The sequence below is a fragment of the Delftia sp. 60 genome, assembly GCF_002754395.1.
GTDB lineage: Bacteria > Pseudomonadota > Gammaproteobacteria > Burkholderiales > Burkholderiaceae_C > Comamonas > Comamonas acidovorans.
Genome location: NZ_PEFD01000001.1, coordinates 2,558,406 through 2,657,500, shown reverse-complemented (window position 1 = coordinate 2,657,500; position 99,095 = coordinate 2,558,406). Strand labels below are relative to the sequence as shown.

86 protein-coding genes and 3 pseudogenes (2 of these 89 cut by a window edge) are annotated in these 99,095 nt (G+C 67.7%); 47 read left to right on the top strand and 42 right to left on the bottom strand.

Annotated features, from left to right (window positions below; translation table 11 throughout):
* From CLV01_RS12000 to cysS, 5 genes are all read right to left on the bottom strand, one after another.
* A protein-coding gene (locus CLV01_RS12000) for an aspartate kinase (protein WP_012204430.1) crosses the window boundary here: on the bottom strand, positions 1-778 show its 5' portion. 488 nt of this gene lie to the left of the window's left edge; only the first 778 of its 1,266 coding nucleotides appear in the window; it begins with the start codon at positions 776-778; its stop codon lies off the left edge, out of view.
* Positions 779-956: 178 nt separating this feature from the next.
* Positions 957-1,976, bottom strand: a complete 1,020-nt coding sequence (tilS, locus tag CLV01_RS11995) for a tRNA lysidine(34) synthetase TilS (RefSeq protein ID WP_373681083.1) — start codon at positions 1,974-1,976, stop codon at positions 957-959.
* Between the two features lie 126 nt (positions 1,977-2,102).
* A complete protein-coding gene (locus CLV01_RS11990; RefSeq protein ID WP_012204428.1) occupies positions 2,103-3,080 on the bottom strand; it encodes an acetyl-CoA carboxylase carboxyltransferase subunit alpha in 978 nt (325 codons plus the stop codon).
* Between the two features lie 83 nt (positions 3,081-3,163).
* Positions 3,164-3,973 (bottom strand): DNA-3-methyladenine glycosylase family protein, encoded by an 810-nt coding sequence (locus CLV01_RS11985; protein ID WP_034391589.1) that lies wholly within the window; start codon positions 3,971-3,973, stop codon positions 3,164-3,166.
* Positions 3,974-4,022: 49 nt separating this feature from the next.
* Positions 4,023-5,408 (bottom strand): cysteine--tRNA ligase, encoded by a 1,386-nt coding sequence (gene cysS, locus CLV01_RS11980; RefSeq protein WP_013803373.1) that lies wholly within the window; start codon positions 5,406-5,408, stop codon positions 4,023-4,025.
* 204 nt (positions 5,409-5,612) lie between these two features.
* Here cysS and CLV01_RS11975 point away from each other — a divergent pair, with 204 nt between their 5' ends.
* The 5 genes from CLV01_RS11975 to CLV01_RS11955 all read left to right on the top strand — a co-directional run bounded on the left by CLV01_RS11975 (position 5,613) and on the right by CLV01_RS11955 (position 9,321).
* Entirely contained in the window at positions 5,613-6,146 is a 534-nt protein-coding gene (locus CLV01_RS11975) for a tetratricopeptide repeat protein (RefSeq protein ID WP_013803374.1), read from the top strand.
* A gap of 144 nt (positions 6,147-6,290) precedes the next feature.
* Positions 6,291-6,878, top strand: coding sequence for a peptidylprolyl isomerase (locus tag CLV01_RS11970; RefSeq protein ID WP_099734218.1), 588 nt, complete (start codon positions 6,291-6,293; stop codon positions 6,876-6,878).
* A 57-nt stretch (positions 6,879-6,935) separates the two neighbouring features.
* Complete coding sequence (locus tag CLV01_RS11965) at positions 6,936-7,442, top strand: peptidylprolyl isomerase (RefSeq protein ID WP_034391586.1); 507 nt, start codon at positions 6,936-6,938, stop codon at positions 7,440-7,442.
* A 164-nt stretch (positions 7,443-7,606) separates the two neighbouring features.
* A complete protein-coding gene (locus CLV01_RS11960) occupies positions 7,607-8,455 on the top strand; it encodes a UDP-2,3-diacylglucosamine diphosphatase (protein ID WP_099734219.1) in 849 nt (282 codons plus the stop codon).
* Entirely contained in the window at positions 8,452-9,321 is an 870-nt protein-coding gene (locus CLV01_RS11955) for a zinc-dependent peptidase (RefSeq protein WP_099734220.1), read from the top strand. Before CLV01_RS11960 ends, CLV01_RS11955 begins: the two co-directional genes overlap by 4 nt.
* Here CLV01_RS11955 and CLV01_RS11950 read toward each other — a convergent pair.
* On the bottom strand, positions 9,312-10,280 hold the full coding sequence (locus CLV01_RS11950; protein ID WP_099734221.1) for a LysR family transcriptional regulator: 969 nt from the start codon (positions 10,278-10,280) through the stop codon (positions 9,312-9,314). The genes CLV01_RS11955 and CLV01_RS11950 overlap by 10 nt on opposite strands.
* A gap of 126 nt (positions 10,281-10,406) precedes the next feature.
* Between CLV01_RS11950 and CLV01_RS11945 the strand changes: the two genes are divergently transcribed.
* Together CLV01_RS11945 and CLV01_RS11940 are read left to right on the top strand one after the other, a co-directional pair.
* Entirely contained in the window at positions 10,407-11,162 is a 756-nt protein-coding gene (locus tag CLV01_RS11945; protein WP_257221266.1) for a sulfite exporter TauE/SafE family protein, read from the top strand.
* A 158-nt stretch (positions 11,163-11,320) separates the two neighbouring features.
* Positions 11,321-12,619, top strand: coding sequence for a DUF2325 domain-containing protein (locus tag CLV01_RS11940; protein ID WP_099735294.1), 1,299 nt, complete (start codon positions 11,321-11,323; stop codon positions 12,617-12,619).
* A gap of 60 nt (positions 12,620-12,679) precedes the next feature.
* On the opposite strand, the gene CLV01_RS11935 is transcribed toward CLV01_RS11940, so the two are convergent.
* Together CLV01_RS11935 and mdeB are read right to left on the bottom strand one after the other, a co-directional pair.
* Positions 12,680-14,860 carry a c-type cytochrome gene (locus CLV01_RS11935; protein WP_099734224.1) on the bottom strand — a complete coding sequence of 727 codons (2,181 nt, stop codon included), beginning with the start codon at positions 14,858-14,860 and terminating at the stop codon, positions 12,680-12,682.
* A gap of 335 nt (positions 14,861-15,195) precedes the next feature.
* Positions 15,196-17,826, bottom strand: a complete 2,631-nt coding sequence (mdeB, locus tag CLV01_RS11930; protein WP_099734225.1) for an alpha-ketoglutarate dehydrogenase — start codon at positions 17,824-17,826, stop codon at positions 15,196-15,198.
* A 104-nt stretch (positions 17,827-17,930) separates the two neighbouring features.
* On the opposite strand from mdeB, the gene CLV01_RS11925 reads away from it, so the two are divergent.
* The gene (locus tag CLV01_RS11925) at positions 17,931-18,401 is read left to right on the top strand and encodes an Lrp/AsnC family transcriptional regulator (RefSeq protein WP_012204416.1); all 471 of its coding nucleotides are present in this window, start codon (positions 17,931-17,933) and stop codon (positions 18,399-18,401) included.
* 18 nt (positions 18,402-18,419) lie between these two features.
* Here the strand turns inward: CLV01_RS11925 and CLV01_RS11920 are convergent, their stop codons facing one another.
* From CLV01_RS11920 to CLV01_RS11890, 7 genes and pseudogenes are all read right to left on the bottom strand, one after another.
* Positions 18,420-19,340 carry a DUF3014 domain-containing protein gene (locus tag CLV01_RS11920; protein ID WP_099734226.1) on the bottom strand — a complete coding sequence of 307 codons (921 nt, stop codon included), beginning with the start codon at positions 19,338-19,340 and terminating at the stop codon, positions 18,420-18,422.
* 190 nt (positions 19,341-19,530) lie between these two features.
* Complete coding sequence (locus tag CLV01_RS11915; RefSeq protein WP_013803384.1) at positions 19,531-20,196, bottom strand: alpha/beta hydrolase; 666 nt, start codon at positions 20,194-20,196, stop codon at positions 19,531-19,533.
* Positions 20,197-20,291: 95 nt separating this feature from the next.
* Positions 20,292-21,230: a dioxygenase family protein gene (locus CLV01_RS11910; protein WP_099734227.1), complete on the bottom strand. Its 939-nt coding sequence runs from the start codon at positions 21,228-21,230 to the stop codon at positions 20,292-20,294.
* Between the two features lie 82 nt (positions 21,231-21,312).
* Complete coding sequence (gene arfB / locus CLV01_RS11905) at positions 21,313-21,723, bottom strand: alternative ribosome rescue aminoacyl-tRNA hydrolase ArfB (RefSeq protein ID WP_017405644.1); 411 nt, start codon at positions 21,721-21,723, stop codon at positions 21,313-21,315.
* Positions 21,716-22,600 (bottom strand): alpha/beta fold hydrolase, encoded by an 885-nt coding sequence (locus CLV01_RS11900; protein WP_099735175.1) that lies wholly within the window; start codon positions 22,598-22,600, stop codon positions 21,716-21,718. Before CLV01_RS11900 ends, arfB begins: the two co-directional genes overlap by 8 nt.
* On the bottom strand, positions 22,597-23,085 hold the full coding sequence (aroQ, locus tag CLV01_RS11895; RefSeq protein ID WP_180288380.1) for a type II 3-dehydroquinate dehydratase: 489 nt from the start codon (positions 23,083-23,085) through the stop codon (positions 22,597-22,599). Before aroQ ends, CLV01_RS11900 begins: the two co-directional genes overlap by 4 nt.
* Positions 23,086-23,169: 84 nt before the next feature.
* Positions 23,170-23,534: pseudogene (locus CLV01_RS11890) on the bottom strand (hypothetical protein).
* A gap of 230 nt (positions 23,535-23,764) precedes the next feature.
* On the opposite strand from CLV01_RS11890, the gene CLV01_RS11885 reads away from it, so the two are divergent.
* The 5 genes from CLV01_RS11885 (at position 23,765) to CLV01_RS11865 (ending at position 30,271) form a co-directional block, all read left to right on the top strand.
* Entirely contained in the window at positions 23,765-25,573 is a 1,809-nt protein-coding gene (locus CLV01_RS11885) for a glutamine--tRNA ligase/YqeY domain fusion protein (RefSeq protein WP_013803389.1), read from the top strand.
* A gap of 129 nt (positions 25,574-25,702) precedes the next feature.
* Complete coding sequence (locus CLV01_RS11880) at positions 25,703-26,419, top strand: class I SAM-dependent methyltransferase (RefSeq protein WP_099734228.1); 717 nt, start codon at positions 25,703-25,705, stop codon at positions 26,417-26,419.
* Between the two features lie 91 nt (positions 26,420-26,510).
* Entirely contained in the window at positions 26,511-26,828 is a 318-nt protein-coding gene (locus tag CLV01_RS11875; protein WP_013803391.1) for a DUF2322 family protein, read from the top strand.
* 183 nt (positions 26,829-27,011) lie between these two features.
* Positions 27,012-29,276 carry a DUF3300 domain-containing protein gene (locus CLV01_RS11870; RefSeq protein ID WP_099734229.1) on the top strand — a complete coding sequence of 755 codons (2,265 nt, stop codon included), beginning with the start codon at positions 27,012-27,014 and terminating at the stop codon, positions 29,274-29,276.
* A 122-nt stretch (positions 29,277-29,398) separates the two neighbouring features.
* Positions 29,399-30,271 (top strand): peptidoglycan DD-metalloendopeptidase family protein, encoded by an 873-nt coding sequence (locus tag CLV01_RS11865; protein ID WP_099735176.1) that lies wholly within the window; start codon positions 29,399-29,401, stop codon positions 30,269-30,271.
* Between the two features lie 22 nt (positions 30,272-30,293).
* Here the strand turns inward: CLV01_RS11865 and CLV01_RS11860 are convergent, their stop codons facing one another.
* Positions 30,294-30,872 (bottom strand): DUF2242 domain-containing protein, encoded by a 579-nt coding sequence (locus CLV01_RS11860; RefSeq protein WP_013803394.1) that lies wholly within the window; start codon positions 30,870-30,872, stop codon positions 30,294-30,296.
* Between the two features lie 333 nt (positions 30,873-31,205).
* Between CLV01_RS11860 and CLV01_RS11855 the strand changes: the two genes are divergently transcribed.
* From CLV01_RS11855 to CLV01_RS11820, 8 genes and pseudogenes are all read left to right on the top strand, one after another.
* Entirely contained in the window at positions 31,206-32,048 is an 843-nt protein-coding gene (locus tag CLV01_RS11855; RefSeq protein ID WP_013803395.1) for an META and DUF4377 domain-containing protein, read from the top strand.
* Positions 32,049-32,396: 348 nt separating this feature from the next.
* Positions 32,397-33,227: a nitrilase family protein gene (locus tag CLV01_RS11850; RefSeq protein WP_065347363.1), complete on the top strand. Its 831-nt coding sequence runs from the start codon at positions 32,397-32,399 to the stop codon at positions 33,225-33,227.
* Between the two features lie 40 nt (positions 33,228-33,267).
* The gene (locus CLV01_RS11845) at positions 33,268-34,434 is read left to right on the top strand and encodes a substrate-binding protein (RefSeq protein ID WP_065347364.1); all 1,167 of its coding nucleotides are present in this window, start codon (positions 33,268-33,270) and stop codon (positions 34,432-34,434) included.
* A gap of 41 nt (positions 34,435-34,475) precedes the next feature.
* A pseudogene (locus CLV01_RS11840) lies at positions 34,476-35,308 on the top strand (branched-chain amino acid ABC transporter permease).
* The gene (locus CLV01_RS11835; RefSeq protein ID WP_099734230.1) at positions 35,301-37,130 is read left to right on the top strand and encodes a branched-chain amino acid ABC transporter ATP-binding protein/permease; all 1,830 of its coding nucleotides are present in this window, start codon (positions 35,301-35,303) and stop codon (positions 37,128-37,130) included. Before CLV01_RS11840 ends, CLV01_RS11835 begins: the two are co-directional and overlap by 8 nt.
* Positions 37,127-37,834, top strand: coding sequence for a branched-chain amino acid ABC transporter ATP-binding protein (locus tag CLV01_RS11830; protein ID WP_065347366.1), 708 nt, complete (start codon positions 37,127-37,129; stop codon positions 37,832-37,834). The genes CLV01_RS11835 and CLV01_RS11830 overlap by 4 nt, the downstream gene beginning before the upstream one ends.
* A 153-nt stretch (positions 37,835-37,987) precedes the next feature.
* The gene (locus CLV01_RS11825) at positions 37,988-39,130 is read left to right on the top strand and encodes a transporter substrate-binding domain-containing protein (protein WP_065347367.1); all 1,143 of its coding nucleotides are present in this window, start codon (positions 37,988-37,990) and stop codon (positions 39,128-39,130) included.
* A gap of 4 nt (positions 39,131-39,134) precedes the next feature.
* Positions 39,135-39,767 carry an ANTAR domain-containing response regulator gene (locus CLV01_RS11820; RefSeq protein WP_175403295.1) on the top strand — a complete coding sequence of 211 codons (633 nt, stop codon included), beginning with the start codon at positions 39,135-39,137 and terminating at the stop codon, positions 39,765-39,767.
* A gap of 10 nt (positions 39,768-39,777) precedes the next feature.
* On the opposite strand, the gene cls is transcribed toward CLV01_RS11820, so the two are convergent.
* Positions 39,778-41,226, bottom strand: coding sequence for a cardiolipin synthase (gene cls, locus CLV01_RS11815; protein WP_099734231.1), 1,449 nt, complete (start codon positions 41,224-41,226; stop codon positions 39,778-39,780).
* Positions 41,227-41,592: 366 nt separating this feature from the next.
* Positions 41,593-41,940: a MoaF-related domain-containing protein gene (locus tag CLV01_RS11810; RefSeq protein WP_012204400.1), complete on the bottom strand. Its 348-nt coding sequence runs from the start codon at positions 41,938-41,940 to the stop codon at positions 41,593-41,595.
* A 90-nt stretch (positions 41,941-42,030) separates the two neighbouring features.
* Here CLV01_RS11810 and CLV01_RS11805 point away from each other — a divergent pair, with 90 nt between their 5' ends.
* Positions 42,031-43,404 carry an MFS transporter gene (locus CLV01_RS11805; RefSeq protein WP_099734232.1) on the top strand — a complete coding sequence of 458 codons (1,374 nt, stop codon included), beginning with the start codon at positions 42,031-42,033 and terminating at the stop codon, positions 43,402-43,404.
* Here the strand turns inward: CLV01_RS11805 and CLV01_RS11800 are convergent.
* Entirely contained in the window at positions 43,401-44,399 is a 999-nt protein-coding gene (locus CLV01_RS11800) for a diaminopimelate dehydrogenase (protein ID WP_099734233.1), read from the bottom strand. The two genes, CLV01_RS11805 and CLV01_RS11800, sit on opposite strands and share 4 nt — an antisense overlap.
* A gap of 201 nt (positions 44,400-44,600) precedes the next feature.
* On the opposite strand from CLV01_RS11800, the gene CLV01_RS11795 reads away from it, so the two are divergent.
* Positions 44,601-45,470 (top strand): pseudouridine synthase, encoded by an 870-nt coding sequence (locus tag CLV01_RS11795; RefSeq protein WP_099734234.1) that lies wholly within the window; start codon positions 44,601-44,603, stop codon positions 45,468-45,470.
* Here CLV01_RS11795 and CLV01_RS11790 read toward each other — a convergent pair.
* Complete coding sequence (locus CLV01_RS11790; RefSeq protein ID WP_099734235.1) at positions 45,410-46,402, bottom strand: DHH family phosphoesterase; 993 nt, start codon at positions 46,400-46,402, stop codon at positions 45,410-45,412. The genes CLV01_RS11795 and CLV01_RS11790 overlap by 61 nt on opposite strands.
* A gap of 244 nt (positions 46,403-46,646) precedes the next feature.
* On the opposite strand from CLV01_RS11790, the gene CLV01_RS11785 reads away from it, so the two are divergent.
* A complete protein-coding gene (locus CLV01_RS11785) occupies positions 46,647-47,843 on the top strand; it encodes a M20 aminoacylase family protein (protein WP_012204395.1) in 1,197 nt (398 codons plus the stop codon).
* Between the two features lie 44 nt (positions 47,844-47,887).
* On the opposite strand, the gene CLV01_RS11780 is transcribed toward CLV01_RS11785, so the two are convergent.
* Entirely contained in the window at positions 47,888-50,179 is a 2,292-nt protein-coding gene (locus CLV01_RS11780) for a putative bifunctional diguanylate cyclase/phosphodiesterase (RefSeq protein ID WP_063326740.1), read from the bottom strand.
* 136 nt (positions 50,180-50,315) lie between these two features.
* Positions 50,316-51,269: a ribosome biogenesis GTPase YlqF gene (gene ylqF / locus CLV01_RS11775; RefSeq protein WP_012204393.1), complete on the bottom strand. Its 954-nt coding sequence runs from the start codon at positions 51,267-51,269 to the stop codon at positions 50,316-50,318.
* A gap of 167 nt (positions 51,270-51,436) precedes the next feature.
* Between ylqF and CLV01_RS11770 the strand changes: the two genes are divergently transcribed.
* A complete protein-coding gene (locus CLV01_RS11770) occupies positions 51,437-51,679 on the top strand; it encodes a hypothetical protein (protein WP_013803403.1) in 243 nt (80 codons plus the stop codon).
* 2 nt (positions 51,680-51,681) lie between these two features.
* Positions 51,682-51,894 (top strand): oxidoreductase-like domain-containing protein, encoded by a 213-nt coding sequence (locus tag CLV01_RS11765; protein WP_012204391.1) that lies wholly within the window; start codon positions 51,682-51,684, stop codon positions 51,892-51,894.
* 7 nt (positions 51,895-51,901) lie between these two features.
* Here the strand turns inward: CLV01_RS11765 and gshA are convergent, their stop codons facing one another.
* Both gshA and CLV01_RS11755 read right to left on the bottom strand, forming a co-directional pair.
* Entirely contained in the window at positions 51,902-53,431 is a 1,530-nt protein-coding gene (gshA, locus tag CLV01_RS11760) for a glutamate--cysteine ligase (protein ID WP_071954808.1), read from the bottom strand.
* A gap of 270 nt (positions 53,432-53,701) precedes the next feature.
* Positions 53,702-54,610, bottom strand: a complete 909-nt coding sequence (locus tag CLV01_RS11755; RefSeq protein ID WP_013803405.1) for an SDR family NAD(P)-dependent oxidoreductase — start codon at positions 54,608-54,610, stop codon at positions 53,702-53,704.
* A 634-nt stretch (positions 54,611-55,244) separates the two neighbouring features.
* Between CLV01_RS11755 and CLV01_RS11750 the strand changes: the two genes are divergently transcribed.
* From CLV01_RS11750 to prfH, 11 genes are all read left to right on the top strand, one after another.
* The gene (locus CLV01_RS11750; protein ID WP_016450460.1) at positions 55,245-55,559 is read left to right on the top strand and encodes a 2Fe-2S iron-sulfur cluster-binding protein; all 315 of its coding nucleotides are present in this window, start codon (positions 55,245-55,247) and stop codon (positions 55,557-55,559) included.
* 212 nt (positions 55,560-55,771) lie between these two features.
* Positions 55,772-56,893, top strand: coding sequence for a bifunctional 3,4-dihydroxy-2-butanone-4-phosphate synthase/GTP cyclohydrolase II (gene ribBA / locus CLV01_RS11745; protein WP_099734236.1), 1,122 nt, complete (start codon positions 55,772-55,774; stop codon positions 56,891-56,893).
* A gap of 3 nt (positions 56,894-56,896) precedes the next feature.
* Positions 56,897-57,367: a 6,7-dimethyl-8-ribityllumazine synthase gene (ribH, locus tag CLV01_RS11740; protein ID WP_012204386.1), complete on the top strand. Its 471-nt coding sequence runs from the start codon at positions 56,897-56,899 to the stop codon at positions 57,365-57,367.
* A complete protein-coding gene (gene nusB / locus CLV01_RS11735) occupies positions 57,364-57,999 on the top strand; it encodes a transcription antitermination factor NusB (RefSeq protein WP_013803409.1) in 636 nt (211 codons plus the stop codon). Before ribH ends, nusB begins: the two co-directional genes overlap by 4 nt.
* Positions 58,000-58,103: 104 nt before the next feature.
* Positions 58,104-59,288, top strand: coding sequence for a pyridoxal phosphate-dependent aminotransferase (locus tag CLV01_RS11730; protein WP_043796416.1), 1,185 nt, complete (start codon positions 58,104-58,106; stop codon positions 59,286-59,288).
* Positions 59,289-59,300: 12 nt separating this feature from the next.
* Positions 59,301-59,717: a tol-pal system-associated acyl-CoA thioesterase gene (ybgC, locus tag CLV01_RS11725; protein WP_016450455.1), complete on the top strand. Its 417-nt coding sequence runs from the start codon at positions 59,301-59,303 to the stop codon at positions 59,715-59,717.
* Complete coding sequence (tolQ, locus tag CLV01_RS11720) at positions 59,714-60,418, top strand: protein TolQ (protein WP_012204382.1); 705 nt, start codon at positions 59,714-59,716, stop codon at positions 60,416-60,418. Before ybgC ends, tolQ begins: the two co-directional genes overlap by 4 nt.
* A gap of 30 nt (positions 60,419-60,448) precedes the next feature.
* On the top strand, positions 60,449-60,874 hold the full coding sequence (locus CLV01_RS11715) for an ExbD/TolR family protein (RefSeq protein ID WP_047218593.1): 426 nt from the start codon (positions 60,449-60,451) through the stop codon (positions 60,872-60,874).
* A 24-nt stretch (positions 60,875-60,898) separates the two neighbouring features.
* Positions 60,899-62,041 carry a cell envelope integrity protein TolA gene (gene tolA / locus CLV01_RS11710; protein ID WP_065347916.1) on the top strand — a complete coding sequence of 381 codons (1,143 nt, stop codon included), beginning with the start codon at positions 60,899-60,901 and terminating at the stop codon, positions 62,039-62,041.
* 399 nt (positions 62,042-62,440) lie between these two features.
* On the top strand, positions 62,441-63,595 hold the full coding sequence (locus CLV01_RS11705; protein WP_099734237.1) for an RNA ligase RtcB family protein: 1,155 nt from the start codon (positions 62,441-62,443) through the stop codon (positions 63,593-63,595).
* Positions 63,586-64,185, top strand: coding sequence for a peptide chain release factor H (gene prfH, locus CLV01_RS11700; RefSeq protein ID WP_099734238.1), 600 nt, complete (start codon positions 63,586-63,588; stop codon positions 64,183-64,185). Before CLV01_RS11705 ends, prfH begins: the two co-directional genes overlap by 10 nt.
* Positions 64,186-64,195: 10 nt before the next feature.
* Here the strand turns inward: prfH and CLV01_RS11695 are convergent, their stop codons facing one another.
* Positions 64,196-64,966: a sulfite exporter TauE/SafE family protein gene (locus CLV01_RS11695; RefSeq protein ID WP_099734239.1), complete on the bottom strand. Its 771-nt coding sequence runs from the start codon at positions 64,964-64,966 to the stop codon at positions 64,196-64,198.
* 144 nt (positions 64,967-65,110) lie between these two features.
* Here CLV01_RS11695 and CLV01_RS11690 point away from each other — a divergent pair, with 144 nt between their 5' ends.
* The 5 genes from CLV01_RS11690 to CLV01_RS11670 all read left to right on the top strand — a co-directional run bounded on the left by CLV01_RS11690 (position 65,111) and on the right by CLV01_RS11670 (position 72,313).
* Positions 65,111-66,022 (top strand): LysR substrate-binding domain-containing protein, encoded by a 912-nt coding sequence (locus tag CLV01_RS11690; RefSeq protein WP_099734240.1) that lies wholly within the window; start codon positions 65,111-65,113, stop codon positions 66,020-66,022.
* A 21-nt stretch (positions 66,023-66,043) separates the two neighbouring features.
* Positions 66,044-67,432 (top strand): prephenate-dependent tRNA uridine(34) hydroxylase TrhP, encoded by a 1,389-nt coding sequence (gene trhP, locus CLV01_RS11685; protein WP_099734241.1) that lies wholly within the window; start codon positions 66,044-66,046, stop codon positions 67,430-67,432.
* 122 nt (positions 67,433-67,554) lie between these two features.
* Positions 67,555-68,424, top strand: a complete 870-nt coding sequence (locus CLV01_RS11680; protein WP_012204374.1) for a hypothetical protein — start codon at positions 67,555-67,557, stop codon at positions 68,422-68,424.
* Between the two features lie 32 nt (positions 68,425-68,456).
* Entirely contained in the window at positions 68,457-69,902 is a 1,446-nt protein-coding gene (locus CLV01_RS11675; RefSeq protein WP_099734242.1) for an aminotransferase-like domain-containing protein, read from the top strand.
* A gap of 248 nt (positions 69,903-70,150) precedes the next feature.
* Positions 70,151-72,313 (top strand): TonB-dependent receptor family protein, encoded by a 2,163-nt coding sequence (locus CLV01_RS11670; RefSeq protein ID WP_012204372.1) that lies wholly within the window; start codon positions 70,151-70,153, stop codon positions 72,311-72,313.
* A gap of 364 nt (positions 72,314-72,677) precedes the next feature.
* Here CLV01_RS11670 and CLV01_RS11665 read toward each other — a convergent pair whose 3' ends face one another.
* The 4 genes from CLV01_RS11665 to CLV01_RS11650 form a co-directional block, all read right to left on the bottom strand.
* The gene (locus tag CLV01_RS11665; protein ID WP_012204371.1) at positions 72,678-73,670 is read right to left on the bottom strand and encodes a Bug family tripartite tricarboxylate transporter substrate binding protein; all 993 of its coding nucleotides are present in this window, start codon (positions 73,668-73,670) and stop codon (positions 72,678-72,680) included.
* Between the two features lie 80 nt (positions 73,671-73,750).
* A complete protein-coding gene (locus tag CLV01_RS11660; protein WP_180288379.1) occupies positions 73,751-75,598 on the bottom strand; it encodes a dihydroxy-acid dehydratase in 1,848 nt (615 codons plus the stop codon).
* 245 nt (positions 75,599-75,843) lie between these two features.
* On the bottom strand, positions 75,844-77,313 hold the full coding sequence (gene ccoG, locus CLV01_RS11655) for a cytochrome c oxidase accessory protein CcoG (RefSeq protein ID WP_099734243.1): 1,470 nt from the start codon (positions 77,311-77,313) through the stop codon (positions 75,844-75,846).
* Positions 77,314-77,449: 136 nt separating this feature from the next.
* Complete coding sequence (locus CLV01_RS11650) at positions 77,450-77,983, bottom strand: hypothetical protein (protein ID WP_012204368.1); 534 nt, start codon at positions 77,981-77,983, stop codon at positions 77,450-77,452.
* Positions 77,984-78,242: 259 nt separating this feature from the next.
* Between CLV01_RS11650 and CLV01_RS11645 the strand changes: the two genes are divergently transcribed.
* Positions 78,243-79,214, top strand: a complete 972-nt coding sequence (locus CLV01_RS11645) for a DUF2157 domain-containing protein (RefSeq protein WP_099735178.1) — start codon at positions 78,243-78,245, stop codon at positions 79,212-79,214.
* Positions 79,211-80,866 carry a GDYXXLXY domain-containing protein gene (locus CLV01_RS11640; protein ID WP_099734244.1) on the top strand — a complete coding sequence of 552 codons (1,656 nt, stop codon included), beginning with the start codon at positions 79,211-79,213 and terminating at the stop codon, positions 80,864-80,866. Before CLV01_RS11645 ends, CLV01_RS11640 begins: the two co-directional genes overlap by 4 nt.
* A 14-nt stretch (positions 80,867-80,880) precedes the next feature.
* On the opposite strand, the gene CLV01_RS11635 is transcribed toward CLV01_RS11640, so the two are convergent.
* The 3 genes from CLV01_RS11635 to CLV01_RS11625 form a co-directional block, all read right to left on the bottom strand.
* Positions 80,881-81,996 carry a CaiB/BaiF CoA transferase family protein gene (locus tag CLV01_RS11635; protein ID WP_043792364.1) on the bottom strand — a complete coding sequence of 372 codons (1,116 nt, stop codon included), beginning with the start codon at positions 81,994-81,996 and terminating at the stop codon, positions 80,881-80,883.
* A 157-nt stretch (positions 81,997-82,153) separates the two neighbouring features.
* On the bottom strand, positions 82,154-83,158 hold the full coding sequence (locus CLV01_RS11630; RefSeq protein WP_099734245.1) for a Bug family tripartite tricarboxylate transporter substrate binding protein: 1,005 nt from the start codon (positions 83,156-83,158) through the stop codon (positions 82,154-82,156).
* Between the two features lie 75 nt (positions 83,159-83,233).
* Entirely contained in the window at positions 83,234-84,937 is a 1,704-nt protein-coding gene (locus CLV01_RS11625; RefSeq protein ID WP_099734246.1) for an acyl-CoA dehydrogenase family protein, read from the bottom strand.
* Positions 84,938-85,073: 136 nt separating this feature from the next.
* On the opposite strand from CLV01_RS11625, the gene CLV01_RS11620 reads away from it, so the two are divergent.
* Entirely contained in the window at positions 85,074-85,973 is a 900-nt protein-coding gene (locus CLV01_RS11620; protein ID WP_013803426.1) for a LysR family transcriptional regulator, read from the top strand.
* A gap of 143 nt (positions 85,974-86,116) precedes the next feature.
* Here the strand turns inward: CLV01_RS11620 and CLV01_RS11615 are convergent, their stop codons facing one another.
* Positions 86,117-88,993: an aconitate hydratase gene (locus CLV01_RS11615; protein WP_099734247.1), complete on the bottom strand. Its 2,877-nt coding sequence runs from the start codon at positions 88,991-88,993 to the stop codon at positions 86,117-86,119.
* A 176-nt stretch (positions 88,994-89,169) separates the two neighbouring features.
* Positions 89,170-89,589 (bottom strand): hypothetical protein, encoded by a 420-nt coding sequence (locus tag CLV01_RS11610; RefSeq protein ID WP_099735179.1) that lies wholly within the window; start codon positions 89,587-89,589, stop codon positions 89,170-89,172.
* A gap of 453 nt (positions 89,590-90,042) precedes the next feature.
* Here CLV01_RS11610 and CLV01_RS11605 point away from each other — a divergent pair, with 453 nt between their 5' ends.
* Positions 90,043-90,315 (top strand): hypothetical protein, encoded by a 273-nt coding sequence (locus CLV01_RS11605; protein WP_099734248.1) that lies wholly within the window; start codon positions 90,043-90,045, stop codon positions 90,313-90,315.
* Between the two features lie 262 nt (positions 90,316-90,577).
* Here CLV01_RS11605 and CLV01_RS11600 read toward each other — a convergent pair whose 3' ends face one another.
* Together CLV01_RS11600 and CLV01_RS11595 are read right to left on the bottom strand one after the other, a co-directional pair.
* The gene (locus CLV01_RS11600; RefSeq protein ID WP_099732752.1) at positions 90,578-91,765 is read right to left on the bottom strand and encodes an IS481 family transposase; all 1,188 of its coding nucleotides are present in this window, start codon (positions 91,763-91,765) and stop codon (positions 90,578-90,580) included.
* A gap of 216 nt (positions 91,766-91,981) precedes the next feature.
* Complete coding sequence (locus tag CLV01_RS11595) at positions 91,982-92,404, bottom strand: hypothetical protein (protein WP_099735180.1); 423 nt, start codon at positions 92,402-92,404, stop codon at positions 91,982-91,984.
* A gap of 131 nt (positions 92,405-92,535) precedes the next feature.
* Between CLV01_RS11595 and CLV01_RS11590 the strand changes: the two genes are divergently transcribed.
* Positions 92,536-93,354 carry a helix-turn-helix domain-containing protein gene (locus CLV01_RS11590; protein ID WP_099734249.1) on the top strand — a complete coding sequence of 273 codons (819 nt, stop codon included), beginning with the start codon at positions 92,536-92,538 and terminating at the stop codon, positions 93,352-93,354.
* Between the two features lie 61 nt (positions 93,355-93,415).
* Here the strand turns inward: CLV01_RS11590 and CLV01_RS11585 are convergent, their stop codons facing one another.
* From CLV01_RS11585 to tam, 6 genes and pseudogenes are all read right to left on the bottom strand, one after another.
* Positions 93,416-93,727 (bottom strand): type II toxin-antitoxin system RelE/ParE family toxin, encoded by a 312-nt coding sequence (locus tag CLV01_RS11585; protein WP_047471277.1) that lies wholly within the window; start codon positions 93,725-93,727, stop codon positions 93,416-93,418.
* Complete coding sequence (locus tag CLV01_RS11580) at positions 93,724-93,975, bottom strand: antitoxin (protein WP_012204354.1); 252 nt, start codon at positions 93,973-93,975, stop codon at positions 93,724-93,726. Before CLV01_RS11580 ends, CLV01_RS11585 begins: the two co-directional genes overlap by 4 nt.
* A 147-nt stretch (positions 93,976-94,122) precedes the next feature.
* On the bottom strand, positions 94,123-96,714 hold the full coding sequence (gene acnB / locus CLV01_RS11575; protein WP_012204353.1) for a bifunctional aconitate hydratase 2/2-methylisocitrate dehydratase: 2,592 nt from the start codon (positions 96,712-96,714) through the stop codon (positions 94,123-94,125).
* 63 nt (positions 96,715-96,777) lie between these two features.
* Positions 96,778-97,365 carry a hypothetical protein gene (locus tag CLV01_RS11570; protein ID WP_099734250.1) on the bottom strand — a complete coding sequence of 196 codons (588 nt, stop codon included), beginning with the start codon at positions 97,363-97,365 and terminating at the stop codon, positions 96,778-96,780.
* 31 nt (positions 97,366-97,396) lie between these two features.
* Positions 97,397-98,416, bottom strand: coding sequence for an HpcH/HpaI aldolase/citrate lyase family protein (locus CLV01_RS11565; protein WP_012204351.1), 1,020 nt, complete (start codon positions 98,414-98,416; stop codon positions 97,397-97,399).
* Positions 98,413-99,095: pseudogene (tam, locus tag CLV01_RS11560) on the bottom strand (trans-aconitate 2-methyltransferase) (it continues 122 nt past the right edge of the window). Before tam ends, CLV01_RS11565 begins: the two are co-directional and overlap by 4 nt.

The window sequence follows — 99,095 nt, the reverse complement described above, 5'->3', positions numbered from 1 at the left end:
TTTCGTCTTCCTCAAAAGTAATCAGCGTGCCGGAGGTGGATTCCTCCTCCAGGTCGATGTCCCAGGGCGTGAAGCTGGAGAGCACGCGCATGGGCACCTTGTACTTGCCGGCAAATTCCACCGAGCGGATCTGCAGCACCTTGGAGCCGAGGCTGGCCATTTCCAGCATTTCCTCGAAGCTCACGGTGTTCAGGCGCTTGGCGGCCTGCACCACGCGCGGGTCGGTGGTGTAGACGCCGTCCACGTCGGTATAGATAAGGCACTCGGCCGCCTTCAGCGCCGCAGCCACGGCCACGGCAGAGGTGTCGGAGCCGCCACGGCCCAGCGTGGTGACATGTCCGTTGGGATCGATGCCCTGGAAGCCCGTGATGATGACCACGCGGCCAGCGTCGAGTTCGGCGCGAACGCGCTTGTCGTCGATGGACTCGATGCGTGCCTTGGTGAAGCTGCTGTCGGTGCGCACGGGAACTTGCCAGCCCGAGAAGCTGATGGCTTCCACGCCTTCGGCCTGCAGCGCAATGGCCAGCAGTGCCGACGACGCCTGCTCGCCCGTGGAGGCCAGCATGTCGAGTTCACGGTAGTACGCCGTTTTGGCCGAGCCGGGAGCCAGCTCGCTGGCCAGGCCCAGCAGACGGTTGGTTTCGCCACTCATGGCGCTGGGGACGACCACCATCTGGTGACCGGCACGAGCCCACTTGGCCACGCGCTTGGCAACGTTGCGGATGCGCTCTGTCGAGCCCATCGAGGTGCCGCCGTATTTATGAACGATCAGTGCCATTGGATATCAGGGTGACGAAACTGCTTGCCACGGCGCTGTACGACAGAGGGATGCTTGTGCAAGCCAGGATGTTCGAGAGGACTGCGCATGAAGCGAAATGTCCGCCCGGACCCGTCTTGCGCAAGCCGTTTGGTTTTGGCGCGCCGCCGGTTTTCGTACAAAGTTGGACCAAAACTCGTCAATTGTACCAATCGAGCACCGACCCCAGGCGCCGCACAAAACCCCGCCCCATCTTGAGATGGATGCGGTGGCCTCGCGTACGGCAAACGCTGATCTGCGCGAGCAGCTGATCTAGCTGCGCGGCACTGGGCGTGGTGGCATGCACGCTGCGCAACCAGTGGCGCAGCACATTGGCCTGGCGCGCGGGGCTCAGCGCCTGCAAGGCGGTGATGCGGGGGGGGGTGCCGATGGCTGCCAGATCGGCCTGTGCCATCTCCTGCAGAAGTTCGGCCGCCTCGGCGCAATGCCGGCTGCTGCGCGCGAACGTGGCGCGAAACTGGGGAAAGGCCTGCTGCAGCGCGGGCAGCAACTGGGCGCGGATGCGATTGCGCGTATAGCGTGCGTCGGCATTGGTCGGGTCTTCCACCCACGCCTGGCCACGCGCCGCAAGCCAGTCACGCAGGACCTGGCCGGGCAGATCAAGCAGCGGACGATGCCATTCGAGATCCGCCCTGCTCCACTGCGCCGGCATGGCGGCCAACCCGGCTACACCGGCGCCACGAGACAGGGCCAGCAGCAGCGTCTCGACCTGGTCGTCCGCATGTTGCGCCAGCGCCATGCTGCGAACGGGCGGCAAGGGCTCTCCGCCAGCGCCCCGCCCAGGCCAGGGTTCGCGGGCCGCCTCTATCAGCGTTGCGTAGCGCAGCTGGCGTGCGGCGTCCTCAGGACTTTGGCCCGGCACGTGGCGCGCGTCCACGCGGCGAATCTTCAAAGGAACGGCATGCTGCGCGCAGACTTTCTCGCACTGGCCGACAAAGGCATCGGCCGCCGACTGCAGACCGTGGTGCACATGGATGGCCACGACCTGGCCCGGCCAGCGCTCGGCGCAGGCCAGCAGCAGCGCCGTGGAGTCCGCACCGCCGCTGAAGGCCACGGCCAGCGGCAGTTGCGGCGCAAAGCGATGGATGGCCGCGTCCAAAGCGGCACCCGGTGCAGCACCTGGTGTCGCATCTGGCGAGGCTGCCGGAACATTGCGCAGCGGGTCGGTGATCGGAATTTCCACAGGCTTGGATCAGGTATGTCAGGACTCAGGCCGAGTCCCGGCGCAAAAAGAAAACGGCTCCCAGGGGGAGCCGTTCAGTGTGCCAGAGCGTGGCGCAGGCCTTCAGCGGTTGTCGGCCTTGGTATCGGCGAAGCGTCCGTAGCTTTGCAGGCGCTCGTAACGGCGGTCCTGCAGTTCCTTGGGCTTGAGGTCCGCCAGCTGGCGATAGGCATCGCCCAGCGCGCGCTTGAGGAAGGCGGCCATTTGCTTGGGGTCGCGGTGGGCGCCGCCCACGGGCTCGTTGACGATCTTGTCCACCAGGCCCAGGGCCTTGAGGCGGTGGGCCGTGATGCCCATGGCATCGGCCGCGTCCTGGGCCTTTTCGCCGGTCTTCCAGAGGATGGAAGCGCAGCCTTCCGGGCTGATCACGGAGTAGACGGCGTATTGCAGCATCAGCACCTGGTCGGCGACGGCAATGGCCAGGGCGCCGCCCGATCCACCTTCACCGATGACGGTGGTGATGATGGGGGTCTGCAGCTGGGCCATTTCGTAGATGTTGCGGCCGATGGCTTCGGACTGGCCGCGCTCTTCGGCTTCGATGCCGGGGAAGGCGCCAGGCGTGTCCACGAAGGTGAAGACCGGCAGGCCGAACTTTTCGGCCGTCTTCATGAGGCGCAGGGCCTTGCGGTAGCCCTCGGGGCGCGTCATGCCGAAGTTGCGCAGCGTGCGCTCCTTGGTGTCGCGGCCCTTCTGGTGGCCGATGACCATGCAGGAAATGCCATTGAAGCGCGCCAGCCCGCCCACGATGGACTGGTCGTCGGCGAAGTGCCGGTCGCCGTGCATCTCGATGAAGTCGGTGAAGCAGTCGCGCACATAGTCCAGCGTGTAGGGACGCTCGGTATGGCGCGCGATCTTGGTGATCTGCCAGGGCGAGAGGTCGCTGTAGATGTCCTTGGTCAGCTGCAGGCTTTTTTTGCTGAGCTGCTCGATCTCTTCCGAGATATCGACTGCGCTTTCGGTCTGCACGTAGCGCAGTTCCTCGATTTTGGATTCGAGCTCGGCGATGGGCTGCTCAAAATCCAGAAAGTTCTTTTTCGCCAACTTGTTTCTCCTTGTCCCAGCCAGGCACGGTGCATGCGTTCCGGCCGGAAAACGGGGCTTGATCGGGTGTGATCGGTTTGTCTTCAGGCTGCAGGCTGCGGTTCGAGCGAGCGCCAAATATACCAAGTCGCCACGGTGCACCACGGCTTCCAGGCCTCGGCAACCTCACGCGCCTCGCTGCGGCTGACGGGGTCGCCCGAAAAATAGTTCTGGCTGATGCCCGAGATCAGGCCTGCATCGTCCAGCGGCAGCACATTGGGCCGCTGCAGGTAGAAGATGAGGAACATCTCGGCGGTCCAGCGGCCCACGCCGCGGATGGACATGAGCTCGGCCACGATGGCTTCGTCACTCATGCCCTGCCAGTCGTCCTGGTGCAGGCGGTGCTCGGTGAAGTGCATGGCCAGGTCCACCAGGTAGTCCACCTTGCGGGCAGACAGGCCCACGGCGCGCATGTCGTCCACCTTGAGCTTGAGCACCAGGTCAGGTGCCATGCGGGCGGGCAGGCGCGCGAACTTGTTCCACAGCGTCTGCGCAGCCTTCATCGAGATCTGCTGGCCCACGATGGAGCGCGCCAGCGTGGCGAAGGCATCGCCGCCGGGCTGCAGGGCCAGGTGGGCAAAGCGCGGGATCAGGCGCTTCATCACGCGATCGCGCCGCACCAGCTGGCGGCAGGCCTCGGCCCAGTAGGCCGGGGCACCCTCGGGCGGTGCGGGCAGGGATATCTTGGCCTTGGGAGCGGAGGCAGCGGCAGCGGCGGCCGCAGGCGCCGATCCTGCGCGCGCGCCCAGCGTCACCATCGGCAGCGGGGCCGGTTGCTGTTCGGGCACGGGCAGATCGGCCACCAGCGGCAATTGCTCGAAATCCATGGTGTCCAGGGGTTTGGCGGAGGCCATCAAAGCACCTCCCCGCACCTGGCGCGGCACATCTGGCAAGGCATACGGATCAGCCCTTTGCGGCTGCCTCCCAGGTCGTGCCTGCGGGGGAGTCCTTGAGCACGATGCCCTGTTCCAGCAGCGCCTTGCGGATGCGGTCGGCCTCGGCCCAGTCCTTGGCCGCCTTGGCGGCTGCGCGTGCGGCAATCTGCGCCTCGATGGCGCCGGCATCCATCTCCGAAGTGCCTGCCTGCAGGAAGGCCTGCGGGTCGCCCTGCAGCAGCCCCAGGCAGCCGGCCAATGCCTTGAGCAGGCCCGCCGTCTCGGCACTCTTGCTGCGGTTGACTTCGGCAGCCAGCTCGAACAGCACGGCAACAGCCTCGGGCGTGCCGAAGTCCTCGTCCATAGCCGCCTTGAAGCGTGCGGCAGCGGGATGATTCCAGTCGATGGCGACCTCGGCAGGCGCGACCAGGCTCAGCGCCGTGTACAGGCGCTTGAGCGCGCCGCGTGCGTCGTTCAGGTGCACGTCGCTGTAATTGAGCGGGCTGCGGTAGTGGCTGCGCACGACGAAGAAGCGCACGGTCTCGGCGTCGTACTCCTTGAGCACGTCGCGGATGGTGAAGAAGTTGCCCAGCGACTTGGACATCTTCTCGTTGTCCACGTTGATGAAGCCGTTGTGCATCCAGACCTGCGAGAACGGCTTGCCGGTCGCGCCTTCGCTCTGGGCGATCTCGTTTTCGTGGTGCGGGAACTGCAGGTCGGCACCGCCGCCGTGGATGTCGAAGCTCTCGCCCAGCATCTCGCAGCCCATGGCCGAGCACTCGATGTGCCAGCCGGGACGGCCCACGCCCCAGGGGCTGGCCCACTTGACCTCTTCCGGCTCGGCGGGCTTGGCGCTTTTCCACAGCACGAAGTCCAGCGGATCCTGCTTGCCGTCCTGCACGGCCACGCGTTCGCCGGCCTGCAATTCGTCCAGCGACTTGCCCGACAGCTTGCCGTAGCCGGGGAATTTGCGCACGGCGAAGTTCACGTCGCCATCCGTGCCCTGATAGGCCAGGCCCTTGTCCTGCAGGCGGCCGATCATGGAGAGCATCTGCGGCACGTATTCGGTGGCGCGCGGCTCATGCGTGGGGCGCTCGATGCCCAGGGCGTCGGCGTCCTGGTGCAGGGCGTCGATCATGCGGTCGGTCAGCGAGCGGATGGTCTCTCCGTTCTCGACGGCGCGCCGGATGATCTTGTCATCGATGTCGGTGATGTTGCGCACATAGGTCACGCGATGGCCGCTGGCACGCAGCCAGCGCTGCACCACATCGAAAGCGACCATGGAGCGTGCGTGTCCCAGGTGACACAGGTCGTACACGGTCATGCCGCACACATACATGCGCACATGGCCCGGTTCGATTGGCGAAAACGCTTCCAATGCACGCGACAGCGTGTTGTAGATACGCAAACTCATGGATGTTTATCAGGGGAGAAAGGGCCGCTGCAGGGGGCGCGTCCCACGCGCCGCCGGACCCTTGGCGCCGATGCAGGCATGCTCAGCAGGGAGCAGGAGCGGCAGGCGCAGAGCCCGTGTGACCCAGCACACCCCTCAGCTACAATTGACCGCAGTATAAGCCCGCGCCGCGGGGCATTCCCCCGAGGCCCCGAAAGCACCTACATGCCTCTACGCAACTCGTTTCGCTCCGCCCTGCGCCTCGCGGCACTGGCGGCCCTGCTCGCAACAGGCCACGCCCACGCCGACGACTATACGGAAGTGAATCAGTTGCTGCGCAACGGCAAGAGCACCCAGGCGCTGGCACGCGCCGATGCCTATCTGGCCAAGAACGCACGCGACCCGCAGATGCGCTTTCTCAAGGCGGTTGCACTGACCGACAGCGGCAAGACAGACGAGGCCATCGCCGCGCTGAATCAGCTCATCGAGGACTACCCCGAGCTGCCCGAGCCCTACAACAATCTGGCGGTCATCTATGCTGGCCAGAACCAGCTCGACAAGGCGCGCTCCGCGCTCGAATCCGCCGTGCGCAACAACCCCAACTACGGCGTCGCCTACGAGAACCTGGGCGACATTCATGCCCGCCTGGCCTACGAGGCCTACTCCAAGGCGCAAGGCCTGGATGGCCGCGCGGCCAGCGTGCGCCCCAAGCTCAAGCTGCTGCGCGACCTGCTGGCGCCCGTCACCGCCGCCAAGTAGCCCCCCGGCCCACGCGCGCAGCCCTTGCGCCAGCGCGCGTGCGGCGGTCGATCGGGTCTTGCCATGCCTGGCGCGCACCCGCAGGAACCTGCCCGGTTTTCCCCACTCCATCCCCCAGCCCTTTGGCTTTCACAGGAGATTCGCATGAACACACGCCGCATTGCGTCGCTTTCCCTGGCCGGCATGGCCCTGGCCGCTTCCCTTTTCACCGCCCTGCCCACCATGGCGCAGAACGCCACGCCCAAGGTGCAGATCAAGACCAGCATGGGCGACATCGTGCTGGAGCTGAACGAGGCCAAGGCTCCCAAGACCGTGGCCAACTTCATGCAGTACGTGCGCGACAAGCACTATGACGGCACGGTGTTCCACCGGGTGATGGACGGCTTCATGATCCAGGGCGGCGGCATGGATGCCAGCCTCAAGGAAAAGCCCACGCGCGCACCGATTCCGCTGGAGGCGGACAACGGCCTCAAGAATGACCGGGGCACCATCGCCATGGCGCGCACGGGCAATCCCAACTCGGCCACCTCGCAGTTCTTCATCAACGTGGTGAACAACGACATGCTCAACGCGCCCAAGCCTGACGGACATGGCTACGCCGTCTTCGGCCGCGTGGTCCAGGGCATGGATGTGGTGGACAAAATCCGCACGGTGGCCACGGGCAACCAGGGCATGCACCAGAATGTACCCACCAAGCCGGTGACCATCCTCTCGGCCACCGAAGTCAAGTAAACCGCGCGCCGCGCCTTGCGTGGCACGCCCTTCCCCTCCATCCAACAAGGAATCGCCATGAGCAATCCCCAAGTCGAACTCCACATCGCCGACCACGGCGTCATCACCATCGAACTCGACGCCGCCAAGGCCCCGAAGAGCGCAGAGAACTTCCTGGCCTATGTGAACAAGGGCCACTACAACAACACCATCTTCCATCGCATCATCGATGGCTTCATGATCCAGGGCGGCGGCTTCGAGCCCGGCATGAAGCAAAAGGAGACGGACGCCCCCATCGAGAACGAGGCCAAGAACGGCCTGAAGAACGACAAGTACACCCTGGCCATGGCCCGTACCGGCGACCCGCACTCGGCCACCGCCCAGTTCTTCATCAACGTGGCCGACAACGGCTTCCTGAACCACACCTCGCCCAGCGCACAGGGCTGGGGCTATGCCGTGTTCGGCAAGGTGATCAAGGGCACCGAGATCGTGGACAAACTGCGTGGCGTGAAGACCGGCCGCAACGGCGGCCACCAGGACGTGCCCAAGGATGACGTGATCATTGAAAAGGCCGTGGCCCTGTAATCAGGCGCTTGCGCACACGGGGCGGCCGTGCCCTTTCGGGTCCGGCCGCCCTGTTGTCCATGCGCATGGCACCAGGCCGTGCGCATGGACAACAGACCCGCTCCAGAGCCGTCCCAAGGCTCCTACAGCCCTTCATGCAGCGCCCTTGCCGGGTGCCCCGTCCCATGGCCCAGACCGCCGCGCCCCGCCCTCTTCCCGTGCCGCCCATTGCGGCCGAGTGGACACTGCCCGCGGGCTGGCGCACGCTGGAGTTCATCTCGGACCTGCACCTGCAGGCCAGCGAGCCCGCCACCGTGCAGGCCTTCAGGCAGTACCTGGCCGCCACGCGGGCCGATGCCGTCTTTCTGCTGGGCGACCTGTTCGAGGTCTGGGTGGGTGACGACGCCCTGCTGGAGCCGGGCAGCTTGGAGGCCGAATGCGCCACCGCCATGCGCGCGGCAGCCACCCGCACGCCGCTGTTCTTCATGCAGGGCAACCGCGACTTCCTGACCGGCGCGCAGTTCGATGCGCTGTGCGGCACGACCACGCTGACCGATCCCACCGTGCTTGACTGCGGCGACCAGCGCATCCTGCTCAGCCATGGCGATGCCCTGTGCCTGGACGATGTGGACTACCAGCGCTTTCGCGCCATGGCCCGCTCGGCGGCCTGGCAGGCCGGCTTCCTGGCCCAGCCGCTGCAGGTGCGCCGCGACCAGGCACGCGGCATTCGGCAGGAGAGCGAATCGCGCAAGCGAGAATCGGACGGCCATGGCGCCGCCATGCCCACCTATGCCGACCTTGACGCGCAGGCCACGCGCAGCTGGCTGCATGCCGCGGGTGCCGCCACCCTGATCCACGGCCACACGCACCGCCCGGCCGACCATGACCTGGGCGATGGCCTGCGGCGCATCGTGCTCAGCGACTGGGATCTGGCGGCGCCCGCGCCCCGCGCCGAGGTGCTGCGCTGGGAGCGCGGCATGGGCCTGCGGCGCCTGCCGCTGTCCGACGTTCTTGAACAGGCCAGCCCGCCATGAGCCTTTGGCAACAAATGGGCCGCTGGGTCCGCAGACTGGGCCGCCGCGCACGCTCCACGGTGTCGCCGGTGCCCGAGATTCCTGCGCCGCTGTGGCTGTCCACGCTGGCCGCCTACCCTTTTCTCGCGTCGCTGACGCTGGAGGAGCAATCCAAGCTGCGCGCCCTGGCCGCCGTCTTCCTGCAGCGCAAGCGCTTCCACGGCGCGCATGGCCTGCAAGTGAGCGACGCCATGGCGCTGGAGATTGCCGCCCAGGCCTGCCTGCCCCTGCTGCACTGGGGCGAGCCGCAGGGTGCGCTGTCCTGGTATGACGACTTTGTCGGCATCGTGGTGCACCCGGGCGATGCCGTGGCGCGGCGCCAGAGCATGGACGAGGCCGGCGTCATCCACGACTACGACGAAGTGATCATGGGCGAGGCCATGCATGGCGGCCCCGTCATGCTCAGTTGGCAGGCCATTGGCGCAGGCCGCGGGCCGCATGCCAGCCACCACGGTCACGGCGGCCAGGTAGCCAACGTGGTGATCCATGAATTCGCCCACAAGATCGACATGCGCAACGGCGGTGCCGACGGCTGCCCGCCCCTGCCGCCGGGCTTCATGGGCAGCAGCTCCGCGCGCCAGGCCCGCGAGATATGGCAGGCCGCCTGGGCACCGGCCTACGACGCCTTCCGTGAGCAGATCACCATCGCCGAGCGCTTTGGTGGCGAATGGCCCTGGCTGGACGGCTATGGCGCCACGGCGCCCGCCGAATTCTTCGCCGTGGCCTGCGAGGCCTTCTTCGTGGACCGCGCCCGCTTTGCCCTGGAATTTCCCACGCTGGCGCCGCTGCTGGCTGCGCTCTTCAAGCCAGCCACCAGTCAACCCTGATCGGAGCAAACCTCCTTCAGGGCCTGGGCGAACAGGCGCTGCTCCTCGTACTGCCCGCCCGCCTTGCGCTCGAACAGGGTGATAGGTGGCAGGGTCCAGCCGAAACGGTGGCGCACGATGCCCACGCCCGCGATGCGCACCAGTTCCTCGGCAATGTCGGCCGGCACGATGGACACGGCCCGCTCATTGGCCGCCACCAGTTCGCCGATCACCTTGGCCGAGAGCGTTTCCACAAACGGCGGCGGCGGCTCCACGCCCGCGCGCAGAAAAAAGTCGGTGATCTGCTCGCGCATGGGCGTGCGGCGCTGGCCCAGCACCCAGTCAAGCCCCGTGAGTTCGGCCCATTGCAGAGGTCGGCGCCCCAGCCGCGTGACCAGGCTGCGGTGGGCGATCAGGCGAGGCTCCTGCTCATAAAGCACGCTGTGCCGTATGCCGCTCATGTCCAGCACGGCCGAGGCGCGGCCAATCACGCAGTCCAGCTCATGTGCGCGCAACTTTTGCAGCAGGCGGTCGCTGGTGTCCTCATGCAGCGTGACCGTGATGCGCCGGCCTTGCGGCCGCGTCCTGCCGATGGCATCGGCCAGCATGCGCGCCGGCAGAAAGGGGATGACCCCCACCTGCAGGTGCGCCGCACGCTGCTGCCCCACGGCCTCGATATCGTGTGCCCAATGGTCCAGATCGGCCAGCATGCCCCGGGCGCGCGCCAGCACCAGCGCACCCTGCTCCGTAGGCTCCATGCCGCGCGCAGAACGCAGGAACAGCGGCGCGCCGAACAATGACTCCAGCTCCGCCAGGGCCTGGGTCACGGCGGGCTGGCTGGTGGCCATGCGCTCGGCCACGCGGGTCAGCGTGCCCAGCTCGCTGATGGAGCGCAGCAGCAGCAAATGCTTCATCTTCAAACGCGTGGCCATGCGGTGGGCCAGTTGGGCAGTGGTCGATGCAGTGCGGTTTTGCGGCATGGATTCAGGCGTGGCGCGTCATAAGCAAAACCATATTGAACAATAAAAACAAACGAATTTCTGCTTATGCATGCGTTCCAGAATTCCTGCGTCTTGCACACCCAAAACGAAAGGACCAGGCAGACCATGGATGGCATGTTTTTCATCATCGCGCTGGGCGCGGCGGCGGCCGGATTCGTGCAGGGCCTGTCGGGCTTTGCCTTCGGCATGGTGGCCATGTCGTTCTGGGCCTGGTTGCTGGAGCCGCGCGATGCGGCCGTGCTCACCGTCTTCGGCTCGCTGCTGGGCCAGGTGCTGTCGGCCATCACCGTGCGGCGCGGGTTTGCGCTGGCAAAGCTGCTGCCCTTCATCCTGGGCGGTCTTGCCGGCATTCCGCTGGGCGTCTTGCTGCTGCCGCACCTGGACATGGCCTGGTTCAAGGCCCTGCTGGGCGGCATGCTGGTGCTGTGGTGCCCGGTAATGCTGCTGTCGGCCCGGCTGCCCAGGCTGGCGCGCGGCGGCCGCCTGGCCGATGGTGCCGTCGGCCTGGCGGGCGGCGTGATGGGCGGACTGGGCGGCTTCACGGGCACGCTGCCCACGCTGTGGTGCACGCTGCGCGGCTACCCCAAGGATGAGCAGCGCTCCGTCATCCAGAACTTCAACCTGTCCATGCTGGCCGTGACCATGGCCACCTACCTGGGCACCGGCATGGTCACGCGCAGCATGCTGCCGCTGTTCGCCATCGTGGCGCCGGCCATGCTCATTCCATCGTTGCTGGGCTCCAGGCTCTATATCGGCATCAGCGAGGCACGGTTCCGGCAGATCGTGCTGGGCCTGCTGTGCCTATCCGGCGTGGCGCTGCTGGCGTCTTCCGTCCCCGTACTCTTGCAGCGCGCGGCCTGAGCGCGCCGCGCGCCAACACTCCATCGGCTAACGGCAGTCAACTATGTGAACCTCTGGCACACGCCTCGCTATGCTTCATCGTATATTACGAACTGCACCAGCCCTTCCATGAGAGGCCTTCCGATGTTGACGCCCCCTTCAAACTCAGCGCAGGCGGCATGGCCGCCCTGGGCGCCGCCGTGTCGGCAGGCGCGTTGCAGTCCGGGGACGGCCAGTGCTGCGGGCACGACCATGTCCGCGAAGAGCATGGCGGCGCAGCGCACGCCCAGGCGCGCACCCGGCTCTATCAGCTGGACACGCATCTGCACTGCTCGGTGATAGGCACCTGCCTGAGCCCGGCCGAGCTGCGCAAGCTGATGGGCCGGCACATGGATATCAAGGGCAAGACCGACCTGGAACTGCACCACCAGGCCGTGGGCCTGGCGCATGAGAACGGCGACCTGTCCAAGGCCATCCACAAGGCGCTGGACCAGCGCCATGCCGCCGTGATCAAGGGCTTTGCTGCCGCCCAGGACGAGGCTGCACTGGAGGCCGCGTGGAAGCAGGCCTGGCAGCAGGGCGAGATTCCGGGAGCGTACTGGGCCCTGCTCACGCACAAGTGCACCAGCTTTGCGCTGCGGCAAATGGCCTTTGGCGAGGTGCACATGCTGTCGCACCTGATGGGATCGGCCAACCGGCATGAACTCAAGCGCTTCGTGGCACTGGAAAAGGGAAACCTGGAACTGCAGGACAAGCTGGAACGCGAACGCCAGCGCCACCACCAATCCCAGCTCGAACGTGATGCGCTGGCCGGCCAGCTGCGCCAGCAGTCCCTGGACTTCGAAGCCCGCCTGTCGCAATTCAGGGCAGGGGCAGCCCCTGAAGGCGAGACCCGCCCCGCCGATGCCGGCGCCCTGGTCGGCATGCACACCGAACGGCGTGAGCGTGCAGAACGCGCTGCCGAACAGGCCTGGGCCGAGGCTGGCCGCCTGCAGCAGATGGCCGAGCAATTGCAGCAGCGCGTGCAATGGCTGGCCGAGGAACTGGCCGCCGCCGAAAAGGAACTGCATCGCGCCGCCACCCAGCCCCAGGCCCCTGATGCCGCGCAGCAGCAGGCGCTGCAGGGCCGCAAGCTGCTCTACGTGGGCGGGCGCCCCAGCTCCACCCCTGCCATACGCGACCATGTGCAACGCCATGGCGGCGAATTCCTGCACCACGACGGCGGACTGGAGACGCGCAAGGGCCTGCTGGCCGCGCAGCTGCCCCGCGTCGATCTGGTGGTGTTCCCCGTGGACTGCGTGGACCATGATTCCGTGGTCAACCTCAAGCGCCTCAGCGAGCGGCATGGCGTGCCCTTCATCGCGCTGCGCACGGCCAGCCTGGCCAGCTTCGCGGCCACCGTGGCGCGCGAGTTGGCACCGCCCGACGCGGGAACCCGCACCACCAGCGCATCACACTTTTGCCTGCGCCACGGTTGATGGTGCCGCGTGGCGCGGGCCCAGCGCCGGGCCTTGTGTTTTCAGGATTCCATCAGTACCTCAGTACCGCGCATCGGCCGGCTTCTTGTCCTTGGGCCAGTCCTTGTGCTTGTTGGCAAAGTCCGGGCGCGGCTGGTGGCTGAAGTACTCGGCCACGTCCACGGCCTCCTGGTCGCTGAGGCCGCCCTGGCCCAGCGGGAAGTTGCCATGGAAGGCGATGGGCATGTTGCGCTTGACGAAGGCCGCTGCCGTGTAGGTGCGCGCCATGCCCGCGCCGATGTTGAAGGACTCATCACCCCACAGCGGCGGATAGACCCACTGGCCCTTGGCATTCTTCACGCCCTCGCCCTCGCCGCCATGGCAGACCGCGCACTGGGCCGCATAGACCTTCTTGCCGTTGTCCACGTTGGGCACGATGGACTGGCTGATCTTGCCCACGCCCCGGCCTTCGACCTTGTCTTCGGGTTTGGTTTCGCGGCGCATCCAGTCGAAGTAGGCGACCATGGCCTTGATCTCGTCGGACTCCAGCGGCAGAGGCTTGCCGTTCATGGAGCGCAGGAAGCAGCCATTGATGCGGTCCTCCAGCGTGATGACGCGGCCCGCGCGCGGCGCATAGCCGGGGAAGAAGGCCGAGACACCGATGTAGGGCGAACCATCGGCCACCGTGCCCGCGTTCAGGTGGCAGCTGGCGCAGTTCAGCGCATTGCCCACATTCCTGGGCAGCAGGTCACGCGTCTCTATGTTCAGGCGGGCGCCGTAGACCAGTTGCTTCGCGTTGGATTCGTCCAGCATGGCGGCCAGGCGCGGCGTCTCGAACGGGCGCGCGCTTTCGCCCTTGGCATCGAGCTGCTTGCGCATGGATTGCACCTCCCTGGCATGGATCTCGCGCGCATCGGCACGGCCCCAGCTCTTGCGGGCGAAGTTGAGGATGTCGGCAATCTCCGCATCCTTGAGCTGTGCGAAGGCCGGCATGGTCAGCGGCCGTGCATGGCTTTGCGTGACGGGCGCCTTCCAGCCCACCAGCATCAGATGGATCAGCGTGGACGGGTCCTGCGACTGCAGCGAGAAATTGCCGGCCAGTGGCGGGAACACGTCCTTCACGCCACCGCCATCGGCACGGTGGCAGTCGGCGCAGAACTGCAGATAGCCCAGGCCGCCCCGGCTGGCGTAGAGATCGGTAGGCACGTCGGAAGACACTGCCGACGTGGCGGACGGCGCATGCCCGGAGGCCTGCGGCGCCGGATGCGGGGCGATGACCGGCCCCGGCCCCTGGGCCACCTGCATGGGCAGATCGTTCTTGCCTGCGGGCAGTGACTTCAGATAGGTGCCAATGGCCAGCAGGTCCTCATCGCTCATGTACTGCGTGCTGTGCTGCACCACATCGACCATGTTGCCGGAGACCGTGCCGTGGCTGTTGCGCCCGGTCTTGAGCAACTGGGCGGTTTCCTCGGGTGTCCACAGATTGCGCAGGCTCAGCGCGCGCCAGTTCTCCACGGTCTCGCCGGCCAGGAAATACTCGCCCTTGCTGCCCTCGCCGGTCATGGTCTTTTCCTGGAAGCCCACGCCGCGCGGCGTATGGCAGGCGCCGCAGTGGCCCAGGCCCTGCACCAGGTAGGCACCCCGGTTCCACTGGGCAGTTTGCTGCGGTTGGGGCTGGAAGGGCGTGTCATCCAGAAACACCCAGTTCCACAGCGCCAGGCCCCAGCGCTGGTTGAAGGGAAAGCCCAGGTCGGACTCCTTGTTGGCCGCCTTCACGGGCGCCACGCCCTGCAACAGATAGGCGTACAGGGCCTGCATGTCCTCGGCCGTCATCTTGGCGTAGGAGGGATAGGGCATGGCCGGGTACATGTTGCGGCCATCGGCCGCGACGCCCTTGCGCATGGCGCGGTCGAACTGCTCGAAGCTGTATTTGCCCATGCCCGTATCGGCGTCGGGCGAGATATTGGTGGAATAGATCTTGCCGAATGGCGTCTCCAGCGCCAGCCCACCACCCATGGGCTGGGATTTATTGCCGGTGTGGCAGGCAACGCAATCGCCCAGGCGTGCGATATATCGGCCGCGATCGACCAGGGTTCTTTGCTCCGTCGTCAGGTCCGCTGCGTAATCGGCAGGCAGGTCATCAATGATTTGTGGCATTTGCGCATGGTCCACTCCGGGCGCCGGCGCCGAAATGGCCAGTTGCCAGGCGGTGGCCGACAGCGCGGCCACGCACAGCAGGCCTTGCTTGAGCGAGAGTTTCATCGTCTTCGATCCACTGAAATGAATTATTATTGAAAGAGGCAAGAACGGATATTGACGAGATATTCAACCCAACGCCTGCAGCCATTGCAGCAAATGATCATCTCTTTGCGCAATATCTTCTTATATATACGAATTCTAGTGGTATCTCCCTATTTTTTCCATGCAAGCCGACGAAAATGATAAGCCAATAGCGCATTTAACGCGGACTTAATCAATGCAGGGAAAAAGCGCGCGCAGCCTTCTCGGGCGCACACGAAAAAGCGGCCCGCAAGGGGCCGCTGATTTCACCGTCGGTGTATCCGTCAGTGTATGGGGTGGCGGCTCGCCCGCCGGGCTCAGACCGCCTGACTGCAGCGGCGCGCCACCTGCGCCACGCTGTGCGCGTCCACGCCAAAGTGGCCGCGCAACGCGGCACGCGTGTCACTTCGGCCAAAGCCGTCCGTGCCCAGGGTGAGGAATCGCCTGCCTGCGGGCAGGAAGGCGCGCACGGTCTCGGGCACGGCGCGCACATAGTCGGTGGCAGCAATCACCGGGCCCTGCGTGCCGTCCAGCAGTTGGGCGATCCAGGGCTGGCCAGGTGCCTCACCTGCCAGCATGCGCTGCTCGCAGGCCACGCCATCGCGCGCCAGTTCGCTCCAGCTGGTCACGCTGACCACGGTGGCGGCCATGCCATCGCTGGCCAATTGCTCGGCGGCCTTGAGCACTTCGGTGAGGATGGCACCCGATCCCAGCAAGGTGACATGCTGCGTGGCACGGCCCGCATCGCCAAAGCGGCTGAACACATAGCCGCCGCGCAGCACGTCCTCGGCCGCGCCCGGCGGCAGGTCGGGCTGGGCGTAGTTCTCGTTCATCAGGGTGATGTAGTAGAAAACGTCGCGCTGCTCGACCAGCATCTCGCGCATGCCGGCGTCCAGTATCACGGCCAGCTCGCCCGCATGCGCGGGGTCCCAGGCCTTGCAGTTGGGAATGGTGGCCGCCACCAGATGGCTGGAGCCGTCCTGGTGCTGCAGGCCTTCTCCGCCCAGCGTGGTGCGGCCCGAGGTGGCGCCCAGCAGAAAGCCGCGCGCCCGCTGGTCGGCCGCCGCCCAGATGGCGTCGCCCACGCGCTGGAAGCCGAACATGGAGTAGTAGATGTAGAACGGCAGCATGGCCAGGCCGTGCACGCTGTAGCTGGTGGCCGCCGCCGTCCAGCTGGCGATGGCGCCGGCCTCGCTGATGCCCTCTTCCAGGATCTGGCCGTCCAGCGCCTCGCGGTAGGACAGCACCGAGCCGATGTCCTCGGGCGCATAGCGCTGCCCCAGGCTGCTGTAGATGCCCACCTGCTTGAACAGGTTGGCCATGCCGAAGGTGCGCGCCTCGTCCGCCACGATGGGCACGATGCGCGGACCCAGCTGCGCGTCCTTGAGCAGGCCGCCCAGCATGCGCACGAAGGCCATGGTGGTGCTCATCTCCTTGCCGGCAGGCGCCAGCGCGAACTGCGCGTACTGGTCCAGGGCGGGCACGGGCACGCGGTCGCACACGGTTTCACGGCGCGGCAGTGCGCCGCCCAGGGCCGTGCGGCGATCGCGCAGGTACTGCATCTCGGCGCTGTCATCGGCAGGTTTATGGAAGGCCAGGCCCTTGGCCTGCTCGTCACTGAGTGGCAGGTTGAAGCGGTTGCGGAACTCGATCAGGTCGGTCTCGTCCAGCTTTTTCTGGCTGTGCGTGGTCATCTTGCCCTGCCCGGCCGATCCCATGCCGTAGCCCTTCTTGGTATGGGCAAGGATCACCGTGGGCTGGCCGCGATGGGCGGCAGCCGCTGCATAGGCCGCATGGATCTTCACCAGGTCATGGCCGCCGCGCTTCAAGCGGTCGATCTGCTCGTCCGTCAGGCCCTGGGCCAGGGCGGCGAGCTCGGGGTTCTGTCCGAAGAAATGCTCGCGGTTGTAGCGTCCGTCCTTGGCGGCGAAGGTCTGCATCTGCCCGTCCACCGTGCCGCCCAGCGTGCGTGCCAGGGTGCCGGTGAGGTCGCGCGCAAACAGCCCGTCCCAGTCGCTGCCCCACAGCAGCTTGACCACGTTCCAGCCCGCGCCGGCAAACAGCCGCTCCAGCTCATCGACGATGCGGCCGTTGCCGCGCACCGGGCCGTCCAGACGCTGCAGATTGCAGTTGACCACCCAGACCAGGTTGTCCAGCCCTTCGCGCGCGGCCAGCGTGAGGGCGCTCATGCTTTCGGGCTCGTCCATCTCGCCGTCGCCAAACACGCCCCAGACCTTGCGCTCCTGGCAGTCCAGCAGGCGGCGGTGTGTGAGATAGCGCATGAAGCGCGCGTGGTAGATGCTGCTGATGGGGCCAATGCCCATGGAGCCCGTCGGGAACTGCCAGAAATCGGGCATCAGCCAGGGATGGGGATAGCTGGACAGGCCCTGCGCGCCTGCAGCCGGCGCGCTGATCTCCTGGCGGTAGTGCTGCAGGTCCTGCTCGGTCAGCCGCCCTTCCAGGAAGGCCCGCGCATACACGCCGGGCGCGCTGTGCGGCTGGAAGAACACCAGGTCGCCCCGGTGCTGGCCCGGCTCAAGTCCCTCCCGGGCATGGAAGAAATGATTGAACCCGGTCTCGAACAGGTCGGCCGCGCTGGCATAGCTGGCAATATGGCCGCCCAGCTCGCCATAGGCCTGGTTGGCGCGCACCACCATGGCCAGCGCGTTCCAGCGCATGATGGACGCCAGCCGCTCCTCGATGGCCAGGTCGCCCGGAAACACCGGCTGCTGCTGCGCCGCCACGCTGTTCACATAGGGCGTATTCAGGTCGGGCTGCCAGCCCAGGCGCTGCTCGCGCGCCATGCGCGCCAGCTCTTCCAGCACGAAGCGCGCGCGCTGCGGACCTTCTGTGGCGACCAGGGCCAGAAAGGCCTCGCGCCATTCGGCGGTTTCCTGGGGATCGGTATCGATATCGGCCAGCGCGGCCAGTGGCGTGGGTGCGTTCATGTCCGCCACTTTAGGACTGGCAGGCCGGCATGAGCAGCCGTTCATGGATAAGGAAAACGCCATATTCCAGCATTTCATGCCGGTATCTACATAAAATCCGGCAGATGAAACTGGACACCATCGACTTGCGCATTCTGGCCGAGTTGCAAACGGACGGCTCGCTGTCCAACGTGGAGCTGGCGCGGCGCGTGCATCTGTCGCCGTCGCCATGCCTGGCGCGCGTCAAGGCGCTGGAGAAGGCTGGCGTGATCGCGCGCTATGTGGCGCTGGCCAATGCGTCGGCGCTGGGGCTGGGGCTGAATGTGTTCATCAACATCAGCCTCAAGTCGCAGGCCAAGGAATCGCTGGCCGACTTCGAGCGCCGCATTGCCGAGCACGACGAGGTCATGGAGTGCTACCTGATGAGCGGCGACGCCGACTATCTGATCCGCGTGGCGCTGGCCGACATCGGCGCGCTGGAGCGCTTCATCGTGGAGCAGCTCACGCCGATTCCGGGCATAGAGAAGATCCGCTCCAGCTTCACGCTCAAGCAGGTGCGGTACAAGACCGCCCTGCCCCTGCCGGCCGCAGGCTGAGGCGGATGGAGGCTGGCCTCAGCCCGCAGGCTTGGACATCTCGCCGGTGGCGATGCGGCGGCGCAGCTCGCCCAGCACGGCCTTGAGGCGGCGCTCGTTGTCCAGGCCCACGCGCACCAGCATCTTCTGTCCGCTGGACAGGGCCTGCAGCTCAGGGTCGGCGTATTCGTAGCGCACCCAGGGCTGGATGGAGGGCACCTCGCCCTCCACCTTGGTCAGCCGTACTTGCACCGGGCCTGCGGGCTCGGGCGCGGCGCGCAGGTGGTCTATGACGGCAATGAGGCGATCGTTGAAATATCGGCTGGGATAGCCCAGGTCTTCATAGGCGGTCTGGAACAGAGGGTACAGCCGGGCATAGAGCTTGACGGCCCCGTCCATGGGAATGGACTCGGCAAAGGCCACGAAGGCCTTGTAGCGTGCGGCGTTGGCGGGGGCGATGTCCTGCGCCTCTCCAGCCTCCGCCGCGCCCTCCACCGTGAAACGCTGAGGCGCCGGGTGCACGGGCCAAAGCCGTGCAGGGGCCTGGGAACGGGTCAGGTTGTCCACGGTGGCCACGGCGCGGCGCACAAAGCCGTCCATCTGCAGAAAGCTGCCTGCCTTGTCACGGCCCAGCAGGCCGTTGAGGGCCTGGGTGACATGGGCGTCGGAGTCCTGCAGCGCGGGCAGGCCGGAGGCGGGCTGCTCCAGCGCATCGACAGGGTTCTGGGGCTCGGTCAGCTCGGGCGCGGGGACGGGTTCAGGTTCGGAGGGCTGGGTGGACTGGGCGGGCGCCTGCACCACTTCCGGCGGCGCCTCGGGCACGGCGGCGGGACGCCACCAGTACCACCAGGCCGCGCCCCCCAGGGCAGCAGCCGCCAGCACCACTGCGGCGATGCCGAAAGCCGATGGGCCGGAGGATCTGGCGCGGGGGCGGAAGTCTTGGGGATCGCGTTCTGGCATGGATGGGTCCTTTGGCTTGGGCGGGGGCTGGCAGCTCAGTTGCCGCAGGACGTGCGACAGCAAAGCACACCCAGGGTTCCCTGGCTTTGCTGACACCGGCCCCTGCCTTGTGTTTATAAGCCGCCCCGCTGCCTGCGCAGGCCATCGTGCGCGCCCGGCAACAACGCGTTACCCGGCTTACGCGGCCGTCTCAGCCCTGCGTGCCCAGATCCTGGAGCCAGGCCATGGCGGCCTGCAGCTCGTCGGGGCGGATTTCGTGCATGCTGGGGTACTCGTGGTAGCTCAGTTGCAGCGGCAGGCGCTGCACGTGGCTGCGAATGGCGTGGGCGCTGGTCAGCGGAATGACGTTGTCGTAGGTGCCGTGGCTGACCCAGAGCGACTTGCCGTCAAAGGCCGCATCAGGGGCCTGGTGCGGCAAGGCCTCGGGCAGCAGGCGGCTGTGCCAGCACATGGCGGCGCGCAGCAGCGCGGGCTGGGTCAGCAGCAGGCTGAGCGCCATGATGCCGCCCTGGCTGAAGCCGCCCGCCACGGTTCGCTGGGCAGGGATGTCCAGCCGCGCTCCGGCCTGCTGCACGGTCTGCGCCACCAGGGCGCGGCTGTGCTCTTCCTGCGATGCGTGGATGTGGCGCGTGCCGTTGGCATCCACGGTGAACTGGAACCAGGCATGGGCTGAGGGACCCATGGAAAACGGAGCGCGCAGGCTGAGCACGTGGAACTGCGGCGGCACGAACGATGCGAGGCCGAACAGATCCTGCTCATTGCTGCCAACGCCATGCATGAGCACCAGCAGCCAGGGCTGCTGCCCCGGTGCGGGTTGTGCGGGGCGCTCCAGCGCCACCAGAGGCAGGTCGATCATCACGGACTCCTTGGTTTTTTAGCGATTTCCAGGACCGGGGTGGTCCCGGGCAACGCGCCATTGTGGCGCCTCGCCAAGTCCGCGGCAGCAGGAGGTTATGCCGCCTGCGCGTCCTCGAAGGCCATCGCATCCATGGCCAGGATGGAATACATGACTTCGCGGCTCAGATACCGTGGCCGCGCTGTCGCGCCGGCCGCGCCCAGCGCGAAGTACAGCGGCATGAAGTGCTCTTCGCTGGGATGGGCGCGCCGGGCCGAAGGCGCGCGGGCGCGGTAGTCCAGCAGCGCGGGCAGGTCCTGCGCCTGCAGGCGCGATTCGATCCAGCGGCTGAAGTCCTGCACGTAGGGCGAAGAGGCGCTGGAGCCGCCGACGGCATGGTCGTCCTGCAGGCCATCCTGGCTGCGCAGGGCCTGCACGGCGTCGTCCACCCGCACCGTGGCCTCGCCCGTGCCGCCCCGGAATTCGCCCAGGTTGTGCGTCATGCTGCCGGAGCCGACGATGAGCACGCCCTCATCGCGCAGCCCCGCCAGGACCGCGCCCAGCGCATGGGTTTCGGCTGGCCCGGCCGAGGCAGGCAGGGACAGCTGCACCACGGGCAGGTCGGCATCCGGCAGCAAATGCCTCAGCGGCACCCAGGCGCCGTGGTCGAAGGGCCGCTGCGCGTTGGCGCTGGCGGCAATGCCTGCGGCCTGCAGGCGGTCCATGACTTCCTGCGCCAGCTGGGGCGCGCCGGGGGCCGGGTACTGCAGTTCGTAGAGCGCGGGCGGGAAGCCGCCAAAGTCGTGCCAGGTGGTGGGCGTGGCGCCGGTCATGACTTCCACGCCGTGCGACATCCAGTGCGGCGACATGACGACCACGCCGCGCAGCGGGCCGTGGGCCTGGCGCAGCGCCCTGCCCCATCGCGCGAGCACGGGGCCGGTTTCACCCGGCTCCAGCGCGAACATGGGCGAGCCGTGGGAGACATAGAGCACGGGCAGCCGGGCACCGGCAGCGGAGGAAACCCGGGAAGAGTGGGGAGCGTGGGAGTCTTGCATTCCCCTAATGTAGGGACGCCCGGGCGCCGCGCCAAGCCGCCAGCGGCAGCACACATTGTTGCGCTGGCCGGGTCAATCCGAATCAATCGTCGCGCGGGCGCCCGCGCAGGGCCTTGGTGGCACCGTGCCGGCTCTTGCTTTCCAGGCGGCGCCGCTGCGACCCCAGCGTGGGCCGGGTGGCGCGGCGCAGGATGGGCTCGGGATAGGCGGCGGCCACCAGCACGTTGAGCCGCTGCAGCGCGGCGCGCAGGTTCTGCTCCTGCGTGCGGTGTTGCTGTGCCTTGATGACGACCACGCCCTCGTTGGTGATGCGGCCGTCGCGCAGGGCCAGCAGGCGCTGCTGCACGGCCTCGGGCAGGCGCGAGGCGCGCACGTCAAAGCGCAGGTGCACGGCGCTGGAGACCTTGTTCACGTTCTGGCCGCCCGCGCCCTGGGCGCGCATGGCGGTCCACTGCACCTCGTGCAGCTCGATGGGCCGCATGCGCTCAGGCATCCAGCGCAGCGGTCAATGCCGCCACAAAGGCATCGGGACGCTCATGCATGACCCAGTGGCCCGCGCCGGGCACCAGCGCCAGGCCGCGGAAGTCGCGCGCATGGCGTGCAAAGGCCTGGGCCAGCTCCTGAATCATCGGGCCCGGGTAGAGCGCGTCGTGCTCGCCATAGATGGCCCATACGGGGCCGTCCACGGCCTGCAGGGCACGCGCCAGCACATCGGTGTGCGAGAGGCGGCGGCGCGGAAGGCGGTCACGCTCCACGTTGAGCACATGCAGGGCCAGCGTGTCCTCGTCGATGAGGCTGGCGTCATGCAGCATCAGCGCCTGCAGGTTGTAGCGGTGGGCCACGGCCTGCGCCTCGGGCGTGGCCAGGTGGCGCCAGCCCTTGAGCCGCACGGCCAGGCCCTTGCCCACGCCCATGCCGGGCGCCCCGGCCAGCACCAGGCGCCGGGCCAGCGTGCCGTCGGCGGCGGCCAGCATGCCGGCCGTCATGCCACCGAAGGAGAAGCCGACCAGATCGCACAGCGGGGCGGCGGGCGCACCGTCATCGGCCAGCAGTTGCCGCAGGCCCTGGCGCAGCGGCTCGACCAGGGTGTCGGCATCCTGGCCGCCCGGCACGCCGTCGGAATCGCCGAAGCCGGGCAGGTCGGGTATCCACAGCTGGCGCCCCTGGGCCAGCAGCGCGTCCATGCAGCGCAGCCAGTGTGTCCAGCTGCCGCTGCCGCCGTGCAGCATGACGATGGGCAGCTCGCCCGCGCGGGCCTCGCCCCAGACATGCCAGACCATGTGCCCGTCTTCGGGCCGCGCGGCAGACAGCGGCGTGGTCAGGCGCCGCGCCTGGGCGCGCAGGCGCTCAATGGCGGCGGGCGTATTCACCACTGGGCCACGGCGTCAATGGCCAGGCCATAGCCGGCCACGCCAAAGCCGCACATCACGGCGCGCGCGGCGGCCGACAGGTAGGAGTGGTGGCGGAAGCTCTCGCGCGCATGCACGTTGCTGATGTGCAGCTCAACCAGCGGCACGCCCGTGCCCTTGACGGCATCCAGCAGGGCCACGCTGGTGTGGGTGTAGGCGGCGGCGTTGAAGATCAGGCCGGCCAGGCGGCCTTCGGCGTGCACGCGGCCGGCTTCGTGGATCCAGTCCACCAGTTCGCCTTCGTGGTTGCTCTGGCGGAACTCCAGCCCCAGCCCGTAGCGCGCGCAGGCGGCTTCGCACAGCGCACGCACATCGGCCAGGGTCTGGGAGCCATAGATGGCGGGTTCACGCAGGCCCAGCAGGTTCAGGTTCGGGCCATTGAGGACATAGACGGTTTTCACGGCGGGACACTCCAGGTTTCCAACGGGCTGGATTATGCGGGCCATCCCCGGCCCGGTCTTGGCGCAGGCACCACGGAAAAAGCCGCCCCAAGGGGCGGCAAGAGTCGGTTCAGCGCGGTTCAGCTCAGATCAACGGCGCCAGTGGCCATGCCCGTGGCCATGGCCATGGCGGTACTCGCCACGGTATCCACCCCGGTAGCCGCCACCATAGCCGTATCCGTAGCCGGGAACGACCACGACGGGCGGAGCACGGTAGACGGCGCGCGGCGCGTAGTAGACCGGCGGCGGGGGGCGTAGTAGATGGGCTGGGGCGGTGCCACATAGACGGGGGCAGGCGCGACATAGACGGGCGGGCCATACATGCCCGGCGAATTCAGGCTGATGGACCAGTGCACATCGCCCCGGGCCTGGGCGGCGCCCGAAGCCATGAGGGCGGCCAGGGCCAGGCCGGCTGCTGCTGCTTTTGCAACCCACGGGGAAGCTGTCGTTGTCATGGTGTCTCTCCTCGAAGTTGGACAGGCGTGGCAGGCATTGCCGCTGGTGCCGCCTTCCCGCACTTTGGCACAGGGGGACGGCATACGCCCTGCATTCTCAACGCGCGAGAGGGGTCTACGGATGGCAGGCTTTTCTACAAGTTTGTTTCCAAATGCCTCAACCCTTGGCTGGCGCGGCTGTCCGAAAGCCGTCCGGAGCGGGTCTGCAGGCGGGCGCCTACAATGCTGCGATGAGCTCTGCTGACGCCTCCCCCATCTCCAAAGATCCGGTCAAACCGAGTAACTTTTTGCGCCAAATCATCGAGGCCGACCTGGCCAACGGTACCCACGCCCAGCGCCGCTGGGGTGGAAGCCCCGGTGATGGCGACCACCACAACCAGGGCCAGGTGGACGTGGCGAAGATCCGCACACGCTTCCCGCCCGAGCCCAACGGCTACCTGCACGTGGGTCACGCCAAGGCCATCTGCCTGAACTTCGGCCTGGCGCGCGACTACGAAGGTGCCTGCCACCTGCGTTTCGACGACACCAATCCCGAGAAGGAAGACCAGGAGTACGTGGACAGCATCATCGATGCCGTCCATTGGCTGGGCTTCGGCTGGAAGGAAGCCGACGGCCACGAGAACCTGTACTTCGCCAGCAACTACTTCGACTTCATGTACCGCGCAGCCGAGTACCTGATCGAGCAGGGCCTGGCCTATGTGGACGAGCAAAGCGCCGACGACATGAAGGCCAACCGCGGCGATTTCTCGCGCCCCGGCGTGGACAGCCCGTTCCGCAGCCGCACGGTGGCCGAGAACTTGGCGCGCTTTCGCGAAATGCGCGACGGCAAGCTGCCCGATGGCGCTGCCGTGCTGCGCGCAAAGATCGACATGGCATCGCCCAACATCAATCTGCGCGATCCCGCCATCTACCGCGTGCGCCATGCCGAGCACCACAACACCGGCAACCAGTGGTGCATCTACCCGATGTACACCTTCGCCCATCCCATCGAGGACGCGCTGGAGCACATCACCCACAGCATCTGCACGCTGGAGTTCGAGGACCAGCGCCCGTTCTACGACTGGCTGCTGGACCATCTGCGCGAAGGCGGCCTGATCGCTGCGCCGCAGCCGCGCCAGTACGAGTTCTCGCGCCTGCACCTGACCTATGTGATCACCAGCAAGCGCAAGCTCAAGCACCTGGTGGACAACGGCATCGTCAGCGGCTGGGACGATCCGCGCATGCCCACCATCGTCGGCCTGCGCCGCCGTGGCTACACGCCCCAGAGCATCCAGGCCTTCTGCGAGCGCATCGGCGTGACCAAGGACTACGCCTGGATCGACTACTCCACGCTGGAAGGCTGCCTGCGCGAGGACCTGGAGAACCAGGCCCATCGCGGAATGGTGGCCCTGGACCCGCTGAAGCTGGAACTGACCAACTGGGCCGAGGTCTTCGGCAGCGCCGAGCACCTGGAAGCCTGCGAGCTGCCCGCCCTGCCCCACGCCGCCGAAGGCCAGCAGGTGCCGGTGCGCCGCTTCACGCTGGGCCGCGAGGTGTGGATCGAGCGCGAGGACTTCGCCGAAGTGCCGCCCAAGGGCTACAAGCGCCTGTTCCCCGGCAACAAGGTGCGCCTGAAGGGCGGCTACGTGATCGAGTGCACGGGCTGCGAGAAGGATGCCGAGGGCAACGTCACCAAGGTGCTGGCCACCGTGGTGCCCGACACCAAGAGCGGCACGCCGGGTGCGGACAGCGTCAAAGTCAAGGCCGCCATCACCTGGGTGGGCGTGGCCGACGGCGTGCAGGCCGAGGTGCGCCTGTACGACCGCCTGTTCACCGACCCGCAGCCCGATGCGGGTGGCAAGGACTTCCTGACGCTGCTCAACCCGGAAAGCCTCAAGGTGGTGACCGCCTATGTGGAGCCTTCGCTGGCCAACGCGCAGCCTGACGACAAGTTCCAGTTCGAGCGCTTCGGCTACTTCGTGGCCGACCGCAAGGACCACACACCGGGCAAGCCCGTGTTCAACCGCGCAACGGGTCTCAAGGACTCCTGGGGCAAGTAGGCGCATGGCCCGCTGAAGGGCACCTGCACCGCTCCTCCCCGACGATGGCCCACCATCCTGCTTTGCAGGGGTGGGCCATCGCACATCGGCGCTTTTGCGGGGGCCGTGGCCTCAGCACAATGCCAGGCCATGAACCAAGCCTTGCCACAGGCGGCTTCCGCCGCCAAGTTCGACACCTCCCGCGCGGCCGAGTACGAAACGCAAAGCCGCATCGCACTGGCCGGCTACGACGCCTGCCACGAGCTGGCCGCCTGCCTGCTGGCCGCCAGCCTGGATGCCGGACCGAAGTCCGTGCTGATTGGCGGCGCCGGTGGCACGGGCCAGGAAATCCTGGCCACGGCGCGGCTCAGGCCGCAGTGGAAATTCACGGCTGCCGACCCCTCGGCCCCCATGCTGGACCAGACCATGGACCGCATCGCCGCGGCGGGGCTGTCGGCCCAGGTGCAGGCAGCTCCCTGCGCCGTGCAGGACCTGCCGGCCGGCACGGTGTTCGACGCGGCCACGCTGATCGGCGTGCTGCACCACGTCCCTGACGACGCGGACAAGCTGCAGCTGCTGCAGGCCCTGTCAGCGCGGCTGGCGCCGGGGGCTCCCTTCATCCTGGCCTGCAACCGCCACCGCTATGACAGCGAGCCGCTGTTCCTTCAAGCCTGGGCCATGCGCTGGCGCATGGCGGGCGTGGACGAGGCCGCTGTCCATGCGAAACTCGGCAAAATCCGGCAGGGCGCGGTTCCACCGGCCTCGGAAGAGGCGGTGGAGCAGCTGCTGGCCCAGGCCGGTTTCGTGCAGCCCAAGCGCTTTTTCTCCAGCCTGTTCTGGTGTGCCTGGATTGCCATCAAGGCCTGACCACTGAATCACTGAACCACTGAAACACCAGAACGCCCGGCGCCGGTGGACCCGTCCCTTTCTCCCTTTTCCCTTTGATTTGCCTTTCAGCATGAACTTCTCCGCACGCCTTCAGCAACTGCCCACCGTCACCCACCTCGCCGCGCTGCAGCTGGCCGATGCCCAGGGCCAGGTCGTGGCCACCATCGAGAACAAGCCCGGCCAGACCGGCTCGCTGGCCGTGTACCACGCGCTGGCCGCGCTGTACGGCGGCAGCATCACGCCGGCCGCCGCAGAGCTGGGCCTGGAGTGGTATGCCGAGCACACGCAAGACGCCATCGCCTTCCCTGGCAAGCACCCCAACATCGACCGCCTGCTGGCCTGGTCCAAGGGTGCCGAGAGCTACCAGGCCCGCCTGATCGCGGCTTGATCGCGGCCTGAGCGCGGCCTGATCGCCGCCTGATTCAGCCTGGGTAAACACCGCGTCACAGAAGTTGCGCGGACTGGGGGCATCGGCTGACACGCCGGTGTCAACGCAGCGTGCACTTTGGCGTTCAAATGACATGTGCCTTGCCGCTTCGGCGCGCAAGGCGTTCCTGCCCAGGAGAACGCAATGCAGCAATCCGCCGTGCCCACAGCACGCACCACGGCCCGCTCAACTTCCCACGCTGGCGCCCTGCGCCTGAGCGTGCTGGGCCTGGCCGCCGCCCTGGCGCTGAGCGCCTGCAACCAATCCCAGGACAAGCCCCCGCAGGCCGCCAGCGCGCCGCTGCCGCCTTCCACCGAAAGCGCCCAGCCCGTCGCCACGCCCGTGGCCTATGTGCCGCCTTCGGCCGAGACGCTCTACCAGATGGTGGCGCCCATTGCGCTGTACCCCGACAAGCTCGTGGCCCAGGTGCTGGCCGCCTCCACCTATCCCGACCAGGTCGGCGCCGCCGAGGTGTGGATGGGGCAGAACCCCGGCCTCAAGCCCGAGGAACTGCAAAACGCCGTCAACAGCCAGGACTGGGACCCTTCGGTCAAGTCGCTGGCGCAGTTTCCCAATGTGCTGGCGCAGCTGTCATCCAACGTTCCCTGGACCACGGCCCTGGGCAAGGCCTACTACAACGATCCGGCCGATGTGATGAACGCCATCCAGGTGATGCGCCAGCGCGCCTACAAGGCCGGCACGCTCAAGGACTCCAGCCGGCTCAAGGTGGCCGTGGCCACGGCCGATGCCCCGCCCCCCGTGCCCCAGCCCGCACCGCAGGCCGTGGGCGAGCCGCTGTCGTCCATGCTGCCCGTGCCGGTGATCGACACGCCGCCGCAGTTCATCGAGATCGCACCGGCCCAGCCTGACACCGTCTACGTGCCGCAGTACGACCCGGGTGTGGTCTATGGCGAGCCCGTGCCGATGTACGGCGGATACCGCCCCATCGTGGCGCCGCAACCCGTATACGTGGGCAGTTCGGCCGCGCCCGTGGTGGCGGGGCTGATCGGCTTCGGCGCAGGCGTGATCCTGGCCGAGTCCGTGGACCGCCGCCCCTGGGGCTGGAACTCCTGGGGCATGCGCTGGGGCGAGCCGGGCTACCGCTGGCACCGCAACGAACCGCCGCCACCGCCCTCGCGCCGCCCGGCCGTGATCTACAACAACAACACCTACGTCTCGCGCTCGACCACGGTGGTGCAGAACATCCACAACACGCACATCAACAACGTTGGCAACGTCACCAACATCGCGAACAACCCGCACTTCGAGCCGCGCCGCCCTGACTTCCCGCAGCAAGGTGGTGATCCTCGCTCGGGCGACCCGCGCTCCGGTGACCCTCGTTCTGGTGACCCACGTTCAGGCGGCATGGCCGCTGCGGCCCTGGCCGGTGCCGCAGGCATGGCCGGCGCCGCCGCAGCAGCGCATTCGGGCATGCCCCAACGCCTGGGCCTGAGGCCGCCGCAGGGCGGCCCGCCCCCGTCCGCCCAAGGCATGGTGCCGCCCGGCGGCGCCCAGGGCTTTGCCCGGCACGATGGCGCCGATCGCGGACGCCCGGGCCTCAGGCCCGATGACCGGCCCCAGGCCTCGCTGCAGCCCCGGATGAACCCGGTGCCGGCCTCGCAGCCGGGCCAGTTCGGCAAGTGGCCGCAGTCCCCTCAGTCTGCGCAATCGGCCCCCTCATCCCCACCGGGCGCCGCGCAGCGACCCGCGCCAGCACTGCCTGCGGCAGCCATGCAGGGTGACAGGGGCCGCGACTCCCGCGTGCCCTCCTGGTCTTCCGCAGCCACGCAGCAGGGCATGAGGCCACAGGACAGGCAAGACCGCGACCGCTCCATGGCCGATGCAGCGCGCCAGCGCCAGCAGCAACAGCAGCAAATGGAGACACAGGCCGCCCGCCTTCGCGGCGAGGAACAGGCGCGCCAGCAACAGCAGCGCCAGGTCCAGATGCAGGCCCAGGCGCAGATGCGGGATCAGGCGCGTGACCAGGCCCAGGTTCAGGCGCAAGCCCAGGCCCGGCAACAGGCCGAGCGCGATCGCCAGGCCTTGCAGCAGCGCTCCCAGGACCAGGCGCGCCAGCAGCAAATGCAGCAGCAACAACAACAGCAGCAGGCACGCGCACAGGAGCAGATGCAGGCCAGGATGCAGGCCCAGCAACAGGCCCAGCAGCAGGCGCAAAGACACGCCCAGATGCAGGAGCGGCAGGCGCAGCAGCAAAGACAGCAGCAGTTCGAGGCTGCCCAGCAGCAACGCATGCAGGCCCAGCAAGCACAGCAGGCCCAGGCACAGGCGCGTGCCCAGCAGCAGCAGGCCCGGGCACAGCAGGAGCAACGCCAGCAACAGCAGCGCATGGCCAACGCGGCCCGCCCACAGGAGCGGCGCGGCGGGCGCGACGAGCGCCGGGACCGTTGAGCGGCGCGCAAGCGCATTTGAATGCCATCGCGTCATGGAGTCATGGCGTTGAGGCGATGGCAAGCTGGCGCGCCGGCATGGCGGACAATGGGGCGCTCGACCACAGCCCCCCCGCTTCCCCCATGCAGATACCGACGACGAATTCCCGCTCCCGCCGACTGTTTGTGCAATCCCTGTGCGCCTCGGGCGCGGGCCTGATGGTCCCGGCCTGGGCCGCTGCGGCCTCCGGGGAATCCCCCTGGCCGCATGACAGCCGCGTGCCCGGTGGCGTGGCCCGCCTGTCGCTGGGGCCATCGGCCCAGCGGCCCCAGGTGCTGGCCGGCGACGTGCCCGTGCTGGTGGTGGGCGACATGATCGAATGGACGGCCGTGGTCGGCATTGCGCTGTCGGTGGCGCCCGGCACGCATGGCGTGACGGTGAAGGGCGAAGGCGCACCGCGCACCCTGCCCTACGAAGTGCGCGACAAGAAATACACCGAGCAGCGCCTGAAGGTCTCGCCCAAGACCGTGGACCTGTCACCCGAGGACGATGCCCGCTACCAGCGTGAACGCGCCCACCAGCAGACCATCATGGCGCTGTTCACCGAGCCGCCCGCACGCCCTGGCGACCTGCGCATGCGCCAGCCCGTGCCGGGTCGCCGCAGCAGCAGCTTCGGCCTGCGCCGCGTGTTCAACGGCCAGCCGCGCAATCCGCACAGCGGCATGGACATCGCGGCAGCCACGGGCACCAACGTCGTCGCGCCGCTGCCGGGCAAGGTGGTGGATGTGGGCGACTATTTCTTCAACGGCGGCACCGTGTGGCTGGACCACGGCGGCGGCTTGCTGAGCATGTACTGCCATCTGAGCAGCGTGCAGTGTAAGCTGGGCGATCAGCTGGACACGGGAGATGCCTTTTGCAAGGTGGGCGCCACGGGCCGTGTCACCGGCCCACACCTGCACTGGGGCGTGATGCTCAACCGCGCCATGGTGGACCCGGCGCTGTTCCTGGCGGCGTGAACCGGTCCGGCGCCCGCCGGCGTCAGTGGTTGGCCGAGGGAATGGTGTTCTGCGGCGCCACCGGCGTGGGCACGGCGATGGATTCACGGTCCTGCGCCAGGTAGCGCGACACCAGCTCGAAGAAGCTGTCGTAGAAACCGCTCTTCGCAATCGTCTCGCTTCCCACCTTGACCATGGAGTCGCTGCCCGAGGAGAACGGCAGCGACACCGACCCCAGCGCGCCCACGCCCAGGCTGGCCGAGTTGGCGCTCTTCTTCAAGGTATAGCGGTCCTGCAGCGCCGTGACAAAGCCGATGCTGACCTGGCCATCGGCCGTCTCGGGCACGCAGACCACGCGGATGTTCATCTGCAGGTTCAGTTCGGGGTCGGGCTGGAAGCTCTTGCTGCCCTCTATGAGTTCGGCCGTGCGCGCCATGGCGATGTAGCCCTGGCTCAGCAGCGCGCGGCGCGCGGCCTCGCAGGTCTGGGCCGGCGAAGCATCGAACATGCGCGAGAAGGTCTCGGTGGAGCCGAAGCTCTCCTGCACGGGCACATGCTGGGGAATGGTCGAGCCGCAGCCCGCAAGCATTGCAATGATGGCCAAAGCTCCCGCGTAGCGCATGCCACGCACCCTGTTTGCTGCACTCCAACGTCGATACACGAACCTGCTCCTTGCTCCGGCGCCGCAGCCTGCGGATGGCATGGCGGCTGGCCGCCTATTCTCACCTGAGCGCAACGCATCGGCCGGCAACTTTGCAGCAATCCGTTTTTTCCGCCTGCATCAAATAGATGCAAAGGAATGTGAATAGCGCCCCGTTCTGACAGGCGCCGCCGCGCATCTGCGTTATGGTGCCCCGGTTCGGCCAGGGGCCGGCGCGGCACATGCCGCGCCAGGGCTGCCACCAGCCCGCCGCGCCTGAGCCTGTCTCCGTACCCATCAACCAAGGAATTCAACATGAAGCCAAGCTGGACCTGGTGCCTGCCCGTGATCGTCACCATGGGGCTCGGCGCCTGCAGCCATATCGACAAGGGTGGCAACGCCGAAGAAGGCGCCAAGACCCAGGCGTCGGCCCCTGCCGGCCCACCCGGTGATGCCCAATCGCTGACCGCCTACCACTGGAATCTTCGCCAGGCCTTCACGCCCCAGGGCACCGAAGACCAGAGCTGGTTCCTGACCGCCGCCTCGCGCAAGCGGCCCCTGCAACTGGAATTCGCCGACCAGCGCCTGGCCGTCAAGAACCTGTGCAACGTGGTGACCACGGGCTACCGCACCGAAGGCAACCGCATCGCCACCCAACGCGCCGCCAGCACGCTGATGGCCTGCGATGACGACCAACTGATGGCGCTGGAGCAAAAGGTGGCCCGCATCCTGCCCACGGCCAAGCAATGGTCCGTGCAACTGGGCGAAGGCAAGCAGCCTGCGCGCCTGACGCTCACCTTCATCGATGGCACGCGCTGGCAGTTCGACGGCTCGCCCACCGCCCAGACCCAGTACGGCAGCGCCGGCGAGCGCATCTTCCTGGAAGTGGCACCCCAGCGCACGGCCTGCAATCACCCGCTGATCAAGGACTTCCAGTGCCTGCGCGTGCGCGAAATCCGCTACGGCGACAACGGCGTGAAGACCTCCACCGGCGAGTGGGAGAACTTCTACAGCGAGATCGAGGGCTACAAGCACGAACCCGGCATCCGCAACGTGCTGCGCATCCAGCGCTACAAGCGCCAGAACGTGCCCGCCGATGCATCGGCCTACGCCTATGTGCTGGACATGGTGGTCGAGAGCGAGCGCGTGGGCCGCTGAGCGCGCCTGCCTCCCAACAGCCCTGAAGGCCTGCATTGCGCAGGCCTTTTTTTTTCGGAAGGAGACGGCCTGGGCCAGCCCATGTCCGGGAATCTACTGGTTTGACACCCGTCAATCGGGACGACAACATGATTGCCACGGCCGAGACCTCTCTCGTGCCCAACCTCAGCAATAACTGCTGACTCATATCGGCTATGAAAGCCCCTGACATGCGCCTACGGCGCCGTCGGGGGCTTTTTGCTTTTTGGAGCCTGCATGTCTTCTACGGAAAGTCTTCCTGACTCGCGCCCGCCGTCCACGGTATCCCAGGTATCCCCTAGGCCCCCGCTTGCGGTGGCCAGCATCCAGATGGAGCCTCGCGTGGGGCGCAAGGGCGAAAACCTTGCGCACTCGGTGGATCTGATTGAGCGCGCCGCCGCCCAGGGCGCCAACCTCGTGGTGCTGCCCGAGCTGGCCAACACCGGCTATGTCTTTGCCAGCCGCGCCGAGGCACTTGCGCTGGCGGAGTCCGTCCCGGACGGCTCCTGCACCCAGGTCTGGATGGATGTGGCGCGGCGCTGCAATGTGCACATCGTTGCCGGCATTGCCGAGCGCGCGGGCGACCGTCTCTACAACACCGCCGTGGTCCTGGGTCCCCAGGGATACCTGGGCACCTACCGCAAGCTGCACCTGTGGGGAGACGAGAACGTGTTCTTCGAGCCCGGGGACCGGGGCCTGCCCGTGTTCGACACCGAATGGGGGCGTCTGGGCGTGCTGATCTGCTATGACGGCTGGTTTCCCGAAACCTATCGCCTGCTGGCAATGCAGGACGTGGACATCGTGGCCATGCCGACCAACTGGGTCCCCATGGGAGGCCAGCCCGCAGACCGGCCGGCCATGGCCAATACGCTGGCCATGGCAAATGCACACAGCAACGCGTTGAGCATCGTCTGCGCCTGCCGCACCGGCACGGAGCGCGGCCAGCCCTTCATAGGCCAAAGCCTGATCGTAGGCGCCGAAGGCTGGCCGCTGGCCGGCCCCGCTTCGGTGCATGCCGAGGAGATCCTGCACGCATCGATCGACCTGGAGGACGCGCGCCGCAAGCGCCGGTTGAGCGCCTTCAACCATGTGCTGGGCGACCGCAGGACCGACATCTACGACGCCATGCTGGGCACGGGATGGCCGCGCCCGCAGCCCTGAGTCCTTTCCATCCATCCCCCTCTTTTTTGGAGCCATTTGCATGAAATCGCTCACATCCATTGCACGCCGCACTGCGGCCCTGGCTATCGCGCCCTTGCTGGCATGGCAGGTACACGCCGCCGAGCCCCTGCGCATCGGCGTGGCGGTCGGACTTTCAGGCGCCAACAGCGTCGTGGCCCCGGCCGTGGTGCAGGCTTCGCAACTGGCCGTGGAGGAGATCAATGCGGCCGGCGGCATCCTGGGGCGCAAGGTCGAACTGGAGATTGCCGACGACGCCTCGGGCGCCGTGGGCGCGCAAAAGGCCTTCGACACCCTGGTGTTCCAGAAGAAGGTCAGCGCGGTGATCGCCATGGAAACCAGCGCCGCGCGCAACGCGGCGCTGCCCGTGATCAACCGGGGCAAGCTCCCCTATATCTACACGTCGTTCTACGAAGGCCGTTCGTGCAATCCCTGGATGTACGTCAACGGCTGGGTGCCCGAGCAGCAGGTGGCGCCCATGGTGGATTTCCTCGCCAAGAACCGCAATGCCAAGAACTTCTTTCTGGTGGGCAATGACTATGCGTTCGGCCGCGGCATGCTGACATTCACGCGCAAGTACATAGAGCAGCAGGGCGGTAAGGTGGTGGGTGAGGAATATCTGCCCATCGATGGCAGCGACTGGACTTCGGTGCTGTCCAAGCTCCGGTCGGCAAAGGCCGACGCCCTGATCAGCGCCACGGCAGGCGGCGCCCCCAATGTGTCCCTGGCCAAGCAACTCAAAGCGGCTGGCCTGTCGCTGCCCTACGGCAACCTGGCCGTCGACGAGGGAACGGCCAGGACCATGGGCACCGATGCGCAGGGGATGCTCCTGTCGGCCTCGTACCTGACCGGCATAGACACGCCGGAGAACAAACGTTTCATGCAGGCCATGCAAAAGAAGTTCGGAGCGGAAATGAAAACGCCGAACGAGCTGTCCGAACCGCAGTACGAAGCCTTCCATCTGTTCAAGGCGGCGGTGGAGAAGGCCGGCTCCACGGACGCGGCGCTGGTGATCAGGGCGCTGGCGGAGGTGTCCTTCAATGGCCCGCGCGGCGTCATCCAGATGAGCCGCAGCCGGCACACGCCGCTGGCCATGCGCCTGGGCCAGGTCCAGGCCGACGGGACGGTCAAGGTGCTGGAGACTTTCGAGAAGGTGGACCCCGGCATGCAGTGCCCGAACCTCAAGTGACGGGCAGCCCCCCTTCCACCGCAACCCTGCAAGGAGGCACCATGGTGCTGCTACTGGATTTGCTGACCACGGCGAGCATGCTGTTCATCGTCACGGTCGGGCTGATGATGATTTTCGGGGTGATGAAAATCGTCAACTTCGCGCATGGCGCCCTGCTCACGCTGGGCGGCTATGCCAGCTACGTGGTGACCCGGCTGCAGATCGATCCCTGGCTGGGCTGGCCGCTGGCCTTCGTCACGGGCGTGGCGGCGGGCATGCTGGTGGAGCGGCTGATCGTCAGGCCGCTGTACCGGCGGCCGCTCGATGCCATTTTGGCCACCTGGGGCCTGGGCATCGTCATCGGCCAGTTGATCATGATGGCGTTCGGCCGCGAGGTGCAGTTCGTCAGCGCCCCGCTGTCCGGAACCTGGCAGCTCCTGGGGTGGACTACTCGGCCTACCGGCTCCTGCTGGTGCCCGTCGCGCTGCTCATGTGCCTGCTGCTGGCGGGCCTGCTCAATGCCACGGACTTCGGTGTCAGGACGCGCGCCGTGATCATGAATGAGGACCTCGCCAGCAGCCTGGGCATCCATTCGGGACGGGTGCGCTTCATCACGTTCAGCCTCGGCGCCGGCCTGGGCACCCTGGCCGGCGCCATGATCACGCCGCTGTCCAGCGTGGACCCGAACATGGGCCTGTCCTGGCTGGTCAGCGCCTTCATGCTGGTCATGGTTTCCGGCCATTCCATGGGCGGCCTGCTGCTGACCTGTGCGGTGTTCGGCACGGCCCAGGTGCTGGTCAGCACCTATGCCAACCCGGTCCTTGGCGGCCTGACCATCGCCGTTCTTGCCGCCGTCACGCTGCGCATCCGCCCACGGGGGTTCTCCCATGGCTGAAGCACGCATACCTGGCAGCGCCGTGCTGCCCGCCCGCACCGCATCAGCGCCCTGGCTGCGTCCCACGGCAGTCCTGGCCACACTGGCCGTGCTGGCGTTCGCGGCAGGGCCCTGGATTTTCGACAGCTATCTGCAGAACATTCTCGTCAAGGCCTTTTTCTTCGCCATCGTGGCCGTGACCGTGGACATTCTCTGGGGCCATACGGGCTATCTGACCTTCGGGCAGTCAGCGTTCTTCGGCATGGGCGCCTATGCGGCCGGCCTGGTCTTCACATACATGGGGCCGGGTCCGGCCTCGGCCCTGCTGGCCATGGGGCTGGCGGTGGCTGCCTGCGCCGTCGTGGCGGCCCTGGTGGGCTGGCTGTCTTTTTACCGGGGAGCTTCCCCGTTCTTTGCCACGGTGATCTCGCTGGTGCTGCCCATAGTGCTGACGCAGTTGCTGCTGTCCGGCGGCGAGTGGACGGGGTCCAGTTCGGGCCTGACGGGCTACGAGAGCTTCGATCTGTCCATGCAGGCCTGGTACGGCATCGCAATGGGCGCGCTGGCAATGGCAGGCGGCCTGGGCTGGATGCTGGTGCGCAGCGACGCCGGCCGGGTGCTGTCGGCCATCCGCGACAACGAGGTGCGCTGCACCTACCTGGGCATCGATACATCGATCGTCAAGATCCTCCTGCTGGTGGCCATGGCGGCCGTCGCGGGCCTGGCCGGATTCGGGTACGGCTCCTTCAGCGGCGTGGTGGCGCCCGAGCTGGCGGGCTTTGCGCTGGGTACCGAGTTCATCATCTGGGTGGCGCTGGGCGGCAGGGGCACGCTGTGGGGCCCTCTGGCCGGCGCGGTGCTGATCAATGTGGCCTCCGCCTATCTGGGCAGCAGCATGCCGTTTGCCTGGCAACTCATCCTGGGGGCGGCCTTCGTCGTCGTGATCGTGCTGCTTCCGCAAGGCCTGATGCCCCTGCTGCTCAAGCCCTTCAGGACCGGCCAGGACGCTGAGGACCCGCCTCTTTTGCAGGAGCGCGCCCCGCGGGAGATGGACGGCATGCCGGACGGGGAGGACAGGCTGCAGAAAGCGGCCATCCACATGCAGGGTGTGGCCAGGCACTACGGTGCACTGAAGGTGCTGCAGGGCATTGATCTGGAGGCCCATGCCGGGGAGCTGGTGGGGCTGATCGGGCCGAACGGCGCCGGCAAGACGACGCTGATGCGCTGCATGAGCGACGGCGCCGAGCGCAGCGCGGGGACGATACGGCTGTGCGGCCATGACATTGGGCGCCAGCCTCCCGAGGCCTGCGTGCGCTTCGGGCTGGGGCGCAAGTTCCAGAACGCCAATATCTTCGAATCGCTGACCGTGGCCGAGTGCCTGCGCATTGCAGGAACGCGGCTTGAGCGGCCTTCGCTGGTGCGTCGCGATGGCGCGCTGCGCCTGCCGCCCTATGCCCTGCATGTGGTGCGCATGACGGCGCTGGAGCACAAGCTCGGCCACGTGGCGCGCGACCTGTCCCACGGCGAGCAGCAGGCGCTTGAACTGGCCATGGTGCTGGCGCTGGAGCCGCGCGTGGTGCTGCTGGACGAGCCCACAGCCGGGCTGACCCAAACCGAGCGCACGCAGATCGGCGAAGTCCTGGCCTCGCTGGCCGGGCGCTACCGGCTGTGCTGCCTGCTGGTCGAGCATGACCTGGACTTCGTGGAGCAGATCGCCACGCGTGTCGTGGTGCTGCACCAGGGAAGCATCGCCATGCAGGGCAGTTTCCGCGAGGTGGTGGACTCGCCCCTGGTCAGGACGATTTACTCGGGCAGTGCCCACGGGCACAAGGAGGCGGCATGAATTCCACCGTGCTGGCACTGGACGGTGTCACCAGCGGCTACCGGGGCTCGGTCGTCCTGCGCAATCTGTCGTTGGCCATAGGCCAGGGCGAAGCCGTCGCACTGCTGGGCAAGAACGGCATGGGCAAGAGCACGCTGCTCAAGACCATCATGGGTTTTCTGCCCAAGAAGACGGGGGCCGTGCGCCTGCATGGCGAGGACATCACGCGCATGGCACCCCACCGCATCGCCCGGCGTGGCATGGCCTACGCGGCACAGGAGCATGCGCTGTTTGCCGACCTCAGCATCCGCGACAACCTGCGGCTGGGACTGGCGCAGCAGGCCTTGTTTCCGGAGCGCCTGGCCGCCGTGGAGCCCCTGTTTCCGCTGTTCGGCAGCCGGCTGCAGCAACCTGCGGGCACGCTGTCGGGCGGAGAGCAGAAGATGCTGCTGCTGGCCAGGGCGCTGATGATGCGCCCCTCGGTGATCGTGCTCGACGAAATCACGGAGGGACTGCAGCCCTCGGTGATCGAGCGGCTGGCCCAGGCCCTGGCCCAGGAGCGCCAGCGCCATGGCACGGCGATGCTGATCGTGGAGCAGAACGTGCCGTTTGCGCTGCAGGTGGCGGACCGGTACGCGATCCTCAAGCAAGGCGAGCTGATCGACGAGGGGCCGGCCCGTGCAGTTGGTGCGGTCGAGGCGGTGTTCGGGCATCTGCGGGTCTGACCCTTGCCAACACGGAGCAAGCACCATGCCTTATGCCCCCGCATTCTTACCCGCATCCGCCGAAGCTTCGTGTCTTGCTGCCCGTCCGGCAGGACCGCAGGCACTGGACGCGTATCCCGCGACCAGGAATCTCCAACCCGTGAAAGCCTCTCCATGACCCACGAAACCCAGATGGACGATGGCTGGCGCATCGGCGTGCTGTTCTCGCGCTCCGGCCCCACGGGGGTGACGGAGTCCGAGCACTTCCTCGGCACTGCCCTGGCCATCGAGGAAATCAACCAGCTCGGCGGCGTTCTGAGCCGGCCGCTGATCCCCGTGGCCTACGACCCCAGGGGCGATGCGACGGAGTATCGCCAGCTCGCAACGCGGCTGCTGCTGGAAGATGAGGTCAACGTGATCTTCGGCTGTTCGCGCTCTTCCAGCCGCAAGGCGGTGCTTCCGGTGATAGAGCGCAACAACGCACTGCTGTGGTATTGCTCGTTCTATGAGGGCTTCGAGTACTCGCCCAACGTGATCTACACGGGGGCCGTGCCCAACCAGAACAATGTGCCACTGGCCGCCTACCTGCTGCAGAACCGGGGCCGCAAGCTGTTTTTCGTGGGCGCCGACTACATCTACCCCCGCGAGTCCAACCGAATCATGCGAGACCTGGTGGAGCAGCACGGCGGCGAGGTGCTCGACGAGGTCTATCTGCCGCTGGAGGCCAGCCGCGCCGAAGTGGAGGAAGTCCTGGCCGACATACAGGCCGCCCAGCCCGACGCGGTGTTCTCCACCATGGTCGGCCAGTCTGCGCGGCTGCTCTACCAGCTGTACCGCGACTTCGGTCTCGATCCCCTGCGCACGCCCATTGCGAGCCTGTCCATGGTGGAAGAGGAGATACGCCAGATAGGCCCGTTGCTGTGCGAGGGACATATCACGGCAGCCACCTACTTCGGCTCGGTGGCCAGCGAGAGCAACCGGCGCTTCATCGCGCTGTGGCGCTCGCGCTTCGGAGATCGCCCCACCAGCATGTGGTCCGAGCTGGCCTACGCCCAGATCCATCTGTTCGCCCAGGCGCTACAGCGCTCGGGCAGCCTGGACCGGCGCAAGCTGGTCGAGGCGGCGCACCGGGTCCGGTTCGAGGCCCCCGAAGGACCGATCACGGTGGACCCGGAGAATAACCACTGCAGCCTGACGCCCCGCATAGGCATCTGCCGCAGCGACGGGCAGTTCGATATCGTCTGGGAAGCCATGGAGCCGGTCAGGCCCGATCCCTACTTTTCCACCTTCGGGTTTTCCGAGTTCTGGCTGAGGTGAGACCATGAGTTCCAGCCTGCGACGCCTGTACGAAGACCTGCGCAGCATCTGCGTCGCCGTCGTCCATCCTCCCGGGGAAGACCGCGACATCATCGTGGAGCAGCTGCAGCGCATCGGGTGCCGGCTGCGCATCGTCTGGCCGCTGCCGCCCGAGCCGCCTTCGGGCGCCGATGTCATCTTTTTCCAGGTGACCCAGGACCTGGAGGCCAGTTCGGGTTGGAATGCCGGCACCGTGGACGCGGCGCTGGTCGCCCTGTCGGACTACGAAAGCCCCACCACCCTGAAGCTGCTGCTGGACACCCAGGCCCATGGCGTGATCACCAAGCCATTCCGCTCCTCGGGCATTCTCAGCACGCTGGTGCTGGCCAGGTCGGCCCAGGGGTTCCAGCAGCGGCTGCAGGGCAAGATCGACAAGCTCGAATCCACCATCAAGTCGCGCCGCCAGATCGAGAAGGCCATCCGCGTGCTCGTGGACCACCAGCAGATGACGGAGGAGCAGGCCTATGTGCACATGCGCGAGCGCGCCACCGGCCTGCGGGTGACCGTGGCCGAAGTGTCGGCCATGGTGCTGGAGACCCATGAGGCCATGGAGAAGCTGGGCTTCGCCAAGGCACCCGGGCCGGCGCGGCGGCGGTGATGCCTTCGGCTCACAGCACCGGGCTCAGCATTGCCAGCAGGTTGTTCCAGATGCGGCGGCCCCAGTGCCAGGCGTGGACCTGGGCGGCCGTGATGCGGTCGGACTGGCGGATGTACTCGCCCTGGCGCTGGCGGATGGCGCGGGTCACGGCCTCGTCCTGCAGCAGCACGTTGTTCTCGAAGTTCAGGTCGAAGCTGCGCAGGTCCAGGTTGGTGGAGCCCACGAGGGCCACCTGCCCGTCCACGCACAGGGTCTTGGCATGCAGCAGGCCGGGGCGGAATTCATGGAGGATGACGCCGGCCCGCAGCAGGTAGCGGTAGGTGCTGCGGCTGGCCGCGCCCACGATCCAGGAATCGTTGCGCGCCGGCAGGATGAGCGTGACCTGCACGCCGCGCCAGGCGGCGGCGCACAGGGCCTCCAGCACGGTGGCATCGGGGATGAAATAGGGTGTGGAGATCACCACTTCGCGCCGCGCACTGGCCAGCAGGGTGGACACCAGCTGCGAGGTGGAGCGCGGCCGCTCGGCCGGGCCTTCGGCAATGACGACGGCGGCAAAGCCTTCGGCGGGCATGTCGGCCGGCCCCGCTTCGGGTTGGGCGGCCAGGGGCATGGACAGTCCATGGTCTGCGCTGCGCGCCTGCGCCCAGTCGCTGGCAAAGACCTGCTGCATCTGCGCCACCACCGGGCCTTGCAGGCGCAGCATGATATCGACCCAGGGCGCGTAGCGGGCCTTCACGGCGAAGGCCTCGTCCGCGCAGTTCTGGCTGCCGCAATAGGTGATGGCACCATCGATCACGGTGATCTTGCGGTGGTTGCGCAGGTCCAGCCGGCTGGTGAACATCACCCTGAACGGGTGGCTGGCCGGCAGGGCAACGGCCAGTTGCACGCCGGCCTGCGCCATCTGCTGCCAGAGGTCGGAGCGCAGCAGCGCGCGCGAGCCCAGCCCGTCCACCATGGCGCGGCAGACCACGCCACGCCGGGCCGCGCGCACCAGCGCCTGGGCCACGGCCGTTCCCGTGTCATCGGCCAGCCAGATGTAGTAGAGCACGTTGATCTCGTGCCGGGCGGCCTCCATGTCGGCCAGCATGCGGGCGCGGGCCTGGGCACCATCGGCCATGAGCTGCGCGGCATGGCCCGGCTGTACGGGAAAGCGGTTGATGGACGCCGCATAGCCAAAGGCCGCCTGCCATTGCGGCGCGATGCCCGCCACCGGCACGCCGCTGCCCGTGACCGGGGCGCCGGGCGCAAAGTCCTGCACCTTGCGGTACCGGGCCCGGCCTCGGCGGCGCAGCGTCACCTCGCCAAACAGGTAGTACAGCGCGCAGCTCGCATAGGGGAGCAGCACGATGACGGTGAGCCAGCCCATGCGCACGTCGGGCCGCACATCGTCGCGCAGCAGGATGCGCAGGCCAAAGCCTGCAATGAGCAGCAGATGCAATGCAAGAAACAGCCAGGTCATGCAGCCAGCATAGCCGGGGGCCCTGCGGACGGGATTCGGCGGAAGGGATGTTTCACGGCGGCAAACCTGGATCTGCGCGCGGCCGGCCTCGCCTCAGGCACTGCACCGGAATTCCATGCACCCGCCAATACTTGGATTCAACGATAGTACACACCCACATTCCAGAAACTTTTCCGCTGCATGACGAAAATGACCGCAGCGTGACGGTTATGCCCAGCGACTGTGGGCCTGCCTGTGGACAAGCTTCGGGACAACCCTGCATTGCCGCGCCAGCCATGGGTTTGCCGCAGGCGCTGAAAAAACAGGCAGATCGCGCAGATGCCGCAATGTTTCACGCGGCCGGGCTGCGCCGTGCAGGCGGGCGCCTCAACGGAAGCGGAAACGGCCTTCGACGAACATGGAGGAGCGGTGCCCACCCTCGCTGGCCGGGTCGGCAAACGACCAGAATGCCTGCACCGTGCCCTGGGCCGTGTCGATGACCTGGCTGACGGTGAAGCCCGTTTTCTCGATCCAGTTGAGGAAGTGCAGGCTGTCGCTGACCTGCAGGTAGCTGAGCCGTTCGCAGCCATCGGATACATGGCCCAGGGAATCGACCACATGCCAGACCATCTGGCCTTGCGGCGTGTACCGCACATCAGCCTTGCTGTCGGGGAAGTCGATGACCGCTTCGCGCCCGATCAAGGTGCCGGCGTATTGCATGGACAACATGGACATGGTGTGTTGCTCCTCTGATGCGGGGTTCTGGCCTGACCCGTGATGGCATATTCTCGCGCCGCGCCGCGGGTGTTTGTGGGAGCAGACCGCATGCCTTCGTCGGCAGCGTGGAGCGGGCACAACGGCCAGCAAGGCGCCGGCATTTCGCAGATACTGCGCGTGCTCCTCCACGGATATCCGATCTTGCCCTCCTCCCCGCTTCCCCCCTCATCGGCCGACAGCCCCGCTGCCGGCCTGCGCAGCAGCGCCTTCGTCCCCTTCGTCATGGCGCGCATGCTGTCCATGTTCGCCCAGCAGATGCAGGCGGTGGTCGTGGCCTGGCAGGTGTATGACCTGACGCGCGACCCCATGTCCCTGGCCTACGTGGGACTGGCCCAGTTCCTGCCCATGCTGGCGCTGCTGATTCCGGCAGGCGACCTCAGCGACCGCATGAGCCGCAAGCGCCTGCTGTCTGGCAGCTGGGCCGTGGCCGCCCTGTGCTCCCTGCTGCTGCTGTGGCTGTCCTGGCACGAGGGCGCGGCCGCGCACGATGTGCACTGGATCTATGCCGTGCTGGTGCTGTTCGGCTGCAGCCGCGCCTTCACGGGGCCGGCCCTGCAAAGCCTGCTGCCGCAGATCGTGCCGCGCGAGCAGCTGGCCCAGGCGCTGGCCACCAACAGCATGCTGATGCGCACGGCCGCCATTGCGGCGCCTGTGCTGGGCGGAGTGCTCTACGCCTGGGGCGGCGCCGTGCTGACCTATGCGGTCTGCGGCGTCTCCCTGGTGCTGGCCGTGCTGCTGCTGGGCACGGTGCCCGTGCGCTTTGCCGGGGCCATGGCGCCGGCGGGCGGCTCGCTGTGGCAGCGCTTTGGCGAAGGCATCCATTTCATCCGCACGCGCCCCATCATCCTGGGCACGATTTCGCTGGACCTGTTCGCCGTGCTGCTGGGCGGCGTGGTGGCCCTGCTGCCCGTGTATGCGCACGAGGTGCTCAAGGTCGGCCCCGAAGGCCTGGGCCTGCTGCGCTCGTCCATGACCGTGGGCGAGGTGGCCATGGGCCTGTGGCTGTCGGCCCGTCCCATCCAGCGCCATGTGGGCCGCGTGATGTTCGCCGCCGTGGCCATCTTCGGCGTGGCCAATCTGGTGTTTGCGCTGTCGCACTGGTTCTGGCTGTCCATGGCCGCCCTGATGCTGGCCGGCGCGGCCGACATGGTGAGCGTGTACATCCGCTCGGCCCTGGTGCAGTTTTCCACGCCCGACTCCATGCGCGGGCGCGTGAACGCGGTGAACATGCTGTTCATCGGCTCGTCCAACGAACTGGGCGAGTTCCGCGCCGGCACCAGCGCCGCCTGGCTGGGCGCCGTGCCGGCTGCCGTGGTGGGCAGCCTGTGCACGCTGGGCGTGGTCGGCAGCTGGATGACCCTGTTCAAGCCGCTGCGTGATGTGGACCGGCTGGAAGACGCGGCCCGCGTGGGCCAGGGCTAAAGCAGCTCGGCCCGCAGCTGCTGCGCACTCCTGGGCGACAGCAGGCCGGGCGCCACGTCAAACACGGTCTTGCAGCCCGTCTGCCCCGACTGCTGCAGCCTGTGCACGGCGCGCGCATAGGCCACGAGCACGCTGGCCGTGAATTCCGGATTGCTGTCCAGCTGCAGGCGGTATTCGATGGAGTGGTGCAGCCCCTGTGAGCTGCGGCCGCTGCGGATGACAAATCCGCCATGCGGCATGGCCGCATGGTCACGGGCAAGTTCCTCGGCGCTGATGAAATGCACCGTGGTGTCGTATTCGTCGAAGTAATGCGGCATGCCGACGATGGCCTGGCGCACGCCATCGGCATCGGCCCCCTGCTCCAGCACCACAAAGCACTCGCGCCGGTGGCGCTCGCGCGCAGACAGTTCGGGCCGCACGCCGCTGCGCACGCGCTGCACGGCCTCGTCCACGGGAATGGTGTACTGCACACCGCCGGCCACGCCGGGAATGCGGCGGATGGCGTCCGAGTGCCCCTGGCTCAGGCCCTTGCCCCAGAAGGTGTAGGTGGCGCCATCGGGCAGCAGGGCCTCGCCCATGAGGCGTTGCAGGGAGAACATGCCCGGGTCCCAGCCCGCCGAGATCAGCGCCGTGGTGCCGGCTGCGCGGGCGGCGGCATCCACCCGGTCGAAATGCTCGGGAATGCGCGCATGGGTGTCGAAGCTGTCCACCAGGCTGAAATGCGCGGCCAGCGCGGGCGACTGCTGCGGCAGGTCGTCCTTGGAGCCGCCGCACAGCACCAGCACGTCGATGCCGGCGCGATGGGCCAGCAGGCTGTCCATGCCGTGCACGGGCGTGCCGGGCTGCAGCGGACACAGCCGGGCCGGATCACGGCGGGTGTAGATGCCGGCCAGCACCATGTCGGGGTTGCGGGCAATGGCGGCCTCCACGCCACGGCCCAGGTTGCCGTGGCCGACGATGGCGATGCGGATGGGAGCGGTGCTGCGATGGTCCATGCGGTGTGGTGCGTTTGAGAGGGTTTCAGAAACTCCGGTTCACGCGGCGGCGCAGAACCAGGCGCGATCTTGCATCGCCATCACGCCGCCAGTCGTGCAATGGCAGGCAGCACTGCGTTGCCCTGCACGGGGGTAGTGCGCAAAGGTAGTGCGCGGGGGCCTGCATGGCGGTGGGCGGACAGCGCCTACACTCACGCCCTCATGTTCCAGCCTTCATCCATCCCCTCCCCGGCCCAGCCGCCAGAGCCCGACGACGCGCCGCTGCACATCCTCTGGCGCGACGAGCATCTGGTGGCGGTCTACAAGCCCGCAGGCTGGCTGGTGCACCGCACGGGACTGGACGCGCACGAGACGCGCTTTGTGCTGCAGACCCTGCGCGACCAATTGGGCTGCCATGTGTACCCCGCGCACCGCCTGGACAAGGGCACCTGCGGCGTGCTGGTCATGGCCTTGCATGCCCAGGCCGCCCAGCGGCTGGGCCAGGCCTTTGCCGGGCAGGAAGTGCGCAAGCAATACCTGGCGCTGGTGCGGGGCTGGCTGCCGGATGCGGTGGAGGTGGACCACGCGCTCAGGCCCGACGATGCGCCCGAGGACGCGCCAGCCCAGCCCGCACAGACTTCGCTGCGCTGCCTGGCGCGCCTGGAGTGGCCCGAGGCCTTTGACCCGCGCCACGCGGCCACGCGGATTTCACTGGTCGAGGCCCTGCCTGCCACGGGCCGGCGCCACCAGATACGCCGCCATCTCAAGCATGTGGCCCATCCCATCATTGGCGACGCCACGCATGGCAAGGGGCCGCTGAACCGCTGGTGGGCGGAGCGGCTGGGCCTGCAGCGGCTGTGGCTGCACGCCCATGCGCTGGAGCTGGCGCACCCGATGACGGGCGAGCCGCTGCGCTTCGAGGCCGACTGGCGGCAACTGGGCCATGTGGCCGATGTGCAGCACTGGCGCGCGCTGTGCGCCCTGCCCGGCTGGCAGGCCTGTGCGGGCCTGCCGACGACGGCCCGGCCGGATCAGGCAGCTTCGACAGGCGCGCCCGTTTCAGGCTGCTCCATCAGCGGCGCTGCCACGTAGGCGTAGTCGGCCGAGGCATCGGCCTTGAGCACGCCAGACAGCAGCTCCACCAGGCGCTCGTTGCCCATCTTGAAGCCGCAGGCCTGGGCGTGACCACCGCCGCCAAAGCTCTCGGCCAGCGGAATGCAGTTGAACTCCGAGCGCGAGCGCAGGCCGATCTTCACGCCCTTGGTGCTGGCATGCCACATCAGCGCGAAGCTGCCGCTCTGGCGCGCCAGCAGGTCGCCGACCTGGCTGTGGAACATGCCGGGGCAGTTGACCATCAGCCCTTGCATGCCGTTGAAGACCAGGGGCTGGGCCGCCTCGGAAATGTCGGCGCACAGCTTCTGGAATTTCTCGTCCATGGCGCCGCCGCGTGCCATGAAGGCGGCTTCCTGCTCGGGCGTGAAGGCCGCGATCTCGGCCCAGCGCTCGAAGCTGCGCGGCTCCATGTCCAGCGCCGCGAGAAAGCCCGCGCTCTCGGCGAATTCCCACTTCCAGATGTCGCGGTCCTCGATGAAGCGGATCAGGCCGGGCACGGGCTTGTCGGCCTGGAAGAACTCCCAGGCCAGGCGCGCGCCGGACTTGTTCATGTCGAAGTGCACGACGCCGCAGCGGCACTGGTAGCCGCTCAGCTTTTCGGCAGCGCTCTTGTGGTGGTCCAGCACCACGAGCTTGGCCACGCGCGACTCGATCTCGGCCATGAGCTCGGGCTCGAAGGCGAAGTCCAGCACGTAGACGGCGCGGCCGGCCAGCTCGCCCAGGTCGTCGGCCTTCTGGATCTCGCCATGGTCCAGGCCCCGGAATTCGGCCTGCCCGCCGTAGTACAGCCAGGCCGCCAGTGCCGCGCCATAGCCGTCCGGGCAGCGGCGGCCGTGGTAGAGGATCAGGGGCTGGGGATCGTCATGCTCGGGGCGCACGAACAATTGCAGGGGCAGGATGGTGTTTTTCATGATGGGGGCGATTGTCGGTCCTGGCGCCATTCCCCTGCACTTGCTCCAGCGCCCGGGCACCCTGGGCAGCCGGGCATTGCGCGGGCTGCTCGCAAGGAACGTAGCGCAAAGCCTGGGCAGCACAAGGCCTATCACCCCGGCAGGCGCCGCAGGCACACCCCAGGACCTATCATGTCCGCCTTGTCATTGAATTGCTGCGACCGCCTGCGGACCCGCTGGGCGTGCAGGCCGCCGCGGCCCCTGTATGCGATCCACACCCGACATCACCCCCCACCTCGGCTCCCTGCTGAAGTTCCGCCACGACCTGCATGCCAACCCCGAGTTGCGCTACGAGGAGCACCGCACCGGCGACAAGGTGGCGGCCTACCTGATGGCGCTGGGTCTGCAGGTGCACCGCGGGCTGGGCAGGACCGGCGTGGTGGCAAGCATCCACGGCCGGGGGCGCAGCGCCGCCAACCCGGGCCGCAGCATAGGCATACGGGCCGACATGGATGCGCTGCCGGTGACGGAGCTCAACGCCTTCGGCCACGCCAGCCAGAACCCGGGCTGCATGCATGCCTGCGGCCATGACGGCCACACGACCATGCTGCTGGGCGCGGCCACGCTGCTGGCGCAGCAGCCGGATTTCGATGGATCGGTGCACCTGATCTTCCAGCCCGCCGAGGAAGGCGGCGCAGGCGCCAAGGCCATGATGGAGGACGGCCTGTTCGATCGCTTCCCCTGCGAGGCCGTGTTCGCGCTGCACAACTGGCCTGCACTGCCTGCCGGCGAGATGGCGGTGCGCGTGGGGCCCATCATGGCCTCCACGCTGCGCTTCGAGATCCGCGTGCACGGCAAGGGCGGCCACGCGGCCATGCCCCACACCACGCTGGACCCGATTCCCGTGGCCTGCGCCATCGTCGGCCAGTTGCAGACCCTGGTGTCGCGCAGCACCGATCCGCTGGACAGCGCCGTGCTCACCGTGGGCAAGATCACCAGCGGCACGGTGGAGAACATCATTCCCGACGAGGCCAGCATCTTCGGCACGGTGCGCGCCCTCAGGACCGAGACGCAGCAGATGTTCATCGAAGGCATGCAACGCATCAGCGAGCATGTGGCGGCCGCCCATCTGTGCCGCGCCGAGTTCATTCTCAAGCCCGGCTATCCCAACACCACCAACCACGCGCACGAGGCCCGCTTCATGGCCGAGGTGATGCGCGAGGCGGTGGGCGAGGACCGCACCCACGCCGACATCCTGCCGGCCATGACGGCCGAGGACTTCGGCTTCATGCTGGAGGCCGTGCCCGGCGCCTATGGCTGGATCGGCAACGGCCCCGCCACGGGCGAGCCCGGCGTGGGCCTGCACAACCCCGGCTACGACTTCAACGACGACAACCTGGGGCGCGGCGCACGCTTCTGGGACCTGCTGGCGCGCCGCTGGCTGGAACAGTCCAGGACCTGAACGCCGTCACACGCAGGCCCTTGCGCTGGCCCTCACGCCGGCTTTCACACGCCGGCAGGCGCCCCCAGTTGCAGATCCACCCACTCGACCGCCGGCAGGGGCCGGCCGTAGTGGTAGCCCTGGAACAGCACGTCCTGATTCCAGGCCCGCAGCGTGCCGGCCTGCTCTTCGGTCTCCACTCCTTCGGCCACCACGCGCAGGCGCAGGCGTCTGGCCAGCAGCAGGATCGCCTCGACCATGGCGGCATTGCCTGGCGAGGTATGGCAGTCCTGCACAAAGGACTTGTCGATCTTGAGTTCACGGAACGGCAGCCGCTGCAGATAGGCCAGCGATGAATAGCCGGTGCCGAAGTCGTCCAGCCCCATCTCCACGCCCAGCAGCTGCAGCTCGGCCATGCGCTCGCGCGCCTCGTCCACATCGCGCATGACCACGCTTTCGGTGACCTCCAGCGTGAGGCGGCGCGGGTCGGCCCCGGTTGCGGCCAGGGTGCGCTTGAGCTTGTCCACCACGTCGGGCTGGCGGAACTGCCGCCAGCTGACGTTGACCGACAGCCGCCAGCCCTGCTGCACGAACTCGGGCCGCACCAGCATGCGGCAGGCCTGCTCCAGCATCCAGTCGCCCAGTTGCACGATCAGGTCAGATTCCTCGGCCACGGGAATGAAATCACCGGGCTCGACCATGCCCAGGCGCGGATGGTTCCAGCGCACCAGCACCTCGGCGCCCACACAGCGCCCCATGTGGTCCACCTGGGACTGCAGATAGGGCTGCAGCTCGCCGGCAGGAATGGCACGGCGCAAGTCCTTTTCGATGCGAAAGCGCTTGCCCACGGCCTCGGCCATGTCGGGCTGGAAGATGACGACCTGGCCCAGGCCTGCCTGCTTGGCCTGGTGCAGGGCCACGCCCGCGCGGCGCAGCACGTCATGGCCACCGCTGTCGGTGCGCGAGGCGGCAAAGCTGGCCGCGCCAATGCTGCAGCTGGCCTGCACTTCCTCGCCGGTTTCCTCCAGCCACAGCGGCCGCTCCAGCGCGTCCTGCAGCACCTGTGCCAGGGCGCGCATGTGCTGATCGACCTCGGCCGCCTCCTGGCCGGCCTTCTCCAGCAACACGGCAAATTCGTCGGCACCCATGCGGGCCAGCAGCACGCCGTCGGGCAGGGCATCGGCCAGGCGCAGCGCCAGCGCGCCCAGCAGCGCATCGCCACGCACCGTGCCGCGCACATCGTTGAAGGCGGTGAAGCGGTCCATGTCCAGCAGCAGCAGGCCGTGGCGCGGCTCGCCGCCCTTGCCGCCCTCGCGGAATTCGCGCGCCAGCGCGCGCAGGCGCTGGGTCAGCGACAGGCGGTTGGGCAGGCCGGTGAGCGCGTCGAAATGCGCCAGTGCATGGATCTGGCGTTCTGCGCGCATGCGCTCGGACAGGTCCTGCTTGAGTTCCACATAGTTGACGATGCTGCCGTCCGAGGCGCGTATGGGCGCCACCAGCACGGCCTCGGGCAGGTCCTCGCCCTGGCGCGTGCGGTTGGTCATCTGGCCGCGCCACAGCGCGCCCCGGCCCAGCTGGTGCAAGGCCTCTTCCCATGCAGGCGCGTCCAGGCCCATGGTGGAGTAGCGGTGCGTGGGCTGGCCCAGGACCTCGTTGCGCGCAAAGCCGGTGCGCTGCAAGAAGGCCTCGTTCACGTAGACGATGTTCTGGTGCACGTCGGTGATGACGATGCTTTCGGGGTTCTGCTCCACGGCGCGGTAGAACTTGCGCAGATCGTCCTGGTGCTGCTCCAGCGAGCCCAGCGTGTCCTGCAGTTCCTGGGCACGGCGGATCAGGCTGCGCCTTGCCATCAGCGTGACCGTGCCCGTCAGCCCCAGCATGCCCACGAAGTACAGCATGGAGAACACGGGCGAGGTCTCGCGCTGGCCTATCCAGTCAACCCCCTCGCGGCCCGCCACCCAGAACGCGGCCATGGCCAGCACGGACAGCACCAGCATGGCCAGCGTGGTGCGCACGCCCAGCACCCAGGCGCACATGACGAGCAAGGCCGGAAAGGCCAACACGGAGCTGCTTTGCACGCCGCCCGTGGCAGCCACCACGGTCACGGCTGCCACCCAGGTGCCCCAGACCAGAAGATTGGAGGCCAGCTTCCAGTGCCGGCGCCAGCCCAGCAGCACGGCGCCGAAGCTCACGCCGGCGGCAACCAGGTTCAGCCGCACGCTGGGCCAGGGAACGGGGTCCTGCGTCAAAAGCGCCATGGCCAGGAGCACGGTGAGGCTGGTGATCCATAGGCTGCCGACCAGAACGACCCGGCGCAGGGACAAATGGATTTCCGCCTCGACTCGATGACGCCGCATGAAAAAGCCCCAACAGAGAAAGAACACTCAACATGCTAGCGGTCGGCGCCGCCTGCGGCTGTGGTGGTTGTGCCACCGCCCCGGTCGGACGCCCTCTTGCACCAAACGGGGTATGCCGGCGCCGGCCGGCGGTGCCTCAGGGCGCGCTTTTGCGCTCGCGCGGGGGGCGCTTGCGCGCCTTGCTGGCGTCCTTGCGCGCCTGGCGCTCGGCATCGCGTTCCTGGCCCACGGCCAGCCACTGCGCGTATTCGTCGGGCGTCTCCAGCGTGATGCGGCCCAGGATCGCTCCGCGGAAATCCGTGAGCACCAGCTCGGCAGCTTTTTGCAGATTGACACGTCCGCCGCTCATCATGGCGCCGCGGCGCCGGCCGATGGCATCCAGCAGCTCGTCGTCATGCAGGGCGGCAATGCGTTCGTTATCCAGGCCCAGCTTGTAGCGCGCCTCCAGCAGGTCCGCGTAGTTCTTCTGCAGATAGCCCAGCAGCTCCAGCGCCACCAGTTCCTCGTCATAGGCGTTGCGGCCCACGGCGCCGCTGGCGGCCAGGTTGTAGCCGCTTTGCTCGACGATGATGCGCGGCCACAGCATGCCGGGCGTGTCCCAGAGGTAGAAGTCGTCGGCCAGCACGATGCGCTGCTCCAGCTTGGTGATGCCGGCCTCGTCCCCCGTCTTGGCCTGCCGCTTGCCGCTCATGGAGTTGATCAGCGTGGACTTGCCCACGTTGGGAATGCCGCAGATCAGCACGCGCATGGGCTTGGCCATGCCGCCACGGTTGGGGGCCAGCAGCTTGCAGGCCTCGATCAGCCGGCGCGTGGGCGCGGGCTCGGAAGCGTCCAGCGCAATGGCGCGCGTGTCGCTCTGGGCGTTGTACCAGTCCAGCCACAGCGGCGTGCGCGCGGCATCGGCCAGGTCCTGCTTGTTGAGCACCTGCAGGCGCGGCTTGTGGCCCGTCAGCTCCTGCAGCAGCGGGTTGCTGCTCGACCCCGGCAGGCGCGCATCCAGCACTTCGATGACCACATCGATTTCCTTGACGCGCTCGGTGATCACCTTGCGCGTGAGATTCATGTGACCGGGGAACCACTGTATGGCCATGGGATTACTTTCTGGGAAACGGGGGAACTGGCAGGGGCGCAAGGATAATTCATGGCTTGCGCAGACAGGATGGAACAACGCGCTGCGCCCCAGCGCAAACCGCAGGCTTCATTCTTTCTTGCGCAAGCCGCAATTGTCCCCCGCTTTTACGCCCCGCCTCACTGCCTATGTCCTTGCCCGATACCCCCTCTTCCCGCTCCGCCTCGCGCAAGGCCGACATCGAACTGTTGATCAAGGGAGTGACCTGCGCCGTGATCGGCCTGGTGATTCTGCTGGCGCCGCAGTTCATGGCACCCGGGGGCATCGTGCAGATGATGGCCCAGTCGTACCTGGTCGGCTGGTTCGCCCTGCTGCTGGGCACGGCCTTCATCGTGCTGTTTGCGGTGCGCCGCAGCAAGGCGCGGCGCTGAGCATGGTGCAGGGCCCGCTGGAGCAGGCGCTGTCGCAGATCGGGCTTTGGCAGCAGCGCGCCCAGGCTGCAGGCATTGCACTGCGCCCGGCGCCGCCCCAGCCCACCAGTTGCTGCGGCCGCGGCTGCAACGGCTGCGTCTGGGAAGGCTTCTACGACGCCGTGCTGTTCTGGTGCGAGGATGCAGGCCAGGCCCTGAGCGGCGGACCTGGCTGAGGCACGGTCAGCGCAGGTTCTCGGGCGACATGTAGCGCAGGCGCCATTCCTCGAAGGACAGCGTGTCTGCGGCCTCGATGTCGCGCTGGTCCTGCACGGACTGCGCCGACCATTGCTCGAAGCGCTGCTGCTGCGCCTGGCTCCAGGGCAGGGCCAGCAGCGAATCGCGGGCCTGCTCGGAACGGGCCAGCGTGAAGCGCGAGAAGCTGTTGCCGTACTCGCCCGTCAGCTCGCCCAGCACATGGGCCGACGGCGTGCGCTCGGGGTGCTCCAGGCGTTCCAGCGCCTGGGCCAGCGCGGCACTGTAATCGTGCGTGCCGTGCGTGCTGTCCAGCGCCTGGGCATAGGGGCGGCACTGGTCCAGCACTTCATGGGCCCAGTCGCGCAGCGGCACCTCGCGGCCCGCGCGCACCAGTTGCAGGCCGGGCTCGCGGCCACGCTCGGCGGTCAGGTGCTGGTTGTGCTTGAGTTCGGCGATCTCGGCCGGCGTATCGGGCGGGCTGTCGGCATTCAGGCAGTGCAGCAGGAACACGTCCAGCATGCGCATGGTGGGGGCGGCAATGCCCACATCCTCGAAGGGATCGAGGTCCATCAGGCGCACTTCCACATACTCCACGCCGCGCTCGCGCAGGGCATGCAGCGGACGCTCGCCACGGCTGACGGTGCGCTTGGGGCGGATGGTGCCGTAGAACTCGTTCTCGATCTGCAGCAGACCCGTGCCCAACTGGTTGTAGTCGCCGCCCGGATTGCGCACGCCCAGCATCTCGTAGGCCGGGTAGGGATGGGTCAGCGCCTCATGCAGCGAATTCGCATAGCCTTCCAGGCCGTTGTAGCTGACATTGATGCTGGCCTGCGCATCGCTCTGGTAGCCCAGGCGGCCCATGCGCAGCGAGGTGGCATGGGGCAGGTACAGCGCCTGGCCCGTATTGCCCAGCGGCTTCAGGCCATGCTCGCGCCCCTCGACGAAACAGGGACACAGCGCGGGCGATGCGCCGTACAGGTACAGCAGCACGAAGGCATGGCGCCGGAAGTTGCGGATCAGCGAGAAATACTGGTCGCTGGTCACGCCGGGCAGCGACCAGTTGTAGTGGATGCCCGAAATCGTCTGCATGCGCCGGCCGTAGCGGTGGCCCAGCCCCATGCGGTACACGCTCTTGGAGCGGCCCGAGTGCGAGGAGCCATATCGCGCCAGCGGAATCGTCTCGTCCGTGGGCAGCTGGCAGGGCATGCTGGACGACCACAGCATCTCGCCGCCCGCATCGCGCAGGCTGCGCAGCACGAACTGGTGGATCTGCACCAGCTCGTCCAGGCATTCCTGCACGCCCAGGCGCGCGCCCGTGATCAGCTCGATCTGCGATTCGCTGTAGTCGGTGGTGATGTGCGGATGCGTGAGCGCCGAGCCCAGTGCCAGGGGATGCGGCGTCAGCGCCAGGCTGCCGGAAGGCAGCACGCGCAGGCCCTCCTTTTCTATGCCACGGCGTATGCCCTTGAGCCGCTGGGGATCGGGAACCGCCATGGATGCCTGCGATGTTTTCATTCTTGTTTACCGATTCGTTGATGGGCACCGGCCCACACGGAAACCACCAGGATTCCCGGCGGACCCGACCCGGACGCCGAATGATAGAGAAACGGCAGGAAACGCGATGGCGCCTGTCCGCTTAACCACGCGTTTTGGCCTGTTGCCCCGCATGGCACCGCCGCGAGCGAAAGGAATATGTCAGAGTTTCGCCCTCCCGGCCGGCCCTGCCTTGACGCCGGGCAAGGGCAGGCCGGCCAGCGGTGAAATCACTTGCCGGCCCCCGCTTCATCAACGGGCAGCGGCCATGGCCTTGCCCACCTCCAGCGTGCCCTGTGCGGCGCCGCTGGCAGGCACCTGTTCGCCGCTGCGGTCCAGCACCTGGGCCAGTTGCGCAGCCAGTTGCTCCGGCACCTGATCGCCCTGGCCCAGATACACGCCTTCGGTCAGCGTGATGAAGGCCGCCTCGAAGCCGCCCGCGCCTGCGCACAGCGTGGTACGTGTGGGCGCACTTTCGTGGGCCAGCACCAGCATGGCGGGCACCACGGCCTCGGGCTTGAGGGCGGCCAGCACGGCCTCGGGCATCAGGCCTTCCGTCATGCGCGTGGCCGCCGTGGGGGCCAGCGCATTCACGTGGATGCCGTGCTTGGCGCCTTCGATGGCCAGCGTCTGCATGAGGCCGACCTGGGCCAGCTTGGCCGCGCCGTAGTTGGCCTGGCCGAAGTTGCCATACAGGCCCGTGGACGAGGTGGTCATCACGATGCGCCCGTAGTTCTGCGCCTGCATGTGCGGCCACACGGCCTTGCAGCAATGCGCGGCGCCCATCAGGTGCACTTCCACCACCAGGCGGAAATCATCCATGTCCATCTTGGCGAAGCTCTTGTCGCGCAGGATGCCGGCGTTGTTGACCAGGATGTCCACGCGGCCCCAGGCATCGACGGCCTGCTGCACCATGGCCTGCACCGCCGCGAAATCGGTGACCGATGCGCCGTTGGCCAGCGCCTGGCCGCCCGCCGCGCGGATCTCGTCCACCACGGCCTGGGCCGCCGTGGCCGAGCCGCCGCTGCCATCCACCGCGCCGCCCAGATCATTGACCAGCACCTTGGCGCCGCGCGCCGCCAGCGCCAGCGCATGCAGACGCCCCAGGCCGCCGCCGGCCCCCGTCACGATGGCCACGCGGCCTTCAAACTCAATCGCCATGGAGATGCTCCCTTTGTTGCATTGGATGCCGGCTCCGCCCGTCGGATGGCAAGGCGCCGGTCACCCAGCAATGTAGACGGACGCCGCCTTCGTTCCGGTTGCCCAAGCGACTGCGGCAGGGCCGCCAGCCTTGTCCCCACCATTGCGTGACAAGCCTGTGGACAACCATGTGCTGGCCCGGGACTGGTGACCCAAGCGGTTGTTTTGAATGGATTTTTTTCTTTTGCCTATTTTTTAATCAAATCCACAAGTCGTCTGCCCGACTTATCCCGTCTCACCCTGAACAATCTTGTGAACAACTTTCACAGCGGGCGGGATAAGCCAGACAAGTCATTGATTCAAAAGGCAAACATGCAACATGCTTAAAAAACAGGCAGAAGACCCCGGATTTTCGGGCCGCGTCCCGCTTATCCACCGCACAACCCGCATGTACGCATTTACCCCCATTCGGACTGGACAAGCATGTGGACAAGCGGCTGCAACGGCCTGATTTCGCGGTTAAGTCATTGATTTGAAATACAAGCCCTGCGATTGATTAAAAAACAGGCAAACGGCGCAATTCCGGACCTGTGCCGACCTGCTCCGTATCGCATACAAATGCAGGCTCGGCAGATCCCATCCAAAGCAGACGCCCATGAGCCAGGACTCCCCCGCCTCCTCCCCTTTTTCCCCGCCCTTCTTCACCGCCCGCCTCACGCCCAGCGGCCTGCAGGTCGATGCCTGGGCCGACCAGCCGCTGCTGCATTCGCTGGAGCAGGGCGGCGTGGACTGGCCCAGTTCCTGCCGCAACGGCACCTGCCGCACCTGCATCGGGCAGTTGGTCTCGGGCAGCGTGCGCTACGAGATCGAATGGCCGGGCGTGACGCGCGAGGAACGGGCCGAGGGCTGCGTGCTGCCCTGCATCGCCTATCCCGAAGGCGATGTGGTGCTGCAGGACCCCGGCCCCTGAATCCGGCCAAAGCCCGCGCCGCCTGCGGCCGATGGCCGCTGGAATAGAATGTGCGCTTTCGCAAGGTCATTCCGGGTCATGCCGATTGCCGACAGCGGCTGCGCCGCGCCACACGTTCTTTGGAAGCCCACTTCTGACGCCTGCCAGGCCGAGGGAGCCGGCGCGTGTGCCGCGCCCCGTCCGCACGACCCGGCTCCTCCAGAAGGCACTCCATGAACAACTCCACGTCCCCCGTGCCCATCTCGCCGGTGGAAGACATCATTGCCGACATGCGCGCGGGCCGCATGGTCATCCTCGTCGACGAGGAAGACCGCGAGAACGAAGGCGACCTGGTGCTGGCCGCCGACCATGTCACCCCCGAGGCGATCAACTTCATGGCGCGCTTCGGCCGCGGCCTGATCTGTCTGACGCTCACGCGCGAGCGCTGCGAATACCTGAAGCTGCCGCCCATGGCCGCGCGCAACGGCACCGTGTACAGCACGGCCTTCACCGTCTCCATCGAAGCGGCCGAGGGCGTGACCACCGGCATCTCCGCCGCCGACCGCGCGCGCACCGTGCAGGCCGCCGTGGCCAAGGACTCCAAGCCCACGGATCTGGTCCAGCCCGGCCACATCTTCCCGCTGCAGGCCGTCGACGGCGGCGTGCTCATGCGCGCCGGCCACACCGAGGCCGGCTGCGACTTCGCCGCCCTGGCCGGCTGCAGCCCCGCCTCCGTGATCTGCGAGATCATGAAGGACGACGGCACCATGGCCCGCCTGCCCGACCTGCAGCTGTTCGCTGCCGAGCACGGCCTGAAGATCGGCACCATCGCCGACCTGATCCAGTACCGCAGCCGCAACGAATCCCTGCTCAGCAAGGTCGGCACGCGCCCGCTGCAGACGGCGCATGGCGAGTTCATCGCCCATGCCTTCCGCGACCTGCCCAGCCAATCCGTGCACCTGGCCCTGGTCAAGGGCCAGTGGGAAGCCGACACCCCCGTACCCGTGCGCGTGCATGAGCCGCTGTCCGTGCTGGATGCGCTGGAGACCGGCCGCACCCTGCATTCCTGGAGCCTGGACTCCAGCCTCGAATACATCGCCCGCCAGGGCCACGGCGTGGCCGTGCTGCTCAACTGCGGCGAGACCGGCGACCAGCTCATGGCCCAGTTCGACGGAAGCGCCCGTGCCGCCCAGGCTCCCGAGCGCGGCCGCATGGACCTGCGTACCTATGGCGTGGGCGCGCAGATCCTGCGCGAATGCGGCGTGCAGCGCATGCAGCTCATGGGCCAGCCGCGCCGCCTGCCCAGCATGGCCGGCTACGGCCTCGAAATCAGCGGCTACATCCCCAAGGAATAAGAAATGTTGAACGCAGAAAAGGGCCAGGCCCAGAACCTCGACGGCGCGCAGCTGCGCGTCGGCATCGTCCAGGCCCGCTTCAATGAAAGCATCACCAACAGCCTGACCCAGGCCTGCCGCGAAGAGCTGCTGGCCCTGGGCGTGCAGGCCGGAAACATCGACCACGTCACCGTGCCCGGCGCCCTGGAAGTGCCCGTGGCGCTGCAGGCGATGGCCGAGTCCGACCGGTACGACGCCCTGGTGGCGCTGGGCTGCATCATCCGTGGGGAGACATACCACTTCGAGCTGGTGGCCAACGAATCGGGCGCGGGTGTCACGCGCCTGGCCCTGGACTACCAGCTGCCGATCGCCAACGCGATCATCACCACCGAGAACACGGAGCAGGCCATCGCGCGCCAGACCGAAAAGGGACGCGACGCGGCCCGGGTCGCCGTGGAGATGGCCAACCTGCTCCAAACCATAGCCCGAACATGAGCGACGAACAATCCACACCGGCCTCGGGCCGCCCTCCCCGCCAAAGCCGCGGCGGCCTGACCAGCACCGGCGCGCGCAAGGCCGCCTCCAAGTCCAACCGCAGCCGCGCGCGTGAATTCGCGCTGCAGGCGCTGTACCAGCACCTGGTGGGCGGCAACGACGTGGAGGCCATCGACCGCTTCACGCGCGACCTGTCCGGCTTTCACAAGGCCGACTCGGTGCACTACGACGCGCTGCTGCGCGGCTGCATCAACTCCCAGGTGGATCTGGACGCGCTGATCGCCCCCAAGCTGGACCGCACCATGGCCGAGATCTCGCCCATCGAGCACGCCAGCATGTGGATCGGCGTGTATGAATTCCAGCACTGCCCCGACGTGCCCTGGCGCGTGGTGCTCAACGAGTGCATCGAGCTGGCCAAGGAATTCGGCGGCACCGACGGCCACAAATACGTGAACGCCGTGCTCAACGGCCTGGCGCCCACGCTGCGCGCGGCCGAAGTCGAGCATGACCGTGCGGGCAAGGGCTCCGCGCCCGCGCAGCCCGCCGCCAAGGCAGACACGGCCACCGACGCGGCAGCAGATGCCGCCACGGACGCAGCAGCAGACGACGCTGCCGACCAGGCCGCCGGCTGACGCCGCGCCTCGGGTCTTCGGGGCACAGGCCCCGCCGCATCCGGCCATCCATGGCCCGCCCGCGCCTGCCGGGCGCGGGCGCCTCTTCCAGGATTTCACCCGTCATGAAGTTTTCGACCCGCGCCGACCGCATTGAGCCCTTTTACGTGATGGAGATCGCCAAGGCGGCGCAGGAGATGGCGCGCGGCTGCGCGGACAGCGACACGCCGATGATCTTCCTGAACATCGGCGAGCCCGACTTCACCGCCCCCCCGCTGGTGCAGGAAGCCGCAGCGCGCGCCGTGCAGGATGGCGCCACGCAATACACGCCGGCCCTGGGCCTGCCCCAGCTGCGCGAGCGCATCAGCCATTGGTATGCGCAGCGCTTTGGCGTGGATGTGCCGGCGCGGCGCATCGTGGTCACGGCCGGCGCCTCGGCCGCGCTGCAGCTGGCCTGCCTGGCGACCATCGACGCGGGCGACGAAATCCTCATGCCCGACCCCAGCTACCCCTGCAACCGCCACTTCGTGAGTGCAGCCGAAGGCCGGGCCGTGATGGTGCCGACCACGGCGGCAGAGCGCTACCAGCTGAGCGCCGACAAGGTCGAGGCCGCCTGGAACGAGCACACGCGCGGCGTGCTGCTGGCCTCGCCCTCCAATCCCACCGGCACCTCGATTGCGCCGGCCGAGCTGCGCCGCATCCTCGACGTGGTGCGCGCCCGGGGCGGGCTGACCATCATCGACGAGATCTACCTGGGCCTGTCGCATGACGATGCCTTCGGCCAGACCGCGCTGGCGCTGGGCGAGGACGTCATCAGCATCAACAGCTTCAGCAAGTACTTCAACATGACGGGCTGGCGCCTGGGCTGGATGGTGGTGCCCGAGGCCATGGTGCCCGTGGTCGAGCGCGTGGCGCAGAACCTCTTCATCTGCGCCAGCACCGTCTCGCAGCGCGCCGCCCTGGCCTGCTTCGAGCCCGAGTCCATTGCCGAGTACGAACGCCGCCGCGCCGAATTCAAGGCCCGGCGCGACTTCTTCATCCCCGCGCTCGAGGCCCTGGGCCTGCCCGTGCCCGTGCAGCCCGACGGCGCCTTCTACGCCTGGGCCGACTGCCGTGCCGCTGCCGCCAAGCTCGGCGTCCAGGGCAGTTGGGACTTTGCCTACGCCGTCATGGAGCGCGCCCACCTGGCCATCACGCCGGGCCGCGACTTCGGCACGTTCGAGACCGCCGACTTCGTGCGCTTTTCCACGGCCAACTCCATGGAACAGCTGCAGGAGGCCGTGCGCCGCCTGCAGCGCCTGCTGGCCTGAGGCCTGCCGCACATGGCCTTCGAATTTCCCATCCGCGTCTACTGGGAGGACACCGATGCCGGCGGCATCGTGTTCTACGCCAACTATCTGAAGTTCTTCGAGCGTGCCCGCACCGAGTGGCTGCGCGCCCTGGGCATAGGCCAGCAGCAGTTGCGGGAACAAACGGGCGGCATGTTTGTCGTAACCCAGGCCCAGCTGCAATACCTGCGGGCGGCCCGGCTCGATGACCAACTCCTTGTTACCGCCGAGCTGCAAAGCAGCGGGCGCGCTTCGCTGACAATACGGCAGCAGGCGCTGCTGGCATCCGCTGGCGATGGCAATGCGCCGCCGCCCCTGTTGTGCGAAGGCACGATCCGCATTGGATGGGTGGATGGCTCGACCATGCGCCCCGCAAGAATTCCGAACCGCATCCTGGAGCAACTCTCATGAACTCCCATGACATGTCCATACTCAGCCTCGTGCTGCAGGCCAGCTGGGTCGTGCAGCTGGTCATGCTGATCCTCGTGGGCGCCTCGGTGGCCAGCTGGGCCACCATCTTCCGCAAGTCGCAGACCTTGAAGCGCGTGCGCTCGCTCAACGACGGCTTCGAGCAGGACTTCTGGTCGGGCACCAGCCTCAACGATCTCTATGCCTCGGCCGCGCACCATGCCAAGCAGGGCGGCCCCATGGAACGCATCTTCGCCAGCGGCATGCGCGAGTACCAGAAGCTGCGCGAGCGCCGCATCGCCGATGTGAACCAGTTGATGGACGGCACGCGCCGCGCCATGCGCGCCAGCTTCCAGCGCGAGATGGACGAGGTCGAGTCGGGCCTGTCCTTCCTGGGCACCGTGGGTTCGGTCTCTCCCTACATCGGCCTGTTCGGCACGGTCTGGGGCGTGATGCACGCCTTCACCGGCTTTGCCAACATGGAGCAGATCACGCTGGCCACCGTGGCCCCCGGCATTGCCGAGGCGCTGGTGGCCACGGCCATGGGCCTGTTCGCCGCCATCCCGGCCGTCACGGCCTACAACCGCTATGCCCACCAGATCGACCGCGTGGCCAGCCAGCAGGAAACCTTCATCGAAGAGTTCTCCAACATCCTGCAGCGCAACGTGGGTGCGACCGGCTCCAGCACCCCGTCCGGCCATTGAAGTCGCTCAAAGCCAGCAAGGAGTGAGCACATGCCCGCAGTAGCCTCGCGCGGCGGCCGCAGCCGCCGCACCGTCAACGAGATCAACATGGTGCCCTTCATCGACGTGATGCTGGTGCTGCTCATCATCTTCATGGTGACGGCCCCCATGCTCACGCCGGGCTCCATCAACGTGCCCAGTGCCGGCAAGGCCGCGCGCACGCCCCCGAAGCGCGCCGACGTGATGATCGACAAGGACGGCGGCATCCGCATCAAGGCCGGCAGCACCGACAAGACCGTCACGCTCAAGGAGCTGGGCGCAGCCGCCAGGAGCTGGCAGGACCAGCAAAGCGACGACAGCGCCGTGCTGATTTCGGCGGACAAGAAGCTGCCCTTCGAGACCGTGATGGCCGCCATGTCCGAGCTTCAGGCGGCCGGCGTCAAGCGCGTGGCCTTCGGCGTCAAGTCCTCCCAGTAAGCAGCGCCGCCCGCCTTCGATCCCATGCCCAACCTGCAAGACCACGACCAGTTCGCACCGCCGCGCACGCGCGGCCGCACGCGCTCGTGGGCCCTGGCCGCGGCAGCGCACGGGCTGCTCGTGGCCGCCATGCTGTGGACCGTGCGCCCCCCGAAGCAGGCCGACGAGCCCATGGTCGAGGCCGAGTTCTGGTCCACGGCCGCACCCGCTCCCGCCCTGCCCGTGCCTGCGCCACCGCCGCCACCTGCACCCGAGCCTGTTCCCCAGCCGCCACCGCCGCCGCCCGCGCCCGTGATTGCACCGCCCCCACCTCCCAAGCCGCAGGCCGTGGACGACGACCACGAGGCCGAGATCGCGCTGGAGAAGAAGCGCAAGATCGAGCAGCAAAAGAAGGAGCGCGCCGAACAGGCCGCCCGTGAGCAGCGCGAGAAGGAACGCCAGGAGCGCCTGGACAAGGAAAAGGCCGACAAGGCGGCCAAGGACAAGGCCGAGCGCGAGAAGGCGGAAAGAGCCGAGAAGGACCGCCGCGACAAGCTCGAGCAGCAGAAAAAGGACAAGGCCGAGCAGGACCGCAAGGACCGCCTGGAGCAGCAAAAGAAGGACAAGGCCGAAAAGGAAAAGGCGGACAAGGAAAAAGCCGCCAAGGACAAGGCCGAGCGCGAGAAAGCCGAGAAGGCCGACAAGGAAAAGGCCGCCAAGGCCGAAGCCGAGAAGAAAGCCGCCGAGGACAAGCGCAAGAAGGAACAGGCCGCCAAGGAAGCCCGCGAGGCCAAGGAAGCCGAGGCACGCCGCCTGGAAAACATCCGCCGCATGCAGGGCCTGGCCGGCAGCGGCGGCTCGGCCGGCGAAGGCGCAGGTGGCAGCAAGAGCGGCGGCTCGGGCAGCTCGGCCGGAGGCCCCTCGGCCGGCTATGGCGCCAAGGTGGCCGCGCGCGTCAAGCCCAACATCGTCTATCCAGACGCCATCAGCGGCAACCCGCGGGCCGAGGTGCGCGTGCGCACCGCGCCCGATGGCACCATCACCGGCGCCACCATTGCCAAGTCCAGCGGCAACAAGGCCTGGGACGATGCCGTCATCCGCGCGCTGCAAAAGACCGAGACGCTGCCGCGCGACATCGATGGCCGCGTGCCTTCGGACCTGGTCATCGGATTCCGCCCGCAGGACTGAACGGGCACAGGCCCTTCATCAAAAAGCCCCGCCGGTACCTGCCTGCGGGGCTTTTTCCATCTTGCGTTGTATGCAATCCGCCACGCGCCTGCGACTTCGCTTGCGGCACCGGCCGCTTGTCCCTAGCATCCCCGTCTTTGCCGCATTCGCGGCCCCCGTCCACCATCGCAAAGGAGAGAACCCATGTCCCATTCGACACGTCCCTTTGCAGTCGTGCACGCTTGAAGCCCTAGCGCCTCCAGGCCACGCTGCAGACCTGATTCCCGGCCCCGCAAGAGGCCCGGCTTTCGGCTGCGCGTGCGCTTTTCCTGATGCCTGTCCATCGAGCTTGCGGCGACTGCCCATTGCGCATTCCGCATCTGCCGGAATGTGCCCCAAGCACTCGATCGAAAGCCATTCATGGGCAATTCCCTTTCGGACACCTACATTGAGGTGTTCGCCAACCGCGGCGTCTGGATTGAAGACGCCGCCATCCAACAACTTCAAACTACGGCCCGCAACCTGGCCGGCATGCGCGCAGCCGTGGGCCTGCCCGACCTGCACCCGGGCCGGGGCTACCCGGTAGGGGCAGCCTTCTTTTCCGTGGGCCGCTTCTACCCGGCCCTGGTCGGCGGCGACATCGGCTGCGGCATGTCGCTGTACAGCACGGAGCTGGCGGCGCACAAGACCTCGGCCCCCAAGCTGGAAAAGGCGGTGGGCAACATCGACGGCCCCCTGCCCCAGGAACTGCTGGACGCCGTGGACATGCAGCAGCTGGAGCACATCGCCCAGGCCAGCGGCGTGGCCGACCTGGCGTATCTGCAGGACAGCCTGGGCACCATTGGCGGCGGCAACCACTTTGCAGAACTGCAGGTGGTGGACACGCTGTACGAGGACGGCGCGCTCGACAGGAAACGCGTGCACCTCATGGTGCACAGCGGCTCGCGCGGGCTGGGGGGCGCCATCCTGCGCGCCCATGTGGAGGCCTTCAGCCACGACGGCCTGGCAGCCAGCAGCGATGCCGCCACGCAGTACCTGCGCCAGCACGCGGCCGCCATCGCCTTCGCCCAACTGAACCGCGCCAGCATTGCGGCACGCCTGCTGCGCGCCCTGCGCACGCGCGGCCAGGCCCTGCTGGACATCACCCACAACCACGTGATCGCCCACCACTGGCGCAGCGAGGATGGCTTTTTGCACCGCAAGGGCGCCACGCCGGCCGACCAGGGGCTGGTGGTGATTCCGGGTTCGCGCGGCGACTACAGCTACCTTGTGCGGCCCGTGGCCGGGCGTGATGAAGCATTGCACTCGCTGGCGCACGGCGCGGGCCGCAAGTGGGCACGCACCGACTGCATGGGCCGCCTGCGCCCGCGCTTCACCCTGGACGAGCTGCTGCGCACCCAATTCGGCAGCGCCGTGGTCTGCGCCGACCGCGAACTGGTCTACGAGGAGGCCCCCCAGGCCTACAAGGACGTGGACTCCGTGGTCGCCAGCCTGCAGGAAGCCGGCCTGGTGCAACTGGTGGCACGGCTGCGTCCCCTGCTGACCTACAAGAAGGGAGCCATGCAATGCTGCTGATCCAGCTGACCGCATCCCACGGCCCCGCCGAGTGCGAGCATGCCGTGCGCCTGACCCTGCGCGAGCTGCTGCGCGACTGCGCCGCCAGCGGCATCGCCGTGGACGTGCTGGAGGAAACGCCCACGCCGGCCGGCTACAAGTCCGTGCTGCTGCGCTGCGAGGGCGACACGGACCTGCTTCACGGCACGCTGGGCGCCTGGCTGGGCACCATCCAGTGGGTCTTCGACAGTCCCCTGCGGCCCCACCACCCGCGCAGGAACTGGTTTGTTGCCGTGCAGAAGTGCGAGCCGCCCCGGCAATTGCCGGCAGACGGCGAAATCGTCTTCCAGGCCTGCAAGGCCTCGGGCAAGGGCGGCCAGCATGTCAACACCACGGACTCCGCCGTCCATGCCCTGCATGTGCCCAGCGGGATCTCGGTGAAGGTCATGAGCGAGCGCAGCCAGCACGCCAACAAGCGGCTGGCGCGCGAGCTGCTGGCCCTGAAGCTGGCGCGCCTCAACGCGCAGGGCGAGGGCCAGGCCCGGCGCACGCGCAGCCAGCAGCACTGGGAGGTGGAGCGCGGCAGCCCCGTGAAGGTGTTCCGCGCCTGAACGCCCGGAGCTAACCCCTGGCGCACATGTAGATGCCCAGGGCCAGCAGGCCCAGCATCAGCACGCGCTTGAAAACCTGGGGCGACAGCGACTGGCGCAGCCGCTCGCCCCAGGCCATGCCGGCCAGGGCGGGCAGCAGCATCAGTGCGGAAACCAGGGCCGTGGCCCCCCAGCCCGTCCAGGACGAAGCGGCATGGCCCGGCCCCTGCGCCAGCGCCATGCCCGCGCCCAGCGCCAGCGTGGACACCGTGAAGCACAGGCCCATGGCCTGCATCAGCGCCTGCCGGCCCAGCGCCAGCGATTGCAAAAAGGCCACGGCCGGCACCACGAACACGCCGGTCAACGCCGTGATCCCGCCCGTCAACAGACCGCACAACAGACCCAGCCAGGCCTGATGCCTCTGCGGCAACTGCAGGCCCGGCCCCCACAGGCCCCACAGGGCATAAATAACCAGGGCCACGCCCAGCGCCGTGCGCGCCACGGCGGCCTCGCCCACCGGGCCCCACCACAGCATGCCGCCCACCGTGCCCGCGACAATGCCCAGCTGCATCCAGCCCAGGCGCCGCAGCAGAGGCCAAAGCGATGGCATGGGCCGCATCTGCACCACATTGGTCACCAGGGACGGCAGCAGCAGCCAGGCCGCCGCCTGCCCGGCCGGCATGAACAGCGCCAGCAGCGCCATGGACACCGTGGGCAGGCCCAGGCCCACCACTCCCTTGACGACACCGGCCAGCCCGAACACGGCCACCGCCGCCGCCAGCACCCACCACGCATCCCACATCACGGCCACCCTGCACTTTCACTGACCTGGCTCAGGCCCTTCCTGAACCTTATGGCGCCATGCTCGCGCACCACCGCAGGGATCACAATCGGGAATCTTCAAACCAAGGCTCAGGCATGGCCTGAGCCTTCAGCACCATAGGCCATGCGATTCGACCTCACCGACCTGCAGCTGTTCGTCCATATCCTCGACTGCGGCACGCTCACGGCGGCGGCCGGGCGCGCGCACATGACCCTGGCCTCGGCCAGCGAGCGCGTGCGCGGCATGGAGGCGCAACTGGGCTGCGCCCTGCTCGCGCGCCAGGCGCGCGGCGTGCGGCCCACGGCGGCCGGCCACACGCTGGGCCAGCATGCGCGTGACGTTCTGGCCCGGATGCAACGCCTGCGCGGCTACATGGCCGAGTACGGCGCGGGCCTGGCCGGGCATGTGCGCGTATGCGGCAACACCTCGGCCGTGAGCGAGCACCTGCCGCTGGCCGTGGCCGGATTCCTGCGCGGGCATCCGCGCGTGGCGCTGGAACTGCAGGAATGCCGCAGCGCCGAAGTGCTGGACCGGCTGCGCCAGGGCCTGTGCGACATCGGCGTGGCCAGCGATGCCCAGGACCTGCGCGGCCTGCAGGCCACGCCCTGGCGCCCCGACCCGCTGGTGGCCGTGCTGCCGCGCGCCCACCGCCTGGCCCGGCGCAAGCGGCTGGCCTTGCAGGACCTGCTGACCGAAGACTGGGTAGGCCTGCCGCACGATGCCGCCCTGCAGGTGCTGGTGCGCCAGCAGGCCGCCTTGCTGGAAGGGCCGTCAGGAGGGCAGTTGCGCTGGCGCGCCCAGCTGCAGCACCTGGACAGCATCTGCCAGCTGGTGGGCCAGGGCGTGGGCGTGGCCGTCATGCCCGCCGCCGCCGCGCAGCGCCTGGCTCCAGCCAGCGGCGCCCGCCCCGTGCCCTTGAGCGATGCCTGGGCCCGGCGCCAGCTGCTGCTGTGCACGGCCCGGGAAGACCAGTTGCCCGCCCATGCAAGGCAGTTGCTGGTGCATCTGAAGGGACTGGGCCTGGCGGAGCCATAGCGAACCGTGTTGGAAAGCGCGATGCGGGACAATACGGGGATCATGACCCTCAAAGCCCCCGAACTGCTGCTGCCGGCCGGCTCGCTCGACAAGATGCGTGCGGCCTACGACTTTGGCGCCGACGCCATCTACGCCGGGCAACCCCGCTACAGCCTGCGCGCACGCAACAACGAATTCCGCCTCGAACAGATCGCCCAGGGCATCTCCGAGGCGCATGCGCGGGGCAAGAAATTCTTCGTCACCAGCAACCTGATCGCCCACAACGACAAGGTGCGCACCTATATCCGCGACATCGAGCCCGTGATCGAGTGCAAGCCCGACGCGCTGATCATGGCCGACCCCGGCCTGATCATGATGGTCAAGGAAAAGTGGCCCGAGACCGAGGTCCATCTCTCGGTGCAGGCCAACACCACCAACTGGGCCACAGTGAAGTTCTGGCAGAAGGCCGGCGTCTCGCGCATCATCCTGTCGCGCGAGCTGTCGCTGGACGAGATCGAGAAGATCCGCCAGGAATGCCCGGACATGGAGATCGAGGTCTTCGTGCACGGCGCGCTGTGCATCGCCTACTCGGGCCGCTGCCTGCTGTCGGGCTACTTCAACCGGCGCGATCCCAACCAGGGCACCTGCACCAATGCCTGCCGCTGGGACTACAAGACGCATGACGCGGCGGTGGATCCCAATACCGGCGAGGCCCTGGCCCAGACCATGGAGCAGGACTTCAGCTTCGAGAAGGCCCGCGAGGAAGCCGACAGCCAGTTCACCAGCACCTGCGGCGACGGCGCGCGCCACCCCAAGGCCGAGCAGGTCTACCTGCTGGAGGAAAAGGGCCGCCCCGGCGAGCTGATGCCCATCATGGAAGACGAGCACGGCACCTACATCATGAACTCCAAGGACCTGCGCGCCGTGGAGCATGTGGAGCGCCTGGTGAAGATCGGCGTGGACTCGCTCAAGATCGAGGGCCGCACCAAGAGCCTGTACTACGTGGCCCGCACGGCCCAGGTCTACCGCCGCGCCATCGACGATGCCGTGGCCGGCCGCCCCTTCAACCCGCACCTGATCACCGAGCTCGAAGGCCTGGCCAACCGTGGCTACACGGGCGGCCTGCTGGAGCGCCGTCCCTCGCAGGACTACCAGAACTACGAGACCGGCCACTCGGTGCTGCAGCGCAGCCACTTCGTGGGCGAGGTGCGCAGCTATGCCGACGGCATGGCCGAGGTGGAGACCAAGAACCGCTTCTCGGTGGGCGATACGCTGGAGATCATCCACCCGCAGGGCAACCGCCAGGTGCTGCTGGAGAAGATGTTCAACCTCAACGGCGAACCCGTGCAGGTCGCCCAGGGCAACCCGATCCGCGTGCGCATTCCGCTGGATGCGCCGGCCGAGGGTGCGCTGATCTCGCGCCTGCTGTGAAGCCGGGGCGCAGGCCGCCCTGCTCTTCTTGCCCGTGATTTTTTCCTGGCGGCTGTCCAGGGCCATTGCTGCAATGGCCTGGAGCGGCCGCCGTTCCTTTCATTCCTCATTTCTGCACTGCCATGGACATCGTCGTCAACGAAGAACTCAAGGCCTACATCGACCCGCTGACCCCCGATGAACTCGACGCGCTGGAGCGCAGCATCGTGGCCGAAGGCTGCCGCGACGCGCTCGTGCTCTGGAACGACCTGCTCATCGACGGCCACAACCGCTACGCCATCTGCCAAAAGCACGGCCTGCCCTTCAACACCGTGCAGGCCACGCAGTTCAAGAACATGGACGACGTGCACCTGTGGATGATCGACCAGCACCTGGGCCGCCGCAGCGTGTCCGACTTCCAGCGCGGCGTGCTGGCGCTGCGCAAGCGCGAGATCATTGCCACGCGCCGCTCGGCCGCCGCCGCGGCCGTGATGGCCGCCAAGGCCGATGCGCCCCAGGCCGAAGGTGAAGCCCCCTGGGAGGGCGAGACCGACCCCGTGGTCGCCGCCGCCCTGGCCAGCGTGGCCAAGGTGCCCGACGAGGCCCTGGACACGCGCGAAGCCCTGGCCCGCGTGGCCCGCCTGTCCAGCAGCCAGGTCAAGCTGATCGAGACCATCCAGCAAAAGGCCGCGCCCGAAGTGGTGGCCGCCGTGCGCTCGGGCGACATCTCGCTGAGCACCGCCGCCGTGGTCGCCAGCCTGCCCGTGGACGAGCAGCAGGCCGTGGCCGCCGCAGGCGCCGACGAACTCAAGCAGGCCGCCAAGCGCGTGCGCGATGCCAAGAAAAAGCCCAAGGCCGCCAAGCCCGAAGCCGAAGCGGCCGACGGCGAAGGTGCGGCCGTGACCGCCTCGCCCGAGGAACTGCAGCAGCGCGTGAACGAACTCGAAGCCGAGAACGAGCGCCTGCGCCAGCAGATCAAGGCGCTGCAGGAACTGCTGGCCGAGCAAGGCTGAAGCGGCGCCCGCACCCAAGCACGCACGCCGCCATGACGCGCTACCAGGAGCTGGCCGACGATATCGAGGCATCCATCACCGCAGGCGTTCTGTGCCCAGGTGACAAGCTGCCCTCGGTGCGCCAGACCAGCGAGCGGCGCGGCGTCAGCGCCTCCACCGTCTTCCAGGCCTACTACCTGCTGGAAGCGCGCGGCCTGGTGCGCGCGCGCGAGCGATCGGGCTACTTCGTGGCCCAGCGCCCGCGCAGCGCGCCGCCCGAGCCCACCGAGCCGTCTTCGCCCGAGGGCGACAGCTTTGCCGTGGTCGATGTGAGCGAGCGCGTGTTCGAGGTGCTGGAGTCGGCCATGGACCGCGATGTCGTGCCCCTGGGCTCAGCCTTTCCCTCGCCGGGCCTGTTCCCGCTGCGCCGCCTGGGCCAGTGCCTGGCGCATGCCGCGCGCGAGGCCGACCCGCGCAGCGCCATCGACGACCTCACGCCCGGAAGCCTGGCGCTGCGCCGCCAGATCGCACGCCGCTACCTGGCCGACGGCCTGGCGCTGACGCCGGCCGACCTGGTCATCACCAACGGCGCACTGGAGGCTCTGAACCTGTGCCTGGCCGCCGTCACGCGGCCCGGCGGCGCCGTGGTCATCGAATCGCCCTGCTTCTATGGCGCGCTGCAGGCGCTGGAGCGCATGGGCCTGTCGGCCATCGAAGTGCCCACCCATCCGGGCGAGGGGATGGACCTGAACGCGCTGGAGGCAGCACTGCAGCGCCACCGGCCCCAGGCCATCTGGCTGATGACCTGCTTTCAGAACCCGCTGGGCAGCCTCATGCCAGAGGCGCGCAAACGCGCACTGGTGGAGCTGGTCACGCGCCACCGCGTGCCGCTGATCGAAGACGATGTGTACGGCGAGCTGTACTTCGGCGAGCGCCGCCCGCCGCCGGCCAAGACCTTCGACACCGAAGGCTGGGTGCTGCACTGCAGCTCGTTCTCCAAATGGCTGGCGCCGGGCTGGCGCACGGGCTGGGCCGCCCCCGGGCGCTTCACGCGCGCCGTGGCCCGGCAAAAGCTCACCACCACGCTGGCCACGAATGCGCCCACCCAGCAGGCGCTGGCCGACTACCTGGAAAGCGGCGGCGCCGACCGCCACCTGCGCCGCCTGCGCCAGAGCCTGGCTCTGCAGCGGGACCACATGGCATCGGCCATTGCCCGCCACTTTCCACAAGGCACGCGGGCCACGCGGCCCGAGGGCGGCTACTTCATGTGGATAGAGCTGCCGCCGTACTGCAATGCGCTGGCCCTGCACCGCGCGGCGCTGGCGCGCGGCATCAGCGTGGCGCCGGGGCCGATCTTCTCGGCCTCGCAGGCCTTCGGCCACTGCCTGCGGCTGAACTACGGCCATGACTGGAGCGACGAGACCGGGCAGGCCCTGGCCACGCTGGGCGAGCTGGCCCGCGCAATGCAGCCCCTTCCAACAGCAACAGCAGCAAGGTAAGCGCCCGCTGCGCTGGCAGCACCTGCTGTGCTGTAGCGCCCGGGCAACGCGGCCCGGCACAGCTGCTGTCAGCCTGGTGCAAGCTGGATGATTCTCATTTAGACTCGCACCCCGAACCGGCATCGCCGCCATGCATGCTGACCGGTCCTTGTCTCCTGCTTCCGCCTCGCCCGCCGCCACGCGTCCTGCAGCCTGCCAGCCGACCCTTCAGCGCTGCACCAATCCCAGAGGCACAAAGGAAGTTTTCCATGGTTTCCAGCAATCACTGCGCCACGCTCACACGCTGCGCGGCCGCTGTCGCCGCCGCCCTGCTGTCGCTGCAGGCGTCGGCACAGGCGCCATCCCCCACCACCACCGCACCCGAGGCCGGCCTGTCCGCCATCACCGTCACGGGCAACTGGCTGGACAACCCCACCGAGGAAAAGGTGCTGGACCATGCCGGCGCGCGCACCATCGTCGAACGGGCGCGCATCGAGGAAACCGGCTCCTCCAGCCTGCGCGACGTGCTGCGCCTGGTGCCCGGCGTGCAGGTGCAGGACAGCAACGGCACGGGCGGCAGCGACGTGTCGCTGAACATCGGCGTGCGCGGCCTAACGGCGCGCCTGTCGCCGCGCTCGTATGTGCTGATGGACGGCGTGCCCGTCTCCTACGCGCCCTACGGCCAGCCCCAGCTGTCGCTAGCGCCCGTGTCGCTGGGCAACCTGGAGTCGGTGGACGTGATCCGCGGCGCGGGCTCGGTGCGCTACGGCCCCCAGAACGTGGGCGGCATCATCAACTTCGTCACGCGCGCCATTCCCAAGACCTTCGCGGCCGAGGCCTCGGTGGGCACCGAGATCTACAGCCACGGCGGCAATGCCAAGACCACGCCCAGCCTGTTCGTGGGCGGCACCAACGAATCCGGCCTGGGCCTGGCCCTGCTGTACTCGGGCACGCATGGCGACGGCTGGCGCGCAGGCAATGACAAGACCGACATCGACGACATCCTGCTCAAGGGCGCCTACCGCATATCGGCCCAGGACGACATCGCCGTCTCGCTGCACCACTTCGAGGGCTCGGGCCGCATGCCCGGCGGCCTGACCACGGCGCAGTACGCGGCCGACCCGTTCCAGTCCACGCGCTCCTACGACAGCTTCGACGGCCGCCGCACCGATGCCTCGTTCAAGTACAACCACAAGGACGGGCGCAACAACTTCGAGGTGCTGGGCTACTACGTGGACTCGTTCCGCGGCAGCTACATCGAGCAGGACAACGCCAACCAGCGCCGCCTGACGGCCGCGCCGCGCAGCTACCACTATTTCGGCATCGAGCCGCGCTACTCGCGCCTGTTCGAGACCGGCTCCGTGGTGCAGGAAGTCAGCGTGGGCTACCGCTACCTCAAGGAAAGCAGTTCCGAAGTGGCGCTGCGCACCGCCTACTACAACCCCGCCACCATGGCCAACGCCATGGCCCTGCCGATCACGCCCTACCAGACCAGCCAGGGCGGCACCACGGCCCATGCCTTCTACATCGATGACCGCATCGACATCGGCAACTGGACCATCACGCCCGGCGTGCGCTACGAACGCATCAACTCCTTCAACAACGTCAGCAACCTGGGCGCCGATGGCAGCACCGTCACCAGCCAGCTGTTCCCCAAGGCCGATGCAAGCGAGTTCCTGCCCACGCTGTCCGTGCTCTACCGCATGAATGCGCAGTGGTCGCTGTTCGCCAACGCGGGCAAGTCCTTCGGCCCGCAGCAGTACGCGCAGCTGGCCCAGACCGAGCGCGGCCTGCATCCCGAATCGGCCAAGACCTATGAGGTGGGCACGCACTACAACAGCCCGGCGCTGAACGCCGAGCTGACGCTGTTCAACATCGACTTCGACAAGGAACTGCTGCTGACCCGCGTGGGCGTGGACGGCATCTGGACCGACCTGGGCGCCACGCGCCACCGAGGCATCGAGTCCTCGCTGCGCTACGACCTGGGCCAGTGGAATGCCGCGCTCAAGGGGCTGACGGCGGGTGTGTCCTACACCTACACCGAGGCCGTCTCGCGCGCTGGCGATTTCGCGGGGCGCGACCTGCCGCTGTACTCGCGCCACACGGGCCAGCTGTGGGCGCGCTATGCGCTGGGACAGTGGACGCTGAATGCGGACCTGGCCGCGCAATCGAAGCAGCGCTCTCCGGGGTCGGGCACGCAGTATGTGACGCAGGAAGATGCTGCGGGGCGGCTGGGGGATATTCCCGGGTTTGCGACCGTGGGCCTGCGTGCGGGCTATGACTTTGGCAAGTCGCTGAGCAATCTGCGGGTGGCTGTGGGGGTCAAGAATCTGTTCGATCGCAGGTACTACACGCGGTCTACGGATAACAACGGGGGCAAGTATGTGGGGATGCCTCGGACGTTGTATGTGCAGGGGACGTTGCCGTTCTGAGGCTGCTATTGCAGGGGCCTAAACTTTTGGTCCCTGCCGGGTGGTTGTTTTTCGAGGCCGGGTCTCGGCCCGGCGGCCGACCTCCTTTTCTTTGATTCGTCAAAGAAAAGGAGGCAAAAGAAAGACGACCCGAATGTCCGCGACCCCTTCGCTGCGCTGCGGGGCAACCTGCGTCGGGCCGCCTGCGGGGTTCGCCGCAGAACTCACTGCGCGCTGCGCGCTCCGTTCAGACAACTGCGGCGAGTCGGTTGACGAAGCAGTCCTGTCCTTCGGCAGGACTGCAACCCCGAAGGCGGCCCGACGCAGGCGCTGACATACGGGGAGTTGGCTCGGGCCTTCGCTTCGCTCGGCCCGCTGGTTTTGATCAGCCCTCTGCTGTGAATCCCACGCGCTTGACGATGGGGCCCCATTTGGCGAGTTCGGACTGCAGCAGCGCGGCCAGTTCGGCGGGGGTGGAGGATTGGGCGTCCAGGCCGAAGGTGGCCAGGCTGTCCACCACGTCGGGCGTGGCCAAGGCCTTGCGCATGTGGCCGTTCAGGCGCTGCACGGTCTCGGCGGGGGTCTTGGCGGGCACGAAGAAGGCGAACCATTCGCTGTGCGCCATGTCCTTGTAGCCCTGCTCCACCAGCGTGGGCACCTGGGGTGCGAAGCGGCTGCGCTTGGCGCCGCTGACGCCCAGGATGCGCATCTTGCCGCCGGCCAGGTGCTGCAGCATGTCGCCCACGGGGCCGCAGACGGCGGAGACGTTGCCGCCCAGCATGTCCAGCAGCGCGGGCTGGGTGCCGCGGTAGCCGGCGTGCTTGAAGTCCACGCCGGCATGCTGGCCCAGCAGGGCGCCGATGAAGTGCGGCGTGGAGCCGGGAGCGGGCGAGCCGAAGTTGGCGCCTGCGGGGTTGGCCTTGGCCCAGGCGAAGAATTCGGGCACCGTGGTCACGCTGGCGGGCACGGCGGGGCCGACGGCAAAGCCGAAGTCGAAGATGCAGCCCACGGTGACCGGCGCCAGGTCGGCCACCGGGTCATAGGGCAGCTTTTTGTAGATGTGCGGGTAGATGGACAGCATGGACGTGGGCGTCTGCAGCAGGGTGGCGCCGTCTGCGGGCCGGCCCTTGACGTAGCTGATGGCGATCTGACCGCCCGCGCCCGTGCGGTTTTCCACCACGGCGGTCTTGGCATAGCCCGACAGCTTGGTGCCCACGCGGCGGCAGATGGCGTCCGAGGTGCCTCCGGCCGCGAAGCCGGTGATGATGTTCAGGGTTTCGATGGGGCCCTGGGCCTGCGCCCAGGCCTGCTGGCCCAGGCTGGCCAGCAGCGCACCCGCTCCAGCGGTGCCCAGCCATTGGCGGCGGTCGATGTTCATGCGTATGTCTCCGGTTGAAATTGAAACTCTGAAAAAACAGTGGGGGAACAGCGGGGGAAATGCGTGCCAGCCCGGCGGCTTCAACTGTCGTCGCGCAGCCAGACCACCTGGCCCGAATGCGTGACCGCACCCTGGTGGGCCGGGCGCACGGTGAGCGCGTATTTTTCCAGCACGCCGCCCAGCGGCGGGGCCTGGCGGCGCGCGGCGGCCGATTGTTCCAGACGTGCGGCCAGTTCAACCTCGCCGATTTCCACCGTGATGCTGCGCGCATCGGCGCGGGCGTCGATGGCGATGAGGTCGCCGTCGCGCAGCGCGGCAATGGGGCCGTTGTCGGCGGCCTCGGGGCCTGCGTAGCCGATGCACAGGCCGCGCGTGGCACCAGAGAAGCGCCCATCGGTCAGCAGGGCCACCTTGTCGCCCATGCCCTGGCCATACAGCAGCGCGGTGATGCCCAGCATCTCGCGCATGCCGGGGCTGCCGCGCGGGCCTTCGTTGCGGATGACGATGACATCGCCCGCCGCATACTGCATGGCCTGCACGGCGGCCTGGGCCTGTTCCTCGGACTCGAAGACGCGCGCGGGGCCCCGGTGCACCAGGGTCTTGAGGCCGGCCGTCTTCAGCAGCGCGCCATCGGGGCAGAGATTGCCCTTGAGCACGGTCAGGCCACCGTCGCGCGTGATGGGGTTGCCGGGCGTGCGCACCACCTCGCCATCGGGCGGCGCGGCATCGGCCAGTTCTTCGGCCAGGGTGCGGCCCGTGAAGGTGAGCGCATCGCCGTGGACAAAGCCCTGCTCCATCAGCGTGCGCAGGATCACGCCGGCGCCGCCGATGTAGTACACATCGCGCGCCAGGAAGCGCCCGCCGGGACGCAGGTCGGCGATCAGCGGCGTGCGCGCGAAGATCTCGGCCACGTCGTCCAGGTGGAAGCGGATGCCGGCCTCGTGCGCGATGGCCGGCAGGTGCAGGGCGGCATTGGTCGATCCGCCCGTGGCGCTGACCACGGCGCATGCATTCTCCAGCGCCCGGCGCGTGATGATGTCGCGCGGCAGCGGGCCGCCGCCTTCGGCGCTGGCCCACACGGCCTGCATGAGCTGGCGCGCGGCGCGGCGCATCAGCGGTGCGCGCTCGCTGAACACGGCGGGCACCATGCTGGAGCCGATGGGCGCCAGGCCCAGCGCCTCGCTCACCATGCCCATGGTGTTGGCCGTGAACTGGCCAGCGCAGGCGCCGGCCGTGGGCAGGCAGGCGCGGCTCATCGCCTCCAGGTCCTGCGCCGTGGCGGTGCCGGCCAGCACCTGGCCGATGGTCTCGTAGGTATCGACCACGTTCAGGTCGCGCCCGTGCACGCCGGGCGCCTGCCCCGGCAGGGCCGAGCCGCCATGCACGAAGACGCTGGGCACATTGCAGCGCACCATGCCCATCATCAGCCCCGGCAGGTTCTTGTCGCAGGCGCCGATGGCGAAGATGCCATCCCACTGGTGGCCGCGCACCGAGGCCTCCACGCTGTCGGCGATCAGCTCGCGCGAGACCAGCGAGAACCGCATGCCCGAATGCGCCATGGTCAGCCCGTCGCTGACCGACACCACCGGGCATTCATGCGGCGTACCGCCCCCGGCATAAATGCCGGTCTTGGCATGCTGGGCCTGGTCGCGCAGGTTGAGGTTGCAGGGGCTCATCTCCCCGCCCGTGTGGAACACGCCGATGTGCGGGCGCTCCATGTCTTCGTCGTCCTGGCCCAGGGCATGCAGGAAGCTGCGCGTGGTGGCACGGATGGTGCCGGAGCGGATCAGGGCGGAGCGAAAGGGCGTGGGCGTGGCCGCTGCCGGGCTGCTGCCGGTGGTGCTGGTTGTGGTGGTGGAGGCGGCCAGCGATGCGGAGGCGCTGGACTCGGAAAAGACGTTGTCGGGGGAGGCAGGTTTCTTGTTCATACGCGGGACGGAAAACAGCCGCCCACCATAGCGGGGTCTGCGGATTTCCCTATGAGCATTTACACCAGATCGTGTCGCCCGGGAGTCGCCTGGGCGGCCGCCCTTCGGCGCCAGATGGACGGAAAAAAAGGCCCCGGAACAAACTTCCGGGGCCTCAAAACCGATGCCAGCCCGCGCTGCAGCGGACCAGGCATCGTGCACAACAACTGCGCTGTACTCCTGAATCAATCCACCCAACCGACCCCTCAGCGCGGCACCAGGAACGTGCTGTGCGCCTGCTTGGTAAGCGCCGGATCACCCACCGCCGTGGCCGTGATCTCCACGCCGTGCGAGCCAGGGCCGGCCGCGCCATAGGGCGCCTGCAGCCGCACCACGACCCAGCGGTCCTGGGCCGCGCCCACGTCCACCTCGGTCTCCGAAGCCACGCGCAGGCCTTCGATGCCCGAGGCCGACAGCACATAGCGCTGGTCCTGCTCCGTGGCATTGCCGATCTGCACGCGGTAGATGTTCTCGATCTGGCCGCCGGCCACGATGCGCGAAAGCGTGCCCCGGTCGCGCACCACGTCCACCTTCAGCGGCGTGCGCAGCGCTAGGCTGGCCACCATGGCCGTGGAGATGGCCACCAGCGCCGTGCCGTAGATGAGCACGCGCGGGCGGAAGATGCGGCGCACCAGCTCGCTCTGGCGCCAGCCCCGGGCCACGCCGTTCTGCGTGGACAGGCGGATCAGCCCGCGCGGGTAATGCATGCGGTCCATGACGCTGTTGCAGGCGTCGATGCACAGGCCGCAGCCGATGCACTCGTACTGCAGGCCGTCGCGTATGTCGATGCCCACCGGGCAGACCTGCACGCACAGCGTGCAGTCGATGCAGTCGCCAAGCCCCTGGGCCCGGTAGTCCACCCCCTTGTGGCGCGGGCCGCGCGATTCGCCGCGTGCGGTGTCGTAGGTGACGACCAGGGTGTCCTTGTCGAACATGGCGCTCTGGAAGCGCGCATAGGGGCACATGTGCTTGCAGACCTGCTCGCGCAGGAAGCCCGCGTTGCCGTAGGTGGCCAGCGCATAGAACAGCACCCAGAAGATCTGCCATGCGCCGGTCAGCGCCAGCACCTCGGGCAGCAGGCTGCGGATGGGCACGAAGTAGCCGACGAAGGTCAGCCCCGTCCACAGCGAGATCAGCAGCCACAGCGCATGCTTGCCGCCGCGCCGCGCGATCTTCTCCGCGCTCCAGCCGCTGCCGTCCAGCCGCAGCCGTGCGCTGCGGTCGCCCTCCAGCCGGCGCTCCACCCACATGAACAGCTCGGTGTAGACCGTCTGCGGGCAGGAAAAGCCGCACCACAGCCGCCCGGCCACCGTGGTGAACAGGAACAGCGCCAGTGCCGAGACGATGAGCAGCACCGCCAGGTAGATGAAGTCCTGCGGATACAGCAGCCAGCCGAAGACGTAGAAGCGCCGCTGCTCCAGGTCGAACAGCAGGGCCTGCCGGCCATGGATCTGCAGCCAGGGAATGCCATAGAAGAACAGCTGCGTGAGCCAGACCATGGCCCAGCGCCAATGGGTGAAGCGCCCCGTGATGGAGCGCGGCTGGATCTTCCTGCGCGATTCGAACAGCGGGGATTCCGCGCTGGCATCGGCGATGGGAATCACCTTGCGTGGCGCGGGCCGCGGCCGGGGGGCTGCGGCGGTTTCATCGGGAAGCGGTTTCGGTCGTTCTGACATGCGGGGCCTTCGCCCCGGCCGGTGCGCCCTTGATGCGGGCTTGTCATGAATTGCCGGGGACTGCCTGGACTATGCCCAGCGCCCTGCCCCGGCGGTAGCAGCAGATGCAGCGGATTCGACCGTATCAGATGGCGGGTCAGGCCTGCGGCGAGCGCAGCGCCGCAACGGCAAGCCGCAGCCCCCACAGCACCAGGCACAGACCCAGCAGCGCCGTCAGCGTGCCGATGCGCACATCGGCCTGGAGCACGCCCCAGCGGCTGAAGATCTCCGTCCAGTCATGGTCGCCCCCGCCCACCAGGGGCAGCACCTGGGCGCGCGCGTCCTTCATGTAGTGGGCCACGTTCATGAGGCTCTCTCCCAGCCACATCAGCGCGGCAATCCAGCCCGTGCGCTGGCCCTGCCTGTGGAAATGGCGCATGAACAGGGCCGGGAACAGCAGCTGGAACAGCGTGCCGCCGTAGACCGAGAGATGCTGCGAGAACAGGGCCACCAGCGGATGCCCGGCTTCGTGCAGTGCCAGGTTGGCATTGTCCAGCAGCAGCAGCCAGTGACCCTGGCTGAAGAAGTGGCCCCAGATGATCCAGGCGGCAAAGGCCGTCAGCGCGATGGCGGCAGGCCGGGTGACCGGCTGCCACTCGATCTGCCCGTCCAGCGCATCGCCGCGCTTCATCGCGCCTGCCCTGCAGGTTGTGGGTGCGGATGCGGATGCGGATGCGGGTGCGTTTGCGCACCAGGGCAAGGGGCAGGCAGGAAAGGCATGTCGGCAGGATTGGGCTAAGCAGCAATGGCAAGAGGATGGCAGGACTCTGGCCGCGATCTTCCCACGGCTCCCCCGGCTCGCCGGAATGCCGTCCTGCGCCGCCATCCATGCACGCGAGGTTCTGGCACAGTCGGGCATCCGACTCTTCAAGCCAAGGAACGTCCGCACCATGAACCTGCGCCCCCTATTGCATGACCTTGTCCGCCAACATGGCCTGGACCGCAAGGCCGCCGTGCAGCTGTTTGCACTGGCGGGATTCGAGCAGGAACCGGCTGCGCTCAGAACCCGCCTGTGGCCCGTGGTGGCCTTGCTGGGCGCGGCGCTGGGCGGGCTGGGCATCGTGCTGTGGATTGCCGCCAATTGGGAGAGCATGGGCCGCATGCAGCGCTTTGCCCTGCTGCAGGGCTTCGTGCTCGTGATGTGTCTTGGCGCGGCATGGCGCGCGGCGGCGCGCGTGCCGCTGTCGGTGCTGGCGCTGCTGGGCACGGGTGCGCTGTTCGCCTTTTTCGGGCAGACCTACCAGACGGGAGCGGACCCCTGGCAGCTGTTTGCGCTGTGGGCAGCTCTGACCTTGCCGTTGGCCCTGGCGGCGCGCAGCGATGGCGTCTGGGTGCCCTGGGTGGTGGTTGCCATGACGGGCATTGCGCTGTGGGCGCAGGCCCATACGCCGCAGTTCTGGGAAGTGGAGTCGCGCGACCTGGGCGTGCATGCCGTGGCCCTGAGCGCCGCCCTTGCCGTCACCGCGGTCATGGCACCGGCCCTGCGGCGCTTCACGGGCGCGGGGCTGTGGGCCTTGCGCGGCGCGGGCGCGCTGGCGCTGGCGATGATCACCTCCACAGCCGTCAGCGGGCTGTTCCACAGCACGGTGGCGCCGCAGTACCCGCTGGGGCTGGTGCTGCTGGCAGGCGCGGCGGCGCTGGCGGGCCTGCGCAGGCATTTCGACATCTTTTTGCTCAGCGGTGCGGCGCTGGGCCTGAACGTGCTGCTGGTGTGCGGCCTGGTCTATCTGCTGCTGGAAAAACTGGGGGCGGACTTCACGGGCATGCTGCTGCTCGTGGGCCTGGGCGCTGCGTGCCTGCTGGCGGCCACGGTCAGCCTGGTGCTTCGAATGTCACGCAACGCGGAAGGAGGCCTTCAATGAGCCACGAACACGACACTCTGCTGCGCCAGGCCGTGGACCAGGGCATCCTGCCGCCTGCCGCCTTGCAGGACCGCCGCCCTGCCGCCAACGACCGCCATTGGGCGGTGGTGCTGCTCACGGCGCTGGGCGCCTGGCTGGCCCTTCTGCCCTTGCTGATTCTGTTTGCGTTTGCCCTGTCCGACTGGATAGAGCGCGGCGCCGGCACCTATGTGATCGGCGCCATGATGCTGGCCGCAGCCGTGGCCGTGCTGCGCGCCGAGGAGCTGCCCGTCTTCCTGGAGCAACTGGCCCTGCCTGCCATGCTGACCGGCGCCGGCCTGCTGGGCTTTGGCCTGGCGCGCGACCTGTCGGGGCAGGCTGCGGGCGCGATAGGCCTGGCCATTGCGCTGGCCTGCACGGCCGCCATTCCAAGGCCCTGGCTGCGCGTGCTGCTGGGCGCCGCCTGCGCGCTGCTGTTTTGCACCATGCTCTGGCCGGACAACGATCCATCCACCCTGTACGCAGGCCTGCCGACCTGGGTCATCGTGCATGCGGCGCTGCTGCTCTGGATGCTGCTGCTGGCAGCCCAGTGGCGCGCGCTGGGGCAGTCTGCGGCACAGACCCGCATGGCGGCGGCGATGGAGCCCTTTGCCACGGGCTGGCTGCTGGCGGTGCTGGCTGGCCTGGCCTTTCTGTCCGGCAGGAGCTTCATGGTGGCCGGCGTGCTGGGCGGCGGCCTGGCGGGCGAGCTGGCGCAGGAAGCCGCCCCGAACATCTCCATGGGCGTTCTGACGCAGGCCGGCTCGGCCGTGCTGGCCCTGGCAGCCGCCTGGTTCGCCCAGCGCGCGTGGCCCACGCTGCGGCAGCCGCGCGCCGCCGTGGCTGCCGTGGTGCTGGCCGTGCTGAGTGCCTTCCTGCCCTGGCTGGGCGCCTGCCTGCTGGCGCTGGCGGTGACCGGCACCAGCGGACGCTGGCGGCAGGCCGCAGCGGCCGCCCTGGCTGCGGCCTGGATCGTGGGCAGCTTCTACTACCAGCTGGCCTGGCCACTGGCCACCAAGGCCCTGGTGCTGGCCGGCTGCGGCGCCTTGCTGGGCCTGCTGGCCTGGGCAGGGCCGCGCGCCGCAGCCCTGCCAGGCAGCGCGGAGACCGCCGCCGCATCGGGCGCCGCGCCCCTGCAGCGCTGGGCGCCGTGGCTGGTGGTGCTGACGGCGGCCTGCACGCTGGCGGTGGCCAATATCGGCATTGCGCAGAAGGAACGCACCATCGCCCAGGGCCGCAAGGTGTTCGTGGAACTGGCGCCGGTGGACCCGCGCTCCCTGATGCAGGGCGACTACATGCGCCTGAACTTCCGCCTGCCTTCCGAGGACAGGGACGTAGAGAAAGAGAACCTGCGCAGCGGACGCCTCTACGCCATCGGCAAGCTCGATGAGCAGGGCGTGGTGCAGTGGCTGCGCACCGGCACGGCCAGCGAGCCGCTGGCGCCCGGCGAGCAGCGCTTTGAACTCACCCCGCGCGGCGGCCGGTGGACGCTGGTGACCGATGCCTGGTACTTCCGCGAAGGCGATGGCCAGCGCTGGGAGCAGGCCCGCTACGGCGAGTTCCGCGTGGAACCCGACGGGCGTGCGCTGCTGGTGGGCATGGCTGACGCGCAACTGCGCCCCATCGTGCCCTGAGCGCACCACGCAAATCACTCGAAACTGTCGCCCTCGGCCAGCGGCGCATGCCGGTAGCTGGCCGGCGTGCGGCTGAGCTTGACGGGCGCGCCCAGGCCCCGGTAGCCGCCCTCCATCTCCACCACCATCTCGCGGTGCAGGGTATGCGGGTGGTTGAGCGCCGCGTCCACGCCCAGCACGGGCGCGGCGGGCACGCCGATGGCCATCAGCGCATCGGCCAGCGCGGGACCGTCGCAGGACTGCAGGGCCTGCTCCAGCAGCGGCTTGAGCGCATCGCGGTGGTGGGAACGCTGGCCGGCCGTGGCAAAGCGCTCGTCGGCCACCAGCTGCGGGCATCCCAGGTGCTCGCACAGCAGGCGGAACTGGCGGTCGTTGCCCACGGCCAGGAAGACCGGCGTGGTGCCCGTGGCAAAGCTGTCGTAGGGATAGATGTTGGGATGGGCATTGCCCGAGCGCCCCGGCGTCCTGCCGCTCATGAACCAGTTGCCCGCATGCGGATGCAGCAGCGAGATGCCGCTGTCGTACAGCGAGACATCGACCAGCTGGCCCAGGCCGCTGCGCTGGCGCTCCTGCAGCGCCAGCAGCACGCCGATGACGCCGTTCATGCCCGTGACCATGTCCACCACGGGCAGGCCCACGCGCAGTGGATCGCCGCCGGCCTCGCCGTTGACGCTCATCAGCCCCGTCATGGCCTGGATGGCCGCGTCATAGCCGGGCCAGGCGCCCAGCGGGCCATCGGCACCGAAGCCGCTGACGCGGCACCAGATGAGGCGCGGAAAGCGCTCGCGCAGCTGCTCCCAGCCTATGCCCCACTTTTCCATGGTGCCGATCTTGAAGTTCTCCACCACCACGTCGGCCTGCTCCATCAGCGCCAGCACGGCCTGCTGGCCTTCGGGCTGGGACAGGTCCAGGAACTGCAGCCGCTTGTTGCGGTTCAGGCCCCGGTAGTAGGAGGACACACCGTCCTGGAACGGCGGCCCCCAGGCGCGCGTATCGTCGCCCTGCGGCGGCTCCACCTTGAGAACGTCGGCGCCGTGGTCGCCCAGGATCTGGCCGCACAGCGGGCCACCAAGAATGCGGGAGAGGTCGAGGACACGGATGCCCTGGAGGGCACCATTGGCTCTACTCATAAAGTTTCTTTCTTCATTGGCACAAGGTGCAAGACTGGCGTGTTTCAAGCCACTGGGGCGCCCAGCAAGGGCCGCCCCGCAGCGAAGGCGCCGTCCCACTCCCGCGTGCGAGAGAGGGGGAAGCGGCGTAGCCGCTCAGGGGGTGTTCTCCATCTGTTCAGTCGAGCTTCGCGCCCGATGCATCGACCACGGCCTTCCACTTGGTCACTTCCTGCGCGATGAAGGTCGACAGCCCCGCTGGCGACAGATCCGATGCCGGCTCCAGCCCCTGGTCGGCAAAGGTCTTGCGGATGCGCTCGCTGCTCAGGGCCTTGCGGAAGGCCGCGTTCAGCGTCTCGATGCGGTCGGCCGGCGTGCCGGCCGGTGCCACCACGCCGAAGAACACGCTCACGTCGTAGCCGGGCAGGCCCTGCTCGGCGATGGTGGGGATGTCGGGCATGGCCTGGGAGCGCTTTTCCGTGGCCACGCCAATGGCCTTGAACTTGCCGGCCTTGATGTAGGGCATGGCGGTGAGGATGTCGGTGAAGGTCATGTTCACCTGCCCCGCCAGCAGGTCGTTGAGCGCCGGGCCCGTGCCCTTGTACGGGATGTGCTGCAGCGAGGTGCCGGCCATCTTGTTGAACAGCACGCCGGCCAGGTGCGAGGAAGCGCCGTTGCCCGAGGACGCATAGTCCAGGCTGCCCGGCTTGGCCTTGTCCTGCGCAATCAGCTCCTGCACGGTGGTGGCCTTGGTGGCCGGGTTGACCACCAGCACATTGGGCAGGTGTCCCACGCGGATGATGGGCGCGAAGCTGGTCTGCGGGTCGTAGTTGATCTTGCGGTACAGGTGCTTGTTGATGGCCAGCGGCCCCGAGGTGCCGAACATGATGGTGTAGCCGTCGGGCCTGGCGCGGGCCACGAAGTCGGCGCCGATGTTGCCGCCCGCACCGGCCTTGTTCTCCACGATCACGCTCTGGCCCAGCGTCTCGGTCAGCGATATCGCCAGCGTGCGGGCCATGGCGTCCGTGGGCCCGCCGGGCGGGAAGGGAACGACGAAGCTGATGGGCCGCTCGGGAAAGCGCTCGGCCAGGGCGGCGGCCGGCAGCGCGGCGGTGGCGGCGAGCGCACAGGCCCACAGGAATCGGCATTTCTGGAAGGATGGCTTCTGGTCAGTGCAAGGCATGGTGTTTGTCTCCGGTACTTGTGCGGTCATCCCTGTGGACGGGATGTGTGTTCTGGGTCGGTGCGCTCGATGGGCTCAGCGTGTCCAGCCTTCGGGCAGGTCGCCTGCCGCCAGCGGGTCGCGCGGCAGCACGCGGTGCAGCAGCACCAGCTGGGCCCAGCGCATGCGTTCGGCGCTGCGTGTGCAAGAGGCCTCCCAGGCCATGGCCGTGGCCGTGAAGCAGTGGTACAGGCCCGAGGCGGCGGCGCGCGCCAGGCGGTCACCGCCCTCCTCGGCCGCGCGCAGGGCCAGGGCCGCAGCCTTGTCCATGCTGGCCGACAGCGCGGCCTTGAAGTCCGTGGCCGCCTCGGTCTGGGCCAGCAGCTGGGCCGCGTGGTCGCGCAGCACGGGCAGCGAGCCTTCGCGCTTGATGGCGCGGATCACGTCCAGCGCCACGATGTTGCTGGTGCCTTCCCAGATCGATCCCAGGTGGGAGTCGCGCACCAGGCGCGGGTCGCTCCACTCCTCGATGTAGCCGCATCCGCCGCGCACTTCCATGGCGTCGCCCGTGACCTTGCGCGCGTCGCGGCAGGCGCGGAACTTGATCATGGGCGTGAGGATGCGCAGCAGCGCGTAGGCGCCGTCTTCGCCTGCGTCCGAACGCTGCAGCGCCTGGGCCGTCTGCAGCACCATGGTGCGGGCCTGCTCGGAGTAGATGCGCAGCTTGTCGAGCTGGCGCTGCATCAGCGGCATGTCCTGCAGGGCCTTGCCGAAGGCGCGGCGCTCGCGCGCCACGTACTCGGCCTCGGCCACGGCACGGCGCATCAGCCCGGCCGAGCGCACGCCGTTGGACAGGCGCGAGTTGTTCACCATGTCGGCCATCTGCACGAAGCCCCGGCCCTGCTCGCCCACCAGGTAGGCGACGGCGCCGTCGAGCACGATCTCGCCGCTGGCCATGGAGCGCGTGCCCAGCTTGTGCTTGAGGCGCACGATGCGGTAGTGGTTGGCCGAGCCGTCATCGAGCCGGCGCGGCAGCAGGAACAGCGAGATGCCCTTCATGCCCGCCGGCGCGCCTTCCACGCGCGCCAGCACCATGGCGAAGTCGGCATCGGGGTTGGAGCAGAACCACTTGTCGCCCGACAGGCGCCAGCTGCCGTCGGCGGCCGGGCGGGCCAGCGTCTGGGTGTTGGAGATGTCGGAGCCGGCAGCCTGCTCGGTCATGAACATGGCGCCCTGGGCCTGGTCCTCGAAGCGCAGCTGCGTCATACGCGGCCAGTACTTCTCGACCAGGGCCGGCTCGCCGTATTTGCGCAGCGTGCGCGCCAGCGAGTCCGTCATGGACAGCGGGCAGCACAGGCCGAACTCGGCCTGCACGAACAGATAGGTCAGCGCGTACTTGGCCAGCGGCGGCAGCTTGCCATCCCAGCCCAGCACGCCCGTGCGGTGCGACATGACGGCCAGGCCGAACTCGCCATAGGCAATGCGCTCCATCTCCACATAGGCCGGGTGCTTGACGATGCGCTGCGCATCGCGCCCCGTGCGGTCGCGGTGCTCCAGCTCGGGCGGGTTGCGGTCGGCGGTCAGCGCCCATTCATCGATCTCGCGGCCGGCCAGGGCGCCCATGCGCTCCAGATGGGGCTGCAGGTGCGCGTTCACCTCGGGCGGCAGGTACAGCGCCAGCAGCGGCTGCAACTGGGAATCGGTGGTGTACAGGTTGCTGCCGTGGCGGTCGGGCACGGCCTGGAAAGCCTGGGCGGGGGAAGACTGCATGGCGGCCAGCGCCTGCGGTTCGGGGTTCATGGTCTGTCTCCTGTGCGGGAACCGGGCCCGGGCGCATGGGCTCCGGGTCTTGGGGATGCCCCCATTCTTGGAAACAGTTCTATTCGAGTCAAATATCGATAACGTATTGATCAATAGTCAAAACGGATAGAACGCCATGGAGCTGAGACAACTGAGGTACTTTCTGGTGCTGGCCGAGGAGCTGCACTTCAGCCGCGCAGCCCAGCGCCTGTCCATCTCCCAGCCGCCGCTGAGCGTGGCCATCCGCCAGCTGGAGGAAGAGTTGGGCGCCCAGCTGTTCGAGCGCACCAGCAAGGAGGTGCGGCTCACGGCCGCCGGCAAGCACCTGCGCGTGCAGGCCCAGGACATCATGGAACAGGCCCAGCGCGTGCGCCAGGACATGCGCGCCATCGCCGACGGCGTGCAGGGCCGCATCCGGCTGGGCTTTGTGGGTTCGGCCATCTACCGCGGGCTGCCCGAGGCGCTGGAGAGCTTTCGCGCCCGGCACCCGCTGGTGCGCATCGACATGCTGGAGCTCAACAGCGCAGAGCAGATCGCCTCCCTGCAGCAGGAGCGGCTGGACCTGGGCCTGCTGCACGCCACGCGCCCCGCGCCCGGCCTGCAATCACACACCCTGGTGAGCGAGCCCTTCATGGCCTGCCTGCCCGCAGGCCATGCGCTGGCCGGCCAGCGCACGCTGCAGGTGCGCCAGCTGGCGGGCGAGCGCATGGTGCTGTTCTCGCGCCAGGTCTCGCCCGACTACCACCAGCAGATCTGGCAGATCTGCCAGAGCGAGGGCTTCACGCCCGACCTGCACCACGAGGTGCGGCACTGGCTGTCGGTGCTGTCCATGGTGTCGCTGGGCCAGGGCGTGTCCCTGGTTCCGTCCTGCCTGCAGCGCGTGGGCTTTCCGGGGCTGGCCTTCGTGCCCATCCAGGGCCGGCACCCGCAGTCGCAGATGCAGGCCATGTGGCACCCGGGCCATGTGCAGCCCCTGGTCGAATCGCTGCTGGCCCACCTGCGCGACAGCGTGGGCAGGCTGGGGCAGCAGCCATAAACGCCACACCCTTGCTCAGTTCACTCTGTCCCAAACTGGCGTGGCCCAAAAGCGAGGGACACCGAGCAAGGGTCGCCCCGCCGCCAGGGTGTCGCCCCCCTTTGCAGGGGGAAGCCGCATAGCGGCTCAGGGGGTTTCCAACTTCATTCAAGGAGCTGCCTGAGAACGTACGGCAGGATGCCGCCGTGCCGGTAGTAGTCCACCTCGATGGGCGTGTCGATGCGCAGCTTGACCACCACGGTCTGCTTGCTGCCATCGGCACGCGTGATCACCAGCTGGGCCTCGCTTTGCGGTGCCAGGTCGGCGGCGGGAATCACTTCCACGAACTCCTCGCCCGTCAGGCCCAAGGTCTGCCAGCTGTCCGTGCCCAGGAACTGCAGCGGCAACACGCCCATGCCCACCAGGTTGGAACGGTGGATGCGCTCGAAGCTGCGCGCCACCACGGCCTTGATGCCCAGCAGCTGCGTGCCCTTGGCGGCCCAGTCGCGGCTCGATCCCGTGCCGTATTCCTCGCCCGCGAAAATCACGGTGGCACGACCCTCGGCCTGGTACTTCATGGCCGCGTCGTAGATGGGCATCTTGGTGACCTGGCCCGTGCCGTCGCGGTACAGCGTCAGGCCGCCCTCCTCGCGCGAGCCATCGGCCTGCGCCGGAATCATCAGGTTCTTGATGCGCACGTTGGCAAAGGTGCCGCGCATCATCACCTCATGGTTGCCGCGCCGCGAGCCGTAGCTGTTGAAGTCGGCCTTTTGCACGCCATGGGCCAGCAGCCACTGGCCTGCGGGCGAGCTTTCCTTGATGGAGCCGGCAGGCGAGATGTGGTCGGTGGTGATGGAGTCGCCGAACAGCGCCATCACGCGCGCGCCGTGCACCACGTAGGGGTTGGAGCCTTCGGCACCGGTGGCGGGCGCGTCCAGCTGGAGCCGGAAATCATCGAAGAACGGCGGCTCGGCAATGTAGGTGCTCTCGGGCCAGGTATAGGTGGCGCCCGTCACGCCGTGGATCTTTTCCCAGAGCTTGCCGGGCTCGGAGCGCACCTTCTCGTAGTTCTCGCGGAAGGCCTTGCCGTTCATGGCGTACTTCATCAGCGCGTGGATCTCTTCGCTGGTCGGCCAGATGTCGCCCAGGTAGATGTCACGGCCGTTCTTGCCCTGGCCCACGGGCTCGGTCATCAGGTCGCGGCGCACCGTGCCGGCAATGGCATAGGCCACGACCAGGGGCGGGCTGGCCAGGAAGTTGGCCTTGATGTTGGGGTGGATGCGCGCCTCGAAGTTGCGGTTGCCCGACAGCACGGCCGCGCAGACCAGGTCGTTGCTGGTGATGGCCTCGTTGAGCTCCGGCGTGAGGTCGCCCGCGTTGCCGATGCAGGTGGTGCAGCCGTAGCCGGCCAGCGCAAAGCCCAGCTTTTCCAGGTAGGGCAGCAGGCCGGCTTCAGTCAAATACTCGGTCACCACGCGCGAGCCCGGCGCCAGAGAGGTCTTGATGTGCGGCTGCACCGTGAGCCCGGCCTTCACCGCCTTCTTGGCCAGCAGGCCGGCGGCCAGCATCACGCTGGGGTTGGAGGTGTTGGTGCAGCTGGTGATGGCGGCAATCAGCACGTCGCCGTTGGCGATGCTCAGGCGCTTGGGCGGCGTGGGGGCATCGACCGGTGCCTCGCTGTGGGCGGCCTCCAGCTTGGGCTTGTTGGCCTCCATCTCGGCCAGCGAGCGCTGCGCGCCGGGCGGATGGGCCGGCGTCTCGGGCGCCACCTCGCCCTCGCCGCCACCGCCTACGCGAAAGCTCCGGCCCAGCCGTTCCATCGGCTGGTTGAACCCGTTGTGCGCCGCAGGGGCGCTGAACAGCTCATCGAACTTGGACGACACATTGCCCAGCTCGATGCGGTCCTGCGGGCGCTTGGGTCCGGCCAGGCTGGGCGCCACCGTGCCCAGGTCCAGACGCACCACATGCGAGTAGTCGATCTCGCCGGCGGCCGGCACGCCGAACAGTTCCTGCGCGCGGAAATAGCCCTCGAAGGCCTCGATCTCGGCCTTGCTGCGGCCCGTGCCTCTGAAGTAGTCGATGGTTTTTTCATCGACGGGGAAAAAGCCCATGGTGGCGCCGTACTCGGGCGCCATGTTGCCGATGGTGGCGCGGTCGGGCAGCGCCAGGGTGCGCGTGCCTTCGCCGAAGAACTCCACGAACTTGCCCACCACCTTCTCGCGGCGCAGGATCTCGGTCACCGACAGCACCAGGTCGGTGGCCGTCACGCCCTCGCGCAGCTGGCCCGACAGCTCGAAGCCCACCACATCGGGCGTGAGGAAGTACACGGGCTGGCCCAGCATGGCCGCCTCGGCCTCGATGCCGCCCACGCCCCAGCCCACCACGCCGATGCCGTTGATCATGGTCGTGTGGCTGTCCGTGCCCACCAGGGTGTCGGGGTAGTGCACGCCGTCCTTGGTCTTGTGCACGCCGCGCGCCAGGTACTCCAGGTTCACCTGGTGGACGATGCCGAAGCCCGGCGGCACCACGCCGAAGGTGTCGAAGGCCTGCATGCCCCACTTCATGAACTGGTAGCGCTCCTTGTTGCGCTGGAACTCCAGCTTCATGTTCAGGTCCAGCGCCTTCTTGGTGCCGAAGTAGTCCACCATGATGGAGTGGTCCACCACCAGGTCCACGGGCACCAGCGGCTCGATGGACTTGGGCTTCTTGCCCAGCCTGGCGGCAGTGCTGCGCATGGCGGCCAGGTCGGCCAGCAGCGGCACGCCCGTGAAATCCTGCAGCACCACGCGCGATACCACGAAGGGGATCTCGTCCACGCGCTCGGCCTGGGGCTTCCAGTTCGCCAGCTGCTCCACATGCTCGCGCGTCACCTTGTTGCCATCGCAGTTGCGCAGCACGGACTCCAGCACGATGCGCAACGACACGGGCAATCGCCGGACCTGTGGATATTGCCTTGCCAGTTCAGGCAGGGAGAAGAACTTGCCCTTCTTGCCCCCCGCCGCAGCAAAGGACTTGAGGGTGTTTTCATATTCGTGGCGCATCGTGAGACTCCTGGATGAAACTCTGGGAAGGCACATGCGCGCCGCCTTTTCCGGGCTGCTGGGCATGCACCAAGACTCTGATTTCCATTGTGCCCAGAAGTGCCCGCGGATGCTGTGGTCCATTGGCGATAGTCACACGCGGACAACGCTGTCCGCGCGGCAAAAGCGACAGGCTTTCACGGGGCTGTCATCGAACCGGCCAGCGAAGCCCTGCTGCGCCACAACCCCGCGCACTGCAGATCGCCCAGTGCCACGCCGATGGCCGCCTGGCCCAGCACCCATGCCCAGCCTGCGGGCGCAGGCTCCAGCACGCCGCTGTACAGCACAACCCCGCAGGCCAGGGCCCAGCCGAAGTTGCCAAACACGGCAATGGCCACCAGCCCCCTGCTGCGCGGCATGCGGCACGCGCCCCAGCCAGCCACGCAGGCCCAGGCCAGCAAGAAGCACCCCGTGCCCAGCAGCAGCGCCTGCGGCAAGCCCGTTGAAACGGCCAAGGGCTGCGAAAAAGCCAGCTGCACCGCACCGGCCGCGGCGCAGCAGATGGCGTCGGCCCACAGGGTGCGGGGCAGGAAACGGGCATGGGAAAACATCGGCATCAGCACTCCTTGTGGATTGCCGGGCATGCACCTCGCAAGCCGGCCCCACCGATGCTCCGCCGCCACCGCACCCGAGTCCATGACCTGCCAGGTCATGCCAGCCCCGCTGGAGCAACTCCAGTCGCTATGCCACAATCCGCACCAGCCCCCTGTCACGGGGCCGGTGCTTGAAAACGCCTTTGAAGAATAGCGGAGCGGCCTCCCCGATAGCGAGGCCTTGTCACGTCTGATTTGCTTGGATCGTGGGCGCTTGCCTGCATCCGAACGGTTTGGGACGGGATGGGGCTCACCGCAAGGCTGCCCGCACGACTATTCTCGTGTTTTCAACATCCCGTCCACCATTGCTGTGCTTGAAAACCCGGCCTGGTGGTTCAGTCTCGAATAGGAGCACGGAACCATGTACATCGCATCCCTCTCGATGGCCCGCCTCACCTTTGCACGGAGAGCCGAGCCATGACACCCAGACCCCCACCAAGCGCCGAGCATTTCACCCAGGTCGTGACCGAGGTGGACCGCCTGGTGCAGCAAGGCTGTGCCGAGATCTCGGCACTCTCCCGCATGGCCCTGCTGTGGCTGGAAACGCCCGAAACCAGCAACCGCCTGGACGTGCTCGCCAGCGCCCTGCGCACCATCCGCAACAGCGCCGACATGCTGGCCAGCGAAACCGGCGGCGAAGTCGTCGCCGTGGGCTGCTCCCACTACGTCAAAAGCAGCACAGCCCCCTGAACCGGGCCCAGCGCAGCGAAGGCCCGCACCAGCTCCCCGTATGCCAGCGCCTGCGTCGGGCCGCCTGCTGGGTTGCAGTCCTGCCGAAGGACAGGACTGCCTCGTGATCTGACTCGCCGTGATTGTCTGAACGGAGCGCGCAGCGCGAAGTGAGTTTCACGGCGAACCCCGCAGGCGGCCCGACGCAGGTTGCCCCGCAGCGCAGCGAAGGGGTCGCGGGCATCCGGGTTGTACGTGTCAAGGACATGGGTAACAACTCAGCTCACAGACATGGGTAACACTTCAAGCTCACATAGTCCTTCTGGGGTCCTCGCACATCCTCTTCGTTGAAGCAGCCCAGTCGCACCGGCCCCAGATACACATCCCACTGGCCAGCGGCCACCTCCTGCATCCCGATCCACTGCCCCGCCAGCAGGTAGCCGATGTAGACCCGCAGCGCTCGCCAGTAAATCAGGCCGTTGTGGCTGACTCGAACTCGTTCCCAATGCTTCGGGTACTGCAGCTCCGGTAGCTTTGAGGGGTATGGCCTGGCCGAGTCGCTGTAATGCTGGGCCGGCATGCTTTGCTGCAAGGCCTCATGCGGGCGCTGCTGGTTGTAGTGCTCCACAAAGGCATCGAGCTGCATCTGCAATGCCGCTTTGTCCGCCGCAGGCTCTTTGCCCAGGGCATGCTTGAGCGTGCGGTGCATCCGCTCGTGGCGACCGTTTTGCTGTGGCTTGCCCCTCTCGATGCGCTCCGGCCTGATGCCCAGCCTTATCCACCATATCGCCAGGCGTGACAGGCCCGCCACGCCAGTAGTCGCGAACGGCGGACCGTTGTCACTGCGTATGCGCTCGGGCAGTCCGTATTGCCGAAACACCTGTTCGAAGCTGCGTTTGGCATCCTCGTAGTTGGGGCTGTCGTAGACATGCACGGCCAGCAAATAGCGGCTGGCGTGGTCCATGATGGTCAATGGATAGCACCAGTGACCATCGGCTGTCTTGAACTGGCCTTTGTAGTCTGCACTCCACACCCCATTGGGCTGCTTGCTCGTTCGCAAGGGCTGGGCCGTCGGCACCGAGCGTCTGCGTACACGCCTGCTGCAAACAAGCCCCTCAGCCTTCAGCACGTTGTAGATGGTGGTTTTGCTGGGTGTCTCCTGTGGGCCCCAGCGCTGCAGGAGCAAAGCGTGCAGCTTCTTGGGCCCCATCTGTGACCTTTGCTGCGTGCGCAGCTCAATGATGGCCCGGCGCTGTGCATAGCTGATCGCCTGATTGTTCCCGTGGGGCCTGCGACTGCGTTCTTGCAATCCATCCATGCCCAGTTGGCGGTAACGCTCAACCCACTTGTAGGCCGTCTTGCGGCTGATGCCGTAGCGCCTGCACAGCTCGCTCAGCGGCACGCCACTGCGCAGATGGTCGGCTATGAAGAGCAGTTTCTCGTCCATGGGTGCGCACTCCTTCCAGGGCATGGTGATCGCTCCTTGGCTGCTGTTGGCTCCAGCTGCCAAGCTTGGATCTGTTACCCATGTCCTTGTACTGATGTGTCACCTATGAGTGTGAGTCGTACCGGTCGCCTTCTTTGGCCTGACCTTTCTTGGCGAATCAAGAAAGGGCAGTCGGCTGCCGGGCCGAGACCCGGCCTCGAAAAACAACGGCCCGGCAGGGTCAAAACAAGCCCGCTGTAGTCATGACATGGCAACACGCGCACCGCCAACCACATCGCGCGTGCGCCTCAACCCAGTCCACTGCAACTCAGCCAACACCACAACCACCAGCGCCTGGGCCAACACCCACGCCACACCCCAGACAGACAACACCAACCCACCAAACGCCAACAGCGCAACACAGCCCACAGCCCACCCCAAATTCCCCACAACCACCAGCCCGATCAACCGCCGCGGCACAGGCGAGCGCGCCGCCATCCACGCAGCCAGCAGCGCATAGCCCAGCAAAAACCAGCCTGTGGACTGCAGCAGCGCCAGAGGCAACCCCGTCACATCCGACAGCGGCTGCCCCGCCACCAGTTGCAAGGCGCCCGAGGCGGCGCAGGAAGCAGCATCGGCCCACATCACGCGGGGCAGGAAACGGGGGGAAGCAAACATCGACATGGCGAACTCCTTGAGAGCAACAGGCACACACCGTGCATGCCATGGACTGCATGGTCCGCCGCAGGCTGCACAGGGTCGATAACCTCGCAGGTCATGGCCGCCACGCCAGCCCCGCCGCTACGATGCGGGCCATGACCTCCACCGCCCATCCACCGTCCGCGCGCTCGCCCTTCGGCGACCATCTGCGCCACTGGCGCCAGCACCGCCGCCTGAGCCAGCAGGGCCTGGCGCTGGAGGCCGAGATCTCCACGCGCCACCTGAGCTATGTGGAAACCGGCCGCGCCCAGCCCAGCCGCGAGATGGTGCTGCGCCTGGTCGAGCGCCTGGGCGTGCCGCTGCGTGAGCGCAATGCCCTGCTGGTGGCCGCAGGCTATGCGCCCATGTACCAGGCCCGGCCGCTGGACCACCCGGATCTGGCCGCCGCGCGCCAGGCCGTGGACCTGGTGCTCAAGGGCCACGAACCCAATCCCGCCCTGGCCGTGGACCGGCACTGGAACCTGGTGGCCGCCAACGCCATCGTGCCGCTGCTGCTGGCCGGCGTGGCGCCCTGGCTGCTGGAGCCGCCCGTCAATGTGCTGCGCCTGAGCCTGCACCCCGAAGGCCTGGGCCCGCGCCTGGCCAACGCAGCCCATTGGCGCGCGCATCTGCTGCACCGCCTGCAGCAGCAGATTGCCGCCACGTCGGATGCACAGTTGCAGGCGCTGCACGACGAGATTGCCGCCTACCCGTTCAAGGAAGATGAAGCGGACTCACATGGCGCAGCACCTGCCAGCCACATCGCCGTGCCCTTCGCGCTGGACACCGACCATGGCCGCCTGAACTTCATCAGCACCATCACCATCTTCGGCACGCCGGTGGATGTGACGCTGCAGGAGCTGGCCGTGGAGTCGTTCTTTCCAGCGGATGCGCAGACGCAGGAGGTGCTGGGGCGGTTGAGGAAGGCGAATTGATCCAGAAGGCAGGAAGCCCACCCAAGCGGGGCCTCCAACGGAGACTCCCGCGTGCGCCGCCTCAAGGCTTGAGCCTGTCGGCAAGCCGCGCCATCAAATCCATGCGCTCGTGCAGTATGGCGACCACCAAGGCGGGCGCATCTTCGCGCAGCAGACAGAACACATGGTGATGTTCGCAACGGGCCACGCGCAAGCCGGGGAAGACTTCGCCGAGGTCCTTGAAGCCTGCCTTTCCTGCCACCAGGCCGGCAATCCCACGCTCCAATGCACTGATGTATTGCCTTACCTGTTCATCGCCCCATTGCCTGCGCGTATGGCGGATGATGCCGCGCAGGTCGGCTTCTGCCGCAGCGGTGAGCCGGTAATGTCTCAACGCCGCCCCTCGCCCAACTCTTCATCAAGAATCTCGCCAATGCTCTTGCCGGAGACCTTGCCAGCAAGTCCTTCATTGATGCGCTCTCCCAGCACGGCCGCCAGTTCCTGCCACGCCTGACCGGCATCCGCGTCGCCGGGAAACAGCCGCTCAAGCGTGTATTGCTCGATCGTTTTGCCTTGCAAAGCGGCAGACGCCTGGAGGCTTTGGTGCTGCTGCGGGGTCATGTCGATGGTCAGGCGGCTCATGGCGAGGCTCCACTGGTTCACTTGGTTTCCACGTTAGCACATGCTCAAAAGCATGCTTGCAGACATGCCAGATGCCCAGACAGACCCATCGCAAAAGACAAAGCCCGCCGAAGCGGGCTTTGCTCATGGAGCCGGATCAGGCCGGACTCAGGCGCTCACGCCCCTGGCCACGTCCGCGTACTCTTCGATCTGGTCGAAGTTCATGTAGCGGTAGACGCTGGACTTGTCGGCATCGATCACGCCCATTTCCTTGAGGTATTCCTCCTTGGTGGGCAGCTTGCCCAGGCGCGATGCGATGGCCGCCAGCTCGGCCGAGCCCAGGAACACGTTGGTGTTCTTGCCCAGGCGGTTGGGGAAGTTGCGGGTCGATGTGGAGATCACCGTCGCGCCTTCGCGGACCTGGGCCTGGTTGCCCATGCACAGCGAGCAGCCCGGCATTTCGGTGCGGGCACCGGCCGTGCCGAAGGCGGCGTAGTGGCCTTCCTTGATCAGCTCGTTCTGGTCCATCTTGGTGGGCGGAGCCACCCACAGCTTGACGGGGATGTCGCGCTGGCCGCCCAGCAGCTTGGCTGCTGCGCGGAAGTGGCCGATGTTGGTCATGCACGAACCGATGAAGGCTTCATCGATCTTGGTGCCGGCCACTTCGGACAGGAACTTGGCGTCATCGGGATCGTTGGGGCAGCAGACGATGGGTTCCTTGATGTCGGCCAGGTCGATCTCGAACACGGCAGCGTATTCGGCGTCCTTGTCGGCTTCGAGCAGGTCGGGCTTGGCCAGCCAGGCTTCGACCTTCTCGATGCGGCGCTGCAGCGTCTTGGCGTCGGCGTAGCCGTCGGCGATCATGTTCTTCATCAGAACGATGTTCGAGGTCAGGTACTCCTTGATCGGCTCGGGGTTGAGCTTGATCGTGCAGCCGGCAGCCGAGCGCTCGGCCGAGGCGTCGGACAGCTCGAAGGCCTGTTCCACCTTCAGGTCGGGCAGACCTTCGATTTCCAGGATGCGGCCCGAGAAGATGTTCTTCTTGCCGGCCTTGGCCACGGTCAGCGCGCCTGCCTTGATGGCGTACAGGGGAATGGCATGCACCAGGTCACGCAGGGTGACGCCGGGCTGCATTTCGCCCTTGAAGCGCACGAGCACGGACTCAGGCATGTCCAGGGGCATCACGCCCGTGGCGGCGCCGAAGGCCACCAGGCCGGAACCTGCGGGGAAGGAGATGCCGATGGGGAAGCGCGTGTGCGAGTCGCCGCCCGTGCCCACGGTGTCGGGCAGCAGCAGGCGGTTGAGCCAGGAGTGGATCACGCCGTCACCGGGACGCAGGGCCACGCCGCCGCGGTTGCTGATGAAGGCAGGCAGCTCGCGGTGCGTCTTGACGTCCACGGGCTTGGGGTAGGCGGCCGTGTGGCAGAAGGACTGCATGACCATGTCGGCCGAGAAGCCCAGGCAGGCCAGGTCCTTGAGCTCGTCGCGGGTCATGGGGCCGGTGGTGTCCTGCGAACCCACGGTGGTCATGCGCGGCTCGCAGTAGGTACCGGGGCGCACGCCCTGGCCTTCCGGCAGGCCGACGGCGCGGCCGACCATCTTCTGGGCCAGCGTGAAGCCGGCGTTCGAAGCAGCGGGCGCCTGGGGCAGGCGGAACACGGTGGAGGCGGACAGGCCCAGGAATTCGCGGGCCTTGGCGGTCAGCGAACGGCCGATGATCAGGTTGATGCGGCCGCCGGCGCGCACTTCGTCGAACAGCACGTCGCTCTTGAGCTGGAACTCGGCGACGGTTTCGCCGTTCTTGACCAGCTTGCCGTCATAGGGCAGCACGTCGATGACGTCGCCCATTTCCAGCTTGGTGACATCGACTTCGATGGGCAGCGAGCCCGAATCTTCCTGCGTGTTGAAGAAGATGGGAGCGATCTTGCCGCCCAGGGTCACGCCGCCGAAGCGCTTGTTGGGCACGAAGGGGATGTCCTGGCCCGTGGCCCAGACGATGGAGTTGGTGGCCGACTTGCGCGAGGAGCCCGTGCCGACCACGTCGCCCACGTAGGCGACCAGGTGGCCCTTCTTCTTGAGGTCGTCGATGAACTGCATCGGGCCGCGCTTGCCGTCTTCCTCGGGCTTGAAGGCCGCGTCGGGACGGGTGTTCTTGAGCATGGCCAGGTAGTGCAGCGGGATGTCCGGACGGCTCCAGGCATCGGGCGCGGGCGACAGGTCGTCGGTGTTGGTCTCGCCGGGCACCTTGAAGACGGTGACGGTGATCTTCTTGTCCACTTCGGGGCGCGAGGTGAACCACTCGGCGTCAGCCCAGCTCTTCATGACTTCCTGGGCCTTGGCGTTGCCGGCCTTGGCCTTGGTGGCCACGTCGTTGAAGAAGTCGAACATCAGCAGCGTCTTCTTCAGCGCATCGGCGGCCACGCCGGCGACTTCGGCGTCGTCCAGCAGCTCGATCAGGGGATGCACGTTGTAGCCGCCCACCATGGTGCCCAGCAGCTCGGTGGCCTTGGCCTTGGAGATGAGAGCCACCTGGATGTCACCGTGGGCCACGGCTGCCAGGAAGCTGGCCTTGACCTTGGCGGCATCGTCCACGCCCGGAGGAACGCGGTGCGTGAGCAGGTCGAGCAGGAAGGCGTCCTCGCCAGCGGGCGGGTTCTTGATCAGCTCGATCAGTTCGGCAACCTGCTTGGCTTCCAGCGGCAGCGGGGGGATACCGAGCGCGGCGCGTTCGGCCACGTGGTCACGGTAGGCTTTCAACATGATTCTCTCTCCATGGTTTTCTAAAGTGGGGCTGCTTGCGGGACGCTCAGGTCCGGGCCTGGATTACTGGCCGGCGGGCTTGGGTGCTTCCAGCAGGCTGGGAGGCGGGTTCTTCTTGATGGCCTCGGCCACCTGAAGCTGATCGGGGCTCATGCATTCGTCGGCCAGGCGCTGGCCGACCTTCTGGTTCATGAGCATCGATTTGTTGGCGATCTGCAGCCAGACGGCGCCGGCATGCTTGTCTTCCAGGCGCACGGTGCCGGTCGAGGTCTTGACGGGCGACATGTGGTACTTGAAGCCCTTGCCGTCGATGTTGAAGTAACCCGGGTTGGCCTGGTCGGCCGTCACATTGACGAAGGCGCCCAGCTCGCAGGGGATGCGGCCGGTGTGCACGCGCTCGGAAATGGCCAGGTCTTCCGCGGACAGCGGCTGCTGGGCAGCAGTTGCGACGGCGGCCGCACCGCCGACGGCGGCAGCGCCGGCCGCGGCCTTGGCCGTGGTGGCCTTCTTGGCGGGGGCCTTCTTGGCCGCAGGCTTGGCACCGGCCTTGGCCGGCGCCTTCTTTGCGGTGGCGGGCTCGGCGGCGCTGGCACCCAGGCCCATGGCCAGCAAGGGGGCTGCGATCAGGATGGAGGCGATAGCTGTCTTCATACGTTGGGCTCCTGCAAATTCCCGGTGTGGGCTAAGCAAGTGATTCTGATGCAAACCAGGGCTGCACCTGTGGGGGCAGCGCCTGGCCGGTCTGGTGGGCACGTGTGAGCAACTGCCAGAAATAGCGGTAGCTCGCCCGGTCATGTAATACACCATCCACGCTGACGGGCGCCCAATCGGCGGCCTCGGCGGCGGTAAGTATTTGTGCGGCCTGCGCCACTTCGTCGGCCTGGGGCGCGAAGGCGGCGAGGATGGGGCGGATCTGGTCCGGGTGGATGCTCCACATGCGGGTATAGCCGAGCCGCCGTGACGCCTGTGTGGCAGCGGCCTGCAGCGCCTGTGGATTCCTGAATTCGGTGACCACGCAGTGCGAAGGCACCTTGCCGTGCGCGTGGCAGGCGGCTGCGATCTCCAGCTTGGCACGCACGACCAGCGGATGGTCGAACTGTCCGGCCGAGCCCATGGCCGAGGCAGGAATCGCGCCGCCATGGGCCGAGACGAAGTCCATCAGGCCGAAGGAAATGCTCTGCACGCGCGGGTGTGCCGCGATGTCAAAGGCACGGTGCACGGCGGCGGGCGACTCGATGAGCACATGCAGCGGCAGTTCGCGGCAGCCCAGGCGACCCAGATGCCGCTCGGCCAGCAGCACGTCGTCCACGCTTTCCACCTTGGGCAGCATGAGGTGGCACAGGCGGTCGCCGGCCTCGCCGACGATGATGTCCAGGTCCTGCGCGAAGCTGGCGTGGTCCACGGCATGCACGCGCGCAGCCACGCGGGCACCGGGCGCGGCATCGCGCGCCAGCGAGGCCACCAGGCGCGCATGGGCCGCCTCCTGGCCCACGGGGGCGCCATCCTCGCAGTCCAGCGTGACGTCAAAGACGCAGGTGCCGAACTCGGCCATCATCTCGGCCTGCAGCTGCAGGCTCTTGCGCATGCGCACTTCCACGCCGCTGTAGTGGTCACAGACGGGCAGGTGCAGGGCACCGCCCTGCGCATCGAGCAGCACCTGGGCCGGGTGTGCGCGAGAGGGTGTGGACGTGGCGGCGGTCATGGCTTGCGCTGGGCGACGATGAACAGGCGGGGAAGGCCAGCAGGCGCCGGCCGTCGGCGCGCACGCCGTAGGCGGCGTCCACGCGGTTTTCGTATTCGGTGAGGAAGTCGGCCTGCAGGGCTTCGGGCAGCCCTTCGACGAAGGGCTTGAGGCCGGTGCCGCGCAGCCACTGGACGATGGCGCCGGCCGAGTCCATCGGATGCTGGTAGACGGTGTGCCAGACATCGACGGCGCCGGCCTCGACGCCGGCCTGCTCCTGCGGGCCGGCCAGCAGGTCGTAGTAGCTGCGGATGGGCAGGATGTCGGCCCGCACCTTGGCGGCATCGCCGATGTAGGCGGCAAACTTGGGCAGGCTGGCGATCTCGCGCATCACGCGGTGCGTGGCTTCCTGCCGGTTGTCGGGCATCTGTATCGCCAGCACGCCCCCTGGCGCCAGTTGGGCGAACAGGCGGGGTATCAGCGTTTCATGCTCCCCCACCCACTGGAGGGAGGCATTGGCATAAATCAGGTCGGGAGCGCTCTCGCCGGGGCGGGCGTCCAGGAAGCAATGTCGGCCAGCGCGAAGCGGGCCTCAGGCAGATGCTGGCGCGCGGTGGCCAGCATCGCCTGGGAGTTGTCTATGCCGGTGATCGTGGCACCGGCATAGCGCTGTGCAAGCAGCTCGGTGGAATTGCCCGGC

Coding starts and splice junctions, on each gene's coding strand:
- CLV01_RS11985 (WP_034391589.1), bottom strand. CDS start 3,973: ATGGCCTCCGCCAAACCCCTGGACACCATGGATTTCGAGCAATTGCCG.
- cysS (WP_013803373.1), bottom strand. CDS start 5,408: ATGAGTTTGCGTATCTACAACACGCTGTCGCGTGCATTGGAAGCGTTT.
- CLV01_RS11975 (WP_013803374.1), top strand. CDS start 5,613: ATGCCTCTACGCAACTCGTTTCGCTCCGCCCTGCGCCTCGCGGCACTG.
- CLV01_RS11970 (WP_099734218.1), top strand. CDS start 6,291: ATGAACACACGCCGCATTGCGTCGCTTTCCCTGGCCGGCATGGCCCTG.
- CLV01_RS11965 (WP_034391586.1), top strand. CDS start 6,936: ATGAGCAATCCCCAAGTCGAACTCCACATCGCCGACCACGGCGTCATC.
- CLV01_RS11960 (WP_099734219.1), top strand. CDS start 7,607: ATGGCCCAGACCGCCGCGCCCCGCCCTCTTCCCGTGCCGCCCATTGCG.
- CLV01_RS11955 (WP_099734220.1), top strand. CDS start 8,452: ATGAGCCTTTGGCAACAAATGGGCCGCTGGGTCCGCAGACTGGGCCGC.
- CLV01_RS11950 (WP_099734221.1), bottom strand. CDS start 10,280: ATGCCGCAAAACCGCACTGCATCGACCACTGCCCAACTGGCCCACCGC.
- CLV01_RS11945 (WP_257221266.1), top strand. CDS start 10,407: ATGGATGGCATGTTTTTCATCATCGCGCTGGGCGCGGCGGCGGCCGGA.
- CLV01_RS11940 (WP_099735294.1), top strand. CDS start 11,321: ATGGCCGCCCTGGGCGCCGCCGTGTCGGCAGGCGCGTTGCAGTCCGGG.
- CLV01_RS11935 (WP_099734224.1), bottom strand. CDS start 14,860: ATGAAACTCTCGCTCAAGCAAGGCCTGCTGTGCGTGGCCGCGCTGTCG.
- mdeB (WP_099734225.1), bottom strand. CDS start 17,826: ATGAACGCACCCACGCCACTGGCCGCGCTGGCCGATATCGATACCGAT.
- CLV01_RS11925 (WP_012204416.1), top strand. CDS start 17,931: ATGAAACTGGACACCATCGACTTGCGCATTCTGGCCGAGTTGCAAACG.
- CLV01_RS11920 (WP_099734226.1), bottom strand. CDS start 19,340: ATGCCAGAACGCGATCCCCAAGACTTCCGCCCCCGCGCCAGATCCTCC.
- CLV01_RS11915 (WP_013803384.1), bottom strand. CDS start 20,196: ATGATCGACCTGCCTCTGGTGGCGCTGGAGCGCCCCGCACAACCCGCA.
- CLV01_RS11910 (WP_099734227.1), bottom strand. CDS start 21,230: ATGCAAGACTCCCACGCTCCCCACTCTTCCCGGGTTTCCTCCGCTGCC.
- arfB (WP_017405644.1), bottom strand. CDS start 21,723: ATGCCTGAGCGCATGCGGCCCATCGAGCTGCACGAGGTGCAGTGGACC.
- aroQ (WP_180288380.1), bottom strand. CDS start 23,085: ATGGCCCGCATAATCCAGCCCGTTGGAAACCTGGAGTGTCCCGCCGTG.
- CLV01_RS11885 (WP_013803389.1), top strand. CDS start 23,765: ATGAGCTCTGCTGACGCCTCCCCCATCTCCAAAGATCCGGTCAAACCG.
- CLV01_RS11880 (WP_099734228.1), top strand. CDS start 25,703: ATGAACCAAGCCTTGCCACAGGCGGCTTCCGCCGCCAAGTTCGACACC.
- CLV01_RS11875 (WP_013803391.1), top strand. CDS start 26,511: ATGAACTTCTCCGCACGCCTTCAGCAACTGCCCACCGTCACCCACCTC.
- CLV01_RS11870 (WP_099734229.1), top strand. CDS start 27,012: ATGCAGCAATCCGCCGTGCCCACAGCACGCACCACGGCCCGCTCAACT.
- CLV01_RS11865 (WP_099735176.1), top strand. CDS start 29,399: ATGCAGATACCGACGACGAATTCCCGCTCCCGCCGACTGTTTGTGCAA.
- CLV01_RS11860 (WP_013803394.1), bottom strand. CDS start 30,872: ATGCGCTACGCGGGAGCTTTGGCCATCATTGCAATGCTTGCGGGCTGC.
- CLV01_RS11855 (WP_013803395.1), top strand. CDS start 31,206: ATGAAGCCAAGCTGGACCTGGTGCCTGCCCGTGATCGTCACCATGGGG.
- CLV01_RS11850 (WP_065347363.1), top strand. CDS start 32,397: ATGGAGCCTCGCGTGGGGCGCAAGGGCGAAAACCTTGCGCACTCGGTG.
- CLV01_RS11845 (WP_065347364.1), top strand. CDS start 33,268: ATGAAATCGCTCACATCCATTGCACGCCGCACTGCGGCCCTGGCTATC.
- CLV01_RS11835 (WP_099734230.1), top strand. CDS start 35,301: ATGGCTGAAGCACGCATACCTGGCAGCGCCGTGCTGCCCGCCCGCACC.
- CLV01_RS11830 (WP_065347366.1), top strand. CDS start 37,127: ATGAATTCCACCGTGCTGGCACTGGACGGTGTCACCAGCGGCTACCGG.
- CLV01_RS11825 (WP_065347367.1), top strand. CDS start 37,988: ATGACCCACGAAACCCAGATGGACGATGGCTGGCGCATCGGCGTGCTG.
- CLV01_RS11820 (WP_175403295.1), top strand. CDS start 39,135: ATGAGTTCCAGCCTGCGACGCCTGTACGAAGACCTGCGCAGCATCTGC.
- cls (WP_099734231.1), bottom strand. CDS start 41,226: ATGACCTGGCTGTTTCTTGCATTGCATCTGCTGCTCATTGCAGGCTTT.
- CLV01_RS11810 (WP_012204400.1), bottom strand. CDS start 41,940: ATGTCCATGTTGTCCATGCAATACGCCGGCACCTTGATCGGGCGCGAA.
- CLV01_RS11805 (WP_099734232.1), top strand. CDS start 42,031: ATGCCTTCGTCGGCAGCGTGGAGCGGGCACAACGGCCAGCAAGGCGCC.
- CLV01_RS11800 (WP_099734233.1), bottom strand. CDS start 44,399: ATGGACCATCGCAGCACCGCTCCCATCCGCATCGCCATCGTCGGCCAC.
- CLV01_RS11795 (WP_099734234.1), top strand. CDS start 44,601: ATGTTCCAGCCTTCATCCATCCCCTCCCCGGCCCAGCCGCCAGAGCCC.
- CLV01_RS11790 (WP_099734235.1), bottom strand. CDS start 46,402: ATGAAAAACACCATCCTGCCCCTGCAATTGTTCGTGCGCCCCGAGCAT.
- CLV01_RS11785 (WP_012204395.1), top strand. CDS start 46,647: ATGCGATCCACACCCGACATCACCCCCCACCTCGGCTCCCTGCTGAAG.
- CLV01_RS11780 (WP_063326740.1), bottom strand. CDS start 50,179: ATGCGGCGTCATCGAGTCGAGGCGGAAATCCATTTGTCCCTGCGCCGG.
- ylqF (WP_012204393.1), bottom strand. CDS start 51,269: ATGGCCATACAGTGGTTCCCCGGTCACATGAATCTCACGCGCAAGGTG.
- CLV01_RS11770 (WP_013803403.1), top strand. CDS start 51,437: ATGTCCTTGCCCGATACCCCCTCTTCCCGCTCCGCCTCGCGCAAGGCC.
- CLV01_RS11765 (WP_012204391.1), top strand. CDS start 51,682: ATGGTGCAGGGCCCGCTGGAGCAGGCGCTGTCGCAGATCGGGCTTTGG.
- gshA (WP_071954808.1), bottom strand. CDS start 53,431: ATGAAAACATCGCAGGCATCCATGGCGGTTCCCGATCCCCAGCGGCTC.
- CLV01_RS11755 (WP_013803405.1), bottom strand. CDS start 54,610: ATGGCGATTGAGTTTGAAGGCCGCGTGGCCATCGTGACGGGGGCCGGC.
- CLV01_RS11750 (WP_016450460.1), top strand. CDS start 55,245: ATGAGCCAGGACTCCCCCGCCTCCTCCCCTTTTTCCCCGCCCTTCTTC.
- ribBA (WP_099734236.1), top strand. CDS start 55,772: ATGAACAACTCCACGTCCCCCGTGCCCATCTCGCCGGTGGAAGACATC.
- ribH (WP_012204386.1), top strand. CDS start 56,897: ATGTTGAACGCAGAAAAGGGCCAGGCCCAGAACCTCGACGGCGCGCAG.
- nusB (WP_013803409.1), top strand. CDS start 57,364: ATGAGCGACGAACAATCCACACCGGCCTCGGGCCGCCCTCCCCGCCAA.
- CLV01_RS11730 (WP_043796416.1), top strand. CDS start 58,104: ATGAAGTTTTCGACCCGCGCCGACCGCATTGAGCCCTTTTACGTGATG.
- ybgC (WP_016450455.1), top strand. CDS start 59,301: ATGGCCTTCGAATTTCCCATCCGCGTCTACTGGGAGGACACCGATGCC.
- tolQ (WP_012204382.1), top strand. CDS start 59,714: ATGAACTCCCATGACATGTCCATACTCAGCCTCGTGCTGCAGGCCAGC.
- CLV01_RS11715 (WP_047218593.1), top strand. CDS start 60,449: ATGCCCGCAGTAGCCTCGCGCGGCGGCCGCAGCCGCCGCACCGTCAAC.
- tolA (WP_065347916.1), top strand. CDS start 60,899: ATGCCCAACCTGCAAGACCACGACCAGTTCGCACCGCCGCGCACGCGC.
- CLV01_RS11705 (WP_099734237.1), top strand. CDS start 62,441: ATGGGCAATTCCCTTTCGGACACCTACATTGAGGTGTTCGCCAACCGC.
- prfH (WP_099734238.1), top strand. CDS start 63,586: ATGCTGCTGATCCAGCTGACCGCATCCCACGGCCCCGCCGAGTGCGAG.
- CLV01_RS11695 (WP_099734239.1), bottom strand. CDS start 64,966: ATGTGGGATGCGTGGTGGGTGCTGGCGGCGGCGGTGGCCGTGTTCGGG.
- CLV01_RS11690 (WP_099734240.1), top strand. CDS start 65,111: ATGCGATTCGACCTCACCGACCTGCAGCTGTTCGTCCATATCCTCGAC.
- trhP (WP_099734241.1), top strand. CDS start 66,044: ATGCGGGACAATACGGGGATCATGACCCTCAAAGCCCCCGAACTGCTG.
- CLV01_RS11680 (WP_012204374.1), top strand. CDS start 67,555: ATGGACATCGTCGTCAACGAAGAACTCAAGGCCTACATCGACCCGCTG.
- CLV01_RS11675 (WP_099734242.1), top strand. CDS start 68,457: ATGACGCGCTACCAGGAGCTGGCCGACGATATCGAGGCATCCATCACC.
- CLV01_RS11670 (WP_012204372.1), top strand. CDS start 70,151: ATGGTTTCCAGCAATCACTGCGCCACGCTCACACGCTGCGCGGCCGCT.
- CLV01_RS11665 (WP_012204371.1), bottom strand. CDS start 73,670: ATGAACATCGACCGCCGCCAATGGCTGGGCACCGCTGGAGCGGGTGCG.
- CLV01_RS11660 (WP_180288379.1), bottom strand. CDS start 75,598: ATGAACAAGAAACCTGCCTCCCCCGACAACGTCTTTTCCGAGTCCAGC.
- ccoG (WP_099734243.1), bottom strand. CDS start 77,313: ATGTCAGAACGACCGAAACCGCTTCCCGATGAAACCGCCGCAGCCCCC.
- CLV01_RS11650 (WP_012204368.1), bottom strand. CDS start 77,983: ATGAAGCGCGGCGATGCGCTGGACGGGCAGATCGAGTGGCAGCCGGTC.
- CLV01_RS11645 (WP_099735178.1), top strand. CDS start 78,243: ATGAACCTGCGCCCCCTATTGCATGACCTTGTCCGCCAACATGGCCTG.
- CLV01_RS11640 (WP_099734244.1), top strand. CDS start 79,211: ATGAGCCACGAACACGACACTCTGCTGCGCCAGGCCGTGGACCAGGGC.
- CLV01_RS11635 (WP_043792364.1), bottom strand. CDS start 81,996: ATGAGTAGAGCCAATGGTGCCCTCCAGGGCATCCGTGTCCTCGACCTC.
- CLV01_RS11630 (WP_099734245.1), bottom strand. CDS start 83,158: ATGCCTTGCACTGACCAGAAGCCATCCTTCCAGAAATGCCGATTCCTG.
- CLV01_RS11625 (WP_099734246.1), bottom strand. CDS start 84,937: ATGAACCCCGAACCGCAGGCGCTGGCCGCCATGCAGTCTTCCCCCGCC.
- CLV01_RS11620 (WP_013803426.1), top strand. CDS start 85,074: ATGGAGCTGAGACAACTGAGGTACTTTCTGGTGCTGGCCGAGGAGCTG.
- CLV01_RS11615 (WP_099734247.1), bottom strand. CDS start 88,993: ATGCGCCACGAATATGAAAACACCCTCAAGTCCTTTGCTGCGGCGGGG.
- CLV01_RS11610 (WP_099735179.1), bottom strand. CDS start 89,589: ATGCCGATGTTTTCCCATGCCCGTTTCCTGCCCCGCACCCTGTGGGCC.
- CLV01_RS11605 (WP_099734248.1), top strand. CDS start 90,043: ATGACACCCAGACCCCCACCAAGCGCCGAGCATTTCACCCAGGTCGTG.
- CLV01_RS11600 (WP_099732752.1), bottom strand. CDS start 91,765: ATGCCCTGGAAGGAGTGCGCACCCATGGACGAGAAACTGCTCTTCATA.
- CLV01_RS11595 (WP_099735180.1), bottom strand. CDS start 92,404: ATGTCGATGTTTGCTTCCCCCCGTTTCCTGCCCCGCGTGATGTGGGCC.
- CLV01_RS11590 (WP_099734249.1), top strand. CDS start 92,536: ATGACCTCCACCGCCCATCCACCGTCCGCGCGCTCGCCCTTCGGCGAC.
- CLV01_RS11580 (WP_012204354.1), bottom strand. CDS start 93,975: ATGAGCCGCCTGACCATCGACATGACCCCGCAGCAGCACCAAAGCCTC.
- acnB (WP_012204353.1), bottom strand. CDS start 96,714: ATGTTGAAAGCCTACCGTGACCACGTGGCCGAACGCGCCGCGCTCGGT.
- CLV01_RS11570 (WP_099734250.1), bottom strand. CDS start 97,365: ATGAAGACAGCTATCGCCTCCATCCTGATCGCAGCCCCCTTGCTGGCC.
- CLV01_RS11565 (WP_012204351.1), bottom strand. CDS start 98,416: ATGACCGCCGCCACGTCCACACCCTCTCGCGCACACCCGGCCCAGGTG.